107 protein-coding genes (2 of these 107 cut by a window edge) are annotated in these 115,343 nt (G+C 27.8%); 45 read left to right on the top strand and 62 right to left on the bottom strand.

Annotated elements, in window-relative coordinates; genetic code table 11:
• Window positions 1-445 carry the 3' portion of a preprotein translocase subunit SecA gene (secA, locus tag ATR_RS04765; protein WP_115428337.1) on the top strand. It extends 2,174 nt beyond the left edge of the window, so only the last 445 of its 2,619 coding nucleotides appear in the window; its start codon lies off the left edge, out of view; its stop codon occupies window positions 443-445.
• A 1-nt stretch (window position 446) separates the two neighbouring features.
• Entirely contained in the window at window positions 447-1,652 is a 1,206-nt protein-coding gene (locus ATR_RS04760) for an ABC transporter permease (RefSeq protein WP_115428336.1), read from the top strand.
• A 31-nt stretch (window positions 1,653-1,683) separates the two neighbouring features.
• Here the strand turns inward: ATR_RS04760 and ATR_RS04755 are convergent, their stop codons facing one another.
• The 11 genes from ATR_RS04755 to ATR_RS04705 all read right to left on the bottom strand — a co-directional run bounded on the left by ATR_RS04755 (window position 1,684) and on the right by ATR_RS04705 (window position 13,665).
• The gene (locus ATR_RS04755) at window positions 1,684-2,301 is read right to left on the bottom strand and encodes a hypothetical protein (RefSeq protein WP_115428335.1); all 618 of its coding nucleotides are present in this window, start codon (window positions 2,299-2,301) and stop codon (window positions 1,684-1,686) included.
• Window positions 2,302-2,321: 20 nt separating this feature from the next.
• A complete protein-coding gene (locus tag ATR_RS04750; protein WP_115428334.1) occupies window positions 2,322-3,683 on the bottom strand; it encodes a cryptochrome/photolyase family protein in 1,362 nt (453 codons plus the stop codon).
• The gene (locus ATR_RS04745; RefSeq protein ID WP_115428333.1) at window positions 3,680-4,531 is read right to left on the bottom strand and encodes a TIGR01777 family oxidoreductase; all 852 of its coding nucleotides are present in this window, start codon (window positions 4,529-4,531) and stop codon (window positions 3,680-3,682) included. Before ATR_RS04745 ends, ATR_RS04750 begins: the two co-directional genes overlap by 4 nt.
• 97 nt (window positions 4,532-4,628) lie before the next feature.
• Window positions 4,629-5,156, bottom strand: coding sequence for a molybdopterin adenylyltransferase (gene mog, locus ATR_RS04740; protein ID WP_206731655.1), 528 nt, complete (start codon window positions 5,154-5,156; stop codon window positions 4,629-4,631).
• Entirely contained in the window at window positions 5,153-5,671 is a 519-nt protein-coding gene (gene bioV, locus ATR_RS04735) for a pimelyl-ACP methyl ester esterase BioV (RefSeq protein ID WP_115428331.1), read from the bottom strand. Before bioV ends, mog begins: the two co-directional genes overlap by 4 nt.
• Window positions 5,655-7,136 carry an AAA family ATPase gene (locus ATR_RS04730; protein ID WP_115428330.1) on the bottom strand — a complete coding sequence of 494 codons (1,482 nt, stop codon included), beginning with the start codon at window positions 7,134-7,136 and terminating at the stop codon, window positions 5,655-5,657. Before ATR_RS04730 ends, bioV begins: the two co-directional genes overlap by 17 nt.
• Complete coding sequence (mtaB, locus tag ATR_RS04725; RefSeq protein ID WP_115428329.1) at window positions 7,117-8,394, bottom strand: tRNA (N(6)-L-threonylcarbamoyladenosine(37)-C(2))-methylthiotransferase MtaB; 1,278 nt, start codon at window positions 8,392-8,394, stop codon at window positions 7,117-7,119. The genes ATR_RS04730 and mtaB overlap by 20 nt, the downstream gene beginning before the upstream one ends.
• A gap of 25 nt (window positions 8,395-8,419) precedes the next feature.
• A complete protein-coding gene (locus tag ATR_RS04720) occupies window positions 8,420-10,078 on the bottom strand; it encodes a mechanosensitive ion channel domain-containing protein (protein WP_115428328.1) in 1,659 nt (552 codons plus the stop codon).
• Window positions 10,079-11,113 carry a 3-dehydroquinate synthase gene (aroB, locus tag ATR_RS04715; protein ID WP_115428327.1) on the bottom strand — a complete coding sequence of 345 codons (1,035 nt, stop codon included), beginning with the start codon at window positions 11,111-11,113 and terminating at the stop codon, window positions 10,079-10,081.
• An 81-nt stretch (window positions 11,114-11,194) separates the two neighbouring features.
• Window positions 11,195-13,069 (bottom strand): bifunctional diguanylate cyclase/phosphodiesterase, encoded by a 1,875-nt coding sequence (locus ATR_RS04710; protein ID WP_115428326.1) that lies wholly within the window; start codon window positions 13,067-13,069, stop codon window positions 11,195-11,197.
• Window positions 13,066-13,665 (bottom strand): transglutaminase-like cysteine peptidase, encoded by a 600-nt coding sequence (locus tag ATR_RS04705; protein ID WP_115428325.1) that lies wholly within the window; start codon window positions 13,663-13,665, stop codon window positions 13,066-13,068. Before ATR_RS04705 ends, ATR_RS04710 begins: the two co-directional genes overlap by 4 nt.
• A gap of 80 nt (window positions 13,666-13,745) precedes the next feature.
• Between ATR_RS04705 and ATR_RS04700 the strand changes: the two genes are divergently transcribed.
• Entirely contained in the window at window positions 13,746-14,252 is a 507-nt protein-coding gene (locus ATR_RS04700; RefSeq protein ID WP_115428324.1) for a SixA phosphatase family protein, read from the top strand.
• Between the two features lie 18 nt (window positions 14,253-14,270).
• Here ATR_RS04700 and ATR_RS04695 read toward each other — a convergent pair whose 3' ends face one another.
• The 7 genes from ATR_RS04695 to ATR_RS04665 form a co-directional block, all read right to left on the bottom strand.
• On the bottom strand, window positions 14,271-15,218 hold the full coding sequence (locus ATR_RS04695) for a FecCD family ABC transporter permease (protein ID WP_115428323.1): 948 nt from the start codon (window positions 15,216-15,218) through the stop codon (window positions 14,271-14,273).
• Window positions 15,215-15,916: an ATP-binding cassette domain-containing protein gene (locus tag ATR_RS04690; RefSeq protein ID WP_115428322.1), complete on the bottom strand. Its 702-nt coding sequence runs from the start codon at window positions 15,914-15,916 to the stop codon at window positions 15,215-15,217. The genes ATR_RS04695 and ATR_RS04690 overlap by 4 nt, the downstream gene beginning before the upstream one ends.
• The gene (locus tag ATR_RS04685) at window positions 15,891-16,724 is read right to left on the bottom strand and encodes an ABC transporter substrate-binding protein (protein WP_115428321.1); all 834 of its coding nucleotides are present in this window, start codon (window positions 16,722-16,724) and stop codon (window positions 15,891-15,893) included. The genes ATR_RS04690 and ATR_RS04685 overlap by 26 nt, the downstream gene beginning before the upstream one ends.
• A gap of 1 nt (window position 16,725) precedes the next feature.
• Window positions 16,726-18,582 (bottom strand): TonB-dependent receptor plug domain-containing protein, encoded by a 1,857-nt coding sequence (locus ATR_RS04680; RefSeq protein WP_115428320.1) that lies wholly within the window; start codon window positions 18,580-18,582, stop codon window positions 16,726-16,728.
• A 13-nt stretch (window positions 18,583-18,595) separates the two neighbouring features.
• Window positions 18,596-18,775 (bottom strand): hypothetical protein, encoded by a 180-nt coding sequence (locus ATR_RS04675; protein ID WP_115428319.1) that lies wholly within the window; start codon window positions 18,773-18,775, stop codon window positions 18,596-18,598.
• Between the two features lie 137 nt (window positions 18,776-18,912).
• Complete coding sequence (locus ATR_RS04670) at window positions 18,913-19,623, bottom strand: sulfite exporter TauE/SafE family protein (protein WP_115428318.1); 711 nt, start codon at window positions 19,621-19,623, stop codon at window positions 18,913-18,915.
• The gene (locus ATR_RS04665) at window positions 19,624-20,121 is read right to left on the bottom strand and encodes a hypothetical protein (RefSeq protein ID WP_115428317.1); all 498 of its coding nucleotides are present in this window, start codon (window positions 20,119-20,121) and stop codon (window positions 19,624-19,626) included.
• A gap of 352 nt (window positions 20,122-20,473) precedes the next feature.
• On the opposite strand from ATR_RS04665, the gene ATR_RS04660 reads away from it, so the two are divergent.
• A complete protein-coding gene (locus ATR_RS04660) occupies window positions 20,474-21,100 on the top strand; it encodes an HAD family hydrolase (protein WP_115428316.1) in 627 nt (208 codons plus the stop codon).
• On the opposite strand, the gene ATR_RS04655 is transcribed toward ATR_RS04660, so the two are convergent.
• On the bottom strand, window positions 21,090-21,779 hold the full coding sequence (locus ATR_RS04655; RefSeq protein WP_228254254.1) for a pseudouridine synthase: 690 nt from the start codon (window positions 21,777-21,779) through the stop codon (window positions 21,090-21,092). The two genes, ATR_RS04660 and ATR_RS04655, sit on opposite strands and share 11 nt — an antisense overlap.
• A gap of 51 nt (window positions 21,780-21,830) precedes the next feature.
• On the opposite strand from ATR_RS04655, the gene aat reads away from it, so the two are divergent.
• Complete coding sequence (aat, locus tag ATR_RS04650) at window positions 21,831-22,496, top strand: leucyl/phenylalanyl-tRNA--protein transferase (RefSeq protein WP_115428314.1); 666 nt, start codon at window positions 21,831-21,833, stop codon at window positions 22,494-22,496.
• A gap of 10 nt (window positions 22,497-22,506) precedes the next feature.
• On the opposite strand, the gene ATR_RS04645 is transcribed toward aat, so the two are convergent.
• The 15 genes from ATR_RS04645 to ATR_RS04575 form a co-directional block, all read right to left on the bottom strand.
• Window positions 22,507-22,977, bottom strand: coding sequence for a nitrous oxide reductase accessory protein NosL (locus ATR_RS04645; RefSeq protein ID WP_115428313.1), 471 nt, complete (start codon window positions 22,975-22,977; stop codon window positions 22,507-22,509).
• Window positions 22,974-23,801, bottom strand: coding sequence for an ABC transporter permease (locus ATR_RS04640; RefSeq protein ID WP_115429415.1), 828 nt, complete (start codon window positions 23,799-23,801; stop codon window positions 22,974-22,976). The genes ATR_RS04645 and ATR_RS04640 overlap by 4 nt, the downstream gene beginning before the upstream one ends.
• Window positions 23,801-24,268, bottom strand: coding sequence for a hypothetical protein (locus ATR_RS04635; protein ID WP_115428312.1), 468 nt, complete (start codon window positions 24,266-24,268; stop codon window positions 23,801-23,803). The genes ATR_RS04640 and ATR_RS04635 overlap by 1 nt, the downstream gene beginning before the upstream one ends.
• Entirely contained in the window at window positions 24,255-24,893 is a 639-nt protein-coding gene (locus ATR_RS04630; RefSeq protein WP_115428311.1) for an ABC transporter ATP-binding protein, read from the bottom strand. Before ATR_RS04630 ends, ATR_RS04635 begins: the two co-directional genes overlap by 14 nt.
• Window positions 24,890-25,783: a NapH/MauN family ferredoxin-type protein gene (locus tag ATR_RS04625; protein WP_115428310.1), complete on the bottom strand. Its 894-nt coding sequence runs from the start codon at window positions 25,781-25,783 to the stop codon at window positions 24,890-24,892. Before ATR_RS04625 ends, ATR_RS04630 begins: the two co-directional genes overlap by 4 nt.
• 8 nt (window positions 25,784-25,791) lie before the next feature.
• Window positions 25,792-26,232, bottom strand: coding sequence for a c-type cytochrome (locus tag ATR_RS04620; RefSeq protein ID WP_115428309.1), 441 nt, complete (start codon window positions 26,230-26,232; stop codon window positions 25,792-25,794).
• Window positions 26,229-26,798, bottom strand: a complete 570-nt coding sequence (locus tag ATR_RS04615; RefSeq protein ID WP_115428308.1) for a c-type cytochrome — start codon at window positions 26,796-26,798, stop codon at window positions 26,229-26,231. Before ATR_RS04615 ends, ATR_RS04620 begins: the two co-directional genes overlap by 4 nt.
• Window positions 26,795-27,520 (bottom strand): 4Fe-4S dicluster domain-containing protein, encoded by a 726-nt coding sequence (locus ATR_RS04610; RefSeq protein WP_115428307.1) that lies wholly within the window; start codon window positions 27,518-27,520, stop codon window positions 26,795-26,797. Before ATR_RS04610 ends, ATR_RS04615 begins: the two co-directional genes overlap by 4 nt.
• Window positions 27,510-28,730, bottom strand: coding sequence for a nitrous oxide reductase family maturation protein NosD (nosD, locus tag ATR_RS04605; protein ID WP_115428306.1), 1,221 nt, complete (start codon window positions 28,728-28,730; stop codon window positions 27,510-27,512). Before nosD ends, ATR_RS04610 begins: the two co-directional genes overlap by 11 nt.
• On the bottom strand, window positions 28,731-29,492 hold the full coding sequence (locus tag ATR_RS04600; protein ID WP_115428305.1) for a cytochrome C: 762 nt from the start codon (window positions 29,490-29,492) through the stop codon (window positions 28,731-28,733). It lies immediately after the preceding gene.
• Window positions 29,493-29,551: 59 nt separating this feature from the next.
• Window positions 29,552-32,140, bottom strand: a complete 2,589-nt coding sequence (nosZ, locus tag ATR_RS04595; RefSeq protein WP_115428304.1) for a Sec-dependent nitrous-oxide reductase — start codon at window positions 32,138-32,140, stop codon at window positions 29,552-29,554.
• Window positions 32,141-32,271: 131 nt separating this feature from the next.
• Window positions 32,272-32,841 carry a TlpA family protein disulfide reductase gene (locus ATR_RS04590; protein WP_115428303.1) on the bottom strand — a complete coding sequence of 190 codons (570 nt, stop codon included), beginning with the start codon at window positions 32,839-32,841 and terminating at the stop codon, window positions 32,272-32,274.
• Window positions 32,838-33,128, bottom strand: a complete 291-nt coding sequence (locus ATR_RS04585; protein WP_115428302.1) for a hypothetical protein — start codon at window positions 33,126-33,128, stop codon at window positions 32,838-32,840. The genes ATR_RS04590 and ATR_RS04585 overlap by 4 nt, the downstream gene beginning before the upstream one ends.
• Window positions 33,128-33,781 carry a DsbA family protein gene (locus ATR_RS04580; protein ID WP_115428301.1) on the bottom strand — a complete coding sequence of 218 codons (654 nt, stop codon included), beginning with the start codon at window positions 33,779-33,781 and terminating at the stop codon, window positions 33,128-33,130. The genes ATR_RS04585 and ATR_RS04580 overlap by 1 nt, the downstream gene beginning before the upstream one ends.
• 56 nt (window positions 33,782-33,837) lie before the next feature.
• Window positions 33,838-34,239, bottom strand: coding sequence for a disulfide oxidoreductase (locus ATR_RS04575; protein WP_115428300.1), 402 nt, complete (start codon window positions 34,237-34,239; stop codon window positions 33,838-33,840).
• Between the two features lie 85 nt (window positions 34,240-34,324).
• Here ATR_RS04575 and ATR_RS04570 point away from each other — a divergent pair, with 85 nt between their 5' ends.
• Complete coding sequence (locus ATR_RS04570; protein WP_115428299.1) at window positions 34,325-36,850, top strand: glycosyltransferase family 2 protein; 2,526 nt, start codon at window positions 34,325-34,327, stop codon at window positions 36,848-36,850.
• A 58-nt stretch (window positions 36,851-36,908) separates the two neighbouring features.
• On the opposite strand, the gene ATR_RS04565 is transcribed toward ATR_RS04570, so the two are convergent.
• Both ATR_RS04565 and ATR_RS04560 read right to left on the bottom strand, forming a co-directional pair.
• The gene (locus ATR_RS04565) at window positions 36,909-38,534 is read right to left on the bottom strand and encodes a cation:proton antiporter domain-containing protein (RefSeq protein ID WP_115428298.1); all 1,626 of its coding nucleotides are present in this window, start codon (window positions 38,532-38,534) and stop codon (window positions 36,909-36,911) included.
• A 32-nt stretch (window positions 38,535-38,566) separates the two neighbouring features.
• A complete protein-coding gene (locus tag ATR_RS04560) occupies window positions 38,567-39,475 on the bottom strand; it encodes a class I SAM-dependent methyltransferase (RefSeq protein WP_115428297.1) in 909 nt (302 codons plus the stop codon).
• Between the two features lie 157 nt (window positions 39,476-39,632).
• Between ATR_RS04560 and ATR_RS04555 the strand changes: the two genes are divergently transcribed.
• Both ATR_RS04555 and ATR_RS04550 read left to right on the top strand, forming a co-directional pair.
• Window positions 39,633-41,015: an MBOAT family O-acyltransferase gene (locus tag ATR_RS04555; protein WP_115428296.1), complete on the top strand. Its 1,383-nt coding sequence runs from the start codon at window positions 39,633-39,635 to the stop codon at window positions 41,013-41,015.
• Window positions 41,016-41,024: 9 nt separating this feature from the next.
• Entirely contained in the window at window positions 41,025-42,011 is a 987-nt protein-coding gene (locus tag ATR_RS04550) for a hypothetical protein (RefSeq protein WP_115428295.1), read from the top strand.
• A 31-nt stretch (window positions 42,012-42,042) separates the two neighbouring features.
• Here ATR_RS04550 and ATR_RS04545 read toward each other — a convergent pair whose 3' ends face one another.
• Window positions 42,043-43,209, bottom strand: a complete 1,167-nt coding sequence (locus ATR_RS04545; RefSeq protein WP_115428294.1) for an acyltransferase family protein — start codon at window positions 43,207-43,209, stop codon at window positions 42,043-42,045.
• Between the two features lie 204 nt (window positions 43,210-43,413).
• On the opposite strand from ATR_RS04545, the gene ATR_RS04540 reads away from it, so the two are divergent.
• Both ATR_RS04540 and ATR_RS04535 read left to right on the top strand, forming a co-directional pair.
• Window positions 43,414-44,568, top strand: coding sequence for a FecR family protein (locus ATR_RS04540; RefSeq protein WP_115428293.1), 1,155 nt, complete (start codon window positions 43,414-43,416; stop codon window positions 44,566-44,568).
• 4 nt (window positions 44,569-44,572) lie between these two features.
• On the top strand, window positions 44,573-45,889 hold the full coding sequence (locus tag ATR_RS04535; protein WP_115428292.1) for a tetratricopeptide repeat protein: 1,317 nt from the start codon (window positions 44,573-44,575) through the stop codon (window positions 45,887-45,889).
• Here ATR_RS04535 and ATR_RS04530 read toward each other — a convergent pair.
• The 3 genes from ATR_RS04530 to ATR_RS04520 are packed head-to-tail and all read right to left on the bottom strand — an operon-like array spanning window position 45,886 to window position 51,594.
• Window positions 45,886-48,048 carry a CHASE2 domain-containing protein gene (locus ATR_RS04530; protein ID WP_115428291.1) on the bottom strand — a complete coding sequence of 721 codons (2,163 nt, stop codon included), beginning with the start codon at window positions 48,046-48,048 and terminating at the stop codon, window positions 45,886-45,888. The genes ATR_RS04535 and ATR_RS04530 overlap by 4 nt on opposite strands.
• On the bottom strand, window positions 48,041-50,368 hold the full coding sequence (locus tag ATR_RS04525; protein WP_115428290.1) for an HD domain-containing phosphohydrolase: 2,328 nt from the start codon (window positions 50,366-50,368) through the stop codon (window positions 48,041-48,043). Before ATR_RS04525 ends, ATR_RS04530 begins: the two co-directional genes overlap by 8 nt.
• A 59-nt stretch (window positions 50,369-50,427) precedes the next feature.
• Window positions 50,428-51,594, bottom strand: a complete 1,167-nt coding sequence (locus ATR_RS04520) for a pyridoxal phosphate-dependent aminotransferase (protein WP_115428289.1) — start codon at window positions 51,592-51,594, stop codon at window positions 50,428-50,430.
• A gap of 83 nt (window positions 51,595-51,677) precedes the next feature.
• Here ATR_RS04520 and ATR_RS04515 point away from each other — a divergent pair, with 83 nt between their 5' ends.
• A complete protein-coding gene (locus tag ATR_RS04515; RefSeq protein WP_115428288.1) occupies window positions 51,678-52,271 on the top strand; it encodes a M48 family metallopeptidase in 594 nt (197 codons plus the stop codon).
• Here the strand turns inward: ATR_RS04515 and ATR_RS04510 are convergent.
• Window positions 52,255-52,683: a DUF721 domain-containing protein gene (locus tag ATR_RS04510; protein WP_115428287.1), complete on the bottom strand. Its 429-nt coding sequence runs from the start codon at window positions 52,681-52,683 to the stop codon at window positions 52,255-52,257. The two genes, ATR_RS04515 and ATR_RS04510, sit on opposite strands and share 17 nt — an antisense overlap.
• Window positions 52,684-52,784: 101 nt before the next feature.
• Here ATR_RS04510 and nadB point away from each other — a divergent pair, with 101 nt between their 5' ends.
• Together nadB and guaA are read left to right on the top strand one after the other, a co-directional pair.
• Window positions 52,785-54,236: an L-aspartate oxidase gene (gene nadB / locus ATR_RS04505; RefSeq protein WP_115428286.1), complete on the top strand. Its 1,452-nt coding sequence runs from the start codon at window positions 52,785-52,787 to the stop codon at window positions 54,234-54,236.
• 65 nt (window positions 54,237-54,301) lie between these two features.
• A complete protein-coding gene (gene guaA / locus ATR_RS04500; protein ID WP_115428285.1) occupies window positions 54,302-55,837 on the top strand; it encodes a glutamine-hydrolyzing GMP synthase in 1,536 nt (511 codons plus the stop codon).
• A gap of 85 nt (window positions 55,838-55,922) precedes the next feature.
• On the opposite strand, the gene ATR_RS04495 is transcribed toward guaA, so the two are convergent.
• Window positions 55,923-57,623 (bottom strand): protein adenylyltransferase SelO family protein, encoded by a 1,701-nt coding sequence (locus ATR_RS04495; protein WP_228254253.1) that lies wholly within the window; start codon window positions 57,621-57,623, stop codon window positions 55,923-55,925.
• A gap of 165 nt (window positions 57,624-57,788) precedes the next feature.
• On the opposite strand from ATR_RS04495, the gene ATR_RS04490 reads away from it, so the two are divergent.
• Window positions 57,789-59,087 (top strand): M99 family carboxypeptidase catalytic domain-containing protein, encoded by a 1,299-nt coding sequence (locus ATR_RS04490; protein WP_115428283.1) that lies wholly within the window; start codon window positions 57,789-57,791, stop codon window positions 59,085-59,087.
• A gap of 20 nt (window positions 59,088-59,107) precedes the next feature.
• On the opposite strand, the gene ATR_RS04485 is transcribed toward ATR_RS04490, so the two are convergent.
• Window positions 59,108-59,302: a YgaP family membrane protein gene (locus ATR_RS04485; RefSeq protein WP_115428282.1), complete on the bottom strand. Its 195-nt coding sequence runs from the start codon at window positions 59,300-59,302 to the stop codon at window positions 59,108-59,110.
• A gap of 146 nt (window positions 59,303-59,448) precedes the next feature.
• Between ATR_RS04485 and ATR_RS04480 the strand changes: the two genes are divergently transcribed.
• Both ATR_RS04480 and ATR_RS04475 read left to right on the top strand, forming a co-directional pair.
• Window positions 59,449-60,150, top strand: coding sequence for an alpha/beta fold hydrolase (locus ATR_RS04480; RefSeq protein ID WP_115428281.1), 702 nt, complete (start codon window positions 59,449-59,451; stop codon window positions 60,148-60,150).
• Window positions 60,151-60,199: 49 nt separating this feature from the next.
• Window positions 60,200-60,793, top strand: coding sequence for an FAD-dependent oxidoreductase (locus ATR_RS04475; protein WP_115428280.1), 594 nt, complete (start codon window positions 60,200-60,202; stop codon window positions 60,791-60,793).
• Between the two features lie 35 nt (window positions 60,794-60,828).
• Here ATR_RS04475 and ATR_RS04470 read toward each other — a convergent pair whose 3' ends face one another.
• Window positions 60,829-61,458, bottom strand: a complete 630-nt coding sequence (locus ATR_RS04470; RefSeq protein WP_115428279.1) for a hypothetical protein — start codon at window positions 61,456-61,458, stop codon at window positions 60,829-60,831.
• Window positions 61,459-61,579: 121 nt separating this feature from the next.
• Here ATR_RS04470 and ATR_RS04465 point away from each other — a divergent pair, with 121 nt between their 5' ends.
• The 3 genes from ATR_RS04465 (at window position 61,580) to argC (ending at window position 67,103) form a co-directional block, all read left to right on the top strand.
• The gene (locus ATR_RS04465) at window positions 61,580-63,190 is read left to right on the top strand and encodes an EAL domain-containing protein (protein ID WP_115428278.1); all 1,611 of its coding nucleotides are present in this window, start codon (window positions 61,580-61,582) and stop codon (window positions 63,188-63,190) included.
• A 70-nt stretch (window positions 63,191-63,260) separates the two neighbouring features.
• Window positions 63,261-66,074 (top strand): excinuclease ABC subunit UvrA, encoded by a 2,814-nt coding sequence (gene uvrA, locus ATR_RS04460; RefSeq protein ID WP_115428277.1) that lies wholly within the window; start codon window positions 63,261-63,263, stop codon window positions 66,072-66,074.
• Window positions 66,075-66,152: 78 nt separating this feature from the next.
• A complete protein-coding gene (gene argC / locus ATR_RS04455) occupies window positions 66,153-67,103 on the top strand; it encodes an N-acetyl-gamma-glutamyl-phosphate reductase (RefSeq protein ID WP_115428276.1) in 951 nt (316 codons plus the stop codon).
• A gap of 44 nt (window positions 67,104-67,147) precedes the next feature.
• On the opposite strand, the gene ATR_RS04450 is transcribed toward argC, so the two are convergent.
• The 3 genes from ATR_RS04450 to rpe are packed head-to-tail and all read right to left on the bottom strand — an operon-like array spanning window position 67,148 to window position 69,187.
• On the bottom strand, window positions 67,148-67,957 hold the full coding sequence (locus ATR_RS04450) for a 3'-5' exonuclease (RefSeq protein WP_115428275.1): 810 nt from the start codon (window positions 67,955-67,957) through the stop codon (window positions 67,148-67,150).
• Window positions 67,944-68,537: a phosphoribosylanthranilate isomerase gene (locus tag ATR_RS04445; RefSeq protein ID WP_115428274.1), complete on the bottom strand. Its 594-nt coding sequence runs from the start codon at window positions 68,535-68,537 to the stop codon at window positions 67,944-67,946. The genes ATR_RS04450 and ATR_RS04445 overlap by 14 nt, the downstream gene beginning before the upstream one ends.
• Window positions 68,538-68,545: 8 nt before the next feature.
• Window positions 68,546-69,187, bottom strand: coding sequence for a ribulose-phosphate 3-epimerase (rpe, locus tag ATR_RS04440; RefSeq protein ID WP_115428273.1), 642 nt, complete (start codon window positions 69,185-69,187; stop codon window positions 68,546-68,548).
• A 106-nt stretch (window positions 69,188-69,293) separates the two neighbouring features.
• On the opposite strand from rpe, the gene ATR_RS04435 reads away from it, so the two are divergent.
• From ATR_RS04435 to selB, 3 genes are all read left to right on the top strand, one after another.
• Window positions 69,294-70,292, top strand: a complete 999-nt coding sequence (locus ATR_RS04435) for a phospholipase A (RefSeq protein WP_115428272.1) — start codon at window positions 69,294-69,296, stop codon at window positions 70,290-70,292.
• Between the two features lie 180 nt (window positions 70,293-70,472).
• Window positions 70,473-71,822: an L-seryl-tRNA(Sec) selenium transferase gene (selA, locus tag ATR_RS04425; protein WP_115428271.1), complete on the top strand. Its 1,350-nt coding sequence runs from the start codon at window positions 70,473-70,475 to the stop codon at window positions 71,820-71,822.
• A complete protein-coding gene (gene selB, locus ATR_RS04420) occupies window positions 71,815-73,644 on the top strand; it encodes a selenocysteine-specific translation elongation factor (protein WP_115428270.1) in 1,830 nt (609 codons plus the stop codon). The genes selA and selB overlap by 8 nt, the downstream gene beginning before the upstream one ends.
• A gap of 7 nt (window positions 73,645-73,651) precedes the next feature.
• Here selB and ATR_RS04415 read toward each other — a convergent pair whose 3' ends face one another.
• Both ATR_RS04415 and ATR_RS04410 read right to left on the bottom strand, forming a co-directional pair.
• Window positions 73,652-73,840, bottom strand: a complete 189-nt coding sequence (locus tag ATR_RS04415; RefSeq protein ID WP_115428269.1) for a hypothetical protein — start codon at window positions 73,838-73,840, stop codon at window positions 73,652-73,654.
• 70 nt (window positions 73,841-73,910) lie between these two features.
• Entirely contained in the window at window positions 73,911-74,741 is an 831-nt protein-coding gene (locus ATR_RS04410; protein WP_115428268.1) for a prephenate dehydrogenase, read from the bottom strand.
• 103 nt (window positions 74,742-74,844) lie between these two features.
• Between ATR_RS04410 and bamA the strand changes: the two genes are divergently transcribed.
• Genes bamA through ATR_RS04380 form a run of 6 tightly spaced genes read left to right on the top strand, consistent with a single transcriptional unit; the run spans window position 74,845 to window position 82,706 of the window.
• Window positions 74,845-77,103: an outer membrane protein assembly factor BamA gene (gene bamA, locus ATR_RS04405; RefSeq protein ID WP_115428267.1), complete on the top strand. Its 2,259-nt coding sequence runs from the start codon at window positions 74,845-74,847 to the stop codon at window positions 77,101-77,103.
• The gene (locus ATR_RS04400; protein WP_115428266.1) at window positions 77,103-78,179 is read left to right on the top strand and encodes a dehypoxanthine futalosine cyclase; all 1,077 of its coding nucleotides are present in this window, start codon (window positions 77,103-77,105) and stop codon (window positions 78,177-78,179) included. Before bamA ends, ATR_RS04400 begins: the two co-directional genes overlap by 1 nt.
• A 48-nt stretch (window positions 78,180-78,227) precedes the next feature.
• Window positions 78,228-79,466: a M16 family metallopeptidase gene (locus ATR_RS04395; RefSeq protein WP_115428265.1), complete on the top strand. Its 1,239-nt coding sequence runs from the start codon at window positions 78,228-78,230 to the stop codon at window positions 79,464-79,466.
• Window positions 79,467-79,469: 3 nt separating this feature from the next.
• Window positions 79,470-80,771 carry a glutamate--tRNA ligase gene (gene gltX / locus ATR_RS04390; RefSeq protein WP_115428264.1) on the top strand — a complete coding sequence of 434 codons (1,302 nt, stop codon included), beginning with the start codon at window positions 79,470-79,472 and terminating at the stop codon, window positions 80,769-80,771.
• Entirely contained in the window at window positions 80,768-81,040 is a 273-nt protein-coding gene (locus tag ATR_RS04385; protein WP_115428263.1) for a YggT family protein, read from the top strand. Before gltX ends, ATR_RS04385 begins: the two co-directional genes overlap by 4 nt.
• 4 nt (window positions 81,041-81,044) lie before the next feature.
• Window positions 81,045-82,706 (top strand): lytic transglycosylase domain-containing protein, encoded by a 1,662-nt coding sequence (locus tag ATR_RS04380; RefSeq protein WP_115428262.1) that lies wholly within the window; start codon window positions 81,045-81,047, stop codon window positions 82,704-82,706.
• On the opposite strand, the gene ATR_RS04375 is transcribed toward ATR_RS04380, so the two are convergent.
• Window positions 82,675-83,151 carry a hypothetical protein gene (locus ATR_RS04375; protein WP_115428261.1) on the bottom strand — a complete coding sequence of 159 codons (477 nt, stop codon included), beginning with the start codon at window positions 83,149-83,151 and terminating at the stop codon, window positions 82,675-82,677. The two genes, ATR_RS04380 and ATR_RS04375, sit on opposite strands and share 32 nt — an antisense overlap.
• A 102-nt stretch (window positions 83,152-83,253) precedes the next feature.
• On the opposite strand from ATR_RS04375, the gene mobB reads away from it, so the two are divergent.
• Genes mobB through ATR_RS04350 form a run of 5 tightly spaced genes read left to right on the top strand, consistent with a single transcriptional unit; the run spans window position 83,254 to window position 87,768 of the window.
• Window positions 83,254-83,751 carry a molybdopterin-guanine dinucleotide biosynthesis protein B gene (mobB, locus tag ATR_RS04370; protein ID WP_115428260.1) on the top strand — a complete coding sequence of 166 codons (498 nt, stop codon included), beginning with the start codon at window positions 83,254-83,256 and terminating at the stop codon, window positions 83,749-83,751.
• The gene (locus ATR_RS04365) at window positions 83,752-84,594 is read left to right on the top strand and encodes a class 1 fructose-bisphosphatase (protein WP_115428259.1); all 843 of its coding nucleotides are present in this window, start codon (window positions 83,752-83,754) and stop codon (window positions 84,592-84,594) included.
• Window positions 84,587-84,787, top strand: a complete 201-nt coding sequence (locus tag ATR_RS04360) for a hypothetical protein (RefSeq protein WP_115428258.1) — start codon at window positions 84,587-84,589, stop codon at window positions 84,785-84,787. Before ATR_RS04365 ends, ATR_RS04360 begins: the two co-directional genes overlap by 8 nt.
• Window positions 84,788-84,802: 15 nt before the next feature.
• Window positions 84,803-86,770: a methionine--tRNA ligase gene (gene metG / locus ATR_RS04355; RefSeq protein WP_115428257.1), complete on the top strand. Its 1,968-nt coding sequence runs from the start codon at window positions 84,803-84,805 to the stop codon at window positions 86,768-86,770.
• On the top strand, window positions 86,770-87,768 hold the full coding sequence (locus ATR_RS04350; protein WP_115428256.1) for a peptidoglycan synthetase: 999 nt from the start codon (window positions 86,770-86,772) through the stop codon (window positions 87,766-87,768). Before metG ends, ATR_RS04350 begins: the two co-directional genes overlap by 1 nt.
• Here the strand turns inward: ATR_RS04350 and ATR_RS04345 are convergent.
• A complete protein-coding gene (locus ATR_RS04345) occupies window positions 87,765-88,421 on the bottom strand; it encodes a S24 family peptidase (protein WP_115428255.1) in 657 nt (218 codons plus the stop codon). The genes ATR_RS04350 and ATR_RS04345 overlap by 4 nt on opposite strands.
• A gap of 199 nt (window positions 88,422-88,620) precedes the next feature.
• On the opposite strand from ATR_RS04345, the gene pckA reads away from it, so the two are divergent.
• Entirely contained in the window at window positions 88,621-90,198 is a 1,578-nt protein-coding gene (pckA, locus tag ATR_RS04340; RefSeq protein WP_115428254.1) for a phosphoenolpyruvate carboxykinase (ATP), read from the top strand.
• A gap of 66 nt (window positions 90,199-90,264) precedes the next feature.
• Here pckA and ATR_RS04335 read toward each other — a convergent pair whose 3' ends face one another.
• Genes ATR_RS04335 through ATR_RS04320 form a run of 4 tightly spaced genes read right to left on the bottom strand, consistent with a single transcriptional unit; the run spans window position 90,265 to window position 97,069 of the window.
• Window positions 90,265-90,861, bottom strand: coding sequence for a LuxR C-terminal-related transcriptional regulator (locus tag ATR_RS04335; RefSeq protein WP_115428253.1), 597 nt, complete (start codon window positions 90,859-90,861; stop codon window positions 90,265-90,267).
• 22 nt (window positions 90,862-90,883) lie between these two features.
• Window positions 90,884-92,302: an HlyD family type I secretion periplasmic adaptor subunit gene (locus ATR_RS04330; RefSeq protein WP_228254252.1), complete on the bottom strand. Its 1,419-nt coding sequence runs from the start codon at window positions 92,300-92,302 to the stop codon at window positions 90,884-90,886.
• Complete coding sequence (locus tag ATR_RS04325) at window positions 92,295-94,472, bottom strand: type I secretion system permease/ATPase (protein ID WP_115428251.1); 2,178 nt, start codon at window positions 94,470-94,472, stop codon at window positions 92,295-92,297. Before ATR_RS04325 ends, ATR_RS04330 begins: the two co-directional genes overlap by 8 nt.
• 38 nt (window positions 94,473-94,510) lie before the next feature.
• On the bottom strand, window positions 94,511-97,069 hold the full coding sequence (locus ATR_RS04320) for a TolC family outer membrane protein (RefSeq protein ID WP_115428250.1): 2,559 nt from the start codon (window positions 97,067-97,069) through the stop codon (window positions 94,511-94,513).
• A 214-nt stretch (window positions 97,070-97,283) separates the two neighbouring features.
• On the opposite strand from ATR_RS04320, the gene ATR_RS04315 reads away from it, so the two are divergent.
• The 7 genes from ATR_RS04315 (at window position 97,284) to ATR_RS04285 (ending at window position 104,855) form a co-directional block, all read left to right on the top strand.
• Window positions 97,284-98,582, top strand: a complete 1,299-nt coding sequence (locus ATR_RS04315) for a DEAD/DEAH box helicase (protein ID WP_306461032.1) — start codon at window positions 97,284-97,286, stop codon at window positions 98,580-98,582.
• Between the two features lie 4 nt (window positions 98,583-98,586).
• Complete coding sequence (locus ATR_RS04310; protein ID WP_115429414.1) at window positions 98,587-99,219, top strand: UPF0323 family lipoprotein; 633 nt, start codon at window positions 98,587-98,589, stop codon at window positions 99,217-99,219.
• A 2-nt stretch (window positions 99,220-99,221) separates the two neighbouring features.
• A complete protein-coding gene (locus ATR_RS04305) occupies window positions 99,222-100,400 on the top strand; it encodes a glutathionylspermidine synthase family protein (protein ID WP_115428248.1) in 1,179 nt (392 codons plus the stop codon).
• Between the two features lie 191 nt (window positions 100,401-100,591).
• Window positions 100,592-100,975, top strand: a complete 384-nt coding sequence (locus ATR_RS04300) for a hypothetical protein (protein WP_115428247.1) — start codon at window positions 100,592-100,594, stop codon at window positions 100,973-100,975.
• An 82-nt stretch (window positions 100,976-101,057) separates the two neighbouring features.
• Window positions 101,058-102,226 (top strand): IS3 family transposase gene (locus tag ATR_RS04295; protein WP_115427524.1). Its coding sequence is split into 2 segments (ribosomal slippage): window positions 101,058-101,310 and window positions 101,310-102,226, totalling 1,170 coding nucleotides; the frame shifts between segments, so codons are not numbered across the junction.
• Window positions 102,227-102,311: 85 nt separating this feature from the next.
• Window positions 102,312-104,261 carry an NAD-dependent DNA ligase LigA gene (gene ligA, locus ATR_RS04290; protein WP_115428246.1) on the top strand — a complete coding sequence of 650 codons (1,950 nt, stop codon included), beginning with the start codon at window positions 102,312-102,314 and terminating at the stop codon, window positions 104,259-104,261.
• 117 nt (window positions 104,262-104,378) lie between these two features.
• On the top strand, window positions 104,379-104,855 hold the full coding sequence (locus ATR_RS04285; RefSeq protein ID WP_115428245.1) for an acyl-CoA thioesterase: 477 nt from the start codon (window positions 104,379-104,381) through the stop codon (window positions 104,853-104,855).
• Between the two features lie 35 nt (window positions 104,856-104,890).
• Here the strand turns inward: ATR_RS04285 and ATR_RS04280 are convergent, their stop codons facing one another.
• The 4 genes from ATR_RS04280 to ATR_RS04265 all read right to left on the bottom strand — a co-directional run bounded on the left by ATR_RS04280 (window position 104,891) and on the right by ATR_RS04265 (window position 109,387).
• Complete coding sequence (locus tag ATR_RS04280; protein ID WP_115428244.1) at window positions 104,891-106,483, bottom strand: ABC-F family ATP-binding cassette domain-containing protein; 1,593 nt, start codon at window positions 106,481-106,483, stop codon at window positions 104,891-104,893.
• A gap of 105 nt (window positions 106,484-106,588) precedes the next feature.
• Window positions 106,589-108,082: a hypothetical protein gene (locus tag ATR_RS04275; protein ID WP_115428243.1), complete on the bottom strand. Its 1,494-nt coding sequence runs from the start codon at window positions 108,080-108,082 to the stop codon at window positions 106,589-106,591.
• 56 nt (window positions 108,083-108,138) lie between these two features.
• Window positions 108,139-108,768, bottom strand: a complete 630-nt coding sequence (locus ATR_RS04270; protein WP_115428242.1) for an NAD(P)H-dependent oxidoreductase — start codon at window positions 108,766-108,768, stop codon at window positions 108,139-108,141.
• Between the two features lie 37 nt (window positions 108,769-108,805).
• Window positions 108,806-109,387 (bottom strand): NAD(P)H-dependent oxidoreductase, encoded by a 582-nt coding sequence (locus ATR_RS04265; RefSeq protein WP_115428241.1) that lies wholly within the window; start codon window positions 109,385-109,387, stop codon window positions 108,806-108,808.
• A 123-nt stretch (window positions 109,388-109,510) separates the two neighbouring features.
• Between ATR_RS04265 and ATR_RS04260 the strand changes: the two genes are divergently transcribed.
• Window positions 109,511-110,413: an AEC family transporter gene (locus tag ATR_RS04260; RefSeq protein WP_115428240.1), complete on the top strand. Its 903-nt coding sequence runs from the start codon at window positions 109,511-109,513 to the stop codon at window positions 110,411-110,413.
• Between the two features lie 56 nt (window positions 110,414-110,469).
• Complete coding sequence (locus ATR_RS04255) at window positions 110,470-111,210, top strand: thioredoxin fold domain-containing protein (protein WP_115428239.1); 741 nt, start codon at window positions 110,470-110,472, stop codon at window positions 111,208-111,210.
• 35 nt (window positions 111,211-111,245) lie between these two features.
• Here the strand turns inward: ATR_RS04255 and ATR_RS04250 are convergent, their stop codons facing one another.
• Genes ATR_RS04250 through ATR_RS04240 form a run of 3 tightly spaced genes read right to left on the bottom strand, consistent with a single transcriptional unit; the run spans window position 111,246 to window position 113,610 of the window.
• Window positions 111,246-112,109, bottom strand: a complete 864-nt coding sequence (locus ATR_RS04250; protein WP_115428238.1) for a hypothetical protein — start codon at window positions 112,107-112,109, stop codon at window positions 111,246-111,248.
• Window positions 112,110-112,123: 14 nt separating this feature from the next.
• A complete protein-coding gene (ftsY, locus tag ATR_RS04245; protein WP_115428237.1) occupies window positions 112,124-113,056 on the bottom strand; it encodes a signal recognition particle-docking protein FtsY in 933 nt (310 codons plus the stop codon).
• Window positions 113,057-113,064: 8 nt separating this feature from the next.
• The gene (locus ATR_RS04240) at window positions 113,065-113,610 is read right to left on the bottom strand and encodes a TlpA family protein disulfide reductase (protein ID WP_115428236.1); all 546 of its coding nucleotides are present in this window, start codon (window positions 113,608-113,610) and stop codon (window positions 113,065-113,067) included.
• A gap of 59 nt (window positions 113,611-113,669) precedes the next feature.
• Between ATR_RS04240 and ATR_RS04235 the strand changes: the two genes are divergently transcribed.
• Both ATR_RS04235 and rny read left to right on the top strand, forming a co-directional pair.
• Window positions 113,670-114,206 carry a 5-formyltetrahydrofolate cyclo-ligase gene (locus ATR_RS04235; protein WP_115428235.1) on the top strand — a complete coding sequence of 179 codons (537 nt, stop codon included), beginning with the start codon at window positions 113,670-113,672 and terminating at the stop codon, window positions 114,204-114,206.
• 6 nt (window positions 114,207-114,212) lie between these two features.
• Window positions 114,213-115,343 carry the 5' portion of a ribonuclease Y gene (gene rny / locus ATR_RS04230; RefSeq protein ID WP_115428234.1) on the top strand. 414 nt of this gene lie beyond the right edge of the window, so the window shows 1,131 of its 1,545 coding nt (coding positions 1-1,131); it begins with the start codon at window positions 114,213-114,215; its stop codon lies off the right edge, out of view.

The raw sequence follows: 115,343 nt of genomic DNA, 5'->3' as shown, positions 1-115,343 counted from the left end.
AAAAAGCGAGATAGAGAGAGTTTTATATCTTCAAATCCTTGACAATGCCTATAGAGAACATCTATATTCTATGGATACTTTAAAAACTGGAATTGGGCTTAGAGGATATAACCAAAAAGATCCACTAGTTGAGTATAAAAAAGAGTCTTATAATATGTTTATTGAGTTAGTTTCTAATATAAAGCTAGAGATTATTAAAATTTTATTTACAATTCAACTACAAAGCAAAGAAGATAGACAAAAAGAGCAAGAGGCACTTGATAGAATGATAGCTTCTATGGAAAAAGCAAATGAGCATACAACTACAAATCTAGCTCAAGAAAGTGTAAGGAACAGTGATAAGAAGATAGCTAGAAATGAGACTTGTCCTTGTGGAAGTGGTCTAAAATATAAAAACTGTTGTGGGAAAAGTGGACCAAAAAGAGGCTTAGTAGCAGGAAATTAATTTGAATAAAAATTTAATAAACTTTATAGTAAAAAAATATCTAAAGTTTGACAAAAAGAACCCATTTATCTCAATTAGTGCTATTTTAGCATTTATTGGGGTTGCAATTGGCGTTATGGTTCTTATATTGTCAATGGCTATTATGAATGGAACTGCAAAAGAGTTTGAAAAAAAACTTTTTACAATGAACTATCCATTAACTATCTACTCAAAAAGTACAAATAGTGTAACTGAAGATTTACTTTTAGAGTTGGAATCAAATTTTAAAGATCTTAAATTTTCACCATTTATATCAACTCAAGCAATAGTTCAAAATGCAAACAACATGAGTGGTGGTATGATTTTTGGGGTAGTTCCTGAAAAAGAAGCTCAAATAAACCCTATTTTTAAAGAGGCTTATAGTGATTTTGAATTTAATAAATTTGATATTATTACAGGTATTGGAATAAGTGATAAATTACTTCTTACAAAAGATAGTAAACTAACTTTATACTTTACAGAGTTAAATCCAGCTGGATTTTCACTAATGCCTAAAATGAAAAGATTTGACTATCTATCTTCTTTTAGTTCAGGATTGAGTGCATATGATAAAGCCTATATGTATACAACAATAGAAGCGTTACAAACTCTACTTCAAAAAGATGTTGGTGTTTATGATGGAATTCATGTTCATTCTGATGATGCATTTGTTGATATTGAGAAATTAAGAACTTTTTTAGAAGATAAAAGAGTTGGAGTTGTTGGCTGGTGGCAACAAAATGGAAACTTTTTTGCTGCTATGAAGATGGAAAAAACAGCTCTTTTTATAGTTTTAATGCTTATAATTTTAGTAGCTTCATTAAATATAATCTCTTCACTTCTTATGACTGTTATGAGTAGAAGAAAGGAAATTGCCCTACTTTTATCAATGGGAGCTAGTAGTAAAGAGATAAAATCTATATTTTTAAGAGTTGGTATGGCTATTGGCTTTGGTGGAATTATTTTAGGAATAATGCTTGGATTTATTGGTTATTTTCTACTTGATACTTTTGATATTGTAACTCTTCCAGCAGATGTTTATGGAAGTGCAAAACTACCTTTAGATTTAGCGATTAGTGATTTCATATCTATTATTATTGGTTCTATTATTATAGTTCTATTTTCATCTTACTATCCAGCAAGTCGTGCTACAAAGATAGATGTAATAGATGTTTTAAGAAATGAGTAAAAAACTTTTACCACTTCTTAAAATTTACAAACTACTCCATAGTCATTCTTAAAAATCCTGTAAACTTTGCATTATCATCTGCTAGCTCTTTTTTTACAACTTTTTTCATCTTTTCAAGCATCTTTGTATACTCTTTATAAAATTTAATAGTAGGTTTAGAACTATACTTTAAGTTTTCTAATTCAAAGTATTTTATTATATTTTTTGTAGTTGTTGGTTTTAAAAAGTAGTTTTCATTTGGCAAAAAATAGTATGGAATAAGAGTAATTATATGCCATTTTGCTAAATTCTTTGTTGCCATTAGCTCTATAAAATCATCAAAACTATTTTTAAGATTTCCATATAAAATATCTTGTAAATAGATACTTAGCATCTCTTTTTCGAAATTTGTAAAAGATTTTAAAGCCTTTCTTAAAGTATCTCCTTCATAAAAAGAGACTAATGGAGATTTCAGCAAAATAGCAAAAAAACCTTCTGTGACTATTTCAATATTTGAAAAGTTTTCTATAGCAAAGCTTTTTTTTGCCATTTCATTAAACTTTATAGTATTAAAAAGTTTTACAGTTTTTACTAGTTTTTCATCATTAAAACCATCTTTATAGTAATCATAAAATCTATATTCACACTCTTTTAGCTTTTCTATATTCATAAATATTATCCTCCTTTTAACTATTTATAATTTTTTCTATCATTATTTGCTTTTTTAAACTCCAAAATAGCCCTATTTCTTGAGTATGAAATACCAACCATTTGTCTAGGATAATTTAAAAAAATATCTTCTTGTACACCATTTTCTGTATATATTACTTTTGGTGAAATATTTTCTAACTCTTTTAAAATGGATTTTATGAAAATTGCCTCTTTGTCAAATTTCTTTGATTGTAAATATGGATTAAAAACTCTAAAATATGGTACTGCATCAACTCCTGTACTAGCTGCCCATTGCCATGAACCAATATTTGAACTAGCCTCATAATCAAGAAGTTTCAAAGCAAAATATTTTTCTCCTTTTCTCCAATCAATAAGCAAATTTTTTGTAAGATATGAAGATACAACCATTCTTAATCGATTGTGCATAAGTCCTGTTTTATTTAAGTTTTTCATAGCTGCATCTACTATAGGAACTCCTGTGTTTCCGTTGCACCATTTTATAAAGTCATCTTCATTTTCATTCCAATTTACTTTTATTCCATTTAAATTTTCAAATTCAGAGTTTGGGAAATGATATAAAATATAGTTATAAAACTCCCTCCAAAATAGCTCTTTAATATAAAAGTCTATCTCTTTTTTTGAAGCATCTAGACTTTTTATTTTATTAAACAAACTCCTAGGAGAAATAAGCCCAAATCTTAAATGTACACTTAAATTTGAGCCCGCATCTAAATAAAAATAGTCCCTATTCTCTTGATAATTTTGAATCTTATTTGAAAACTTTTCTATTAATTCATCAGGGCTTTGATTTAAAAATTCTGGTAATTTTTGCTTGATAAATCCTAAATTCTCCAAAGTTGGTATAAAACTATAATCAAAATCTACTTTTTTTAATTTCAAATTGCTTTTAAACTCTTCAATCTTAGTAGAGTTATGTATATATTCTAAAGAGTTATAAAAAGCGGTAAAGACTTTATAAGGTGTTTTATCTACTTTTAAAATATCACTTGGAGTTAATATAAAAGAATCAATGTATCTTTTTAAAGGAATAATTTTTGATATTTCATCATCTCTTTTTTTTGAAAAACTATCAAAATCTATTGAAGTTAAAATCTCATCAAAACCATATTTTTTGAGTTTTATAAAAATCTCTTTTGGCTCTCCATAAAATACTAATAAATTAAGTCCAAGGTTTTGTAAATTTTCTTTTAGTTTCAAAACATTTTGATATATAAAAGTTACTCGTTTATCATCTTTTGGAAGTTTATCTAAAATATTTCTGTCAAAAATAAATATAGGAAGAACTTCATCTTTTGCATTTGATAAAATAGCACTATCTTCAACTCTTAAATCTCTTCTAAACCAAAGAATTTGTCTCATTTTACTAAACTTTTTAAACTATCTTCTATATTTTTATATTTAAACTCAAAGCCCAAATCAAGAAGTTTCTTGGGAACTGCACTTTGTCCATCACTTAATACTTTTGCACCTTCACTAAATATTAATTTTAAAATAAATTCAGGAATAGTAAAAATTGTAGCTCTATTTAAAACTTTTCCTAGAGTCTTTGTAAATTCATAGTTTGTTGTAGGAATTGGAGCTGTAAGATTAAAAATACCATCAAATTCATTTTTTATTATATATTTATAAGCTTCTAGCAAATCTTCTATATGAATATATGAGAAATGCTGTTTTCCATTTCCAATAATTCCACCAAGCCCTAGTTTAAAAGGAGTAATCATCTTTTTAAAAGCTCCTCCACTTTTTCCTAAAACTATTCCAAATCTAAAAACTGATACTTTTGTAGTAGTATTTTTTGCTTTTAATGCCTCTTTTTCCCAATCTTGACAAAGTTTTGATAAAAAATCATCTCCTAAAGAGCCATTTTCATCATATTTTGATTTATTATCATAAATTCCAACAGCCGAAGTTGATATAAACATTTTTGGCTTTTTTTCAACTCTTTTTATAGATTCTACTAAAGTCTTTGTTGTATCAATTCTACTTTTATAGAGTAATTTTTTATATTTTTCACTCCATCTATTTATAATATTTGCTCCACTTAAATTTATTAAAATATCACTATTTTGAATAAATTCATCCAGTTTTTTACTATCTTTTAAAATTTCTCTGCTTAAAATATTAACGTCGTAATTTTGATTTTTAAAAAAGTTAAATAAACTTTGTCCTACAAAACCACTTCCACCTGATATTAAAATTGTTTTCATATTTATTTCTTACTTTTTATAAATTAATACCATATATCATTTGGTATTTAAAGTACTTTTATAGATATTTATATATCTTTTATAAATATTCTTATCACTACTTTTTTGGTCTAAAAGCTTTTATAATCTCTTCATTTGTCTCTAAATATGGACCTTCCATAATATCTATACAGTATGGAATTGCTGGAAAAACTGCATCTAAACACTCTTTAATAGATTTTGGTTTTCCTGGAAGATTTACTATCAAAGAGCTTCCTCTAAGACCTGCTGTTTGTCTTGATAAAATAGCAGTTGGAACATATTGTAAACTTACACTTCTCATAAGTTCTCCAAAACCTGGCATCATTCTATCACAAACGGCTTCTGTGGCTTCTGGAGTTACATCTCTTTGTGCTGGTCCTGTTCCACCTGTTGTTACAACTAAACAACACTTTTCATTATCAATTAAATCTATTAGATTATCTTCTATTGTTTTTCTATCATCACTAATACATCTATAAACAGGTTCCCAATGAGATTTTAAATAAAGATTTAAAGTATCTATAATAGCTTTTCCTGATAAATCTTCATAAACTCCAGCACTTGCTCTATCACTTGTTGTAATTATTCCAATTTTTGCAATCATAATAAATGTCCTTTCTCTTTAAAATAGTAAACAGTAGCAAACTCTTTAAAAAACTCTTTTGCTTCTAAACTATCAATTATTTTATCTTTTCCCCCTAAAAAAACCTCTATTTTTATACCTTTTTTTACTAAAGACTTTAAATCTTCTTTATTCCAAACAAAATTTATAAGTTCATCTAACTCTTCTTGTGTTCCTTTTTTATAATATTTTGAAACATCTTTATCAAAAGATGAATTTATATTTCCCAAAAAAGTTTTAATATATGGCTCTTCATCTTTTTTGAAATACATAAGTTGCATTCTTTTAAATTTATCATCTTTATTTTGAAAAAATGCTGGAGAAAAGAGTTGAAGCTTATCAACTCTTTTCTCACTATTTTTTACATATAAAAAAGCTTTTATAGCTCCGTAAGAAAAACCACTTACTATAAAATCGCCTTTTTCTAAATAATCTTCAAAAAGTTCACTCTCATTTGAAAAACAAAAACCACTAAAAAAATTATTGTAAATCTTCAAGAGTAATTACCTCATTTTTTAGCATAAGCTCTTTTAATCTAGCTATATTGTCTATATTTCTCATTAACTCATCTTTTAAACTATCTTGTGCACTTTTTATTATCTCTTCAATATTTTGTGCCATTTTATAATCTTGTATCATAAGAGAAGCTATCTCATAAGCTCTTTTTATAGCATCTTCACCTATTGAATACTTCTCATTTTTTATTAGCTCCAAACCTACAGTTCCTGCCAACTCTCTTTTTATGTTTTCAAGCATTTCGCCATAAGATAAAAATACTTTATTTATTCTAGGAACCCCATCATCTAGCAATTTTACCTTTGATCTTGAGATATAAGCTTTGCAAGTTTGATATATTGCTAAAATCTCTTTTTGCTCTATATCTAAAATTTTCTGCTGTTTTTTTCCAAACTCTAGTTTATTTTTTGCAATTTCAATATCACTCTCTTCTAAAATAGATTTCTTATTTTTTATCATACTAAGTAGAGCTTCATTTACAAGTGTTGATAAAGCTGCTGAGTTAAATCCTGCACTACTTTGAGCTAATTTGTCAATATTTATACTGTATTTTACATCTTTTAAATATAGTTCTAAAATTTTTTTTCTATCTTCAATATTTGGTAATCCAACATATACTCTTCTATCAAATCTTCCTGCTCTTAAAAGTGCATCATCTAGTACTTCTATCTTATTTGTAGCAGCTATTACTATTACTCCACTATCTCCTAAAAAACCATCCATTTGAGTTAAAAGTTCATTTAAAGTAGATTCCCGTTCATCATTTGACTTTCCACCTCTTGCTTTTCCTACTGCATCAATTTCATCTATAAATATTATAGATGGAGCATTTAGTTTTGCACTATCAAATAACTCTCTAACCTTTTTTGCTCCCATTCCTACATAAATTTGAACAAAACTAGCTCCACTTTGATAAAAAAATGGAACTTGAGCTTCACCTGCAACTGCTCTTGCAATCAATGTTTTTCCAACTCCTGGAGGACCTACTAAAAGTACACCTTTTGGTAGTTTCACCTTATGTTTTTGATATTTTGAAGGGTTATTTAAGAAATCAACTATCTCTTCTAATTCCTCTTTAATCTCTTTTATTCCAGCAACATCTTTAAAAGTAATATTTGAAGCAACAGGTTTTATAAAAGATTGTTCACTTACAACTTCATCACCTTTACTACTTGATAACTCTTTTTCAAAACTAACTTCATTTAAACTCTTATTACCACGTTTTTTCAAAAAATAGTCTCTTATTTTATCCTGCTTTGCTCTTAAAATAAAAGATATTATAAGAAGAACAAAGAGGAATCCAATTCCAATATAATAACTAAGTCCTTGAATGTTTGTACTACTCTTATAAATTGTGTAGCTAAATAAGATTACCAAAACCAAAGCTGAAAGTAGCATTAGTTTAAAGTTTTTATCTATATTTTTATCATTCAAATCTTGCTTCATTTTTATTCTCCTTTACTAAATAATCATCCAATATTAGCCAATCACCTACTAAATCTTCTTTTGAAGATATAGAAACTTGATTAAAGAACTGATCAAAACCAGTAAAAATACCGTTTTTCTCCTGTTCTACTAAAACCTCAAGTTTTATAGAACTATTTTTAATTTTTTCTCTAAACTTATAATTTTTATCTTTTATAATCTCTACAAGTTCGATATATCTGTCTTTTGCAATATCACCTTTTATCATATCTTTCATAATTGCACTAGGAGTTCCATCTCTTTTTGAATATGTAAAAGCATGTATATGAGTAAGTGGGAAATTTTCCAGATTTTTCATAGCTTCTCTCCAAAGTTGTTCGGTTTCTCCTGGATGTCCTACAATAAAATCAGTTCCTAAAGCATAGCCATTTGAGCTTAAAAACTCAAAAAGTTCTAAATCACTTAAAACTTTGTTTCTTCTATTCATAATCTTTAACATCTCTTTTGAAGTATGTTGAAGTGCAATATGAAGGTGCTTTGCCATAAAAGGCTCGTTTATTAGTTCTTTAAATTCATCATCTATTTGAATTGGCTCTATACTTCCCATTCGTATTCGCTTAACACCCTTTATCAAAGACATTTTCTTAAGAAGTTTAGCCAAAGATGTATGCATTTTTTTACCATAACTTCCTACATTTGTCCCTGTTAGTATAAACTCACTAAAACCATTTTGTGCCAAAGTCTCTACTTGATTTAAAATTACACTCTCTTCATAACTTCTAGCATCACCTCTTACATAAGGAATAATGCAGTATGAGCATCTAAAATCACAACCCTCTTGTATTTTTATAAATGCCCTACTTTTACCTACAAACTCTTCAACAACAGTTTTATCTAAACTCTTTAAATCTCCTAGTTTAAAAAACTTCTCATCTAGTTTTAAAAACTCATTTATATTCTCTTTTTCACTCGCTCCAAAAAGACCATCTATCTTATTTTCTCCAAAAAGCTTTTCCCCTTTTGTTCTTGTTCCACACCCCGTAAAGATTACTTTTGGATTATTGCTTAATTTTTTTAAACCATTTATATAACTTCTAGCTGTTGTATCTGCACTATTTGTAACTGTACAAGAGTTAATTACTACTATAGAAGCATCACTTTCATCTTGTGTTACTTCAAAATCTTTTAAGTTACTCATCATAACTTGAGTATCAAAAATATTTGTTCTACAACCAAAAGTTTTAAAAAAAACTTTTGGTTTTGTTGTACTAAAATTCATTAAAAATTATCCTATTTTTATAATACTATTCAAATTCAGGCTCTTTATTTGAGTCATTTCTTGAAGGACCATAAGCTTTTGAGGTTCTATTAATATTTATTTGTTGAGTAGGATATGCTATATGGATATCATCCTCTTTCATTAAAGCTTCGATTATTTCAGCACTAATAGTACTTCTTAGAACCAATGCTGCAAATGAATTTGTAAGATACCAACCAGAAACTACAACTCCATAAGGTTCAATTAAAGTAAAAACTCTAGGCTCTACTCCTGTAGCTCTTAGTTGATATTTATTTCTCATCTTTGATAACTGTTTTCTTGTAATATCACTATATCCTTTTGAATAATGTTTTAAAATCTCTCTTACAATTTTCTGAGCTTTTTTAAAATTAGAGTCAAAAGTAAGGGTAATATCTATTCCATCCCAAACTGTTTTTAACTCACTATGGCTATAGTTTGCAATAAGTTCAGAAAAGATATAGTTATTTGGTACAAAGAAAATTCTTCCAGCTCTTCTATTCTTCATGTAAGATACCATTGTAACATCTTCTTTAATTGTTATTTTAAATAGTGAAATATCTAAAACATCACCAACTGTTTCAACATCACCCTTTGTAACTCTAATTCTATCTCCAACTTGAATAAATCCAGAAGTAACTATTACCATCCATCCAAAAAGTGACATAAACCAATCTTTTAAAGCAATTGCAATACCTGCGGATGCAAATCCTAAAATAGTTACAAGGTATGAAACATTGTCTATATATGAAAATAGAAGTAACATTAATACCAAAAATGCCAAGGTAAAATTGATTATTTTATTTACCATATAGTAATTCTCATTTTGTGAGAAATACTTTTTGAGCGTTAATTTTACTAAAAATGAGACTATAAGCATCACAATAATTATTCCAAAAATAAACATCATTTTTTGAATTTGTGAAGATATTTGATTTTTTAACTCTAATACAATTTGCTCTGTTTTTCTTCCATAAACCTCTTGAGTTGTACTTACAATATCTAATACTATCTCAAAATCTCTTTTTTGTTTATCCAAAAAAGAGATTTTGTCTTTATAATCACCTTTTGGTTCTAAAACAAAAAGTTCTCTATAGCTATTTAATTCAACTTCTAAGCTCTTTAATAAAACCTCTATTTGAAGCTCTAAAGAGCCAAATTGTTGCTTATTGCTCTCTATTTTTTTTATATTTGATAAAGCTGTAATTATTCCAAATGGATTTGTAATATTTTCAAATTTATCTATTTCTGGTGGATTAATTAAACTTCCTATTGGTGAACCTTTGTACTCACCAATTAGTTCTAACTCATTCTCTTTTACTCTAATTTTATTTAGAAGCTGATACTCTAACTCATCACTTAATTGATTTTTTCTTTTTAAACTCTCTTTTAAAGTCTCTAATTCATTTGAAATTTTACTATATGATAGATAGTTTGAATATCTTTTTAAAAGAATATTATCTTTAAAGCTAGCCTCTATTTTATTTATTTTATCAATTAAAATATTTGCCTCAACCATATTTTCAATCTCTAAAATATTTTCATCTTTTTTTTGGGTATTTTTTTGTTCTAAGCTCTTTTTCTTACTATCATCAACTTTTTGCTCATTTGCAATAAGATTAAAACTAGCCACCAAACATAGTATTAGAACAATTTTTTTAAACACTTAAAACCCCTTTAAAATCTCAATTACATCATCTCTTTTTATCTCATCTGTAATTTTACAATCACCAATTCCAACAGGTAAAATAAATTTAATTTTACTATTACTTGATTTTTTATCCAAAAAGAAATGCTCATAAAAATCTTCAACATCTTTTATTTTATAAGTTGTTGGAATCTCATACTTTTTAAGAAGCTTTTCTACTCTTTTCTCATCATCTTCACTCATAAAACCAAGTTTTACAGCTAAAGCATTTGCCATACACATTCCAATACCAACTGCTTCACCATGAAGATATGTTTTATAATTTGTAAGATTTTCTATTACATGTCCAAAAGTATGACCATAGTTCAAAGCTGCTCTTAATCCTTGCTCTTTTTCATCAACACTTACAACATAAGCTTTCGTTTGTACCGATTTTTGTATAGCAATATCTATATTTTTTTCATAATTTAAATCATTATTCTCAAGCCACATAAAAAAATCTTTATTAAAACATACTGCCATTTTTATAATCTCAGCAACACCTGCACCAAACTCTCTTTTTGGTAATGTTTTTAAAAAACTACTATCGATATAAACAGCTTTTGGTTGATGAAAAGAGCCAATTAGATTTTTTCCAAATCTATTATTTATTCCTGTTTTTCCACCAACACTTGCATCTACTTGTGATAAAAGTGTTGTAGGAATTTGTATAAAGTCTATTCCTCTTTGATATATTGAAGCAGCAAATCCTGTCATATCACCAATAACACCGCCACCAAAAGCAACCAAAAGAGATTTTCTATCTAGCTTTGCTAAAAAACAACTCTCTAAAATCTGCTCCAATGTTTGCATATTTTTGTACTCTTCTCCATCAGGAATTGTACAAAAGCTAAGCTCTTGTGCACTCAAATTATCTTTTAAATACTCTAAGTGAAAAGAAGCAATAGTTGGGTTCGTAACAACAACAACTTTTCTATCAAAGCTTATTTTTTTTAGCTTCTCTATATAAATTTCATATGAATTTTCATTGTTTAAATCGATTTTTACAGTCATATCTTATCTTTTTTGATTTTTTAAAATATAAGATAGTAGCCAAAAAAAGCTAAAAAAAGCCTTTCTGACCAAGGAGGAGTACTATAATTTTGCCATTACAGAACCAGAAATAGCATTTATTCCTATTTCCTCAAGAGTTTTTATCTCTTCGAGCTCATCTACACTTGTAGCAACAAGCTTTATATCCAAAGATTGTGTAAGAATTTTAAGCATATTTAAACTCTGTCTTGACTCAAGCAGGAAGAATTTTGATGCTTTAATATAAAGAGGTCTAAGCTCTTTTAAATAGTTGTAATCATCACTATTTGCAATAAAATTAAATATAGCAAAGTTAAAATTAAGCTCTTTAAATAGTGTTATATACATTAAAGTACTATTAAAGTTTTTATTAAATGCTTCCTCTTCTATCTCAAAAATAACATTTTTTGATAGATTTTTATATCTAATTAAAATCTCTTTTAGTTTTGCATAACTACTTAGTTTTTCTATAAATATAGTTGGAAGTTGAATAGAGACAAAATCTTGCTCTTTTGTCTCTTTGAAAACTTTTTCTATAATATGTAAATATACTTCATCTAATCTATTTTGCTCTAAAACAGATGCTATAAACTCGCCATATCTAATTGTCTCACCATCAAAATCGAGCTCAAAACTGATTGTTCTTAAATACTCTTGTTTTGAGTTAATATCAACAATATCTCTATGAATTAGTCTAAAGAATTCCTCTTTTAGAGAGATATTTAAAATATTTATCCACTCCTCTTTTGTTTTAATATTATTAATATTAGTTGCATAAAAATACTCTTTTTCTGTATTTATTTTTGATTGAGAGATTGTATAGTCTATTTTAGTAAATAGTGTTCTTAAACTCTCTTCATTTTCATATCTACAAAGCCCTATAAAGATATTTTCATTTAACTCTTCAATATTTTTTAAATCAACAATTAGTTTTTCTAAACTATTTTTTACATCTTCTTCTTTGGCATTTGGAATAAGTGCCAAAAACTCAGAACCATTCATTCTCACAACTACATCATTATCTAAATTAAAACTATCTTTTAAATTTGTAGCAAGTTTTTGTAAAATAGTATTTGTTTTTACAAATCCGTAAGTTTTATTTATAATATCAAGTTTTATTGCAATTGATACGATAAAACCTTTATTATTTGAGCTATCTTTATCTAAATACTCATTTGCTTTTAGTATAAAATATCTTCTATTATTTATCTTTGTTGTTTCATCAAAATATAGTAACTCTTTATTTGTTTTTAAAACCTCATTTGTATTTTGAAACATCTTCTCAAACTTTTCGATCATACTATTTATACCAGTAGTTAAAACTTTGAACTCCACAGTAAATGGTTTTTCATTTGAGATTATAAACTCATTGTTCATTACTGCTTTTGCTTGACTATTTATAACTCTAAGTGGTCTTAAAATAAAATTAAAAAAGATTGCCAAAATGAATATTAAAACTACAAAACTTATGGCTAAAGATTGTAAAAGTTTAATAAACATACTATAAGTTTGATTATAATAAATAGCTCTATCAGCATAAAACTCTAAAACTCCTAGCATATTCCAGCCTTGTGAAATACTTGCAAGTGCAGAAATTTCCCCTATATCAACAATATCTATAAACCAATTTGGTATCTCATTATTTATTTTCAGCTCTTTTTTTAGCTCATAAACTATCTCTTCATTAGTATTTTTAAATACAATCTTCTCATAATTTCCATTATCAAAAGCTGCATTTATAACTGTTTTAATAGTACTTTCATCAATTCCTGCATTTGTAATAGATAAACTAGTACTAGTAACACTATTTTGTACATTTTCATACAGAGATTTTGCAGAAGAGTCTTTTATAATACTAAATGATAAACCAATAATTGATACAAAAAGTACCAAAAAAATAAAACCAAGAACTATAGAAACTTGTTTTAATAAACTCATATTTTTTTTCCTTTATAATCTTTAATTAATGTATCCCATTTCCTGTGAGCAGCAGTTTTTTCACCTTTTAAGATATTTGGATTAAAGTTAAAAACTGGTATCAAATCATCCCTTTTTGAAGCTAGTTGAATAGTTTTTCTTAAATTATCTAAAATCAAAGGTTCAGAGCTTGGCGTCTCAAAATATGTCAAAACCATATGAGCTTCATTTGAAGATTTAACTCTAACATAAGATAAAAACATTTTTGAAGTTGGAACTCCTAAATACTCTAATGCAAAATATTTTGCAATTACATAATCTTCACAATCTGCTTTATCTCTAGCTAACATCTCATAAGGATTAGCCCAATAATCACTAGTACCATAAATACTCTTGTCGCTTGCATACTTTATACCATTGAAAAAATCATTTATATTTTCAAGCTTTGTTTTTATATCATAGCTTTTATTTTTTTCCAATAGAGCATTTAATGCAACAAACCTATTTTTTGCAAATTTTCCATATTTTTCTTCAACTTTTACAAGTAAAGAAGAATCAACAAAATCAGCATTTATAGTAAAAAACAGTAGAAAAAATATACTAACTAAAATTTTCATGCAAATATTATATCTAAAATAAATTATTTTTTCTTTTTTTATAAATCTTTGCTAAAATTAGAAAAACATAAGGAGTTTATATGAAAAAGTTAATTTTGATAAGACATGCAAAATCTAGCTGGTCAAACCCACTTTTAGATGATTTTGATAGACCCTTAAATAAAAGAGGAGAGAAGAATGCTCCTTTTATGGCAAAAGTTTTAAATCAAAAAGAGCTAAAACCAGACTTAATAATATCTTCACCTGCAAAAAGAACAAAAGATACTTTGAACTACTTTTTAGACGAGTTTAAAGATTATAAAAAAAAGGTGAGATTTGATCAAAGTATCTATGAAGCACCATATACTAATTTATTAAATGTTATAAAAAGTGTAGAAAAGGAATATGATACTTTATTTTTTATTGGACATAACCCAGGAATTAATGATTTAAGTGATTTTTTACTAAATGGATTCTATAAAAATATCCCTACAACTGGAATTTTAAAAATAGATCTAGATATAGACTCATGGGATGAAATTGAAAAGGGATATGGTAATTTAGACTTTTTTTTATATCCTAAAATGTTTATTTGTAATTTATGTTAAGAGATAAAAACTAAAAATCTATCTTCTAATTAATAAATAAACAAAGAATATAGCCCCAATAAAAGAGGTAATAACTCCAATAGGAAGAGTAGAGGCTGTTGGAATTAATCTTGCTACTAAATCACAAAAAACCAAAAAAACTCCACCAAAAAATAGAGTTGGAAAAAATAGTTGTGTGGCACTTTTTTTATAAATTAACTTCATAATATGTGGAATTACAAGTCCTACAAAACCAATTGGCCCTACAAAACCAATAGAAATTCCTACACATATTGTAATAAATATTAAAAGAATTAAAGTGCTTCTATTTATATTTAAACCCTTTAAAAATGCCAAATCATTTGAAATGAGAAGTAATTCAATATCTCTTTTTTGTTTATACAAAAAAATTATTAAAAATAGTGCTGTAAAAAAAAGTACAATTGTAGGAAAAAATCCTACAACATCAAGACTTCCTAAAGTAAATCGTACAATACTATAGCTCTCTTGTAAATTACTTGTAAAAAAAAGTAGCATTAAAGCTGAACTATAAAAATATGATAAGGCAATTCCTATTAAAAGCATTGAATTTGTGGAGTTTAAAAGCTTTTTTGAATTCAATTTTTTTGAAATTATAAAGAGTAAAAAAATAGTAATTAAAGAACCAAAAATACTTGAAATATAAAGAGGAATTAAAGGAATAAATACTATTGAAATAGCTGTAAAAAGTGTTGTTCCACTAGCAATTCCCAAAGTATATGGAGTAATTAACTCATTTTTAAAAATAACTTGAAAAACTAACCCACTAAGAGCCAAAATAGTTCCCACAAAAAAAGCCAAAAACACTCTAGGTACTCTTAGCTCCCAAAAGATTATATTGTTTGTGCTACTTAAATCAAAAATATCCTTAAAACTTATGATACTTTCTCCCAAAAAAGGAGAGAGTAAAAGTAAAGAAATAGCCAAAATATAGATAAGTTTTTTCATAAATCTAGTACCAAATGATTTTCTAAAAGCTTTAGGCTATTTTTATAAAATCTATCCAAACTATTTTGAGTAAAAAACTCATCAAAAGCTCCAAAAAACTTAATAGCTCCATTTTCTAAAAACAAAACCTTATATCCTTTTAACTGATATGCAAAGTCAAGATTATGTGTAATAATGATTTTTTGAGTAAAAAAATCTTGGTTTAGAATATTAAATACCTCTTTTACTCTATTTAAATCCAAATTTGCAGTCAGCTCATCAAAGATTGTAATTTTTGCACCATGGAGTATTGCACTTGCTAGTTGCACAAGCTGTTTTTCCCCAGAACTTAGGCTTTTACAGTAACTATTTTGAAGTCTTTCTAACTTTAAAAGTTTTATTATATTTAAAATCTCTAATTCACTTTTATCTTCTATTAAAGAGATTTTTAAAAACTCAAAAAGTGTAATATAATCATCAAAAACTTCAAAATAGCTAGGTATATAGTTTATTGTTTTTACTCTTTTTAAAGAGCTTAGCTTTTCTATATTCTCTCCATCTAAAAAAAGATTTTTATTTGGTAAAAGATTTGATAAAACCTTTGCCAAAGTAGATTTTCCTGCTCCATTTTCCCCTAAAATAAGCAAGTTTTCACCTCTATTTAACTTGAAACTAATATCTTTTAAAATAAAATTATTGTAATTTTTTATCTCTAACATCTTCTAAAATCTCTTTAAAATCATCTATAAAGTTTTTTACTCTATGGCTTGGAATTCCTGAATATAACTTATCTATTATATAGATATTTTGCTGTTTACTTGCATTTATAGGAAGTTTTTCCCACATTTTTTTCATTTTTTCTTGCTCTTTTATTTCATTCTCTAAAAAAGGAGCAAGAAGTATAATAATATCTGGATTTAATCCTATTAACTTTTCAATATTTATTACTGGTTGTGATTTCAAGTTACTAAAATAGGCATTTTTATTTTGGCTTTTTTTTATAATATCTTCAAAATATACAAAATTTCCTGCTACATATATTTGGCTTGAAAGTGTGTTTTGTGGACTAATTACTATTAATATTTTTTTATTCTTTATAATATTTTCTATACTTTTTAAACTATTATCTATATCTTCATTTAGCTTTTTGGCTTCAATTTTTTTGTCAAATTTATCTCCTAAATCTTCTATAGTAAACTTTATATCTTCTATATTATCACTATTATAAACCAAAGTTTTAAAGCCCAAAGCTTTTAAATCAAGGTTTAGTTTTGTATCATAACTTTGATTTATAACTACACTAGGATTTAATTTTAGAACCTTTTCTAAGCTTACACTACCATATCCCCCAACTTTTTCTATATTTTTTGACTCTTGCGGAAAATCACAAAATTCTGTATTTGCAATAACCTTATCACCCAATCCCAAAGCAAAAACCATCTCATTTATTGCTGGGCTTAGAGTAATAATTCTCTCAGTTGCATATAAAAAATTTAAAAGAAGTAGAAGATATAGTAGTTTTTTCATCTTAGAAACTAGCCTTTAATCCAACATATGCAGCTCTTTGGCTTGTTGCATAGCCATCAACTATTTGATAATCTTTGTTAAAAATATTATCAAGCTTCAAGTAAGTAGAGAAGTTTTTATTTATCTCATAATCAACTACTGCATTCCAGATTGTATAATTTCCAGTTTCAACATTTGGTTTGTTATAATCAAAATTAACACTTTGTCTAGTTCCAATATATTCACCATTTATATTAAAATGAAAATCTTTTAAACCATAATAATCAACTCCAAAATTAAACTTATTTGTAGGTCTATTTTGAAGTTTATCTCCATTAGCATTTTTTGCACTAAGATTTGTATAGCTTAAATTTAGAAAAACATCATCTATAATAGAGTTTTTATAAGAAATTTCAGTTCCCTTAAATCTACTATCTCCTTTAATATTTTCATTTTTACCAGCAGACCACTGAATTAAATTATTAACTTTTGTATTAAAGTAAGTTATAGAAAAACCTTTATACTCAACTCCTATGTCGTAAGATCTTGTTTTTTCTGGATTTAAATCTGGATTTCCACCCCAAGCTGTTTTATATAATTGTATAAAAGAAGGAGTATTATATCCTGTACCATAGTTTGAACTAAAATTTAGTTCATCTATAATATATTGTTTAATTCCTATTTTTCCTGTTGTTTTATTATCAAAATCACTATATCTATCATATCTTAAAGCTTGAGTGAATATAGTTTTATCATCAAAAAATTTGTTTGTATTTGTAATATAAATAGCTTTGCTATTATATTTTCTATTTATATCTTCTTTATCTTCAAAACCTTTATACTCTGCTCCAACTGTAACAGATGAAGTTTCATTTAGATACGGAATAGTTGATTTTATGCCATACTCTTTAATATCTGTTTTATTCTTTGAATCATTAAATCCAACTTCCGTTTTAGTTTCATTCTTAAATCTTGAATAATTCGTATAAATATTTGTAGTTGCAAAACTATTTTTATTTTCATAATTTAAACTAGCTATACTATTTCTAGTTTTAGTTTTTGCATACGAGTTTGCAGAAGCAGTTTGATCAATTCCCCAAGGAAAGTCTGAAGAATAAATCATATCATCAAAATTAGTTTTTGCATCTATAGTTTCATAAGCTAAAGATACTCTATTATTATCATCAAAGTTATATCCTAATTTTAAATCAACAGTTGTATTTTTATATCCATCATCTTCATAATCTTTTGCTTCATTGCTTTTAGGTGAAATAGCTGAAAATCCATCTGTATCAACTCTAGTTGCACTTAATTTAGCATCAAAATTTTTATTTTTATGAGATATTGTAGCCTTTGATATTTTTGAATCATATCTTCCATATTCAACACTTGCACTTCCATGAGTTCCATTTTTAGAACTTTTTGTAATAATATTTATAACTCCAGCACTAGCATCTGCCCCCCAAATACTACTTTGAGCGCCTTTTATAACTTCAATTCTTTCAATCTCATTTATAATTAAATGTGCAAAATCTACTGAACCATCATAAGGATTGTTATATCTTATTCCATCTATCAAAACCAATGTATTACCCGTATTCATACCTCTTAGATAAACTTGTGTTAAAGTTCCCATACCACCATTACTTGAAATATTAATTCCTGATAAAGAGTTTAAAGCTTCAACTACTGTTTTAAACTTTCTAGTTTCTATATCTTCAGCTGTGATTAAATCAACATTTGATGTAACATCTCTTAATTTTTGTTCTGATTTTGTAGCACTTGAAATTGTAATTTCATCTAAAGAAGTTTGTTGTGAATAAAGATTTGTTGCTAATAAAAAGCTTGCAACTAAGCTTATTTTTGTTTTATTTATCATTTCTTGACCTTTTTTAATTATTATTTATTAGATTTATTTTTATTGGTTTTAACTCTATATTTAAAAGCTTTCTAAATATATTTGGTAGATTTTTCAAATATTCAAATAGTTTTGAATAAAATATTTGTAGTTTTTCAAAACAAGTTGATATTAAAATACCAAAAAAACTAAAGTAGTTTTTTGCTCTTTTCATCTTTTTCCTCCTTTTTAAATTTTGTTCCCAAATTTAAAAAGGGAACCTCTCTTATTTATCTATTTTTAATAATAATTTTAAAAAACTTATTAAGGTAACAAATCTCTAAAGGGCTTCAGGAATGAAACCTAATAACCTTATATATGACAATTTAATATAGATTTTGTTGGGTCAATAATATATTCATAACCTTTATAAGCTATATATATTCCTAAAATAATTACTAAAATAGAGGCTATTTTTATAAAAATATCTCTTAAATTTGATTGTTTGAAAAGTCCCACAAAAAAGCCTAAGAAAAATAGTGCAGGAATTGTACTAAGCCCAAATATAAACATAACAACTGCACCCCAAAAAGCACTTCCTGTGCTAGCAGCTGTAATTGCAAAAGCATAAACAAATCCACAAGGCAAAAGCCCATTTAACATACCTAAAAGATAAAAACTAAACAAAGAATTTGATGTTAGAAGGTTTTTGAATGTTTTTTGATAAAGTGGTGATTTTGAACAGCTATGCTCTAAAATAGTTAAAAATTTTATTTTTCCTAAAAGTGAAAACCCTACCATTATCATTAAAAAACCAGTTATTAATAAAAAAACTCCACTCGTAGTATTTGAAAAGGTTACAACTCCACCAACAAAACCAAAAATAGCTCCTAAGATTGTATAAGTTGTAACTCTACCAAATGAGTATAAAAGATGTGCAACACTTTGGATAGTTTTTGAGTATTCACTCTTGATTTTTGTACTAGAGTATGCCACAACTATGCCACCACACATTCCAATACAGTGTCCAAAAGAGCCTAAAAGAGCTATAGAAATAATCGAAATAAGGCTAAAAGTCTCCATTTAATGATTATGCTCTTTATATTGTGGATTAGCTAAAGTCTCTTTTCTTAAAACTCTTAAATTCATCTCTTCAAAACTTATAAAACCATCTTGATTGTTCTCATAAGCCCCAAAACCATATCTCATAGGGGTTATCTCATTTGTGCTAAAAAAGGCAGTTTTTGCATCTATATATCTTTTTGTATCTTTACTCATTACAAAAACTTTAGCACTATTTTTAAAATCTTTACTATTTAACCAATTTGCCATTCCACCATGGTCATGAAAAAACCAAGTTTTTCCATCATTTGATATGACTTGTGAAGCAAAAGTTAAATCATTAATAATCATCCCACAATCACTATCTTGATACTTTCCTAAAACTATTTCAAGTGGAGTTAAAGAAGTATTACCCTCTTTTATTACAACCATCTTTTGCTCTTTTGCCATAGATATAAATATTATTAAAATTATTGTAATTATTAAAATAGCTGTTAATATTTGTAAAATTCTCTTCATATGTCTCCAAAATATTATAAATAAAGTTAAAGTATATCTTTTTTGGCATAAGAAAAGCTTTATGCTTATATTTCAATCATTTTATAAGGTTTAAAAAAAATATAGAATAAAAAAAGGTCTTACAGAGGGAAAAACTGTAAGACCTATATAAAAAATTCATTTCAAAAAAAGTATAGGATACTTAAGAAAATTGTATTTAATTGTAGGAGGATTCAATACAAATATCCTATGAAAGAATTATAATAGAACTAACATTAAAATAAGATAAAATTTGTCCTATTTATAAAAAATATTTTTAATTTACTCCTAATTTAAAAATAATATAATACTAAAGCGATTTTAAGGGGTTTTTATGAAGATGATTATTTTTGATATGGATGGAACACTTTTAGATAGTGGCCTAGCAATAGCAAATACTGTAAATTATGTAAGAGAAAATTTAGGTTTAGAGAGCTTGGAAAAAGCTTATATTTTGGAAAATATAAATGATATAAATATAAACAGTGCAGAGTTTTTCTATAACTCTTCAACATTTACTCCAAAAATCACTTCACTTTTTGAAGATTTTTATAGTAAAAACTGCTTAGTGGATCTATCTTTATATGATGGAGTAAAAGAACTTTTAGATGATTTAAAAGGTGATTTTAAATTTAGTATTGCAACTAATGCAAATTCAAACTATGCAAAAAAAATGCTAAACCACCTTGAGATAAGCAAATATTTCTCTTCTATTTTAGGATATAACGATGTAGAAAAACCAAAACCAAATCCTGATATGGTAAATAGGATTTTAGATATTCACAATATTAAAAAAGAGAATGCAAAAGTTGTAGGTGACTCTATAAAAGATACAAAAGCAGCTTTTAATGCTGGAGTTGATGGTGTTTTGGTAAATTGGGGGTTTTCAAACTACAAGAATAATGCACTAAACAGTTTTGATGAGCTAAGAGAATCTATTAATTTGAAATTTAATCTATAAAAAGATTAATATCTAGCTCTTTAAAACTACCCTCTTTTAAATCTTCCAAAAAAGTATCTGCAAAAGATACTCTGTGAAGCTTTATAACTTTATTTTTTGTATATGCAAACATTCTTTTTACTTGATGATATTTCCCCTCTACAATTTCCAAATGAACTAAAGTATCATTTATAATAGTTAGCTTTGCTGGTTTTAGTGGTTTATCTTCACCATTTAATAAAATAGTTCCACTTGAAAAAAGCTCTTTTTCATCACCGTTTAATGGGTTTAACAAAGTTACTTCGTATATCTTTTTAATATCTTTTTTTGGACTTGTAAGTCTATGATTTAGCTCTCCATCATCTGTAAGTAGTATAAGCCCTGTTGTATCAATATCAAGCCTTCCAATAGTTGAGATTTTTGGATTTCTATTCTGCCATCTTTTTGGAAGAAGTGAGTATATAAGCTTCCCAGCATCATTATGAGAACAGATATAATCTTTTGGTTTATTTAATAAAATTAAAAGTTTTTCACTATCAAGTGCTTCTTGATTTACTTTTATATCTTTATGACTTGCTTTTGTACTAGGATTAAAAACTCTTTTATCTAAAACTGTAATCTCATTTTGTTTCATAAATTTTCTAGCTTCACTTCTACTACAATATCCTAAACTCGATAAATAAGCATCTACTCTTTTCATATTAAACCTCTTAAAATTGGATATTAACATATTTTTAAATAAAATACCAAAATGGAACTACTTGATATTAAAGAAAAAATATGGTTGCTTGATGACAAAAATTTTGATTTTCCCAAATTAGAAGATATGGAAAATGATTTAGTTGCAATTGGTGGCAATTTTCATCCACAAAGATTAATAAATGCATATTCAAATGGGATTTTTCCATGGTTTATAGATGATTATAACTATATTAATTGGTATAGTCCAAAAAAAAGAATGATTTTATATCCAGATGACTTTAAAGTATCAAAAAGCCTTAAAAAGTCTATATTTAATAGGGGGTTTGAAGTAAAATCAAATACAAATTTTATTGAAGTTATAAAAAATTGTAAAAATATAAAAAGAAAACATGAAGATGATACTTGGATAGATGAAAACTTTATAAATGCTTATAGTTTAATGCACAATTTGGAGTTTGCAAATAGTATTGAAGTCTATCTAAATGATGAACTTGTTGGTGGACTTTATGGTTTGATTATAAACAATATATTTTGTGGAGAAAGTATGTTTTCTCTTGTAAACGATGCTTCAAAAGTAGCCTTTTATCACTTATGTAAATGGGCAAAGAATAGCGGAATAAAACTAATAGATTGTCAAGTTTACAATAAACATTTAGAAAGCCTTGGAGCTTATGAGATAAGCAGAGATGAATATTTTAGGATTTTACAATCCTAAAATATTGAAACTATCTCATATCAAGATAGTTTATAAAATTCTCAGTCATTCTATCAAATCTATAAATTTGTCTTCCATGTTTTTCTTTATAGAACTCTTTTGCATCACTTTCAAGAGCAAAAGGAATCACATCATCTCCTCCAACACTCATAATATTACTTCCAAAAACGTAGTAAGCAGTTTTTGCATCTATTATTTTTTTAGTTTTAAAATCTGTTACATAGATATTTAAAACACTTTTCTCATCTTTTTTTTGCTCTATTAACATATAAGCAAAAGTATATTTTGGTGAGCTAAGAGCTACAATTTTTCCATCTTTTAACTCAATATAACCTAACCAATCTTTATGTTTTTCAATAGCTACTGTTTTAATAGGGCAACTCTCTTGTTTTAAATCCAAATCTTTATACTCTTTTCCAATAAAATCAGCTCCAAATAGAGTTGCTGATATAAAAACTAGTAGAAAAAAAAGTTTTTTCATACTAAATCCTTTCTTTTAAAAATTAAATAACCAAAAATACTAAATAACATTCCAATAACTGCTGGATAAACTAAACAATAAATTGATATAAGCTCTTTTCCAAACTCATCCAAAATAAAGTAACTAGCTGGTCCTATTACAGATAGTTCTGGATCAAATAGTGCAATTGCTCCTATTCTAAAAACTTGTAAAGGATTTGCTAAAGCTATTGAATATACCAACTCTGGACTTGCTGTTGTTTTTATTAGAAAACCAATTAACAGTAAATCTATTAGAGCCAATAAAAATAACCAAACAAAAAAAGCAATCCCTAAAGCTACCTCTTGAGTCTTTACTATTGAAGAGATAAAAAAACTAAGCCCTAAAAAACAGATATTAATGCTTACAATTAAAGCCATATAATAAAAAAATATACCCCATGGTATTGTTGCACCTTTAAATAAACTCCAAAACAAAGCTAATATTAAAGCACCAATTATAGGTAGAGTAACACTAAAAAGTTTTCCTAAAAGTTTTCCAAAAAAGTACTCTTTTAAAGAAATTGGAAAAGAGAGCATATATTCTAAAATATTACTATCTCTCTCCCCTGCAATTGTTCTTACTGTATTTATAAGTATAAAAATAGGTACTATTACAATACAAATCTCTATAAAAATTAGTAATAATCGACTAAGTCCACTAAATCCTTGAATTCTAGACTCAGTTATTCCCGTAATAAAAAATAGTGCAATAATACCACCAAATACTAAACTATAAACCAAAAACCATTTTGACCTTAAAGCTTCACTCATATCGGTCTTAAAAACTAAAAAGAGATTTCTCATCATTTATGACCCATCATATGACCGTGATTATTTGAAGGTTTTCTCTCTTTAATTTTCTCTATAACATAAGAGAAAGAAAGATTTTCTACACCTTCTTGCTGTTGTTCATAAGCACTAAATCCAAAATCCATAGGTGTTGTTGCTCCATAAGTCCAAAAAGCATTTTTAGAATCTATCCATTTTCCTGTTTTTGCATCTGTAATATATATAACTGCTTCATCTTTCCAGCTAATATTACTCTCTTCAAACCATAAAATAGCACAACCAATATCATCGTGATAGTAACTTTTCCCATCTTTTGGATTTACCACTTGAGCAACATAGTTTCTATCGCTAATAATCATTTTACATCTTTCACAAATTTCTCTATCAAACTTCACCTCTTTTGGCTTAGTATCAATCTGCGAATTACAAGCTACAAAAAACAATCCTAAAACCATCACAAACAAAAAACTAAATTTTTTCATCTAAAACAACCTTTCCTAAATCAAGTTCAATCTTTCTATTTACCATATTTGAAACCTCCTCTATTCTATGACTTATAAAAATAGTAAGTCTATTTTTACTATACTCTTTTATAATTTCATAAAAACTCTCTCTGCCTTTTGGATCAAGATTTGCTGTTGGTTCATCAAATATAAATATTTCTGGTCTTTTTGCTATTGCAATAGCAATTAAAAGTTTCTGTTTCATTCCACCAGATAACTTAAAAAAGATTTTTCTAAAATGTGATTTTATATCTAAATCCATTTTAGAACAAAGCTCAACTATCTCATCTTTATCTATATTGCTAGATTTAACTGCAAAATTTATAAGCTCTTCAACTGTTAATTTAATCGGCGGTGGAAGTTGTGGGACAAATCCTATTTTTGAAATAGTATCAACTCTATTTTTAAATGGATTAAATCCAGAAACCTCAATATCTCCACTTGTTGGAATATATTGACCTAAGATACTTCTAATAAGAGTAGTTTTCCCAGCTCCATTTTGCCCCATAATTATTACTCTATCCTCTTTATTTAACTCTAATGAGATATTATCTAATGAGTTTTGAGTTCCAAAAGTTTTTGTAAGGTTTTTTATTTTTATCATATTATCTTCTTTAATTTTGTTTCAAATTTTAACGAATCATTGTGGCAAACTTCAACACATCTACCACAAAGTGTACAATCACCACTAATAACTGTTTGTTCTTTTTTATTCTCTTTATTTGCGTTTACTTTTGTAATATCTAATACATGAGGAACTAAACATACATTTGCACAAACTCTACAATGGTCACAACTATCATCCCAAACTATTTTAGTAGTACTTGCCCAGCCAATAAAACCATATGTTGTACCAACAGGGCAAACATATCTACACCAAAATCTTTGTGAAAAAAAAGTATCCACTAAAAATACAGCAATTACAAATACAAAAGCTATACTCCATCCATATATTAAAGCTCTTGAAAAAATACCAACAACATTTATAATCTCAAAAACTAAATAACCACTAAAAAAAGATAAAAAAAGAAAAATTCCCCAAAATATATATTTGATTTTTGGGTTAAATTTATAAGACTTTATAATCTTTTTTTTCTTTAAGTATCTATGGAGTTTTTCAGAAATTTCTCCTAAAATTGTATATGGACAAACCCAAGAGCAATAAGCTCTTCCCCCTATTAGCAGATAAACAATAACTATAGTTAAAGTACCTATTAGCAAATTTACTGGAATATGATATGTACTCACAAAGACTTGAAGTGCCATAAAAGGGTCAGTTAAATGAAATCCCAAAAATCTAGAACCACTTAAATCACCCTCTAGCATTTGCAAGTCAATAGAGTATGAAAGAATAAATAACAAATGTACAAAAATAACCACAAGCCATCTATAAAATCTAATACCTAACTTTTTTTTACCATCTTTTGTTGTTGTAATAAAGGTATCAAAAAAGCCTGTATCTTCTATTGTAGCCCTTGTATTATACTTATTCATAATATCCTCTATTTAAAGTTAGCAATCTCTTTTGCTAATTTTTTCAAATCCTCTTCATTTATATTAATAAATAATCCACTTTGCATTAAGCTGTTTTCAACTTTTCCATTTTTATAATCATCTAGTTTAGATAATAGATACTCATAAGATTGTCCTGCAATAGCTGGTGCTATTTTAGTACCATTTCCAGTTTTTCCATGGCATGATGAACATGCAACTTTATAGTAAGCACTAACTTCATACTCTACTTTTTGCCCAGCTTGTTTTTTTAAATCTTCAAGATATATCTCTTCATCACTTTTTTGTACTACACTTTCAACTTTTGTAACCTTTTCTTCAACTTTATCTTGCTCTACAACTTTTTTTGAGCTCTCTTGAGAAAGAGTAAAAGCAAAAAGTGCAAAAATCGCTATAAGTAAAAGCAAACCAATAATATTTTTTGTTTTCATTTTCTATTTTCCCTTACCTCTTTATTTAGTTGAGCAATCTCTTTAGCTAAACTTCTAATCTCTTCATCTGGCATTTTAGAGATTAAATCTTTCATAAGAACATTTTTTTTCTCTCCTGTTTGATAAACTTTAATGGCTTGAAAAATCTCATTATCATTTTTATCTAATAAAGAGGGTCCAATAACACCATTTGCATAATTATCGTGACAAGCAGAACACTTTTGCATATAGTTTTTACTAAGTCTTTGAGCTAAAATTTTTGCATTTAACTTTTCATAGTTGTTTTTTATTGAGATTAATGCTCCTAACTCCTTTGTAAGTGGTGTTTCACTACCATCAGGAGAGACTCTTACTACTCTATTTCCATCTAAATCATAAGAGATAAATGGATTATCTTTTTCTATATTTGTACTATTTTCTGTAACTGTAATTTTAGGAGTAGCAACATTTATCTCCTCTTTTTTCCCTTCACTCTTTAGCTCATTAACTACTTTTTTATCATCTTTGCTATCACCACAAGCAATAAATAAAAATGCAATAGCTAAACTTATAAATACTTTTTTCATGAATATATCTCCTCATATTTTACTCTAGGTATTATAACTATGGCTGCTTCATCTTTTACAGGACAAAGCTCTTCACAAACTCCACATCCAACACACTCACTTCTTACTTCTGGATAAAAATTTCCCTTATTATCACTAACCATTGCTATTGCTTTATCTTTTGCTGGATATGGACATAAATCTGCACAAATTGTACATGGCTTTCCTGCATACTCTTTTAAATCATCAAGAACTTTTTGCTCTCGTTCATTTTTATTTGAGTGAGTTAAGAGCTCACCTATATCTTCAAGGCTTACATTTTTTCCTAAAAGGGCTAAACATTTACTAGGATTTTTAAGCATTGCAACTCCCATTTGTACCTGCTCTGCCGTTGTAATATCATGATTTAAAGAACCACTAGGACATGCTAATACACAAGGAAGCAAATCACACAAATAACACCCTCTTGCTCTAGAATCTACATAGGGAGTTCCTATACTATTTCCACTTGTAATATCAAGTAAAGATAAAGTATGATACGGGCAAACTTGTACACACTGACCGCATTTTATACAAGTAGATAGAAACTCTTTCTCATCTAAAGCTCCAGGTGGTCGTAATAATGTCTGTTTTGCATTTAGTTTTGGAGTAAAATATACTCCTGCACCTATTAACGAACCAAAGAATAGAGTTCCAGCACCAATTTTTACAAAATCTCTTCTTTTATTATCGCTATTTTGCAATTTTTGCCTCCATTTTTGGATTATTATCTACTGCTAAAAGTTCAGGTTCTGAAAAAGGTATAAATTTCGCTAAAAAATTCAACAAATCCATAACAACTGAGCCATAAAAAAACTTTACATTTGGATTATAAAGCCACAGTTTATCAGCATATACATAGTGTTTATATGGAATATCTCCGTATCCATCTTTATTTCTATCAAAGCCTTCATACATATCCCAATAATTACCATTCCAATCATTAATAGATAGATTATTTCTAGGAGTATCACTAACAACTGGTTCAATATTTCCTTTAATAATATTATCTGTAAAGATACTTCTTTCTCTACTTACTTGAAACTGTATTCCACTAGAATTATATAAAATATTATTTCTTTCAAAGATATTTACCGTTCTTGGATGATATGGAGATTGGTCAAGGTATAAGCCTCTTGGATTATAAATTAAATTATTCTCCAATAGTGTAAAGTTTGATGAATCTTTCATGCCAATTCCTACTCCAAAAGCCCCCAAAGAGTTTTTTACAGTATTTCCAATGGCAATAGTTCCACTACTATACATAAAAAATATTCCTACAGAGTTATACTCAAAAAAATTATTTCTAACCATATTTCTTCCAGCATGCATAAAATGCAAAGAGTATCTATTGTAACTTCCATAATTATTCTCTATATTATTTCCACTAGAATACCAAAGTACAAAATCTCTTGATTTATATATTTTATTTGATAAAAGTTGGTTATCATGAGAACTCCAAAGTCTAATAGCATCCCCTCTTACTCCTAGTTCTAAATCTTTTGAAGTAATAAAATTATCAATAATTTTAGACCTATTTACTTGCTCTAAATTTATTCCAAAAAGAGTATCTTCTATATGGTTATTTTCTATAACTATACTATTTACCTCTTTAGCATGAATTGCACTATCTACTTTTTCAACACTAAATCCACTATTTTCTATAGTTAAATTTTTTATAACTACATTTGAGCTTTTAATCGTAATAACACTACTATCTCCATCTCCTACAATCTTTGCTTTTTTATTAACTCCATCGATAGTTAAAGGTTTATTTATAACTATATTACCTTTATAAATACCCTCAGCAAGAGTTATCTTAGAGCCACTAGGAGCATTATTTATAGCTTCTTGTAGCTCATTTGAATGTAAAAACATAGAAAAAAGAGTTAAAACTGATATTAGTTTCTTCATTTATTTTTTTTGCTCTTTTCTTTTTGAAAATATTGCTAATAAACTTAAAATACTAATAGCAATCAATATGTAAAATCCTGTATGCGGATATGAGTGTGTTGTAAATTGAGCAACTTTCCCATCTCCAAATACTGTTGGCATAAATGGTTTTATCTTGAAAGCACCCCACTCTTGCATATTATGACCATACCAATATAGCCAACCCGAGTAATCAACTAAAAATGCAATAGGTAAAACAACAGGAACAACCATAAGTAACCAAGAAGCTTTTCCATCATAATATAAAAATCCAATCATCATAAGAGTTAAAGCTAAAAAGAAGTATGGAACTACACTTCTTTCAAATTGCCCACCATGTTCCATTGGATACATTCCAATATAGTGGTTTATTGTATTCATCTCCTGTACATCTCCACTATATCCATCAAAATGAAAATATACAGGAATTCCATCTGGAAACGCCTCTTTCGGATAGTTTGGAGCTTCTAGAGAAACCCTCCAAACTGGCATACTAGCAACTCCAATTTCAGCTTTCAAATCTAACATCTTTTCAAATGAGCCAATAGCACTCTTTGGTGTATTTGGGCTTACATATTGAAAAGAGTGATAAAAATCCCAAATTTTTGCTACATAAGTTGGAATATCTTTTGTATCATGATTTTTTATTCTCTCCATTATTCCATTAAATCCAATAACTGGAAGTGTATAGCTAAAAGTCAATAGTAACAGTGCAACAATAGTAAAAATTTGATATTTTTTCATAAATAAATCCTAAATAATAATATATAGCAAGGAGATTTTTCTCCTTGCTAAACGGCTAATTATTGTAAATCAGCATTCTCATCAATCCATTTCATATATTCAATAATATTTTTAACCTCTTCTGGTTTCATATTTTGATTTGGCATTCTAAGATTAAATGTTTTAATCATAGCATCTATATATGGATCACTATAATATTTTGCAGGATCAAGGATAAAATTATAAAGAAATTTTTCTCCATTTTCATGTCTTAATAAAGCTCCTGTAATGTCTGGACCAGAGCTTACTTGTCCAACAACGTGACAACCATTACATCCACCTCTTAAGTATGCCTCTTCTCCTAGTCTTGCTTTTTCACTCATTTTTGTTGAAAGCTCTTTTGCTAAAAGATTTTTAGCTCTTAAACCAGCATCCGCTGTTTTAACCATATATTGCCAAACTTGGTTTTCCCAAAGAATTGCAGTATTCATATCACCAGCTTTAAATGCCTCATCTGCTTTTGCTTTTTCATGAGGAATTTTATTATATTGATCTAATGCATCTGTAACTAAAGATTTAACTTCTGGATATTTTTCAAAACCTTTCTCTTTTAAGAATTTAACAACACTTTGAATTACATCATCTGTTGCCTTATTTGTAGCAACAATTTTATTATACTCTTTTTGTAACTCTTCAGGAGTCATTTTAGAAACTTTTGCAGCTTTATAGTCTGGATACTGTTTTTTAGGATCTTTAACTTTTAAATATCCCATCATTTCCAAGTGTAAAGCAGAACAAAACTCTGTACAATAGTAAGGGAAAACACCCTCTAAATCAGCTGTAAATGTAACAGAAGAAGTTTTTCCAGGCTCTACAGAAGCATGTACATTAAGTCCTGATAAACCAAATGCATGTGTCTCATCTTGAGCTCTTTCAAGATTAGTTATATAAATAGTAACTTCATCACCTTTATTCACCTCAATATGTTCAGGATTCAAGTGACTTCTTACAGCAGTCATATAAACTTTAACTTTATTTCCATCTCTTTCAACTCTCTCTTGTCCAGCTAAAGTTGCACCTTCGTGAGCTTCACCAGTTCTTGAGTTAGTTCCCATTTTGTCATAAGTTTTTTTAGGTTTGATTTTACTTGCATGAATAGATACAACATCATGAGGTTCACCTAAACCAATTGGCATATCATATAAAAGTTCCATTTTATCCCCAGCTAAATCAATCAGCTGATGATTTTGTGGATGAAGTGGACCTACTGGTAAAAATCTATCTATTGATAGTTTATTTAAAGCAATTCCATACTTACCTTTTGGTTTAGTAGATTTTCCTTCCATTGAGTCAAGATGTCCAATATTATAGTGAACATTTACCCTATCAAGAAGTTTTAAATCTCTAAAATTCCATTTTACAACTTGTGAATCAACATATAGTGAAGTATAAACTATCCCATCTTTTTCATCAAAAGTATTATGTAGAGGCCCTAGTCCCAACTCTAGTTGTCCATGTAAAGATTTTTTAAAATCTAAGATAGGAATACCATAAGAATCTTTTCCAGCAAACTCTTTTTTATCAATTTGCTCTTTAATTTTTGCAAAATCAAAAATAGTTACGTGAGTATCAAGTTTTCCACCAATAATGATATATTTCCCATCAGGAGTAACATCAACACCGTGTGGAGATTTTGCTTCAGGAAGTAAGAATAAAGCTCCACCTTTTACAGCAGCTTCAATTGTTACAACTCTATGTCCATTTATAACTTTTGTATTTTTTGGGTCTTTTGCAAGTTTTTCCAAAATTTGCCAGTTGTATAGATGTAAAAAATCTGTATCATTTCTACTCATACCAGCTTCAAAGGGAGGAAGACCTTTTTCAATTCCTCCTGTATACATCTCAGAGTTAAAGCTATTTGTAAATGCCCATCCCATAGAAGGACCTTTTCCAGCATCACTTAAATCTTGCATATATGGTGGTAATTCTAGAGTAAATGACTCTTTCTCATCAATTTGACCTTTTGTATAGTCAAATTTCCAAAGAGTTACACCACCTCTATATTTCTCTTCATAAGCTTCAATAGGAACCCAATCATTCTCAAGTGGTGCAGCATATTGACAAGCATCTATAACATACTCTGTATTTGGAGTAATAAAGCTTCCTCCATGAGTACTTTTTAAAACAGGATTTACAACAATTTGTGTAGTCTCAAAGTCGTGAAGATTGATAACAGCAATTCTAGGATTTGCTTTATCATTTATAAATAGATAATCTCCTACAAATTCACCATTTTTTTCACTAAAGTTTGGATGGTGAGTATCTCCCCATTTAATCTCTTGTCCTCTTATTTTTCCACTATCAAGAATTTTTTTAGATTCATTATCAAATCCATATCCTTGCCAAGGTTCTGGAGTAAATACACCTATGTATTTTAATATTCTCATAGATGGAACACCATAAACAATCACTTGTCCTGATTGCCCACCCGAGCTAAATACATAGTATTCATCTTTCATTCCTGTTGGAACATATGTTTTAGCAGCTGCTAAAACATCTCTTTCCGTAAGACCTCTGTCTTTCATTACTTTTTGCAAATCAGTACTACTTAATGCTGATGTTGCAGAAAATAAAAGCATCGAAGTTAGAATTGATACTTTTTTTAACATATTAACCTCCTACAAAATTAAATACATTGGAGTTTAACAGATAATTAACACTATTTTATTGACTAATATCAATATTCTTTAGAAATTTATAAATTTATTATAATAATAACTTATAAATATTATTTGTTTTTCTAATCTTCTATGGCTATTTTAAGATATTTTTCCAACTCATCTTTTGGAACATTTCCTACAAACCTATGAACAAATTTTCCATTTTTATCAAATAAGAACATCTCAGGAACTTTTGTAACATTTAGTTCATCTGCTAGTTTTTGGTTCTCTTCTCCCATAGTAATTGGATAGTTGATTTGATACTCTTTTATAAATTCTTTCATCTCTTCAACTGTTTTATCATCTTGGAAAAGAACTGAAACAATCTCTAAGCTATCTTTATATCTATCTTTTAGCTCTCTTAATTTTGGGATTGTCTCTATACAAGGTGGGCACCAAGTTGCAAAGATATCAACTATAACCGCTTTTTTCCCTTTAAACTCATCAAAATCTAATCCATTTTCTGCTGTTTTAAATCCTATAAACTTTTCATCTGTTGTTAATAAGACAAAAGAAGTTGATACAAAACCTCTCTTTTCTGCCTCTATTTTTGTTTTTGATAATGATTTTGCATCAATTGTTGAACCACTATCACAAGCTGTAAATAAAACTGCCAAACCAGCTAAAACTATTTTTAATAATATTCTCATTCAGTCTCCATTTTCGATAACTCTTCTATAATAACTCTTATTTCATGCTTTTCAAAAAATATATTTCTTGATAATTCGCTATTTATCTCTTTTAAAAACTCTATTTTACTACTCTTTTGTAACTCTTTATCCTCTTTTGTCTCTTCCAAAACCTTAAGAAGAGCCACTTTATAACGATTTACAATATCCAACTTTGTTTGTGTTTTTTTTAAAATATTTTTATTTGTAAAATATATAAATAAAACAATCAATATAATAGTTAGAGTTATTGTTCCTAAATACTCCATTATTTATAAATCTCTTTTTCTACCAAATCAAAAAGAGCTTGTTTTGATAGCTCATTTAACATCACTCCATTTACAAAAAGTGTTGGTGTTCCTGTCACTCCCAAAGCTGTAGCATCAGCTCTATCTTGAGCTATTATCTCATCTATTTTTGGATTATTCATATCTATTTTTAATTTTTCAATATCTAATCCTGAAATATCTTCTAAAAATCCCCATAAAAGCTCTGGTTTATCAATAGAAGAGTAGTGAGAGGCCCATAAAGAGTGTTTTGTAAACATCATATTTAAAACCTCTTCATATTTTCCTTGAACTCTTGCAGCTTCTAACATTTGAATTGTTAGTTTTGAATTTTTATGATTATCTAAATATCTTACAACTATTTGAATATCTTTGTAATACTCTTTATATAATTTTTTTACAACTTCAGAATATATAGCACATGATTCACACTCTGGGTCTAAAAATTCCACTACAGTAATATTTTTTTGATTGTCGCCCATCTTATAAGAGTAATCTCTTACAAACAACTCACTTTTATTTAAACTTATAACAGCTTGTTCACTTTTTTGCTCACTTTTATAAAAAAATGTAGCTACTATATAAAGTATAAATATTAAACCTAAAGAGCCTAAAACCAACAACTTATTTTGCATCCAATTTTCCTTCTAATTTTTTTACAAAACTCTAACTTAGAAAAGATAACAAAAGATTAAGAAACTCTTCTTTTATAAGATATTAGTAGTATAAGAATAGTCAAAAAAGAGATAAAAGAGAGTAAAGGAATTGTTATAAATCCAAAATAGTTTAAATAATCTACACTACAAGGCACTCCACTAACACAAGGAGATAAAGTTTCAGGTATTATTTTTAAAATTAATAAATTATGATAAATCGATATAAATAGACCTATAACAACTAAAGGAAAACTATATTTAAAAACTTTCTCATCTGGAAATAATAAATTAAATAAAAAAATAAGAACCAATGGATACATAAAAATTCTTTGATACCAACACAAACTACAAGGAACAAATTGCATAACCTCAGAAAAAAACAAGCTACCTAATGTAGCCAACAAAGAGACAATAAATGCAGAAAATATATAAATCAAGTTGAAAGTCCTTTTAAAATTCAAATAAGTTTTATTGTAACAAAATAATGTTAACATTCCCATATTTTTTGTAGAAGGATTTTTTTTGAGATATATTATCTTAGGGCTTATTATGGCTGGACTTTTTCAAGTCTTTTTTTGGATTTCAAGAGACAATTTAGTAACACTAAATGAAAACTCTTTTGAAAAAATTGAATCTTTATCTTATTCCCCTTTTGAAGGATATGATAAAAACTTACTTTCAAGTGAACAAATTGCTTATGATGTAAATTTATTAGAAAATTTTACAAATAAACTAAGGACTTATGGGACTTTAGAAGCTTATAAAATATTAAATTCAAGCAAAGAGTCTACACTTCCTATTGATTTAGGACTTTGGATTGGTGGAGATTTAGAAGCAAACAATCTTGAAATACAAAGAGCTTTAGAAATTTTAAAAGAGTATCCAAATAGAATTCAATCTGTAATAGTAGGAAATGAGGTTCTTTTAAGAAAAGAGCTAGAACCTATTGAATTATATGCTTATATTGATTTTATGAAAAGTAATACAAAAAAACCAGTTACAACAGCTGAGACTTGGGATATATGGGAAAAAAATCCTGCTTTAGCTAGCCATGTTGATTTTTTAACTATTCACATTTTACCGTATTGGGAAAAAGTTCCAATAGATAGATATAATGAGTTTATTATTGAAAAATATAGTGTAGTTGAAAATCTTTTTCCAAATAGAAAAATAGTAATAGGTGAAACTGGATGGCCTAGCCACGGATACAATAATAATAGTGCCGTTCCTAGTATAAAAAATCAAGCACAAGCTATAAGAGGTTTTGTAAATCTAGCTCATGAAAAAGGGTGGCACTACAATATAATTGAAGCATTAGACCAACCATGGAAAGGTTATGATGAGGGAAATGTTGGGCAATACTGGGGAGTTTTTGATACAAATAGAGCTTTAAAATTTCAATTAGCTGGTGAAGTTGAACTAAATCAATATTGGCTTTATCAGATGATTGCTGCAATTATTATTGGAGCAATTCTTACACTTTTTGGATTAAAAAATCAAAGAGTAAATATAAGCCACGCCTTTGCTTATGCAATAGCTGCTCAAGGTATGGCATTTGGTATAGTTATGGCTGCAATATATCCATTTGTAAACTATATGAACTTTGGAATGTGGATTATGTGGGGAATGGGAAGTTTTCTTATGATACCTCTTGTAATTATAACTTTAGCAAAGGCAAATGAACTATTTAGAAGCTCTATTGGAGTACAACCTTCAAGATTAGTACCTCTTGATTTAAAATCACAAAATGCACCACTTGTATCTATTCATGTTCCTGCATACAAAGAGCAACCTCATGTTTTAGCTGAAACTTTGGAAAGTTTATCAAAACTAACATATCCAAATTATGAAGTTTTAGTAATCATAAACAATACACCTGAAGATTTTTACAAAACACCTATAAAAGAGCTTTGTGAAAAACTAGGAGATAAGTTTAAATATCTTGATATTACATGTACAGGATTTAAAGCAGGAGCTTTAAATACGGCACTTGAATATACTTCAAAAGATGCACAAATTGTTGCAGTTATTGATGCTGATTATAAAGTTGAATCTCCTTGGCTTGTAGATTTAGTTCCACTATTTGATGACCCAAAAGTTGCAATTGTTCAAGCTCCACAAGATCATAGAGATGGAGATGAAAGCATAATAAAAAAAGCTATGAATGCAGAATATGCTGGCTTCTTTGATATTGGAATGGTTGATAGAAATGAAGAGAATGCTATTGTTGTTCACGGAACAATGGTAATGGTAAGACTTAGTGCTATGATGGAAGTTGGTGGTTGGGGAACTGATACCATTGTGGAGGATAGTGAGTTAGGACTTAGACTATTTGAAGCTGGATATATTGCACACTATACAAATAGAAGATATGGTTTTGGACTACTTCCAGATACTGTTGAAGCCTTTAAAACTCAAAGACATAGATGGGCTTATGGTGCAATTCAGATTCTTAAAAAGCACTGGAGAGAGTTTAAGCCTAGTTCAAAAAGATTAAGTCCTTCACAAAAAAACAAATTTGTTACAGGTTGGTTTTTCTGGTTAAGTGATGCTATGGGTCCAATTATGGCTGTTATGAATATTATTTGGGTTCCTGTAATAATCTTTGTTGGAGTTACAATTCCTACAATTCCACTTACAATTCCAATTATTACGGCATTTATAGTAAATATTTTACATACATTTATACTTTATAGAACAAAAGTAAAAGCTAGTTTCAAAGAGATATTATTAAGCTCAATTGCATCTATGAGTTTACAATTAATCATCTTCAAAGCAGTATTTGATGGATTTATTAAAGATGGATTACCATTTAAAAGAACAGAAAAAGGTGGAAAAGTTAAAAAAAGTGCAAACCCAATAAAATATGAGACTATTTTGGGAGTTTTACTTTTAACTGCATTTGTATCTTTAATCTACACAAATAAATCTGGAATAACTGAGATTTATGTATTTGCTGCAACAATTTTTATCCAAACAATTCCATATTTAAGTGCAATTATTATGAGAATACTGGAACTTTACTCTTTAAAAAATCAAAAAGCTTAAAGCTTTTTGGTTTATATATATACTTTTCATACTCTCTTTATTCTAATTAAAAAATATTTTAATCATATCTATAATAATTTAAATCACAACTATGTGTTGCCTCTTCTACTAAAAGTCTTCCAACTTCAGCATGAGCATGGATAAATTTTTTGATATTTAAATCTATAAAATGGTGTTTCTCTTCTAGTGACTCATATTTCAAAATAATATTAGCTTCTGGATGATATTTTAAAATAGCATCACAAATAAGTAGTTTATCATATGTTTCTGTGATTGTTATAAGAATACTTGAACTCTTTTCAACTTTTAAAGCCTCCAAAACAGATCTCTTTTCCAAATGCCCAAAATATGCCTTATATCCAAACTTTGTAGCTATTTGAACTTGTCTTAAATCGTTTGAAACAATAACAAATGGCATTTTTCTGTCTGCCAAATCTTTTGCTACAACTCTTCCTAAAATTGAAAAACCACAAACTATTATATGGTTTTGTTCATCTAGTGGCTCTATCTTATCTGATTCATAAAGGTCAGTTGATAGTAAACTTGATATTTTATAGATATTATTTAGTAAAAATGGTGTTAGAATCATAGATATAACTGAGATTAATACCAAAAAATTTGCAGTTTCAACTTGGATTAAACCTTGATTTGATGAGAGAGTAAATATAGCAAAAGAGAACTCTCCAACTTGACAAAGAGCTATTGCACTTTTTATAGATGTATTTTTATCTGATTTTCTTTTAATTATTACAAAAATAACTATAGCTTTTATAATCATTATTAGTAAAAATAGACCAATAATTATATGAATATTTTTTAAAAAATATAGAATATCTATCTTTGTTCCAACTGTAAAAAAGAATGTTCCTAAAAGTAAATCTTTGAAGTTTGAAATATCTGATTCTACTTTTATTCTAAACTTTGTATCTGCAATAATCATTCCAGCTAAAAAAGCTCCCAAAGAGTAAGTAAAACCTAAATATTCTGCCATCAAAGATGCACCAATAACTATTGAAAAAACTGCACCAATAAATAGCTCTTCTAGCCTTGTTTTAGAAGAGAATTGTAAAAGCCAATCAATAATCTTTTTACCAAAAATAAACATAAATAGTGTAATTATCACAGCAGATACAATAGTATTTAAGATAACTTGACTAATACTAAGCTCTTCATTTGTCAAAAAAGAGACTAAAAGTAGTATTGGAATAACTGCTAAATCTTGATAGATTAATATGGCAGTTGTTTTTTCTCCATAAGGTGTATAAATATCTTTTGAAGATTTTAAATATGGCAAAACAATTGCAGTTGAAGATAGAGAAAAAGCAAAAGCAACTATCAAAGCAATTTCAATATTTAAATGAAATACGAAATATGAAACTACAAAAATTAAAGCAGCACTTATATGAACTTGTAAAAATCCATTTAAAAGCAGTATCTCTTTCATCTTTTTTATCTTGTCAAAACTTATTTCAAGACCTATAGTAAACATTAAAAAAACAATTCCAAACTCTGCAATGGCATCTAAGGAGCTATTGTTAGCACCTTTAAAATGAAAGCCGTAAGAGATTATAATACCAGTTAAAATATAGCCTATAATTTGTGAAATACCCAGCTTTTTTAAAAAAATATTTAAAACAGTAGCTAGAAAAATTGCCATAAATAGAGTAAATAAAAAGTGTTCCATTCTTTATCTTTTTTTTAAAATGTCGGATTATATCAATATTTTTTCAAAAATAGTAGGTTTTTAAGAGATTTTTCTTCATCATTAGTTACAAACTCTTCTATGTTTTCCAACTTTCTTAAAAACTCAAAGTTTTGAGCCTCTTTTTTAAATATCTCAATTAAAAAATTGCTACTTAAAAATGGATCATTTAAACAAGCTAAAACTAAACCACCAACTGGCAATATAAAATCTAGCTTTTTTATAATTTTAATATAATCATCAGTTGCAACAAAAGAGCCTTTTTGAAAAGATGGTGGATCGATTATTACAATATCATAAGGTGACATTTTTTTAATTTTTCCAAATGATTTTAAAATATTATATGGTAAAAACTTTACACTCTTTGTATCAAGATTATTTAGATGATGATTTATCCTTCCTAATGATAAACTAGCTTTTGACATATCAATATTTACTACACTTAAAGCACCACCACTAATACAAACAACACTAAAAGCACAACTGTATGAAAAAAGATTCAATACCTTTTTATCTTTGCAAATAGATTTTATGTACTCTCTTCCTCTTTTCATATCAAAAAATAGACCAATATTCCGATTTTTAAAATCTATTTTATATTTCAACCCATTTTCAACTACAAAGAAATCTTCAGTACTCTCTCCATAAATAACTTCATAAAAATCTCTCTCTTTATATTTTCTTTGAATTATAAAAGTCTCAAAACAAAACTTCTTTGCAATACTCTTTAAAGATTCTAAAATCTCATCTTCTTCTAAACTTTTTTCAAAAAATGTTGCAAATAGTATATTATTTAAACTATCAACTGTTAAATAAGAAAAATTAGAATAATAGTTCCCTCTACCATGAAAAACTCTTTTTATTTCATTACTTTTATTCTTTAAGTTCTCTACTACGATTTTTTTTAAATCTTCTATAATCATTTTACCTCTAATATTAAAATTATATTTTATTTTGGATTATACTTTATATTTCAATAACTTTCCCTATATATCAAGCCTTTTTAATCAATAATGTGCAATCATTCCAAAATTTTTTAGTAAATTCTAATAATTTTCTTAATTTAAAAAAAGGTTTATATTGCTTTTTAATTCTTATGAGTTTTTATTACTATTTTTACCAATTACTTTAATAATATATTTCTATTTAAATTCACTAAAACTTATATATCTTAGTAAAATATTTTTAGTAGTTGCTAGTCTATTTTTCTACTCTTGGTGGAATCCCATCTATCTGCCTTTAATTTTAGGAAGTATGATTTTTAACTTTTATGTGGGGAAACTTTTGGGTAAAAAATCATCTAAAAATATGCTCATATTTGGGATTGTAGGAAATATTGCACTTTTAGGATATTTTAAATATGCTGATTTTTTTATAGAAAATTTCAACTGGGTTTTAAACACTCAAACTCCCCTACTTCACTTAGCTCTACCTTTAGCAATCAGTTATTTTACCTTTCAACAAATTGCATTTTTAGTAGATAATTATAGAGGTGAAGTAAAAGAGTTTAATTTTTTAAACTACTCACTTTTTATCACTTTTTTTCCACAACTTTTAATGGGTCCAATTGTTCATCACAAAGAGATGATGCCACAGTTTGCTCTAAAATGGAGAAGTTATATAAAATGGGAAAATATCTCTTTGGGACTATTTATTTTTGCAATTGGCTTAGCAAAAAAGAGTTTAATAGGGGACCCACTTACAAATTATGCACAATATGCCTTTGATAATGCACAAAACCTAACAACAATTGAAGCTTGGTATGCTTCAACCTCTTATGTACTATCATACTATTTTGATTTATCAGGTTATGCAGATATGGCAATAGGTATTGCAAAAATGTTTAATATAGATATTCCAAGAAACTTCAATAGTCCATATAAAGCTAGAAACTTTGCTGATTATTGGAGAAGATGGCATATAACTTTAAGTCGCTTCTTGAGTGACTATATATATAAAAGTTTAGGTGGGAATAAAAATATAGTTTGGATAGTTTACTTAAATATTATGATTACATTTTTTGTTTCTGGATTTTGGCATGGAGCTGGTTGGACTTTTATTGTCTGGGGGCTTTTAAATGGACTTTTTGTTATTTTTGCACACATTATGAAAAAAGCAAATCTTGAAATGAATCTCTATCTAGCTTGGTTTTTAATGTTTATTGGACTTATAATTACAAGGACACTATTTGTAGCAAAAGATTTTAGTGATGCTTGGTATGTAATAAAAACTATGTTTAATCCGTATAATCTAAAATTTGAACAACTTTATTATATAGACCCAATTTTTCAAAGCTTTTATATTGTATTTGGATTAGCTTTAGCTTTAGGATTTAAAAATAGTGGCGAAATTGCCAAAAATTTCAAACCAAATATTAAATATACTCTCTATACTGCTATTTTAATATCTGCATCACTATTTACTTTTTCAAGTGCGAAAGAGTTTTTATATTTTCAATTTTAGGAAAAATAGATGAATAAACATAAAAGATTTATAATTTTAACTATACTATTTACTTTTTTTATTTTTAGTATTGGGGTTTTTATAAGATATATTATTGACCCCGTTGGATTAAATAATATGTTTGATATAGGGTTAAGAAAAGATGAGGCTTTGGCATATAGAACTAAAAAATATGTAGAGTTAAATAAAATTCAACCAAATACAATAATTTTAGGAGGAAGTAGAGTTCACTACTTAAACCCAAAGGATTTAGAGAAATATACTCAAGATAAAGTTTATAATTTAGGTCTTCAATTTGGGACATTAGAAGAACAATACTATTTTTTAAAACACTCTTTAGAAAATTTTCCTATAAATAATGTTTTAATAGGGTTAAATTTTTATACTTTTGATGAGAATTTTAAAGATAATAGTAGCGATTTCAACAGAGCTATTTTTGAAAAAGGCTTCAACTCCTTTTATAAGTTAAAACACTATCTAGAAATACCTCTGTTTAAATATCTAAACTATGTAATACCAAATAATGATAAAAATCCATATTATGAAAATGGAGCAATAAGCTTTTATCATCAAGAAAAAGTTATAAACAATAACAATAAAGAAGAGATGTGGGAAGGAACCCTAAATTATTATAAAAAAACTTATGAAAACTATAATATTTTAGGAAATTCAAATCTTGATTACTACAAAAAAATGGTTGAATTATGTAAAAAGTACAATATAAAGCTAAATGTATTTACAACTGCTGTTCACAAATCTCAGCTACAACTTATTGAAGAGACAAATACTCTTGAGCTATTTGATAGCTGGAAAAATGAGTTAGCATCTATATTTCCTTTTTGGGATTTTATGACAGAAAACAGTGTAACTTCAAATGAAGAGCTTTATATTGACTCTTCTCATATCAAACAAGAGTTTGGTTATCTATATTTTGCAAAAATTTTTGAAGATTTTGATATTGAAATTCCAGAAGATTTTGGAATTTTCATAGAGTAAAAAGTAAGCTATTAACTTACTTTTTACATATTTATTTTGCTATTTTATCTACAAAATTACTAACAGGAGTTACTAATCTTTGAAGTAGCATACTTACAAGTATAAACACAACCAACCAAACAATAACCGCTAGCCATGCTGGAAGATATACAAAGAAGATATCATATTTTGCCATAAGTGGCCAATGAATTAAGTAAACTTCATAAGAGTAAACTCCATACATAGCTAAAAATTTACTATCTACTTTTTTTAGTACAAAAATAACAATTAAAGCCAACATAATAACTATAGACATAATTTGCTCTACAAAGAAACCTTGAGTAAAAAATGAAGTAAGTTTTGGCCATGAACCAGCACCAGTATTTAAAGATACATAAGCAAAAATTGCAAACATAATAGCCATCACGATATATTTCATATCTTTTGAGTTATCTCTAAAGTTTTTTACATAGCTCACAAATTTATTATCAGTTCCCTCTTTTACTTGTAAAAGCCAAGCTGCAATAATTCCTAAAGAGAATGCTGTAGTATGAAGTCTATGTAACCAGTTACTTCCTAAATCAAAAAGATTAAATGTTCCTATAACTGTAGCAATAACTGCTAAAATAAGTGCAGTTAGCCAAGGTCTATCTTTAAAAAATACTAAAGGAAATAGAATATAAAACATAATCATCCATGTAATATACCAAAATGGAGAGTTTACATCACCAAATCCATCCGCTGTTGGGAAAAACCCTAACATAGATTTTATAATATATCCTATAGAGTAAGTTTTGTCCATAAATAGAGCATCTGCAATAAACATAATAATCAAAGCGATCCAAAATGGAATAAAAATTTTTATAACTCTTTTTTTATAAAAATCAACTACTTTCATAGGTTTTTTAAGCATACCAACTGTAAGCCCAAAACCTGACATAAATAAAAATAGATCAACTCCAACTCCTGCAATTATTGAAAGTGGAAATAAGAATTCACTATTTGTAACTTTCATATATGCAAAGTGTGCAAAAACAACTGTTAAAATTCCTAAGCCTTTTAGCTCATTTGTAACAGAAATTGGAAAAACATCACTATGAGTTGATTGTTTAAGAGATGTAAATAAAACCAAAATTGCAAAAGCAATAACAAGAAATGTAGATATTTGAATACTAGAAAAAGTCAAAATATCATTTGGTAATGTAATTGGTCCTAACATTTATAGCCCCTGTAATAAATTTTGAACTCGATAAAAAGGAGAATACCTTTTGAAAAGTTTGCGGATTTTATCCAATATTAAATTAATAAAAAGTTAATAAAATCTTGTTTTTTTATAATTTTTCTGTTATTATTTCGTCCTAAAAAATATTTTGTTACTTACAAACTATGAAAAATATTGATTTCATTAATTAGGAGAGAGATTATGAAAAAAATTATTTTTCTATTTTTGCTATTTGTTTCAACACTTTTTGCAAATATAGGGACAATAACACTTCTTGAGGGTGAAGCTTTTACTAAAAGAGGAGAAGAGAGTATTAGATTAAAACTAACTGATACTATTTTTGAGAAGGACTTTATTGAGACAAAATCAAACTCAAAAGTAAAGATAACTTTTAAAGATAATACTATTATAACTATTGGGGAAGACTCGACACTTGATATAGAAGAGTACTTATATTCAAATAGTTCAAATGATAAATCAAACTTTAATGTTACAAAAGGTGCTTTTCATGTAATAACAGGACAAATTGGTAAAACAAATCCTGATAAGTTTAAGCTAAAAACAAAGAATGCTTCAATTGGAATAAGAGGAACTGAAATTTATGGTGATGAAAATGTAGTATTTTGTACTCAAGGTGCAATTTTTGTAAATTCATTTGGAGTTATAAGAGAAGTTCCTCAAGGATTTTTTTTAAATACTTTCAATAATCAAATTCCAAGCCTAGTAATACCTATTAATCAAGAACAGTTTAGAGATTTAATTTCAAGATTAAATACTAACTCTATAAGCAATAACCAAAATCCAAATAACTTTGATAATTCTAGTACTCCATTAGCTTTTCAAAACAATCAAGGCTCTGAAATGATGCAAAATCAAGACAATCAAAACTCTTGGGGATATTGGGCAAGTAGTATTCAAGATGAAAACAATAATACAAGAATAGATAAATCTATAAATGATTATATGCAAAACTCAAATAATATGGATTCAAATAATATGGATTCAAGTAATGTGGAATATGTTCAAAATTTGATGAATAATACAACAATAACTGAATTAAATTTTAGTGGAGATATAAATGTACCAAATATACCTTCTATAGGAACTAATTATATAGATTTTAATTTTTATTTTGGTGGTTCTGATAATACTTTTAATGCTAGTTATGGCTTTGAAGGAGAAAGAGGCAATAACTATGGTGGTGATTTAAATGGAAATATAACTTCAACTGGTTTTAGTGGAACTAATATTTCAGGTATATTTAATGGTGCTAATATAGATAGTATTTCAGGAAATATTACAATGGATAATGGTCTAGATACTTTAGATGGCACATTTAGTGCAAATAAGCAGTAAAAATATGAAAATTAAATCAAATAAAAAAATAGTTTTTAAAGCACTATTTTTACCTGCTCTAATTTTTGCAAATCAAAACTACTCAAATGAGCATTTTTCCAAAGCTATTGATAGTTACAATAATAGAGCCTTTCAAGATAGTTATTTGGCATTCAAAGAGTATTTAAAAAATAATAAATTAGATTCTAATTTTACATTTATTCTAGCAAGAAGTGCTTATGAAATAGGTAAATTTGAAGAAGCAGAAACTCTTTATAAAGAGCTTTTAAAACAAACACCAGATAATAGTAGAGTAAAACTAGAGTTAGCACAGACATATTTCCAACAAAAAAGATATAAAGAAGCTGAAGCTTTATATCAAGATGTATTAAAAGATAGTACTCTACCTTTAAATGTAAGAAAAAATATAGAATTAACTCTAGACTCTTTAGATAAAAAATCTCAAAGAAATCTTTTAAAAACAACTTTAAGTATTGGCTATGGATATGATTCAAATACAGATAATAATTCAAATGATGATGTTGTAAATTGGGGAAATATTCCTCTATCTATTCCAGATAAAAAAAGCGATCATGTTGCAGAATATATTCTAGCTTTAAACCATACATTTAAGATTAAAGAGAATTTAACTATGGATAATAAATTTGTAGGATATATGCAAAAGTTTAATAATGACCATAATAATGATTTAAGCCTTGCAGTTTTTGGAACTGGACTCTCTTACTATACTACAAAATCAAAATCATCTCTAGCTTTTGATTATAACTATGTTTGGCTAGATAATAGTACATATCTATTTAACTATATTTTAACTCCATCTTTTGATTATCAAATAGATAAAAATTTAATCTATAAAACAAAAATAAAACTGATTAAAAAAGATTTTAAACAAACTGATTATGAATTTAGAGATTCAATGTATTATGAACTTTCAAATAGTTTTGTTTTATTAACTGAAAAATTTGGTATGAATAGTTTATCTTTCGTTTTTGGAACAGATAATAAAGATAAAGGTAAAGCTTGGAATGTGGACTACAACTTTGCTAGTTTAAGATATGAAAACATGTATCCTATTACACAATCAACTATTCTTACAAGCGGAATTGAGCTATATAAAGATAGATACAAAGTAAATGAAGAGGTTTTATACAACAATAAAAAAAGAGATGATAAACTTATTTTTGATTTAGGTGTTTTACAATCTCTAAACAAAAATCTATCTTTAGGTGCAACTATTAGATATATAAATAATGACTCAAATCAAAATATTTATGAATATGATAAATATGTTGTAAGAACAAATCTTTACTACTCTTTTTAAGCTTTATCTTTATGTTCGTAAACACCATCAAAATCTTTTGGTGGTGTTTGTATAAACTCTTCACATCTTTTTATATAAATTTTATAAATATTTTCATTTGTTTTATTTTCTAAATTATCTAGTTTTATAAAGATATTTAATGCATCTATAAAATCTGTTTGTTTATAAAACTCTATTGCCTTGTGATAATTATCTAGCTCCTCTTTTAATTTATCTTGAGCCACGCCTCTTCCTATTACTTGCCAAATTTCAACTGGTTTAGTTTTACCTTTTACTCTTACAAAATCTAGAAATCTAAATATATATTTCTCTTTTAATTTATCTTTTGTAAAGTTGGTTATATTTAGCTTTGAACCATAATATTTACATAAAGATTCAACTCTAGAACCTAAATTTATAGCATCACCAATAACCGTATAATCACTTCTTAAACTACTTCCCATCTCACCAACTATAACTTCACCTGTGTTTAGCCCTATTCCAATATCAATATTTGGTAGCTTATCTTGTGTAAATTTTATATTTAGCTCATCTAAAGCCATTAATTGTTCTAATGATGCTTTAACTGCCATATCTGCATGATTTTCAACATCAATTGGTGCATTCCAATACGCCATAATAGCATCACCAATAAACTTATCAATAGTCCCTTGGTTTTTTATAATAATACTACTCATAGGCTCCATATAAGTATTTAAATACTCTATTAATTCTTTCGCTTTTAGTTGTTCTGAAATTTTAGTAAAACCTCTAATATCACTAAAAAATATTGTTATCTCTTTATTTTTTGCACTAAATTCATTATTATCCATATTCTTTAAAATATCATCCATAACACTTTTTGAAACTTTTGAAGCAAATTTTGCTTTTATTACCTTTTGATGTTTTATATTATAAAAATAATCAAAAATCAATGAAAGGATAGAACCTAAAGCTATTGCTAAAATTGGAAAAACAATATTTAAAGCAATTCCCTTACTAAATAATAACCAGTAATTAAATATTATATAAGAAAACATAAAAGTTGTAAAAACAATAATTTTCAAATAAAAAGATACAAAAGTTATAAACATTACAACAAAAAAAGAGAGTAGTACAATTATAACTATATTTACACCATCTAAATATGAAGCTTTATGTATAAAATCTCCTTGCAAAATATTATCTATAATATTTGCATGAACCTCAACTCCTGGGAAAACTGACTCAAAAGGTGTTGCTCTTAAATCAAAAAGTCCTGTTGCACTTGTACCAAATAGAACTATTTTACCCTCTATATCTTTACTAGAGAAGCTATTTTCATATATATCTTTTGCACTTATATATTTAAAACTCTTTTCATAACCTCTATAATTTATTAGCATTCTTCCATATCTATCTGTTGGAATAGTAATATCATCAAGTACAATATTTGATACTCCGCTATTATCATAATTTACAAAAACTCTTTTTGTATCATTTAAAACTCTTATAATCTCTAAAGATAAAGATGGATATAAAATATCATCAAATTTTATCAAAAGTGGTACACTTCGTATAACTCCACTTTCATCTGGAAGAATATTAAAAAACCCACTTGAATATGCACTATCTTGTAAAATTGGAATATTTAAAGTAGTTCCTAAAGCCTCTATTATAAAATTTGACTCTTTGGGTATATCCTTCTCAATAAAAATAGCAGGAATTCTTGGTGCGACCTTACTACTATCTTGATTTACTAAATCAAAACCATAGCCCAAAATAACAGGTGAGTTTGCAATAGTTTGTGCAAACTCTAAATCATAATTTCTTAATTCTTCTTTGACCTTTAATTTTTTTGCTATTAAACTAGGAGAGGTTCTATCCTCTTCTGCAAAAACCATATCCATTCCAATTACTGCAACATTTGCCAAAGTTAAATTTTCTAATATTTTTGATACTTTATCTCTACTCCAAGGCCACTGTCCAAACTCTTTTATAGAACTCTCATCTATATCAATTATTATTATATTATCACTTGTAGGAATTTCTCCTCTATAAATAAAAAAAGAGTCTCTAATTCTATTATCAAAAGAGTCTATTAAACTAGAAAAGAATATATAAAATATTATTAAAGAACTAGATATTAAAAATGATAAAAAAGAGTAAATTAAAAACTTTTTAATATCTATTTTAAACATCTAACTGCTCTTGTAAAAGTTCAGTTTTACAATACTCTTTAAAAGCATCACTTTTTTTAAAAAATTCTAGTAAATCTCTATCTATTTCACCATCATTTACCATAAAATCAAGAATTTTAAATATCTCGCTTAGTTTTTTTACACCTTTATATGGTCTGTCATTAGAACTAAGTGCCTCAAAAATATCTGCTAAAATTAAAATCCTATCTTCTAATACTAAATCTTTTCCACTTAAACCTCTTGGATAACCTTTTCCATTTAACTTTTCATGGTGATTTACAGATATATGCATAATATTTGAGTATTTTTTAGGGAAAGGTAAGGCACTTAACATATCAAAAGATAATTTTGCATGAGAGTTCATAATATCTCTCTCTTCATTTGTCAAAGTCCCTTTTCTAATTGATAAATTATATATCTCATCTTCATTTAAAAGTTTTTCTTCTTTATTACTTAAAATATAGCTATATGAAGATAAGTTTTTAATTCTTTTTAAGCACTCATCACTCATAAACTCTCCACCCTTATTTGATTTATCTATAAATTCCAAATCCTCTTCAATAATCTTAAGAGTAGTTTCATACTCTTCTTTACTTATTTTATTTTCTAAAAAATCTATTTTTAAATCTCTTTTTATTACTTCAAATCTTAATTTTATCAGTTCAAAACCATCTAAGAGTTTTTGAAGCTTTGTTGATTTATCAATTACCCACTCTGGAATGGATATTTTCCCAATATCATGAAGCTTTGCAGCTAATTCTATCTCCTTTAAATCATTCTTTGAATACTCTATATCTTTATATATTGTATCATCATCACTTATTGATTTTGCAATTAATGGAGCTAATTTTGACATCTTTGTAATATGAGTAGAAGTGTGTCTTGATTTTGCATCTATTGCATTTGCTATTGAGTTTACAAAGCTATCTAAGAAATTTTCTAAACTATCTATTAAAATAGTATTTGTCAAAGCCATAGCAGCTTGAAGAGATAAAGCTTTTATAACTTTTTCATCATAAGAGTTATAAAAACTATTTTTATTTGTAATATCTTTATTGATTAATTGAATTACTCCTATAATATCATCTTCATGGTTTACAAGAGGAACTACTAACATAGATTTTGATTTATAGTTTTTTGATATATCAAAAAATTTTGTACCTTCAAAGTTGTATAAATCACAATTATATAAATCTTTTATATTTATTATTTTCTTATCTAAAGCACAAACAACAGCTATCATTGCTCTGTTTTCTTCTTTGTTGGGAAGATATAAAGGTAAGGCATCCCATGAAATTTTCTCCTCTTTTGTTCCTAAAAAGATATTTAAACTATCATTTTGAATAACCTTAAACTCTAAATATTTTTTATCTTCACTAAGTAGATATAAAGTTCCCGCATCACTTAAAGTAAGTTCCCTTAAAAGAGTTAAAATCATCTCATATAAATGTTCTTTATCTTGTTCACTTGAGAGTCTTAAGTTTATATCCATAACTCTATCAAAGATATCAATATCTTGCATAGCAGAGCTTACTTGGAAATCTTTTAAATATATAGTATCTCCATCATTTAAAATTCTTCCACCATTTTTTAAGATATTTAACTTCTTTATCTCATCTTTTATCTTATCTTGATATGGAGTTTTTAAATGATATAAAAATATAGTTAAATCATTTTTTGTAAGATTATTCAGAAACTCTTTTAAGCTATTTGCAGTTAAGTGTTTACTGCTTTTTGCTACTTCTTCTAAAACATTTGGGAAAGAGCACTCAATAAACAGAGCACTCAAATCATCTATACTATTTATGCAAGATATAAAATCTTGATCAAAATCAGTATCTCCACTAATTAAATATTTAATTTCATTTTTAGATATTAAATATGCAAAAGAGCCATCAGTATGCTTTGTATTTATTGCTTTTATAGATAAATTTCCAAAAACTGTCTCTACTTTATCATCAATTTCAATAAATACTAAACTATATATATCCTTATTTGGAAGTTTTATTTTTGTAAAATCTGGCCAAATAATATTGTTGAAAACATGCTCTTTTAAAAAAGATATAGTCTGTATAGAGCCATATACTTTTAAAGAGTCCTCTCTTGTTGAAAAACAGTTATCAATTATAAAAGGTATATCTATTATATGGTCTAAGTGAGTATGAGTTAAAAATATATGATTTATTTTATTCGATTCTTCTTCAAGTGTGTTTAAGATATTTCCAGCATCTATTACGATATCATTGGATATTAAAAAAGAGCTAGTCCCCAAATTTTTTGATTTACTACCACTACTTCCTAATACTTTAATGTAGTCCATATATTTTCCTTATTTTGTTATAAATGATTATAACAAAATAAGTGTGTGTTTTTATAAAATTATTTTTCAATAAACTCTTTTATTCTATTTATTCCATCTTCTATTGCCTTCATACTTGTAGCAAACGAAAGTCTTACATATCCTTCCATTCCAAAAGCAAGTCCAGGAACTAATGCAACTCCCTTACTTTCAAGTAAATCAGCACAAAATTTCATAGAATCATTTGTAACTTTTTTAATATTTATAAATAGATAAAAAGCTCCATCAGGATCATAACAAGATAATTTATCTATATTATTTATAGCTTTAACTGCATAATCTTTTCTTTTCTCAAATTCAACTCTCATCATCTCAATATCTCTATCTGCTTCACCTTCAAGTGCTACAATTGCTGCATATTGTGTCATAGTATTTACATTTGAAGTCACTTGACCTTGAAGTTTTGACATAGCACTAGCTAACTCTTTATTTGGACAAGCTACATATCCAAATCTCCATCCTGTCATAGCTACAGATTTACTCAAACCATTTATAGTAACTGTTCTATTATACATATCAGAGCTAACTTCTGCACTTGCAGTAAATTTTTTGCCTTTATAACTTAGTTTTTCATACATCTCATCTGATAAAACTATAATATCTGTACCTTTTAAAACTTCACCAATAGCTATTAACTCATCTTTTGTATATATTGCACCTGTTGGGTTTGAAGGTGAGTTTAACATCAAAATCTTTGTCTTTGGTGTAATTGCAGCTTTTAACTGAGATGCTGTTATTTTAAATTCTGTTGTCTCATCTGCTTCAATAAATACAGGTTTCCCACCTGCAAAAACTACAAGTTCTGGATATGTAACCCAATATGGGCTTGGAATTATAACTTCATCACCCTCATTTATTAAAGCTTGAGTTAGATTAAATAGTGAGTGTTTTGCACCATTGCTTATTACAATTTTATCAAGTGTATAATCTAAATTGTGATCTTTCTTTAACTTATTAATAATTGCTTGTTTAGTCTCTTTAATACCCTCAACCGCTGTATATTTTGTCTTTCCACCATTTATCGCTTTTATTGCTGCATCTTTTACAACTTGTGGTGTATCAAAATCAGGTTCTCCTGCACTAAAACTTAATATATCTTTACCTTGTGCTTTTAGCTCATTTGCCAAAGCTGTTATAGATAAAGTAAGTGATGGAGCTAATTTCTCCATTCTATTTGCAATTTTCATAATAGTTTTCCTAAAATTTTATTGTCATTACACTTGTGGTATAATCCGCGGATTTTATCCAAAAATTACTTAAAGGTTTTTCTTTGAAATTTGAGATTAATATAAATAATAGTTTAGTAGAAGTTGAACTACAAAATAAGAAACATATCAAACATTGCTATTTACGAGTTCTAAAAAAAGATTTAATTCAAATAAAAGCAAACCGATATTTCACTTTAAATGATGCAAAAATTTTAATAGAAAGAAAAAAGGAGTGGATTTTAGAAAATATAAAAAGAGTTGAAGAAAAAACACTAGAAGATGGATATTTTTTATATTTAGGAGAACAAAAATCTATTTTGGAGTTTAATATAAAAAATCTTGATACTTTTTATAAAAAAGAGATAGAAAACTATATTCCTTTTTTAGTTGAAAAATATTCAAATCTAATGCAACTCTTTCCAACAAAAATTTCATATAGAAAAAATAGGCGTACTTGGGGCTCTTGTAACTACAAAAATGAACTGAATTTCAATATATTACTTATGAAATATCCACTTTTTATTATGGAATATATAGTTATTCATGAACTAGCACATATTAAACACAAAAATCATTCAAAAGATTTTTACTCTTTAGTTGAAAAATATAGCCCAAAATATAAAGAGATAGAAAAAGTTTTTAAAACTCTTTTGTAGATTTTATTATCTCTCTAATATCTTCAAATTTTTTAAATATTTTTTCATCCTTTGCCCTATTCTCAAAAATTCCAACACTCTTTTCTATATATTTTTCACTAGCATCTCTATTTTTTTTTATTGGTTTATCTATACTATTTGATACAAAAAATACAAAGTTTGAAACATTTTTTATTTCTGCCATTTTTAAAAGGGCTTTTAATGTATCTTTATTGTGTTCAAATTCTACTTTAAATAGTTGATGTGTTAGCACAAAATGCATAGTTTGATTTTTTATATATACAAACTTTATTCCACTTTTTAATTTTAAAGGTAGTATATTTACAAATCTTTTTATCTCTAAAAAGATATTTAATTTATCAAAAGAGGGGTTACTTGTAATATGGTTAAGAATTTCATTAATATTTTTCATGTTTTAATTATAGCAGGAGTTTTATTTAGTTTTAGTGGCTGTGGATATAAAGCTGATCCAGTTTATGCACCAAGCGATAATCAACAAAAAACACAACAACAATGATTTATGATTATATAATTATTGGAGCTGGAATAGCAGGACTTAATGCTGCTAGGCTTATTCCCAAAAGTAAAAGAGTTTTAATTTTATGTAAAATGTCAACTTGGAACTCAAACACATTTTGGGCCCAAGGTGGAATTGCAAGTGCAGTTGATAAAAGTGATATTCCAACTCATATAAAAGATACTTTAGAAGCTGGTGCTAATTACAATGACCTTGATGCAGTTAAGCTTTTAAGTAATGAATCCATTTCTGCAATAAAAGAGATTATTGAAGCTGGTATGATTTTTGACAAAAATATTGATGGAGATTTAGCTTATACAAAAGAAGCTGCACATAGTAGAAACAGAATATTACATGCTCAAGGTGATGCAACAGGAAGAGAAATTCATATATTTTTACTTGAACACTGTCCTCATGAAGTAGTAACACAAGCTGTTGTTTGTGATTTATTGATACAAGATAATATTTGTTATGGAGTTCAATACTTTACCAATGAATTTGAACAAAAAGTAGCCTTTGCTCACAATACAATAATAGCAAGTGGTGGTGTTGGTTCTTTATACAAATATCACACAAATTCGACTGCAAATGCTGGTGAAATTCATGGAATTATTGCTCAAAAAGGTATAGCTTTAAAAGATATGGAGATGACACAGTTCCATCCAACAGTTTTAAAGGGAACAACATTTGCAAGAAAGCCTCTTTTAAGCGAAGCTTTAAGAGGAGAAGGAGCTTTTGTTGTAGATGAAAATGGAAATAGATTTTTATTTGATTATCATCCTAGTGGTGAGTTAGCTCCTAGAGATATTGTAAGTCGTGCAATTTTTGACTACAACAAAAAAACAGGTTTGGGTATATTTTTATCTTTTAAAAATTTTGAGAAAAAAGCATTTAAAAAAAGATTTCCGAATATTTATGAAAATATCAAAGACTTAGGCTATGAACTTCCTTTTGAAAATGTTCCAATAAGCCCTGCTTTTCACTACTGTATGGGAGGAATAGATGTTTCTTTAGATGGATTAGTAAAAGGTTTTAAAAATCTTTATGCTATAGGAGAAGTAGCTTGTAATGGAGTTCATGGAGCAAATAGACTTGCTTCAAATTCACTTTTAGAAGGTCTTGTTTTTTCAAAAATTGCAGTTAATAAATCTTTAGAAAAGAATTTTAAAATAGATAATAAGAGCTATAAACAAGAGATAAAAGAGTATATAAGAAATAAAGATATAGATAAAGATATAAAAGATGATTTAAGAAAAACTATGTGGGAATGTGCTGGAATTGTAAGAACAAAAGAGGATTTACAAAATGCTTTATTAAAAATAGAACATTATTTATCACTCGATATTGGAAGATTATTAAACTTACGACTTTTAACAGCAAAAACTATATTAAAAGCTAGTATTAAAAGAGAGAAATCTTTGGGAGCACATTTTATAAAAGAAGAATAAAAGAGTTTTTAGATAAAATGTTAGATTAATTTACTATAAAAAGTGTAGAAGAAAGGTTAAATATTATGAAGCATGTACCAATAGTTGTATTAGATTTTGGAAGTCAATATACACAAATAATTGCAAGAAAACTAAGAGAAAGTGGAGTTTATTCTGAAATTGTTCCATACAGTGAGTCAATTGAAGATATTATGGCAAGAACTCCAAAAGGACTAATTTTATCTGGAGGTCCAGCTTCTGTTTATGCTACTGATTCTTATCATCCAGATAGTACAATTTTTGATTTAGGACTTCCAATTTTAGGAATTTGTTATGGAATGCAACTAATTGCTCAACACTTTGGAGGAAGTGTAGTTCCAGCTTCAAGCCATGAATATGGAAAAGCAAAACTAGAATTCATAGATGAAAATGAGATTTTTAAAGATACTCCTAATGGACAAACTGTTTGGATGAGTCATGGAGATAGAGTTGAATCAATTCCCTCTGGATTTGAAAAAATTGCAATAAGTGAAAACTCTCCATTTGCAGCAATTGCTGACACTTCAAAAAATATATATGCTTTTCAATTTCATCCTGAGGTTTATCATAGTGAATATGGAACAAAACTTCTTAAAAATTTTGCAAAGTATATTTGTGGTTGCGAAAGTACTTGGAATATGGGAAGTTTTGCAAAAGAGCAAATAGATAGAGTAAAAAAACAAGTTGGAAATAAAAAAGTTTTATGTGCAGTTAGTGGTGGGGTTGATAGCTCTGTTGTGGCAACTCTTCTTTTTGAAGCAATAGGAAATCAAGTAATTCCTGTATTTGTTGATAATGGACTTTTAAGAGCAAATGAGAGAGATCAAGTTGAGACTATTTTTAGAAGTAGAGGTATTGATTTAATAACTGTTGATGCAAGTGAAAAATTTTTAAGTAAACTTGCTGGTATTACTGATCCTGAAACGAAAAGAAAAATTATTGGTGAAACATTTATTGAAGTATTTGATACAGAGGCAAAAAAACATAGTGGAGTTGAATTTTTAGCACAAGGAACTCTATATACAGATGTTATTGAATCAGTTTCTGTAAAAGGTCCTTCAAAAACTATAAAATCTCATCACAATGTAGGTGGACTTCCAGATTGGATGAAATTTGAACTTGTTGAGCCTTTAAGAGAGATTTTTAAAGATGAAGTAAGAGAGCTTGGACTTGAACTTGGACTTCCAAGAAATATGATAAATAGACATCCATTCCCTGGTCCAGGTCTTGCAATAAGAGTTATGGGAGATGTTAATAAACCTGATTTAGATTTATTAAGAAAAGCTGACATTATCTTACTAGATGTTCTACACTCAACTGGATACTATGAGAAAACATGGCAAGCATTTACAGTATTATTAAATGTAAAATCTGTTGGAGTTATGGGTGATAATAGAACTTATGACAACACTGTTTGTGTAAGAATAGTTGATGCGACAGATGGTATGACAGCAACTTTTGCACACATTCCTCATGAAATTCTTGAAACAATCTCAAGAAGAATTATAAATGAAGTTGATGGAATCAATAGAGTAGTTTATGATATTTCTTCAAAACCACCAGCAACTATTGAGTGGGAATAATTTAATCTAATTTAATTAGTTTACTTAGTCTTTAAATGACTAAGTAAACTTCTTTTTAAATACTAAAGCTTATAAAACTATATATCTACGACGAACAGCTAACATGAGATATACCAGCTATTCCAAATAAATCTTTTGGTTTTTTAATATAATATTTCTCTTCTATCTCTTTTGTTTGTTCATCATACGGTTTAGTCATTATTTCTTGTAATTCATTTACTAAAGTATAGTTCCCATTTTGTGCTTCTTGATATGCTTTTACTAGATGCCACTCTCTTAATATATATTTAGGATTTATAAGTTTCATTTGAATTGAAAGTTTTTGCTTAGATTCTTCATCCTTTATATTTATTAATGATCTCCAAATTTTTAGCCAACTATTCCATCTTAACTTTATATTTTCATCTTTCAAATTTTCATAAAAACTTTTTTCAAGACTACTCATATCATTAGGAATATTTGATAACTCTCTAAAGAATATTGTGTAATCAACTTTTGTATCTATCATAAGGTTTATTAAATCTTCAAACAACTCAACATTAAAATTATCAAGTCCAAGTTTTTTAGCCCACATATTTTGCATCTTTTCTTGCATAACTTTACTAAAGTTATTTTCGATTTTTTCAAATTCCTCTAAAGCATTTTTATTTGAACTAAGCAATGGTTTTAAAGAATTACAAAATGATTTGAAGTTTTTTAAAGCAGCAATTGGTTGATTAAAAAATGAAAAATGCACTCCTCCACCAGTCCAAGATTGATATTTTGGATCAAACATCTCTATAAACCCAAATGGTCCGTAATCAAGAGTAAATCCTCCAGCTGCACAGTTATCACTATTGAAATTACCTTGACAATAACCAACTCTTATCCAGTTTGCCACTAAAGAAGTAAGACGGCTTTGAAACTCATTTGCTAAAGATATTATCTTTTCCTCTAATCTCAAATCTTGACTAATATCTTCACTATACTCCCTATCAATCAAATGTAAAACTATCATCTCTAGCTCTTTTAAAGCATTTTTATATTCATTTTTTCTAGCACGTCTTCCAAAAAGTTCAAGTTGTCCAACTCTTATAAATGAAGATGCAACTCTTGTAGTAATTGCAACATCTTCTTCTATCATAACTTCAGGATCCATTGAATAAGAGTTATCTCTAAACCAAGGTCTTGTTACTTGCTCTTTTTTAGAAGTAAACAGAGTTAAAGACCTTGAAGTTGGAATATTAAGTGAATTCATATGTTCTTGTGCTAAAAACTCTCTAATACTTGATCTTAAAACAGCTCTTCCATCCGCACCTCTACAATATGGAGTTTTCCCTGCACCTTTTAGTTGAAATTCCCATCTTTTATCATTTATTACTGCTTCTAAAACAGAGATTGCTCTACCATCACCATATCCATTCCCTGTTTGAAAAGGACATTGAGCATAATACTCACGACCATATATAGAAAGTGCATATCCAGTTGCCCAAGCTATTTTTTGTATTGGTTTAGAAATATTTGACATATCACCTGAAAATAGTTTTATAAAATCATCTGATTTTAATAACTGTTCACTAAAGCCTAGTTCTTTAAAAAAGTTTTCACTATGAGAAATATATATAGGCTCTTTAATAGCAGTTGGTTCAACTTCTACATAATGCCCACTAAAAACCTCTCTGGCAGATTTGTTATCACCATTTTGTTTTGCATCTGGATCTCCATTTAATTTATTTACAAAAGAGTAGTCACTTAAACTAATAAGCTCATCAAATATTTCTATCATTTTTTTATTATTTTTATTCATTATTATATCTATCCATTATCTATTAATTTATCAAGATTCTAACATAAAATAAAGAATAATTGTTTTAATAATATTTAAAATAAGAAAACTAATTTTAATCCTCCTCTAAATAAGCTTTAGATAACATACTAGCCATTTTTAATAATTTTATAAGCTTGGAGACATATGAGATTTCTTTTTTTTATTATATTTTTACTCACAAACATTTATGCAAATACAAATATAGATTTCACTCTTTATAAAAAAGAGGGTAAAGAACTAGGACATACTTTACTTATTATAGGCGGAATACATGGTGATGAACCAGGAGGATATTTTGCACCAGCATTTTTTGAAAAACATTACACTATAAAAAAAGGAAGTGTTTGGATAGCTCCTTCTGTAAATATTGATAGTATGATAGCAAATCAAAGAGGTATCTATGGAGATATGAATAGAAAATTCAGCACAATTTCTAAAGATGACAAAGATATAAGAAATATAGAAAAAATAAAATCTCTTATTTTGGATAAAGAAGTAGAATTAGTTTTAAATCTACATGATGGACATGGTTTTTATAGACAAAACTATGAAAATGCAATTTTTAATCCAAGAGCTTGGGGTCAAGCTACAATTATTGATCAAGAAAAAATTCACTCTTTAGAGAAATTTGGAAATTTAGATGAGATTGCAACAACTGTAAGAGATAGTCTAAACAGAGATAAACTTTTCCAAGATCATCACTATTTTGGAGTAAAAAATACAGAAACAAAAGCAAAAGATGAGCAACAACAACTATCTTTAACTTTTTTTGCTGTTACAAATAATAAACCGGCATTTGCAATAGAAACAAGCAAAAATATTACAGATTTGACAGAAAAAGTGATTTATCAACTAAAATCTATCGAAGAGTTTATGAGAGTTATGGATATTGAATTTAGTAGAAATTTTGATTTAAATAGCTATAAAGAGGTACAAAATTTACTTTTTGATTTTGGAAAGATTCAAATAAACAACAATATATCTTTTGATTTAAATGATATTAGAAAAAATTTAAGATTTATTCCGCTTAAAAAAAGTGATAATAACTTTGTTTTTGAACACTCTTTAGGAAATAGTAAATTTATAAATGGTAATTATGAAATATATATAGGTAATAACTTAGTTACAACACTATCTCCTCAAATATTTGATAAAAATGGCTCTTTTCTTGATGTAGATTTGGAAATAGATGGAAATATAATTAAAAGTAAATTTGGTCAAATTTTAGAAGTTAAAAAAAGCTTCAAAGTTTTAAAATCACCTCTTAGAGTAAATGTTATTGGTTTTAGCAAAGCTGGAGTTGATAGTGAAGATAGTTTAGTTCTTACAAAAAGTGATATGGTTAGCAACTTTTCAATAGATAACTCTACAAAAGATTATAGAGTTGAATTTTACCAAGATAGTAAATTTTATGGAATGATTACAATTAGATTTATAGATTAATCCTAAGTAGAGCTAAAACTCTACTTAAGATTTTTTGGCGTACATTTCCCACTAAACTTACAAAGTGGGCAAAAATTAAATATTCCAGCTAATAAAGGAATAACTCCTAAATAAAACCAAGCAATCCCACTAAAAAACCCAATAGCTATTAAAACTACACCTAAAACAATCCTAAATGGTTTACAAAATGTTCTTATCTTATCAAATATATTCATATTCTTCTCCAAGTTTTTCTATATTATTATATAAGATTACTTAATCTAATATAAATAAGAAAAACTTATTAATATAATTGTAATTTTCATAATTTAAGCCAATGTTATATAAAATCCTCCAAAATAGATAAAAGAGAGTTTATTTTATGCAAAAAGAGAAAATATACTTTATTCCAGGACTTATGACTGATAATAGACTTTGGAGTAGAGCTTTACAATATTTACAAAATGAGTTTGAAATAGTTCACCTTCCTATTCCTTTGTTTACAGATTTTGATAAAATTGTTGAAGTTTTATATAATAGCATTCAAGAGGAAAAAATAAATATTTTAGGCTTCTCCTTAGGAGGTTATATAGCTTCATACTATACTTGTAAATATCCCCAAAGAGTAAAAAGACTATTTACAGTTGCAGCAACTCCAGGGACTACTTCAAGTATTGAAAAAGCAAGAAGAGAGAAAAAACTTGAAGAGTTTATAAACTCAAATGAGTTTGGCTTGGAGTTTGAAAAAGCCATTATGCTTTTAGAAGAAAAAAACCAAAATGATTTTGAGCTTGTAAATATTATGGTTGATATGTTTAATGATTTAGGAAAAGAGGTATTTATTACTCAACTAAAAAGTACTTTTAATAGAATAGATTTATTTGATTGTTTAAAAAATCAAGATATTCCAATACATATGCTATATAGCACAAATGATAGACTTTTGGACTTAGAAGCTTTAGAAAAACTTCATACAAAAGAGCATAATTTCAAACTAATAAAAAGAGAAGGAACTAGCCACAACATACCTTTAGAATTTCCAGAACTTTTTAGTAATAGTATAAAAGAGTGGATAAAAGAGTAACTTTATAACTATTTTGTTAAAATCCAAAAAAGTTTAAAGGAATAATATTATGAAATATGATGTAGTAATTATTGGAGCTGGAGCTGCTGGTTTTGGCTGTGCTTTACATTTAGGAAGTGCAAATGCTAAGTTTGACTTTGCAAAAGATAAAAAATATCTTATGCTAGATGATAATAAAAGCGATTTAAATGTAGGTAGATATTTTAATGTTGCTGGAATTGAGAGTGGAATAAATGGAGTTGATTTACTTGTAAAACTAAAAAATCAACTAAAAAATTTCCCTAGTGTTGAGCTAAAAGTTGAAAAAGCTATAAAAATTGAAAAAGTTGGTGATGAATTTATTATAAATAGTGAAAATGGCTCTTACAGTGCAAATATAGTTGTTTTAGCTACTGGACTTCATAAATTTGATATAGAGTGTAATGGTGTAAAAGTTCTTGATAATAGTTTTGTTCCAAAACCAAATTTAATATATCTAGAAAATAAAAACAACTTAATCCTTCCAAATCTATATGTAGCAGGACTTGCAAGTGGAGTTCCTACAATGTTTGCATGTGCTAGTGGAGATGGTACAAAAGTTGCTTGTGATATTCTTTCAAATTGGGCTGGAAAAATTGTTGTAGTTCATGATGTAAAAGCTTAAATCAAAGAGTAGAACTCTACTCTTTGATAATTAACTTAAGACTCGTTACTATCTTTTGATTGTGAATTTTTAATAGCTTCTATTTTTGCATCTATTAAGGCTAAAGTTCTCTCTTGAGTTTTATATGAAATCTCTGGTAAATTTCCACCAAACATTTTATTTGCCTCTTCAAACCCTTGAACTATACCATCTCTTCCTTTTTGAAGCTTTTCTAAATCATCTCCAGCAAAACTAAATACAAAGTTAGAAACTCTATCTGAAGTCTGATTTATTCCAAAAAAACCTTTTTCTCCAACAAGTTCAGTTGCTTCATCTTGTGTTAACTCTAAAATTGGTTTTCCAACATAACCTGTATCATACAAGTTCATATCATCAATTTTTCCTTTTCCGCTTAGAAAATCTAAAACTGATTGTTGGTCTTTTGAAATATTAAATCCAGATTGTCCTAAAACATTCCCTTTTGCCATAGATTTTGCATTCATCTCAAATAAGATATATTGAGCATTCATAGATATTGCAACTTTTGATGCTGAATTATTTATTATCTCATCAACCGATTTCTCTGTTTTTGGCGCAACTTCTTCTTGCAACCCCTTCTCTACTTTTGAAGCAGCATTTTGTTTAAAGGCATTTAAGGCGTGATTTGTACTATTTTGTATCTGCATATAAAACTCCTTTTATTTTCTGGTATTGTACATTTCTTAAAATTAAATTAACATTAAAGAGCAATTTTTATCTTATTTTTATTTACTAAACTATACAATAATCTTTTAAATAGGATATTTTATGGATAAAAAATATAATTATAATTTTTTACTTGAGTATAAAAAAGCTATAGATAAAAGCTCAATTGTATCAATAGCAGATATAAAAGGTACTATCACCTATGTAAATGATAAGTTTTGTGAAATTTCAGGATATACACAAGAGGAGTTATTAGGAAAAAATCACAATATTGTAAGACACCCTAGTATGCAAAAAGAGTTTTTCAAAGATCTTTGGAAAACTCTTTTAAATAAAGAAATTTTTCAAGGTATTATTAGAAACAAGAAAAAAAATGGTGAGGCTTATTATGTAGATACAACTATCGTACCTATTTTAGATGAAAATGAAAATATAGTTGAATTTATAGCTTTAAGACACGATATCACAAAATTATATGAGCAAGAAAAGATAATTGAAGAACAATTTTTAGATGAGCTTACAAAACTCTCAAATAGACAAAGATTAATTCAGGATCTAAAAAATGGTAAAATCTTAAAAATAGCTCTAATAAATATTGATAGATTTAGAGATATAAACAACTTTTATGGATTTGAAGTTGGTGATTTAGTCTTAAAGAAATTTTCAGAGATTTTAGTAAATAAATCTTCAAAATATGGTATGTCATTATATAGAATATCTAGTGATATTTTTGCTATTACTTCAAGCGACAAAAATAACCTAAATAATATAAAAGAGATTTGTAAAAATATAATAGATAACATAATGTTTGTACCTATTTTAGTAAACAATAATAGCTTTTATCTAAGTCTTACAATAGGAGTTGCTAGAGTTTGTGAAGATAGTATAAAAAACAATCTTCTTTCAAAAGCAGAATATGCTCTTAGAATGGCTAGAAAACAAAATATTTCTATACTATTTTTAGATGAAAATATAGAACTATACAATAAATTAAAAGAGAATAAACAATTAACAGAGAATTTAAAAGATGCTTTAATAAACAATAATCTTTTAGTATTTGGGCAAAAAATTGTAGATAACAAAACAAATCAGATTAAATATGAAACTCTAATGAGGATAAAACTATCAGATGGTACTATTTTATCTCCATTTAAATTTTTAAAAGAGGCAAAAAAAGCAAAACTATATCTAGGAATGACTAGAATGCTTATAAAAAAATCTTGTGAGTTTTTTAAAGATAAAGATATAGAGTTTAGTATAAATCTTACTTTAGAAGACTTAAAAGATTACTATACTATGGAGTTTATATTAAATATAATAAGAAAAACAAATACAGCAAAACAGATAACTTTTGAGATAGTTGAAAGTGAAGGTATTGAAGATTTTGAAGAGATGATAAACTTTATAGAGAAGGTGAAAAATTTAGGTTGTAAAATAGCAATAGATGATTTTGGAACAGGTTATTCAAATTTTGATTATATTATTAAATTAAATGTCGATTTCATAAAGATAGATGGCTCTTTAATAAAAAATATGCACTTAGATAATAATATATATCTTACTGTAAAAACCATAGTTGGTTTTGCAAAAGCTCTTAATATAAAAACCGTAGCTGAATTTGTACATAATGAAGATGTATTAAAATGTGTAAAAGAGCTAGAAATAGACTATTCTCAAGGATTTTTCATAGATGAACCAAAGGAGTTGGTTTAATTATATAGATAATACAAACTATTAACAAATTTTATATATAATATATGCTTTAAATTTTTAAAGGCAAATTATGAATGATACAATTAAAATATATAATGCAAAAGAGAATAATCTAAAAAATATAAACTTAGAAATCCCAAAAAATAAGCTAATAGTTTTTACAGGTCTTAGTGGAAGTGGTAAATCTACACTAGCTTTTGATACACTTTATGCAGAAGGGCAAAGAAGATATATTGAATCTTTATCTTCTTATGCTAGACAATTTTTAGACAAAGTTGGAAAGCCTGATGTTGAAAGAATTGAAGGATTAACCCCAGCAATTGCAATAGATCAAAAAACAACTTCAAAAAACCCACGATCAACTGTAGGAACTATCACTGAAGTATATGACTACTTTAGGCTTTTATATGCAAGAGTTGGTGAGCAACATTGTCATCAATGTAATAAACCAATTTCACAAATGAGTGCTAGTGATATTATAGAGCAAGTTTTATCTCTACCAGATGATGCAAAGTTAATAATTTTAGCACCTTTAATAAATAGAAAAAAAGGTAGCTTTGCCGATTTACTTGAAGCACTAAGAGGTAAAGGTTATGTAAGAGCTATGATAGATGGTGTTATGGTAAGGCTTGATGAAGATATAGAACTTGAAAAGACAAAGATGCATACAATTAAAGTTGTAATAGATAGAGTTACAGCGAATGAAACAAACAAAGAGAGAATTGCACAAGATGTAGAAAAAGGTCTTAAAGAGAGTTTTGGAGAGCTTGAAATTGAAATAATAAACTATGAAGAGCTAGGAGTTGAAAAAAATATTCATTACTCAGAGCATATGGCTTGTTTTGATTGTAAAATCTCATTTGAACCACTTGAACCAATATCTTTCTCTTTTAATTCACCAAAAGGTGCTTGTAGCTCTTGTGATGGACTAGGAATTAGATATGCTCTTGATATGAAAAAAGTTATTGATGAAGATTTAGCCATTGAAGATGGAGCAATAAAGATAATATATGGTTTTAATAAAGGCTTCTATTTTAAAATGTTAATTGCTTTTTGCGAACAAAGTGGAATAAATATAAAAACTCCTTTTAGAGAGTTAGAAGAGCACCAACAAAAGGCTATCTTACATGGAACTGTTGATGAGGTAAAATTCTTTTGGAAAAAACATAAATTAACAAGAAAATGGGATGGTATAGTAAAATTAGCCTATGATATGATAAAAGATGAAAAAGAGATGGCTGAATTTATGACAGAAAAGAAGTGTGATGCCTGTGCTGGAAATAGACTAAAACCATCTAGCCAAACTGTATATGTAGCTAAAAAGACTATTCCTGAAATTTTAAATATTCCAATAGAAGAAGCTCATAGTTTTTTCCAAAATGAAGATAATTTCTCATATTTAAGTGAGCAAAATAAGATGATTGCAGCTCCTATTCTAAAGGAGATAAAAGAGAGAATTTTCTTTTTATATGATGTTGGTTTAGGATATATTACCTTAGGAAGAGATGCACGAACAATAAGTGGTGGAGAAGCTCAAAGAATAAGAGTTGCTTCACAAATTGGAAGTGGTTTAACTGGGGTTATGTATGTACTAGATGAACCATCTATTGGACTTCATGAAAGAGACACTAGTAAACTAATAAAGACATTAAGAGCTTTACAAGAAAAAGGAAACACTGTTATAGTTGTTGAGCATGATAAAGAGACTATACAAGCTGCTGATTTTATTGTTGATATTGGACCAAATGCTGGAAAATTTGGAGGAGAAGTAGTATTTGCTGGAACTTTAGAAAAAATGAAAAAAGCAAAAACTCTAACTGCTTTATATGTAACTGAAGCAAAAAAGGTTGAATATCCTCACAATAGAGAACAAGAAGATTATATTGAAATAAAAAATGTAAATATAAACAATATTAAAAACCTAGATGTAAAACTTCCTCTTAGAAATCTAGTAAGCATTACAGGAGTAAGCGGTAGTGGTAAATCTTCTCTTATTCTTCAAACACTACTTCCTGTTGCTCAAGAGCTTTTAAATCGTGCTAGAAAGGTAAAAAAAGTTGATGGAGTAGAAATAGATGGATTAGAAAAACTAGATAAAGTTATCTATCTTGACCAAAGCCCAATAGGTCGGACTCCTAGAAGTAATCCAGCAACTTATACAGGACTTATGGACGAAATAAGGGACCTTTTTAGTAAAACAAAAGAAGCTACTCTTAGGGGGTATAAGATTGGACGGTTTTCATTTAATGTAAAAGGTGGAAGATGTGAAAAATGTCAAGGAGAAGGTGAAATAAAAATAGAGATGCACTTCTTACCAGATATTATGGTTAAGTGTGATAGCTGTAATGGAGATAGATACAATACTCAAACTTTGGAAATCTTGTATAGAGGGAAAAATATCTCTGATGTTTTAAATATGAGTGTAGATGAAGCTTTAGAGTTTTTTATAAAAGTACCAAAACTTAAAGCAAAGCTACAAACTCTAAGTGATGTTGGTTTAGGTTATATCACTTTAGGACAAAATGCCGTAACTTTAAGTGGTGGAGAGGCTCAAAGAATAAAGCTAAGTAAAGAGCTAAGTAAAAAGGATACAGGAAACACTTTATATATCTTAGATGAACCAACAACAGGACTTCACTTTGCAGATGTTGATAGGCTTACAAAAGTTCTTCACCATTTAGTTGAACTTGGAAACTCAGTTCTTGTGATAGAACATAATCTTGATGTTATAAAAAACTCTGATTTTGTAATAGATATAGGTCCTGAAGGTGGAGATAAAGGTGGAAAAGTTGTTGATATGGGAACACCTGAATTTTTGGCACAAAACCATAAAAATAGTGGCTCATATACAGGTTACTATTTGGATAAAGAGATAAATAAATAATCTTTTTTTTAATACTAAAAGCACATAAAAAGAGATATTTTGATAGGATAATAAAATATAAATTTTTTAAGGAATATAATGAAATTTAAAGTATTTGTAGATGGACAACACGGAACAACTGGATTAAAGATTCACGAATTATTAGAAAAAAGAGATGAGATAGAACTTCTAGAAATAGATGAAAAAGATAAAAAAAACATAGAAAAAAGAAAAGAGCTTTTAAATAGTGCTGATTTAGTATTTTTATGCCTTCCTGATGATGCTTCTATTGAGTCTGTAAGTTTAATAAAAAATGAAAATGTAAAAGTAATAGATGCAAGTACAGCTCATAGAACAAATCCTTCTTGGGTTTATGGAGTGCCAGAACTTACAAGTAAACAAAGAGATAAGATTAAAAACTCAAAAAGAGTTTGTGTTCCTGGATGCCATGCTAGTGGACTAATTATATCTATGAAACCTCTTTTTAGAAATAAAATTTTAGGAAAAAATCATAAACTTATTTGCCATTCAATAACTGGATATAGTGGTGGTGGAAGCTCAATGATAAATGATTATGAAAATGGAGATTTTGAAATTTTTGGTGGTCAACGACCTTATGCATTAAGCTTAAATCACAAACATTTGCCAGAGATGAAATATATCCTAAGATTGAACAAAGCCCCTATTTTCACACCAAGTGTTGGAAATTTCAAACAAGGGATGCTAGTAATCTCATATATTGAAAAACAAAAAATGAAAAAACGACTAAATCGTGAAGAACTTATAAAAGTTTATAAAGATTATTATCATGATGAACTTTTCATTAAAATAGTAGAAAAGAATGACAACTATTTAGAAAATGGATTTTTAAACCCAATGAGATGTAACAACACAAATAGTATTGAAGTGTCAATTTATGAAAATAAAACAGATTTAGTAATCATATCTAGACTTGATAATCTAGGAAAAGGTGCAAGTGGAGCAGCTATTCAATGTATGAATATAATGTTAGGGCTCGAAGAGAGAAAAGGTTTAGAGATAAAACTCTAAACCAAAATCCTATTTTATTTTTCAAATGATATTTTTTGTAAAGCTCAAGGTTTTAAAATATTATTTGATTTACTAAAAGCTATTAGGTCTTCAGTCGATTTTACCTTATTAAAATCTATATTTTCTAAGCATCTTTCAAAAATAATCTCTGTAGTTAGAGCATCAAAATATGCTCTATGGTGATTTTGCACATCTATATTTAAAAGCTCTTTTAATCTACTAAGTCCATATTTATCAGATTTTATACACCTTTTTGATAAATCTATTGTACATATTTTTCTATTTAAAAGCTTTCCTAAATTATATTTCTCAAAACTATCAGAGATAAAGTTATAATCAAATTTTATATCATGAGCCACAAAAACATCATCACCCAAAAACTCTTTAAACTCTTTTAAAACCTTCTCTAATCTAGGTGCATTTTCCAACATATTTGGAGTAATATTTGTAACCTCTTGTACAAATATTGGTATCTCTTTTGCAAAAACTAAAGATGAAAATTCATCTACTATTTCTCCATTTTTATACTTTACTGCTCCTAATTCAATAATTTGATGACCATTTTTTGGACTTCCACCATTTGTCTCTATATCAACAAAACAAAAACTTTGCTCACAAATAGGAGTTTTGGTTGTTTTTAAGAATACAAAATTATCTTTTATATCAAGTGGAAACCCATTTATTAAAAGAAGTTCAAACTCTAACTCACTACTTTCATAAAACTTATCACTATAGTTTTCAAGTAAGGATAAAAACTCACCAAACTCTATTGGCTCTTTTTTCAATCTTCTAATAATCTCTACAAAACTAGGTTTTGATGGCTTTAAAATATATTTTTGCTTAATAGATTTCATTTGCTCTTTTTATAAACTCTACCATTTTATCTCTATCTTTCTTACCTTTTTCTACCTCAACTGCACTACTAACATCAACAGCATAAAAACCATAACCATTTAGCTCTTTTAAGTTTTCACAGTTCAAACCACCGGCAAGAATAAGTTTTGAGCAATTAATATCTTTAAACCACTCCAAAACAACTCTTTTTCCAGCACCACCAAACTCTTCTACAAAAGCATCAACTAAATAGTACTCATCTTTTAAATCTTTTAAACTCTCTTTATTTTTTACTCTTAAAACCCTCATATATTTTGGTTCCAAAGCAGCATAATCCACAATATTTTCATCATCAATTATTTGGGCTAATTGCATTTTTGAAGCTTTACAAGTTTGATTTATATACTCTGTTGTCTCATTTACAAAAAGTGCTACACTTTGCACAAAAGGTGGAAGTTTTTCAACTATTTTTAAAGCCTTGCTTGGTTCTATATATCGCAAAGATTTTTTATAAAATACAAAACCCAAAGCTGAAGAACCTGCATTTACAGCATTTAAAGCATCATTTAGATTTGTAATTCCACAAATTTTTACTCTCAAAGCTTTTCCTAAACTCTTAAACTATCTATTGCTTTTTTATAATCTTCATTACCAAAAACATAACTTCCAGCAACAACGATATCAACACCAGCATCTTTTAAATACTTTATATTTTTATCACTAACTCCACCATCTACCTCTATTAAACAGCTTGGATTTCTCTCACTTATTAACTCTTTTAATTTTTTTGCTTTTTCTAAAATTGTTGGAATAAATCTTTGGCCACCAAACCCTGGATTTACAGACATAAGTAAAACCATATCTAAATCTTGTAGTAAATACTCAATATCTTCAACTTTTGTATGTGGATTTAATGTAATAGCTGGGCTAATACCTAAGCTTCTTATCTTTTGAATAAGCCTATGTGGATGTTTCTCACTTTCCAAATGAAAAGAGAGATATTTTGGTTTTAGGGGAGCAAATAAATCTACAAAAAAGTTATTATTCTCAACCATAAGATGAATATCAAGTGGTTTAGAGCTAACCCTTGATACAGATTCAACAACTACTGGTCCAATAGTAAGATTTGGTACAAAATGTCCATCCATAACATCTATATGAACTAAATCACAACCTGCTTCACAAATACTCTCTATCTCTTTTTGTAAATTCCCAAAATCAGCCGATAATATCGAAGGAGCTATAAGCATTTTTAACCCTTTTTATAAAAATTAGGCAAAATTATACTCTAAAGTGACTTTTATAAACTATAAACCAAAATTTAAGTAAAATTAATGCAAATTATAAAGGAGAGTTGTGAAAAAAAGCTTAATTCTATTCTCAATATTATGTTTATCTCTATACTCAAATGATGACTTAAACTATCTTTACAAAGAGGCAAAAGTACTCGAAGAGAGTGGTGATTATAAAGCTGCTATGCTTTTATATAAGAAGATAGCAAGTAATACCCTAAATAACCAAAGCATAAAAAAAGATGATTTAATACTTGAAAATATTGTTACTAATCCAAAACAAGAGTTTTTTGATAAAAATATTAAGAAAAATGATATTGAAGAGACAAATAATAATTTAGAACAGCTTGTTACTAAAAATTTTGGAATATATCCATATAAAAAGAACTATATTTTACCAGCAACTTATAGCTTAAATAGTGTAAAAGATAGAGATAATTTTGAAACTTCTTTTCAATTAAGCCTAGAAAAACCCATATCGCACAATTTTTTTGGACTAAATGAGACAATAAGCTTTGCATATACTCAAAAATCTTTTTGGCAAACAGCATCTAGTTCAGCTCCCTTTCGTGAAACAAACTATGAACCAGAAGTTTTTGTACAAATTCCATATGATTCAGAGTATTTAAAACTTTATAAAGCATCATTTTTACACTCTTCAAATGGGAAAGCAGGAGAGAACTCAAGATCTGTAAATAGACTCTATCTACAAAGCTATTTTCAGTTTGATAATTTTTTTATATCTCCAAAAGTTTGGTATAAAATTCCAGAAAATAAAAATGATGATATGAAAGATTTTTATAAATATTATGGTTATGGAGATATTAGCCTTTTATATGCTTATAAACAGCAAACCTTTGAATTAATTTTAAGAGATAATTTACGATTAAATAGCTCAAATAAAGGAGCAGTTGAGTTTAACTACACTTTTCCTCTGCCTGAGTTTATATCTTCAAAAAATAGTTATGGGATATTTCAAGTTTTCCATGGATATGGTCAAAGTATGATTGATTATGATAGAGAGATTACAAATTTTGGAATTGGTATAGCATTTTCTAGATAAATTATATCTATATCTTAATAAAATTTATGGCGAGAGAGTAGAGGAATCGAACCTCTCACGGCGTTTACACAAAAACCGTCAATCAGGGTTGAAGCCTGTGGTGCTCACCAGATACACAAACTCTCCATAAGCTTGAAATAGTATAATACTTATCTTTAAAAATCTATAAAGGTAAAAAGAATGTTACTAAAATCTATTCCAAAGGTTGATAAGTTTATCACAAACAAAGCTTTTGAAGGATTATCAAAAACTTTAATTACAAAAATAACAAAAGAAGTTTTAGAAAATCTAAGAGTTAATATATTAAAAAAAGATGTAAAAAATTTTGATGAAGAGGGTTTAATCTCTGCAGTTTTAGATGAATATCAAAATATTACAAGCTCATCTTTAAAACCACTAATAAATGCAACTGGTATCATAGTTCATACAAATTTAGGAAGAAGTTTACTAAATGAAGATATATTTAAAAATGCTATAAAAATAGCAACTTCATACAACAATTTAGAGTATGATTTAGAAAAAGGAAAAAGGGGAGAGAGATATGAACATATTACAAAATCCCTCAAAAAACTACTAGATTGTGAAGATGTTTTAGTTGTAAATAACAATGCAAGTGCTGTTTTTTTAATCCTAAATACTTTTTGTAAAAATAAAGAGGTAGTTGTTAGCCGTGGTGAATTAGTAGAAATTGGAGGAAGCTTTAGAATTCCTGAAGTTATGAGTCAAAGTGGAGCTATTTTAAAAGAGATAGGAACTACAAATAAAACTCATCTAAGAGATTATAAAAATGCTATAAGCGAAAATACATCTATGCTTATGAAAGTTCATAAATCAAACTATAGTATTGAAGGGTTTTCAAGTGAAGTAAGCTTTGAAGAGATTTCAAAATTATCTAAATATGAAAATCTAATAGATTACTATGATATGGGGAGTGGACATATTTTTGATTTACCTTACAACTTAAGTAAAAATGAGCCTAGTATTATTGAACTTATGAAATCTAATCCTAGTCTGCTTAGCTTTTCAGGAGATAAACTTTTAGGAAGTGTACAAGCTGGAATTATTATAGGAAAAAAAGAGTTAATAGAAAAGCTCAAAAAAAATCAACTCTTAAGAATGTTAAGGGTTGATAAAATCACTTTTGCACTACTTGAAGAGAGTATTAATTTATATTTAAAAAATGAACTTGACTCTATCCCCACTCTGCAAATGTTAAATACTAAAATAGAAGTTTTAGAAACTAGAGCAAAAGATTTAAAAAAGAGAATAGAGAGTTTTCTAAAGTGTGAAGTTATAAAAACTTCGACAATGGTAGGTGGTGGTACAACTCCAAATAAAAAAATTCCTAGCTTTGCTTTAACTTTAGAGTTTAAAAATTTTAAAGCAAATAAAATTGAAGAAATTCTAAGAAAAAATCTAATAATTGCAAGAATAGAAAATGACAAAGTACTTTTAGATTTTAGAACTATAAAAGAGGAAGATATAGAGAAAATAGCAAATATTTTAGAAAAAGAGTTTAAGAATGTCTAATATTATAATAGGAACAGCAGGTCATATAGACCATGGGAAAACTGCACTTGTAAGAGCTTTAAATGGTTTTGAAGGAGATAGCACAAATGAAGAGAAACAAAGAGGAATAACTATTGACTTAAGTTTCTCAAATCTATCTTTTGGACAAAGAAATATAGCTTTTATTGATGTTCCAGGTCATGAGAGACTTATTAAAAATATGATTGCAGGGGCTTTTGGTTTTGATTATGTTATGCTTATTGTTAGTGCAAAAGAGGGAATTATGCCACAAACTCTTGAGCATATTGAGATTTTAGAACTTTTAGGAATAAAAAATCTAATTTTAGTAATTACAAAAAAAGATTTAGTAAGTCTAGAGGAATTAAAATTACAAACAGATAAAATATTAGAGTTTTTAAATAACTACTCATTTTCTATAAAATTTATAAAAACTGTATCAATTTTTGATAACTCATCAATAGAAGATTTAAAAACCACACTATTTTCAATAAATAGCAGTGCAAAAGAAGAAGAGAATTTCTTTAGGTTTTATGTAGATAGAGTTTTTACTCTAAAAGGAATTGGAACTGTAGCTACAGGAACAGTTTTAGGTAAAAAAATTGAGCTTGAAGAAAAGGTATTTATTCCACACTTACAAAAAGAGACAAAAATAAAAAATATTCAAGTACATAATCAAAACTCACTTTTTGCAAATATCTCAAATAGAGCAGCTCTAAATCTTTCAAATATTGAGATAAACTCTATAAAAAGAGGCGATATTATTACTAAAAAAGGGTTTTTAAGAGGTTTTGATTCTGTTGATATTAGTTTTAAATGTTTAAAAGATAAAAAATTAAACCACAATCAAAATTATACTTTATATATTGGTTCAAAAAAGCTTGAAGTCAAAATTTTATTATTTAACTCAATTTCAAGCCTAGAGCAAGGTTTTGCAACAGTAAAAGCAGATGAAAAAATCTACTCTATATTTGGAGAAAAGTTAATTTTAAGAAGTTCAAATGATACTATTGCTGGAGGAGTTGTTTTAAATCCAATAATAGACCCTATGAATAAAAATCAAAAAATAAAACTACTATCATATCTTTTACAAAAAGATTTTAAGAACTCTTTTAAAACCCTACTTGAAGCCCATAAAAAAGGTTTAGGAATTATATCTTCAACACAAAGATTTGCACTTTCACATGAAAATTCTCTAGAACTTTCAAAAAATTTAAGTGATGTTTTTATAGATGAAAAAGAGTTAGTTATCTATCCAATTTCTACAAAATATGAAATTAAAAAGTTTATAGAAAACATCTATAATAAAAATCAATATGCCCTACTTTCAAGCTCTTCAATTAATTTGCGACTTCCATGGGCTAGTTCTGAATTTATTTCAAATGTTTTAGACAATTTAGTAGAACAAAATTTTTTAATAAAAGAGGCACAATTATATAAAAGTGCAAATATAAAAGAAGATATTACAAAGGAGCTTGAAAATATCTTTTTACAAAGGCTAGAGAAGGAGGATTTAACTCCAACTGCTCCATATAATATCTATGATGATTTGGATATTGATAGAAAGCTAGGAGATAATATTCTAAAATCACTTACAGCAAAAAAAGATGTAATAAGACTTCAACACAACATTTTTATTCATAATAAAAGCTTAAATAAAGCAGTGAAAGCTATGAGAGAGATCATAAAAGAGGATGGATTTATAGAGATTTTCAATTTCAAACAAAGATTTGATTTAAGTAGAAAATATCTAGTTTGTTATTTGGACTATTTAGACAACTTTAGCGATATTAAAAAGATTGAGAATAAAAGAGTGTTTTCTTAAACTTATATCAACCACTCTTTAGCTCTTTTTCCATAAGATTTGTTTTCCCACATCGTGGGCAAGGGTTTCCAGGATTTGAGTAACAAGCATAACAAAACATTGTAGTACAAGTTTCACATGTGAGTTTACAATGTTTGCAAACATAAGTTTTTTCTCTTTTTCTTCTCTCTTTTTTTTTAAATAACCAAGCAAACATACTAATCCTTTTTTTAATAAAAGCTAGTATATTTAATCTTTCTAGCTCTTTTGATGATTTATATCAAAGCTTATAAAATTTCATGTAAACTATTTGCTCTTTTCATCCAATCTTCAAGCTCTTCATATCTCTCATCTTCAATCATTTTTTTAGCTTCATTCATTTGGTCTTCAAAATATTTAATACTAAGAAGCATATTTTCTCTATTTTGCTTAAAAATATCTCCCCACATTCTAGGGCTTGACTTTGCAATCCTACTCATGTCTTTAAATCCACCAGCAGCAAGTGCAATTATCTCTTTTGGATTTTGATGACTCATAACAGTATTTGCTAATGAAAAAGAGATTAAATGGGGTAAGTGTGATATATAACAAGCATTTACATCGTGCTCGTGGCTATTCATAACAACAATTCTCATACCCATTTCTTGAAAAATTTTAAATGCTTTATTTACATGAAAATTTGCATTATCTTCCAAATCACACAAAACTACAGTTTTACCCTCATAAAGATTGTCCATAGCTGCTTTTGGTCCATTTCGCTCTGTTCCTGTCATTGGATGAGCTGCTACAAAGTTTTTTCTAATCTTTGTTGGTATATTTTTTACTATATACTCTTTTGTTGAACCCATATCTATAATAGTTGTTTTCTCATCTATATCTAAAAAATTTGGAAACATAGAGATAATTGCATCAACAGGAATAGATAAAATAATTACATCTGAAACTTTTTTTAAAGTCTCTAAATCAACAAGCTCATCTACAAGACCTAACTCTTCTATCTCTTTTTTATTTTTCTCACTATTTGTAAATCCATAAACCTTTTTTGAAATACCATATCTTTTAACAGCCTTTGCCAAAGAACCACCCATAAGTCCTAAACCAATAATCCCAATATTCAAAGTTAACCTTTTTGTAAAAATTTTGCGAAATTATAACTTACTTTAGATTTATATAAACAATTTTTGGATATATTATTGCTTTATTTTGAAAACAAGGACATTTGTGAAAAATCGAATAACTCTTTTATCTTTAGCTTGTGCTACTGTTTTAAGTGCAAATAGCATTAAGTCTATTGAATATGTAAATGTTAGTAAAGTATCACCACAAGTTTTAGAAGAAACTCTAGGAATGAGAGCTGGCGAGACTTTGGATGAGAATAAATTAAATGAAGCATTAATAAAATTTTATAGTTATGGTTACTTTGATGATATTGTTGTAGATAATGATAATGGAAATTTAAAAATTCTTTTTAAAGAGAAACCATCTATTGCAAATGTTGATATAAAAGGTTATAAAACTAGAAGTGAAGATAATGATGCTATTAAAAAAGTTTTAAAACTAAACAAAGGTTCTATGTATAGTGAGAAAAGAGTAAAAGAGGCAAAAGAGCAACTCTTGGGAATGTTATCTAGTGATGGATTTATAAACTCAGTTGTTGAAGTTGAAACAGAAAAATTAAGTGATTCCTCTGTAAAACTTACATTTAATGTAAATAAAGGTGATGAGATAATAATAAGAGAGGCAAGATATCACGGTGCCAATGAATTAGATGGAAGTGATTTTAAAAAAGTAACTGCAAATAAAGAGAAAGAGTTTGCTTCTTGGTGGTTTGGTCAAAGTGATGGTGAAATGAAAATTGACCAATTAAAATATGATGCAAGAAGAATAAATGACCTATATTTTGAAAAAGGTTATTTAGATGCAGATATAAAAGAACCTTTTTTAGATATAGATTTCGCTTCAAATCAAGCAAAAATAGACTTTTTTGTTAAAGAGGGAGAAAAATATACTACAAATGATATAAAAATATATTTAGACTCTTCTATTGTAGATCCTGAAGAGATTTATTCAGAATTAAAACTAAAAGTTGATAGAACTTTTAATATCAAAAAATTAAGAGATGATCAAGAGTATATTAGAACATTAGTTGCAGATAAGGGTTATGCTTATGCAGAGGTTAAATTTGATTTAAAGAAAAATGAAGCTGAACATAGGGTTGATGTTGTATTTAGTGTAGTTCCAGGTGAACAAGTGTATATAAATGATGTAAAAATATCTGGAAATGCAAGAACTCTTGATAGAGTTGTGAGAAGAGATGTATATTTAGCTCCTGGAGACATGTATAATCTTACAGATATAAAAGATGCAAAAAATAAACTAAAAAGATCTAGTTTCTTTGAAGATGTTCAAATAGAAGAGAAAAGAATTAGTGAAGATAAAATGGATATTTCTGTAAAAGTAACAGAAGCACCAACTGGAAGTATTATGCTAGGTGGGGGATATGGTTCTTATGATAAACTAATGATAAATGGTTCAGTTAGTGATACAAATATATTTGGAAGTGGTCTTACTCTTTCACTAAGTGGAGATTTATCAAAAAGATCAAACAGATATGAAGTTGCACTTAAAAACCCTTCTATAAATGATAGTGATTATAATGGAGATATTGAAGCTCACTCAACAAAAATTGAATATAGAAGATCACAATATGATTCAGATGTAAAGACAAAAGGTTTCTCTATTGGAGCTGGAAAAGAGATAATAAGAAATACTTATGTTGGAGCTAGATATGGGCTTGATTTTGTAAAAGAGACATACGAATATGACTCTGATTTTTTAAGAAAACCTATTCCAGCTGGTAAAAAACTATTTGAAGATACAGACTATACAAATAGTTCTATTACACCATATATAAACTATGATAGTACAAATGATTTCTATTTCCCAACAGATGGAATTAAAGCTGGAGCTTCTGTTGAATATGCTGGAGTTGGTGGAGATTCAAAATATATTAAACCTGGTGTAAATTTTAGATACTTCTACTCTTTAGAAGATTTAACAGAACTTGATTGGGTTTTAAGATTTAAAACTCAAGCAAAGATGTTAATAGATAATGGTCAAATAAATCAAGGTGACTCTTTATATTTAGGAGGACCAAAAACTCTAAGAGGATATAAATCGTATGCTTTTCCAAACAACGATAGTGGATATTATCAAGATCCATATGAAAAAATGTGGTCAAATCAATTTGAAGTTAGCTTCCCATTAGTTCCATCAGCAAAAATGAGATGGGGACTATTTTATGACTATGGTATGATTGGTAAAAGTAGCTTCAGTGAGGTAAAAAGATCAGGAACTGGAGCTTTATTAGAGTGGATTTCTCCAATGGGTCCACTACAACTAATCTTTGCTAAGCCAATTGGCGATAAACCTGGAGATGATACATCAAGCTTTGAGTTCTCATTTGGAACAAGCTTCTAATGACAAAAAGAGTTGAGATTGATTTGAAAAAGAGATTAAGCAATGAAGAAGCACTTTTTTTAATAAAAAATGCCTCTTTATTAGATTTAGCAAAACTAGCAAGCGCAAAAAAACTAGAACTTCATCCTGAAAAACTAACAACTTTTATTGTTGATAGAAATATTAACTATACAAACGTTTGTTGGGTTGATTGTAAGTTTTGTGCTTTTTATAGGCATAAAAAAGATGATGATTCTTATGTTTTAAAATTTGATGAAATAGATAAAAAAATTGATGAACTTCTTGCAATTGGTGGAACACAAATACTTTTTCAAGGAGGAGTTCATCCTAATCTAAAAATAGATTATTATGAAGATTTAGTTGAGCATATAAATACAAAATATCCACAAATAACAATTCATGGGTTTTCATCTATTGAGATAGCATTTATAGCAAAAGTATCAAAAATCACTAAAGAAGAAGTTTTAAAAAGACTACAAAAAAAAGGTTTAAGTTCAATTCCAGGAGCTGGTGCTGAGATTTTAAGTGATAGAGTAAGAGATATTATTGCTCCAAAAAAAATGGATACAAAAGAGTGGTTGGAAGTTCACAAAGTTGCACACTCTATTGGAATGAAAACAACTGCTACAATGATGTTTGGAACTGTTGAAACAGATGAAGAAATTATTGAACATTTTGAACATATTAGAAAACTTCAAGATGAAACAGGTGGTTTTAGAGCTTTTATTATGTGGAGTTTCCAAGGAGAAAATACAAAACTTCTTGAAGAACATCCAGAGATTAAACCACAATCTTCAAATAGATATTTAAGACTTTTAGCAGTTGCAAGATTATACTTAGACAATTTTATAAATCTACAAAGCTCTTGGGTTACGCAAGGCTCATATATTGGTCAAATGGCTTTAAAATTTGGAGCAAATGATTTAGGAAGTACAATGATGGAAGAGAATGTTGTAAAAGCAGCAGGTGCAGTTAATAGAATGAATCAAGAAGAGATGATAAGATTAATCAAAGATATAGGCGAAATTCCTGCAAAAAGAGATACTGCTTATAATATTTTAGAAAGATTTGAATAAAAAATGAAAAATATTTTATATATTTTTTTAATACTACAAGGAAGTTTAATGAGTGCAAACATAAAGCATATAAATATAAACAATATTAATATTCCAGTGATTTTTGAAGAGCAAAAATCTTTACCAATTTTAAATTTACAACTAATTTTTAAAAATTCTGGATATATAAAAGATAAAAACTCTTTAGGATTAGCTAGTTTATCAAGCAGAGTTCTAAATGAAGGAACGAAAGAGCTAGGGAGTGTAAAATTTTCAGAAATTTTAGATAACAATGCTATTACAATCCACAGTTCTATTGGATTTGAAACTCTAACGATAGAACTTTCAAGCTTAAAAGAGAAGTCAACTCTTGCTATTAGCTCTTTAAATCAACTTTTAAAATCTCCAAACTTATCAAAAGATACACTAGAAAAAGTAAAAACTTTAGCTATTGGAAATTTAAAAAGAAAAGAGAATGATTTTGATGATGTAGCAAGTAAGGGTTTAAATACTCTTCTTTATAGTGGAACTGCTTTAGCAAATCCTTCTAGTGGAACAATAGAGAGTATTAAGAAAATAGAGTTAAAAAATATAGATGATTTTTTAAAAAGCTCTTTAGTTTTAAACAATTTGACTATTGTTGCAGGTGGAGACATTAGCTTTAATGAGTTAGAAAATGCATTAAAACCCATTTTAAAAGAGTTAAAAAATGGAGTAATAGAGGAGAGTAAAAGAATAGAGTTTGTGTCTAAAAAAGAAGAAAAAGAACTTTTAAAAGAGACAGAGCAAGCATATATCTATTTTGGTTCAAATTTTAATGTAAAAATAGATGATGAAAATAACTATAAAGCAAAAGTTGCTTCATTTATCTTAGGTGGAAGTGGTTTTGGAAGCCGTTTAATGGAAGAGATAAGAGTAAAAAGAGGTTTAGCATATAGTGCTTATGCCTCTATTGGAATAAATAGACTATACTCAAACTTTAGTGGATATTTACAAACAAAAAATGAGAGTGCTTCACAAGCTAAAGAGCTTGTTAGTTCTATTGTAGAAGAGTTTGTAAAAAATGGAGCTACTCAAGATGAACTAAATGCTGCTAAAAGCTTCTTAGTAGGAAGTGAACCACTTAGAACAGAAACTTTAGCTCAAAGATTAAATAGAGCATTTATGCTCTATTTTAAGGGTTTAAGTCAAGACTTTCCACAAAAAGAGCTAGAATTAATCCAAAGTTTAAGTTTAGAAGATTTAAACAACTATATAAAAACTCATACTGAGTTAAATAATTTAACATTTTTTATTGTAAGGAAATAGTTTATGCTAAGATTTGCACCAAGCCCAACAGGAGATATGCATATAGGAAATTTGCGAGTTGCAATTTTCAACTATATTGTATCAAAACAGTTAAATGAAGGGCTTATTATTAGAATTGAAGATACAGATAAAGAGAGAAATATTGAAGGAAAAGATAAAGAGATTTTAGAGATTTTAAATCTTTTCTCTATAGAGTATGAAACTGTTTTTTATCAAAGTGAAAATCTAAAATATCACCAAAAAATGGCACTTCAACTAATGAGTTCAAAAAAAGCCTTTGCTTGTTTTTGTAGTGATGACAAACTTCTTGAGTTAAAAGAGGAGAGTATTAAAAAAGGTATTGCATTTAGATATGATGGATTTTGCGAAACTCTAAGTGATGATACTGTTTTAAATACAAATGCCCCTTTTACGGTAAGACTTAAAAAACCTGATCACAACATAAAATTTACAGATTTACTAAAAGGCGATTTTGATTATGCACCTTTTGATATTGATAGTTTTATTATTTTAAGACAAGATAAAACACCTACATATAACTATGCTTGTAGTGTTGATGATATGCTAATGGATATATCTATTGTTATTCGTGGAGAAGATCATGTTTCAAACACTCCAAAACAGATTCATATAAGAGAGAGTTTAGGTTATACAAAAGAGATAAAATATGTTCATTTACCAATAATTTTAAATGCTCAAACTGGTAAAAAAATGAGTAAAAGAGATGATGCAAGTAGTGTGAAATGGTTGATTGATGAAGGTTTTTTACCTAGTTCTATTGCAAACTATCTTGTACTTATGGGTAACAAAACTCCAACAGAGATTTTTACTCTTGAAGAGGCAATTTCTTGGTTTAAAATTGAAAATGTATCAAAAAGTGGAGCTAAATTTGATATTGATAAATTAAGATTTATCAATAGAAAACATATTGAGTTACTAGATGAAATGAGACTATCAAAAATTTTAGGATTTGCTGATAGTGATATTGGTAAATTAGCAAAACTATATTTAGAAGAAGCTAGTACAATAAAAGAGATAAAAGCCAAACTAAATAATATTTTTAGTTCAAAATCTACACTTGAAGGTTTTGAAGAAGAGAGTAAAAGTATCAAAGAGGTTCTAAAAACTGCACCATATTTTGAAAACTATGATGATTTAAAAGATTATGTTGTAGAAAAAACATCACTAAAGGGCAAAAATCTATTTAAACCATTAAGATATATCTTAACAGGTGTTGAAAATGGACCAAATCTAACAGATATTTATCCATTTATTAAAAACTATATTGGGGAGATTATAAAATGATAGATGCACTAATTAGCTCATTTTTAACTATTTTTTTTAGCATTATTTTTCTTTACAAGTGGATTGTAATTATTTCAGCACTTTTAACTTGGGTTAGACCTGACCCATATAATCCTATAGTTCAAATGCTTTATAGATTAACAGAGCCTGTTTATGCAAAAATAAGACAATATATTCCAACAACTTTTGGTGGAATGGATTTAGCTCCACTTATTTTAATTTTTGCTCTTATCTTCATAGAGACATTTTTACAAAAAGTCCTTTTATAGAAGCATGTTAAAAATATTTAGATTTTCTCTTTTATTTTCTCTTAGTTTAAACCTTTTTGCAGATAGTATAAATACAGATTTTATGCAAAAAGATTTCAAAATAACTTTTGAATGGCTAGAAGAAAAACCAAAATCAAGTGCAAAAGATTTTTTTATACTACAATATCTTCAAGATGAAGAGCTAAGCTATGAAAATGCAAAAAAAGCTTACGATATGAGAAATGGAAGAAATGCTTTACTTGATAAAAGTTTCAAGCAAAAATTTAATGAAAAAATATCTCCAGAAGATAGATTTTGTTACAATGCTTCTATCTTAGAACTTAAAAATAGTGATTCTAGATGTATAGCTTTAGGACTTGCTTCTCTTAAAAAAGCTTCTAATTTATCAAAAAGTGACCTTGCCTTTTTTATATCAAAATTGGACACCTACCCTACTTTAAAAAATAATCTTATTCTTATATCTTCAAATGATGTTTTTAAAAAGCTTATAAATAGCTCTAGTGATAAGTTTTTGGAGATTTTTTTTGAAGTTAGTGATGAATATAGATATAAATACTTAAATCAAAATATAAACTCTAATTTCTTGCATAAAATTGCTATTAATAAGGATTTTGAGAAATTTTTAAGAACAGTTATTTATGATAAAAAGTTAAATAATATACAAAAATCTCTTGACAATCTAAAAACAGATAAAACATTAACAGCAAATCTGCAATTTTTACTAGGTATAAATGCAGTAAATAATCGTAAACTAGAAAGTGCAAAAGAGTTTTTTCAAAACTCTTTTGATATAGCATATTTAAGAGGAGAGAAAGATAAAGCACTTTTTTGGCTATATTTACTATCAAAAAACACTCTATATCTTGAAGAATTGACAAAAAGTTTTGAAGCAAACATCTACTCTTTATATGCTAAAGAGATTTTAAATATAGTTCCAGACAATCTTGTTTTTAAAATAGATATGCAGATTAAACCTAGCTCTTATGATATTTATGATGTGTTTAGTTGGTTAGAGGTAACAGAAGATAGTAAAAAAAGTTTAGATGATGAAAAGATGCAAAAATATCTAAATCTTTTTACTCAAAAAAATATGGAGCCTCATTTAGCTTTTCTACTTGAAAGATATAATAGATTTAAAAACCAATATTTTATAACACCTTATGAAGATTTATTAAGTGATTATGGAATATATAAAAAGATTTTAATCTACTCTATTGCAAAACAGGAGAGCAGATTTATTCCATCCTCAATCTCGTTTTCAAGTGCTATGGGAATAATGCAAATAATGCCATTTTTATCAAAAGATATAGCAAATAAATTAGGTGATAACTACAACATATATGAACAGTTTATCCCTGAAAAAAATATACAATATGCAAGTTTTCATCTTGACTCATTAATGAAGCAATTTGATAGTAATCCTCTTTTTATAGCCTATGCATATAATGGTGGAGCTGGATATACTAGAAGTCAATTGAAAAAAGGATTATTTAAAGAGAAATCAGAGTTTGAACCTTTTTTAAGTATGGAGATGATTTCATATAATGAAACAAGAGAGTATGGAAAAAAAGTTTTAGCCAACTTTTATATCTATAATAACTATTTAAATAGTGAGAACAAAATCTCACTATCATCTATTTTTCAAAATTTAGTGTGGCATCACTAGATTTTGGTCTTAGAGTAATTTGTAATTTATCTACAAGTTCCTTATTTGTAAACTTAACCAAATAGTAAGTTCCCCAAAAATTTCTAAGCATCATATCTTGAAATTTTTTATTATCTTTCTCTATTTTTTCCATAGAAAATGGTATCTTTCCATTTAAGCTAAGCTCGTATCCACTTGTTTTAAACTCTTGTTCCTCTTTATTTGGGAAAAATATATATACTAAAAAGTTCTCCTCTTTATCGCTTATTTTTGGGTCAAACTTATTTAAATATGTTGCCATAAATATCGCATCTATCTCATTGTCTTTTACTATATCAGCTTTTTTTGTATTTCTTATAGCAGTTGTCTCAATATCACCTTTATCAAAATATCTAAATGCACTATTTTTTGGTGTACAAGATACAAACATAAGTGAAATAGCAACTAAAAATAAACTTTTTTTCATAAGTTCTCCTAATATTTAAGGTAAAGATTATACAAAAACTACACTTTGAAATATATTTTTGTATAAATAGAGTTTAACAATTCTTTGGATAAAATCCAGCTTATGAATAAAAAAAGATTAGTAGTGGCCTTTTCAGGTCCATCAAATAGTGGAAAAACAACTGCTATTGTTAAAGTTGCAAGTATTTTGCAAGATAGTGGTTTTATGGTGTGTATAATAAAACACGACCCAAAAGATAAAGCGATGTTTGATAGAGAGGGTAAAGACTCTTTTAAATTCTCTCAAACAGGGGCAAATGTTGCTGTTGTAAGCCCAAATAAAACAACAATTTTTAAAAAAGATAGTTCAACAATAGATGAGCTAATAGAGATTTTCAAAGATTTTGATTACCTTTTAGTTGAGGGTTTAAAAACTTTAGAACTTCCTAGAATTTCTATTTTTAGAAATAAGCTTGATGAGAGCTACTTTGATGTTTCAAATGCTTTAGCAATTGATGATAGTATAGATAAAAAGCTTATCCCAAAGAGTTTAGATATTTTGGATTTAAATAATCCTGAAATGATTATACATTGGATTGATAAAAATGCAAAAAGGGTATAAATGCAAGAGATAATAAAAGCTATAGAAGAAGCGAGTATAAAGATAAAACACCTAATAGAAACAGGTGATACTGGAAAATCTCAGAGTGAAAATAGTACAGGAGATACTCAGTTAAAGCTAGATATAGAGAGTGATGAAATAATTGAAAATATTTTTTCAAAAATTCCTAGCATAAAAGCAATTGTAAGTGAAGAGCAAGATAGTATAAAAAACATAAATGAAAATGGTGAATATTTAATAGCTTATGACCCGCTAGATGGTTCATCTTTGGTTGATGTAAACTTAAGTGTTGGTTCAATTTATGGAATCTATAAAAATGATTTCAACGCAAAAAATATTGTAGCCTCAATTTATGTAGTTTTTGGTCCTAGAGTTGAAATGGTTGTAACTATAGATGATGTAAAAATGTATAGACTTTTAGGTGGAGAATTTAAATTTATTCAAAATATTAAACTTAATGAAAAAGGGAAGCTAAATGCTCCAGGTTCTACTCAAAACTGTTGGACACCTTTTCATAAACAGCTAATTGATGATATTTTTAATGATGGTTATAGGCTAAGATATAGTGGTGGAATGGTTCCTGACCTTCACCAAATACTTCTAAAAGGTGGTGGACTTTTTTCATATCCAAGCACAAGTGATAGACCAAAAGGAAAATTACGACAACTATTTGAAGTTTTCCCATTTGCTTTAACTTTTGAAAAAGCTGGTGGAATGGCTGTTGATGGAGAAAAAAGGGTTCTAGAAGTTCCTACAACTCATATTCACGATACAACAGCTTGTTTCTTTGGCTCACAAGTAGAGATTAATAGAGTTTTGGAAGTTTACAGAAAAAATGTCTGAAGAAAAAAAATTGGATATTTGGGAAGAGAAACTAGAGGTTATTTTAAAAGAGTTAAACTCTTGTCAAAATTCAAAAAATTTAAACTCATGTAAACCTTGTAATGAGTTTTTTGAGTGTAATTTGCGAAAAAAATATGTCTTAGCTGTCTATGAGTCTATGAACAAAGGCTCTGGCGGTGGATTTGAATTTTAAGAAAAAAGGGAAAAAATGCAAGAAAATTGTAAAAATGTATATATCACAACTCCAATTTACTATGTAAATGATGTAGCTCATATTGGTCATGCTTATACAACAATTATAGCTGATATGTTAGCTAGATACTCAAGATTAGTTGGTCACAACACTTTTCTTCTAACAGGTACAGATGAACATGGGCAAAAAATTGCTCAAAGTGCAGAAGCTAGGGGAAAAACTCCAAAAGAGTATGCAGATGAAATAAGTGGGAAATTTAAAGCTCTTTGGGATGATTTTGATATAACTTACAATAAATTTATAAGAACAACTGATGAAGATCATAAAATAGGAGTTCAAAAAGCATTTTTACAAATGCATAAAAATAGTGATATCTATAAAGGGGAATATGAAGGATTTTATTGTGTTCCTTGTGAGACATTTTTTCCTGAAACTCAACTAGTAGATGAACAGTTTTGTCCAGAGTGTGGAAGAGCTACAATAGTTGTAAAAGAAGAGAGCTATTTTTTTAAATTATCAAAATATGAAGATAGACTATTAAAATGGTATGAAGAGAACCCTGATTGTATTCTACCAAGAGCCAAAAAAAATGAAATTGTAAATTTTGTAAAAAATGGTTTAAAAGATTTATCAATTTCGAGAACTTCTTTTGATTGGGGTGTAAAACTTCCACTTGAGTTAAATGAACCAAAGCATGTTATGTATGTTTGGCTTGATGCACTTTTAAACTATACAACAGCTTTAGGATATGGTACAGATGATAAAAATATGAACTTTTGGCCAGCGAATATTCACTTAGTTGGAAAAGATATTTTAAGATTTCATGCAATTTATTGGCCAGCATTTCTAATGAGTTTAAATCTACCTCTACCAAAACATATAGCAGCTCATGGTTGGTGGACAAGAGATGGTGAAAAAATGAGTAAATCAAAAGGAAATGTAGTAAATCCAAAAGAGGTTGCAGATGCTTATGGTCTTGATGCTTTTAGATATTTCCTTTTAAGAGAGGTTCCTTTTGGACAAGATGGAGATTTTTCACAAAAAGCACTTTTAGATAGAATAAATTCTGATTTAGGAAATGATTTAGGAAATCTACTAAATAGAATTATGGGAATGAGTGGAAAATATTTTGATTTCAATGTATCTAGTAAAGATGTAGAAAAATTTCACAAAAAAGAGCTAGAAGAAGTAAATAGTATTGTTGATACTCTTGAAAATTACATTTATAATATGCAAATAAACAAATACCTTGAAGAGATTTGGAAGATATTAACAATCGGAAATAAAGCTATAAACGACTATGAACCTTGGAATTTAATAAAAGATGGAAAGAGTGAAGAAGCTATGGCATTAGTAGCTCTAATTACAAATATTATGGCTAAAGTTGCATTGCTTCTAGATAGTGTAATGCCACACAAAATAAAAGATATTTCAAACTGCTTATCTCTTGAAATATCAACAGAAAATTATAACAAATTAATAGTAAATAAAAAACTTTTAGATGATGTAAAAATAACTAAAATAGATGCATTATTTCCAAGAGTTGAGGATATTTTATTAGCTCAACCTGAAGTTTCAGATATTACAATTTTACAAAAAGATGATAGTAAATATGAAGGAAAAGAAGAGTTAGAACCTCTAGATCTTGATGGAATTAATCTTATTACAATTGATAATTTCTTTGGAACAACTATAAAGGTTGGAACTATTATAGACGCTGTTGAAGTACCAAAATCAAGCAAACTCTTAAAGCTTCAAGTTGATTTAGGAGAAAATCGTCCAAGACAAATTGTTGCTGGAATAAAAGAGTTTTATAGTCCAAATGATTTAGTTGGAACTCAAGCTTGTGTAGTTGCAAACTTAAAACCAGCAAAACTAATGGGACTTTTAAGTGAAGGAATGATTCTTGCAGCAAAAGATGAGAGTGGTTTAAGCCTAATAAGACCAGAAAAGCCTAAAAAAATTGGAACAAAAATAAGCTAGTGAAAATCTCATCTTTGATAGATATTGTAGATGGAGAACTTCTTAATTCTCCATCTATCTCTTTTATAAATAGTATAAAAACTGATGCAAAAAAAGTAAAAACCTCTGATTTATTTATAGCAAAAAAGATTGAAGATTTAGAAATAGCTATAGAAAATGGAGCTTATGCAGTTATTTATGAAGACAATTTCCCTATTATTGACAAAGAAGTAGCTTTTATAAAGGTAAAAAATCTAGAGTTAGCCTTAATAAAAATAGCTAGATTTAAATTATCTATTTTAAAAATAGATTCATATTATTGTGAAGATCAAACCTTTGATATGATAAAGCTATATCAAAATAGCTATAAAAAACCTATTTTTTTAATCTCAAAAAATATAGAAAAAGTTTTTAAGTTTATTGATGATATTAAAAATGGTGATATTTTAATCTCAAAAAATCAAAAGCTTTTAGATACCATATACCCAAATAGCAAAAAGTTTGAGAAAAATATAGATAAAAATGATATAAAAAATCTAATAAAACACTCTTTATTTGAACTAAGTTTTTCATATAAAGATATATTCTTTTCAAAATTAAGATTATCTAAACTTTATATAAATAGTTTTATAAATATCTACAATTTTTTTGAAAAAGATTTAGATGTTTCAAAACTAAAGCTATACCAAAATTTTAAAGCAATATTTATTGATAAAAATTTTGAGCCAATAGAGAGTGGGAAGAGTAATAGTTTTATAATTTGTCAAGTAAACGAAAATTTAATTCAAAATGAAATTCATTACCTAAAAGATGAGTTTAAATATGCAAAAACTATATTTATTTCAAAATCTAAAATCTCTTATTTAAAAGAGAGTGAGCAAAAAATTATAAAAAATATTAAAGAGCTAAAACCTATTCTAAAAAACTACAATTTTAACTGTATCTATTTGGTAGGTTTTACATATAAAGAGAGCTTTGAAGCCCTTCAAAACTCCCAAAATTTCAAAACTCTATTTTAATATATTTTTCCAAAAGAACTAACAACTTTTCCTAAAATATTTAGTTCATTTTTATTTAAAACTTGTACTGGATAGTCTTTATTATCTGAAATAATATCCAAAAGCCCATCAACTCTTTTTTGAACTCGCTTTACAAAAAGTCCATAATTCGTTGTAAAAGCATATATTCCATCTCTATTTATATCATTTTTGGTTTTATCGATAAAAATTATATTATTTGAGTTTAATGTTGGTTCCATAGAGTCTCCAATAACATTGATAGCATCTATATTTTTAAGATTCTCTTTTCCTCCTAACATTGATAAAAAACAATCAGGAAGTTCTAAACTTTCACTATTTTCATCACCATCATAAGCTCCTCCTCCAGCACTTACATTCACAGTTGGATAATATTTAACCCAATACCTATCTGTACTATCTATTAATGAATTTGGATTTTGATTATATAAAAGCCAATTTATAGAGATTTTCTTTTTTGCACAAAAATTCAAGATATTCGTATATGGAATTTTTCCTCTATTTTTCATAGTTGCAAAATTTGCTTGAGTTAAATCCAAAGCCTCTGCAACCTCCTTATCAAATACTTTTTTTGTTTTACCATCTGTTTTTAAGATATCTTTTAATTTTATTAAGATTTCATCAACTGCAAACATTTTAATACCTTTTCTGAATTGTTTTTGTAATTATATTACATTATGAAATATTTTTCAACTATTTTTTTATATTTATGATATTTTTTTTCATAAAAAAAAGAAATATATATTTTGTTGTGGAAATCACTCATCTTTCAGAAAGTTTTATATTTTTTTGGATAAAATTTCGCAATTAAAAATTAGAATAGGAATTTGAATTATGTCTAATATTAAAGATACATTAGGTTTAGAAAACGTTGGTACTATATTTAGAAATTCGGATATTGATTTTTTAATCGATTTCGCAGTAAAGAATGAGAAAGCAAAAATCTCTTCAACTGGTGCTTTAATGATTGATACTGGTATATTTACTGGAAGAAGTCCAAAAGATAAATTCTTTGTAAATCAAGACCCATCAAACAAATATATCGCTTGGGGAGAAATCAATAAAAAAGTTTCAAAAGATGTTTATGTCGATTTACTAGCTAACTCAAAAAAACAACTAAGTAACAAAGATATATTTATTACAGATGTATATTGTGGTTCTTCTCTTGATTCAAGACGTGCAGTAAGATTTATTACAGAGGTTGCTTGGCAGGCTCATTTTATACAAAATATGTTTATTCTTCCAACTAAAGAAGAGTTAGAGAACTTCAAACCAGAGTTTACTATATATAATGCCTGTAAAACTGTGGATATGGCATATGCAAGCCATGGCTTACACTCTGAAGTTTATGTTATATTTAATGTTGAAGAAAATGAGGCAATCATTGGTGGAACTTGGTATGCTGGTGAGATGAAAAAAGGTGTTTTCTCTATGATGAACTACTGGCTTCCTCTTGAAGGAAAACTTCCTATGCACTGTTCGGCAAATATTGGAAAAGATGGTGATACTGCACTATTCTTTGGTTTAAGTGGAACAGGAAAAACAACTCTTTCAACAGACCCAAATAGACAACTTATTGGTGATGATGAGCATGGATGGGATGATGAAGGAGTATTTAATTTTGAGGGTGGTTGCTATGCAAAAGTAATTAACCTTGATAAAGATAGTGAACCTGAAATTTATAATGCTATTAAAAAAGGTGCTATTTTAGAAAATGTTGTAGCAGATGAAAATGGTGTTGTTGATTTTGCAAATAAATCAAAAACAGAAAATACTAGAGTATCTTATCCTATAGACCACATAGAAAACCATGCTCCAACTATGAGAGGTGGTCATCCAAAAAATATTATATTCCTTTGTGCTGATGCTTTTGGTGTACTTCCTCCTGTTGCAAAACTTGATAAACAACAAGCCATGTACTACTTTTTAAGTGGATACACTGCAAAAGTGGCTGGAACTGAAAGAGGAATAAATGAGCCAATGGCAACTTTCTCTTCATGTTTTGGAGAAGCATTCTTACCACTAAATCCTACAGTTTATGCAGAACTTTTAGGTAAAAAAATAGACAAACATAATGTAAATGTATTTTTGGTAAATACAGGATGGACAGGTGGTCCTTATGATGTAGGAAAAAGAATGAGTATTAAAAATACAAGAGCTTGTATAAATGCTATTTTAGATGGTTCTATAAATGACTCTGAATTCCAAAATATGACTATTTTTAATCTTCAAATTCCAAAAACTTTAAAAGGTGTAGATACTCATGTATTAACTCCTAGATATACATGGAGTGACCCTTTAGAGTATGATAAAGCTAAAAGAAAACTAGCAGAGATGTATATTGAAAACTTTAAAAAATACTTAACTTTAGAGAGTGAGTATGATTTTACAGCAGCTGGTCCTCAACTATAATCTTCTATAATTTAAGGTAAAAAGGCTAAGGATATTTATCCTTAGCCTTTTTTATTATAAATCTATTTAACTCTTATTTAAAAGATTAATGAAAGAGAATCTATCTTGTACATCTAGTTTTAAATAGATATTTTTAATATGTGTTTTAACTGTATTTATAGATAGCTTTAACTCTTCACTAATTTTTGTATTTGAGTATCCATCTTTTAATAATAATGCAACTTGTTGCTCAGCTTTTGATAGATGATTTAAAATATCTTTTTGTTTTAAACTAGCACTATTTAATTTATTTAGAATCTCCATAGTTATATCTGGTATCAACCAAATTAAGCCATTATTTATTGTCTCAATAGCAGATTTCAGATAAATATCATTCATCATACTATTTCCATAACCATGAACACCTAGTAACAACCAATTTTGTGCATTAATAAGTTTTGGACTACTCTCTAATACTAAAATTTTATTTCTATTTTTCAGTAATGTTTCAATAGTCTCTTCTTCTTTATCAAGATTTACAGATGTATTTATAATCACAAGATGCTCTTGTAATTTAAGTAATTCTTCACTATTTTTTATAAACGTCAAATTATAATCAATAAGACTATTTTTTATCCTATCACAATCTATATTTAGATTTGTATATAAAGCAACTTTTTTCATAATGTTTCCCCCTTTTTTTATACTATCTCTCTGTGAATGTATATGTCTTTGTTTTTAATATAGGTTTTAAAATATAATCAAGAACACTCTTTTTACCAGTTAAAATATCAACATCTGCTATCATCCCTGGGATTATATGTTTTTGATTTTTCTCTTCACCAATATAGTTTTTCTCTGTTTCAATTCTTACAATATAAAATGTTTTTTCATCTTTTTCAACTATTGTATCAGGACTTATATTTATTACTTTTCCATCAAGCCCACCAAAAATAGAGAAATCAAATGCAGAAAACTTCACAATCGCTTTTTGTCCTTGGTATATAAAGGCTATATCTTTTGGTAGTATTTTTACTTCAACAATTAATTTATGATCAGTTGGAACTATTTCCAACAAATCTTGAGCAGGCTTAATACTTCCTCCAAGAGTATTTATGTGAAGTTTTTGAACAATTCCATTCGATGGTGATTTTACAATAGTTCTAGCAACTTGATCTGTAGAAGCAAGCTTATTTGCTTCTACCTCTTTTAGTTGATTAAATACTTCATTTAGTTTTTCCCTAATTTGAGTATCATTTATCTCATTTGTCTCATCAATCTTTTTGTTTAACTCTTTTATCTCTGAGTTTATTTTATCCACTGAAAACATAGCACTTGAGAGCTTATTTTTAGCATCACTCTCTTCTCTTTGAAGTTTAAGGAAATCTACTTGTGATCTAATACCTCTTTCAACCATAGGCTTAGTCATAGTTACCTCTTTTGAAATAGCACCAACACTAAACTTTAAATGTTCAATAGTTTGCTTTGTATCTTTTAAATCATTCTCTTTTTGTTTTATCTGCTCTTTTAATATAGATATTTTAGACTCTAGCTGTTTTTGGTTTGTGATAAAAAGCTCATTTTCATTATCTAAAAACTCATTTAACGCTTCATTTTCACCTTTTATATACTCAAAAGGAATATCTTTTAAGTCAGCTTCCAATCTTCTTATTTGTGCTTCAAGATAGTATGATTTTAGCTCATTTGACATAGCTGTACTTGTACCTTTTTCATTTGAAATACGAACTAAAATTTGGTCCTTTTCTACTATATCACCCTCTCTTACCAAAATCTCTTGTACAATTCCACCTTCAAGATTTTGTACAATCTGATTTTGTCCACTAGGAACTACTTTTCCATTTCCTCTTGCAATCTCATCAATCTCAGCAAAAGCAGCCCAAACTATAAAAATAAAAATAGTTATACAAAAAGAGATTAAAACCCAATGAAGCTTTTTAGATGAACTAAAAACAACTGCTGCACTCAAACTTTTCATATATTCATAATCATTCTTATTTAGTGGTGTCTTTGGAAGTTTCAAATTATCTTTATCATTAAATAACCTAAAAATCTCTTTCAATCTAATTATTTCAGGGCTATTAAAAAAATCTTTTATTTTATTCATTATTTTCACCACCATTTGAGAGTATCTTAATAATTTCATCTTTTGGACCATCTAAAACTTTTTGCCCAAAATTCATAACAATAATTCTATCAGTTAAATCAACCATACTCATTTTTTGTGTAACTAGCAACAAAGTTTTCCCATCTATTTTTGACATTAAATTACGTAAAACTATACTTTCTGTTGTTTGATCCATAGCATTTGTAGGTTCATCAAACATCCAAATATCAGAGTTATTTATCAAAGCTCTTCCTATTCCTACACTTTGTCTTTGACCTCCACTAAGCCCAGCACCTCTTTCACCTAAAGGCATATCATAACCAGCAGGATGCATTCTTACAAACTCATCTGTTCCACTTATTCTTGAGCATTCAAGCATCCATTCATCATCTATGAATTTGTGAATTCCTAAAATGTTTTGCTTTATTGTTCCTCCAAAAAGGTGTATATCTTGTGGTACATAGCTAATACCTTTTCTCAAATCAGCTGGATCGATTTGAGATATATCTATTCCATCAATTAAAATGTGCCCCTCTTCTGGTTCATATAGTTTTAAAATTAGTTTTGCAATAGTTGATTTTCCACTTCCAATTCTTCCTATAAATGCAACTTTTTCGCCCTCTTTTATGGTAAAACTTACATTTCTTAGAGCATAAGCTTCACTGTTTGGATACTTAAAACTCACATTTCTAAACTCAATATTTCCATTTAAGCTTGTTTTTTTAACAAACTCTTTTGATAGTGGTCTATCTTGTGGTTTATTTACAATATCATCCAACATTTTAAAAGATTGTTTAGTATCTTCATAGTTTGTAATTAAAGAAACTATTTGCCCCATTGGTGCAATTGCCCTACCTGATAAAATCATAGTTGCAATTAAACCTCCCATTGTAAGTTGAAAATCTTGAATTAAATAAACTCCAAAAACAACAATTAAAACCGTGTTTAATCCAGTTAAAAGCCCTGTTACTGTTGGAATAGAAGCTGATATTAATTTTGATTTCAGACCTTTATTTGCTATCTCTCCTGTGCTCTCTTCCCAAGAGAATTGAATATTTCCAGCCATTCCTTGTGCTTTTATTGTCTCTATATTATTTAAACTTTCTATCAAAATACCATTTTTCTTTGCACTTGCTTCATAAGTTGCTTCAATACTTTTTTTAAGTGGGTCTTTTATTATTTTTGCATAAATTACTATTAGTATAATAATAAAAATTGGAACAATCACCAACCAACCACCTAAATATGCAATAACACATAAAAATAGTATTGCAAAAGGAAAATCAATTAATACATTTAAAGTTGAACTAGTTAAAAATCCTCTTACGCTATCAAAACTTTTAAGATTATTTGCAAAACTTCCAACAGATTTTGGATGCTCACTTAATTTCATATCTAAAACTTTTTCAAAAATAATTGAAGACATTATAATATCACTTTTTTTCCCAGCCATTTCTAAGAAATAAGTTCTAGTAAACTTTAATACTGCATCAAGAATAAATACAACAACAATACCAATAGTAAAAACAAGAAGTGTCTCTTGTGCATTATTTGGAATAACCCTATCATAAACATTCATAGTAAAAAGTGGAGTTGCTAATACAAAAAGGTTTATTAAAATTGAAGCTATTATACAATCAATATAGATCTTCCTTGAAAAGCCCAAAGTACTCCAAAACCAGTGTTTTTGATTATCAATTGCTAGGGTTTTTTTACCATTATAATTATTATTGTTATCATATTCATACACTTTTTTAAGCATAAAAGCATAGCCTAAATACTCATCTTCAAGTTTTTCTACATCTACCCACTCTTCAAGAGGGTCATCAAGTCCAGCAAAAATTATCTTTGCTTTTGTTCTATCTTCATTAAAAGAGTCTAAAATACAGCTATTCTCATTTGATAAAAGTAGTATTACTGGAAGTTGTATATTTAAAATATCTTTGATAGGTTTTTCAACAATAGTTGTTTTAAGACCAGCTCTAGCAGCTGCTCTACTAAACATAGATTTAGAACTATTTTTTGAAAATAGGAGCTGATCTGCTTCATTATTACCAAGAGGTAATCCCTGAAGCAAAGATTCGGCTGAAAATGGCTTGTGAAAAAGCCTAGTATAAAGGACTAAACTGTCCAGTAAAGTATCGTTTTTTCTTAAGCTTTTATTTACCATTATCTATCAATTCTCCCTTATTTTACATTTTATTTATTCTATCTATTTTTTATTAAAATTGCTTCTATTCTTCTATTTGTAGCTCTTCCATCTTCTGTATCATTGCTTACAATTGGTTCTTCAAAACCTTTTCCAATAGCTATAATTCTAGTAGATGCAACTCCATTTTCAACCAAAATATCTTTTACGGCATTTGCTCTTTTTGTAGATAAATCAAGATTGTACTCTGCACTATTTTTTTGTCCACTATTTATACCTTTACTTGCATGTCCACTGATTTGAGTATTAAACTCTTCATTATCTACTAAATATTTAGCAAAGGCTTTAACTTTATCTATGCTATCTCCTATAACCTTATCACTATCATTTTCAAATAGTACTTCAAGATTTATAGTATTTTGGCAACCTTTCTCATTTACCATTTGACCTTTTGGAGTATTTAAACACTCATCAAACTCATTTATAACTCCATCAGCATCGTTGTCATTTCCAAATGAATTACTTTTTGGAACATATAAAGCAATAGCAACAATGTCATTTAGTTTTTTATCACCTCTTACAGTCTGCAAATAAACTCTATCAAAATCTGCTCTTGATTGAGTAACTAAAATCTTCTCATCTACACCTTTTCCTATAAGCTCAGTTTTAAGACTATTTGCATACTCTAAACCTTTATCAAAACTCTCATTTTTATCTTTTGTTGCTCTTGTATTTCCTATTAGAGTTACAACTGCATTTGTACCGTTGTACTCTTTGAGTTTTTTTGATATTTCATCTATTTTTGCTTCATCTTTACTATTCATATTTATAAAGTCAAATCTTTTTATCATATCAAAATCACCATACATCAAATGTTTATCTAAAGAAGTTGATTCAATATTTTTATTTGCTACAACATTAAACTCATAATCATAAAGCCCTTTTTTGTTCTCTTTTTTTGGACTATTTTCACTATAAGCTAATACACTATTTATATATTCTCCACTTGTCATATTAAATTTTTTTTCATTTTCAATAGGACATCCATCTATTCCAACAACTGCACCAAATGGAGTATCAGGACACTTATCTTTATCATCACTTATTCCATCAAAATCACTATCTTTTTTCTCTTTATTACAACCATCTGGCATAATATTGTTGTTTCCTCTAACTGAGTTATCACAAATATCAAGATGATCTACAACTCCATCTTTATCAACATCTAAAAGTACAGGAATTTCATCTTTTGCTAAATCAAGTGGATTTGTAGTTGTTTTTATAATTTTTGCATAATCCTTCTCATCTAAAACTGAACCAACAAGCATTCCCATTGCATCCAAAATTCTATATTGTGCAAAAAGCCTATCCATTTGTGCATTTATTATTTGTGCTTTAGAGCTTATTAAATCATTTTGAGCCGATAAAAGGTCAAGTAAAGTTCTTCTACCCATCTCATACTCACTTTGATAACTAGTAAGTGTCTCTTCTGAATACTCATAATACTTATATAGCTCAGTTAGTTGTTTTCCTAACATTTCATAAGCACTCCATGATAACTCTAAACCTTCAATAGTCTGTCTTTTCAAATCTCTTTGAAGCTCTATCTCTTTATTTATTGTACTTCTGCTCTTTTGTAAATCAGCACTATGAGCTCCACCTTTAAATAAATTCCAATTTAAAACAGCATAAATTCTTTGTCTATCATCAGCACTATCATATCCATTTTCTTTAGTGTAGTCATTAAAAACCTGTTCAGCTTCTATATCAACTGTTGGCATAAATTTACTTTTTTTCTCTCTATAAAGTGCTTGAGCTCCTTTTATATTATAACTACTCACTATCATAGAAGGGTTATTTTGTATTGCTACCATAGTAGCTCTCTCTTTACTCTCAGGCATTGCTAAATCTAACTTTGGAACTTCAAGAGTTCCTACATTTACACCTCTTCCAAAAAGCCTCTTAAATTTAAACTCTTTATCCATAGTATTATTTTGTTGAACAACCATATTTGAGTTTGCTAAAGATAAAGAGGCATATATTTTTGTCATCTCAGATTTTGTTGTAAGTCCTTGGTCATACAAAGATTGTACATCTTCATAAATTTTTTTATTTATAGCAACATTATCCTTTGCATTTTGCAATAATTGATAACTTCTTAGTAAATCAATATATGCTCCTGTCATCTGAAAGGAGATATCATTTGCATTTTCTAAATAGTGATAAGCTGCACCAAAAACTCTTGTTTCTTGATAATTGATTTTTTCAGTAGTACTAAATCCATTAAAAATATTTTGTGTAAGTTTTAATGAGTTTGTATAATGACTATATGAAACATCTCTAGCTGTATGATTAAAACTAGAGTTTCCACTATCTTTTAGATCTCCACCATTGTTTCTTCCTATAGTTCCTCTATAGTCTAAAGAAGGCATCCATTCAGATTTTGCAATATTTAAATCTTCTCTTGTTTCATTTAAATTTTTGAGTCTTTCTTGAACCACTGGATTTGTATCTAACACTTCATTTAATGTCTCTTTTAAAGTTAATGCATTTGCATTAATACCTAGTAAGCAAATAGCACTTGCAGCTATACTTTTGATATTTTTTTCATAAAACAATTTTTATCCCCTTTCTAATATACTAAGAATTTAAGCGAAATTGTATCAAATTTAATTTAAGATATTATTTTTATATTATATAATTTTATAAATATCTGATTTATAAACATCTATTAATATTAATAACTTTTATTAACCCATATATATTTTTAAATCTTCAAAAAAAACCAATAATAAATTTAAATCTAATTTCAACTTTGATACAATGTAAGACATTTTTACCAAAGGATTTTTTATAAAAACTTTTCAAAATTTACAATTAAATGAGAATATTTTAAAAGCAATTGATGATTTAGGGTATATTCATCCAACTGCTATTCAAGAAAAAGCTATACCTATTGCTCTATTAAAAAGGGATATTATTGGTATTGCAAAGAGTGGAACTGGTAAAAGTTGTGCATTTTTACTTCCTATTTTAGAAGATTTATTAAAGAGAGAAAATAAAAATAATAGTATTCTAAGAGCATTAATTTTAGTTCCAACAAGAGAGTTAGCAAAGCAAATAACACAAGCAATAGATGATTATTCAAAATATTTAGATATTAAAAGAGTTGCCGTATTTGGTGGAATTTCAAACAAAGAACAAGTAAGAAAATTATCAAATGGTGTTGATATTGTAGTTGCAACAACTGGAAGATTACTTGAACATATAAAAAATAATACTATAAATCTCTCAAGTGTAGAAAAAGTTGTAATAGATGAGCTTGATACAATGCTTGATATGGGATTTTTAGAAGAGATTGAGCAGATTTTACCATATATTGGGAAAAATCGACAAATCTCAATGTTTAGTGCAACAATAAACTCAAATATAAAAAAACTTGCAAAAGAGTTTCTAAAAGATCCAGTTGTAATTGAAGTTACAAACCAAAGAGATCATGTTGAAAAAATTGAACATCAAATAGTCCTTGTAGATGAAGATAACAAAAGCGAACTTCTATCATATTTAATAGGTTCAAAAAATATATCTCAAGTATTAGTTTTTGTAAATAGAAAACTAGAAGCTGATGATTTAGTAAAAAACCTAAATCTTGATGGATTAAAATCATCTTGTATTCATGGGGATATAAGACAAAGTTCAAGAGCCTTAGCTCTTAGAAAGTTTAAAGAAAAAGAGCTTAGAGTTTTAGTTTGTACTGATATTGCAGCAAGAGGAATTGATATAGAAAACCTTCCTTGTGTAGTAAATTTTTCTCTACCTGAGACTATAAATGACTTCACTCATAGAGTTGGAAGAACAGCACGTGCTGGAAATGATGGAGTTGCTATAACACTTTTAAGTGTAAAAGATTATAAACTTATGAATGAGATTGAAAAAGAGTTAATGCTTCAAATTCCAAGAGTTGAACTAGTTGATTTTCCTACTAAAGAGAAAAAACCAAGAACAAAAACAAGAGAAAAGAAATCTATAAAAGATAAAAAAATTGAAGCAAAGCAAAGAGATAGTAAAGATAAAACAAAAACTAAAAAACCAAATAAAACTAAATTTAGAAAAACTACAAAAAGAGGTTAAAACTATGAAAAACAAAAATTTTAAAACTTTTAAAGAGTTAGCAAAAACTGGAGGTTTAGCTACCTTCCTAATTTTAGGCTTAAATGCTTGTAATGACAACTCAAACCAAAATCAAGCAAATAACAATACAATCTCAGAGGCTTCAAAACAAGAAGGTGCTTTTGTAATAATTGAGCAAAGTAGCGATGGAAAATATAAAATTGCTGAAGAGTTTCCAGCAGCAAAAACTACAATAGTTCTTAGAAATCCAGATGGAACAGAGAGAATTTTATCTCAAGATGAGATTAATAAACTAGTAAAAGAAGAAGAGGCAAAAATAGATGCAGGAACATCACCTCTTACAAATCCTGAAATGAGTAGTGGAGGAATGGGATTAGGTGGAGTTTTATTATCTTCAATAGCAGGGGCAATGATTGGTTCATGGCTTGGAAATAAACTATTTAATAATCAAAATTTCCAAAACCAAAAAGCAGCTCAATACAAATCTCCACAAACTTATAGCAAATCTCAAAGTTCATTTAATAAACCAGCTAGTAGCTCAACAGGGGCAGGAAAACAAAGTGGTTTCTTTGGAAATAATAATAAATCTACTCAAAACAATAGTAGTAGAACTACAAGTCAAAGTACAGGAGGTTAATTATGAAATTAGAAAAGATTAAACCTCTAGATAAAGAGTACTTAGAGAGTATTGGTTTTACATGGCATACAGATAGTGATGATAGCTCTTATATTGCAAATGAGTTGGTAGAAATTAGTGAAAAAGAAGCAAATTCTTACTACGAAGCAACAAATGAGCTTTATGAGATGTTTATAGAAGCAGGTCAATTTGTGATAGATAATGAGCTTTTTCATGAATTAAATATTCCGTTTAACTTAGTTGAGATTATAAAAGAGTCATGGGAAAATGATGTTCATTGGCATTTGTACTCAAGATTTGATTTAGCTGGTGGTATAGATAATAAACCTATAAAACTAATCGAATTTAATGCAGATACTCCTACTTCAGTTTTTGAAACAGCTATAGTACAATGGGCAATGTTAAAACAAAATAACTTAAAAGAAGAGGCTCAATTCAATAATCTATATGATGCTTTAAAAGATAATTTTAAACGAATTATAACTTTAAATAGTGATATTGATAAATTTGAAGAGTATTACTCAAATTTAGGTTGGAAAATCCTGTTTTCTAGTATTTCAAGTTCTAGTGAAGATATAAATACTACAAAACTTCTACAACATATTGCAAATGAAGCTGGGTTTAATACTGATTTTGAATTTATTGAAAATGTACAATTTAGTGATGATGGAATATTTAAAGATGATGAGCTTTTTGAGTTTTGGTTCAAACTTATTCCTTGGGAAGATATAGCTATACAAGAGAGCTCTTTAGCACTTTTATTAACAGAAATTGTAAAAGAGAAAAAAGCAATTATATTTAATCCCGCATATACTTTAATATTCCAATCAAAGGCATTTATGAAAATTTTATGGGACTTATTCCCAAATCACCCTCTTTTACTTGAAACATCATTTGAACCTCTAAAAGGTAAAAAATATGTAGAGAAAAAGGCGTTTGGTAGAGAAGGTTCAAATGTCAAAATTGTAAATAGTGATGGCTCTATTGATCTTGAAACTTTTGGTGATTATGAGGGTCATAAATCTATTTATCAAGAGTATATAGAGTTTCCACAAGATGAAAATGGTGAATTTTATCAAGCTGGAGTTTTCTACTCTTATGAAGCTTGTGCTCTAGGTTTTAGAAGAGGTGGTAAGATTTTAAATAATATGTCAAAATTTGTAGGACATATTATAAAATAGATAAGTAAAAACTTATCTATTTCTAAACCTCTACTTTTAATAATTTATTTTTCCAAAAATTTTCATAATTCTCACTTTTATTTCACTTCATCTTATTTTAACTATAATATTTCTTTATAAATAAGATTATTCTATATTTAATTGACAATAAAGAAAAAGTGTTCTAAAATTTTCAGAACAAAGGAGTTCTAATGAATAAGTATTGCAAATGGATGAAGGTAAAACTAATAGCCTTAGGAATGATTTCTATATTTTCTATAGGAGCTAGTGCAGATGGTACATATGAGACAGTTGTTTTTATAGATGGTAATTTGGAGAATGCTTCACTGTATCAAAATGTGAATTATAAAAGAACTAGTCAAAAGAGTATAGTTTTAGGTAAAGATTATAGTAAAGAGAATATAAACTATATAAGACCAGATAGCTATAAATGGGAGAAGGAGGAGTATAACTCTGAAGTACAAGATAAACTAATATTGCCAAAGACAAATAGATACTCATATCTTACAAATGTAAAAGTAAAAGATAAGTTTAAACTAGAAAGAGATGAGAAAAGTAAAAGTTGGTTGGAATGACCCCAAAAAAGTAGACAGAAATTTATTCAGTTAATTAAAATAACAATTTAGAGAAAATTGTAAACAATTGAAGGAATTAAAAATGGCAAGAAGAGAATATAGTGAAGAGTTTAGAAGAGATGCTGTAAAACAAGTTATAGAAAATGGATATGGGGTTGTTGAAACAGCTGAGAGGTTAGGTGTCCATTATGATTCTTTGAGAAACTGGATAAAAAAATACAAATCACCAGAAGCTGAAGTAGAAATAAAAAAAACTCAAGATACAACAGCTGAAATAAAAAGATTGCAAAAAGAATTAAAGAGAGTTACAGAAGAGAGGGATATTTTAAAAAAGGCCGCAGCGTACTTTGCAAACAACCCAAATTAAAGTACGCATTTATAAAGGAGTATCAAATACAGTACACAATCAGAAGAATGTGTACTGTATTGAAAGTTCATCCTAGTGGGTATTATAAATGGTTAAAACAACCTATTTCAAATTTAGAGATTGAAAATCAACAAATTTTACAAGAGATAAAAAAAGCATATAGAGAGTCAAATGGGATATATGGATATAGAAATATTCATAAAGATTTAAAGGCTTCAAATATACATGTAAATAAGAAAAGAGTTGCAAGATTAATGAAAGAAGCAAAACTTTGTGGAATAGGAAATTATAAAAGAAAACCAAAGCATAAGGCTGGTTCAATTCATAAAGCACATCCAAATCATTTAAAACAATGTTTTTTAACATATAAACCAAATGAATCTTGGGTTAGTGATATCACATATATCAGAACTTATGAAGGATGGTTATATTTAGCTACAGTTATAGATCTTTATTCAAGAAAAATAATTGGTTGGGCAACAGGACATAGACAATCAACATCTTTAATTATTAAAGCTTTGAAAAAAACAACTCACAGAATTAAAAATCATAAAGTAATTCTTCATTCAGATCAAGGTAGCCAATATAGTTCTTATGAATACCAAACATTTTTAAAGCATCATAATATTATCCCAAGTATGAGCCGTAGAGGTAATTGTTATGATAATGCAGTAGCAGAGAGTTTTTTTAAGACATTAAAAAAAGAATTAGTTAGAAAAACTATATTTCATACAAGAGCAGAAGCTAGAGATAAAATATTTGAATATATAGAAATGTTTTATAACTCAAAAAGACGACATAGTTTTTTAGATTTTATAAGTCCAAATGAATTTGAGAAAAGATACAATGATAGTGTTACTCAACCCAAGGTGTTAACTGATTAAAAAAGTGTCTACTAACTTGGGGTCATTCCAATTGCTTAGTAAAAGATGATACAATATTGCTCAAAATTTATGAAGAAGATAACAAATGAATCAATTAGAGTATGAAAAAAATATAGAAAAATTAATTTTATGGGCAAAAGCATATTATGTTTTTGATGAGCCACTTGCAAGTGATGAAGAGTATGACAAACTAGCTAGGCTCTGTTTGGAATTTGAAGAAAACAATCCAAATTTAGGAAATCCAAACTCTCCAAATAAAAGAGTTGGCGGGTATGTACTAGATAGTTTTAAAAAAGCAAATCACTTAAGTCGTATGTGGTCGCAAGAGGATATTTTTAACAAAAAAGAGTTAGAAGATTGGATAAAAAGAGCAAATAAAAATGGAGAAGTTTTTGAGTTTTTTATACAACCAAAATTTGATGGAGCTAGTTTAAATCTTATTTATGAAAATGGAAAACTAAAACAAGCAATAACAAGAGGCGATGGAACAACAGGGGAAGATGTAACACATAATGCTTTAACAATTTACTCAATTCCATTAGAAATTAGTGAAAAATCTCTTTTAGAAATAAGAGGAGAGGTAGTTATAAAAAAAGATGATTTTGAAGCTATAAATATTGATAGATTAAAAAATGGTGAAACTCCTTTTGCAAATCCAAGAAATGCAAGTGCTGGAAGTTTAAGACAACTTGACTCAAAAATTACAGCAAAAAGAAAGTTACAATTTATAGTTTGGGGAATAGGTGAAAACTCTTTAAACTTTTCAAAAACAAGTGAACTTATGGATTATATTTTTTCTCTAGGCTTTTACAAAGCTCCAATGCAAGAGCTTTGTAATACTATAGAAGATATTGAAAAAATATATACCAAAATGGTAGAAAAAAGAGATGAATTTACTATGCTTTTAGATGGAATGGTGATAAAAGTAAACAATATAGTAACTCAAAATCTTCTGGGTTTTACACAAAAATTTCCTAGATGGTCTTGTGCGTATAAGTTTCCAGCTATTGAAAAAACTACAAAACTAAAAGATATTATTTTACAAGTAGGACGTACAGGAGTTGTAACTCCTGTTGCTATTGTAGAAGCAGTTGAAATAGATGGAGCAGTTGTAGAAAGAGCAACCTTACATAATTTCGATGAAATAGCAAGGTTAGATTTAAAAATAGATGATGAGATAATAATAATAAGAAGTGGCGATGTAATTCCAAAAATAACAAAGGTTTTAAAAGATAGAAGAGTTGGAAATGAAAAAAATATAGAGAAACCAACACTTTGCCCTGATTGTAAAAGTGAGCTTTTAATCGAAGAGATTATGATTAAATGTCAAAACCTTGATTGCCCTTCAAGAGTTGTAAACTCCATAATATACTTTGCAAGTAAATCTTGCTTAAATATAGATGGTTTGGGTGAAAAAATAGTTGAACTCTTGGTAAATGAAAAGAAGATTTATGATATTTTAGATTTATACTCTTTAAAATACGAAGATTTAGAAACTCTTGAAGGATTTAAAGAGAAAAAAATAAACAACCTTTTAAATGCAATAGAAAACTCTAAACAAAGTGAACTTTATAGAGTGCTTACAGCTTTGGGAATTGAACATATTGGAGAAGTTGCATCAAAGATGATTTGTGAGAAATTTGGATTAGAATTAGTAAATATTTACTATGAAGATTTAATAAGTATAGATGGGATTGGCGAACAAATGGCAAACTCTTTTTTAGAATTTATGAGAGTAAATAAAGAGTTTGTTCTAAAACTATTTTCTATTTTAAATCCATTAGTAAAAATAAAAGAAGAGGCAAAAGATAACCCATTTAAAAATAAAACAGTAGTTATAACTGGAACTATGAGCCAAAGTAGAGATAAAATAAAAGAGTATTTAGAAAACTTAGGTGCAAAAGTTAGCTCTAGTGTATCAAAAAAAACTGATTTTTTAATCTATGGAGAAGATGCAGGAAGCAAATATGATAAGGCTTTGGAGTTAAAAGTAGAAGTTTTAAGTGAAAAAGAGATGTTAGAAAAAGTTATATAATCAATCTAATATCAATAAATAATAGTTTTGTATAATTTTAAACTATACCCTTAAAATATAGGGTTATTGAATAAGTTTAATTAGATACAATATCCAAAATATTTTGAGGTAGAAAAGATGAATGATGAGATAAAAAGAGAAAAAACTGTAACAATGACTATGTTAATGACTCCAGAAAAAGCAAATTTCTCTGGAAAAAATGTACATGGAGGAGAAATTTTAAAAATACTAGACCAAGTGGCATATGCTTGTGCCGCAAGATATAGTGGTCACTATGCTGTTACACTATCAGTAGATATGGTACTATTTAAAAATCCTGTAAAAATTGGTTCATTAGTAACATTTCATGCTTCTGTAAACTATACAGGAAGAACATCTATGGAAATAGGCATAAAAGTCATTTCAGAAGATATAAAAGACCATACTATGAAAAATACAAATGTTTGCTATTTTACTATGATTGCAGTTGATGAAGATGGAAGACCAGTACCTGTACCAAAATTAGAACTTGTAACTGAAGATGATAAAAGAAGATATAACGATGCTTTAAAAAGAAGAGAAATTAGAATGTCATCAAGACATGCTAAGGTTTAAATAAAATCATAAGAGGAAGAATCCTCTTATGATACTCAAACTGCTTTAGACTCCATAAACTCTTCATAAGTTCCTTTAAAATCTATAATAGTACCATCATCTTGAATTTCAATAATTCTATTTGCATAAGCATCTAACAACTCTCTATCATGAGATACACAAATAACAGAACCTGCATATTGGTGAAGTCCCTCTCCTAAAGCAATAATAGCTTCAAGGTCGAGATGATTTGTAGGCTCATCTAAAATCAAGAAATTTCCCTGCTCTAGCATAATTTTTGATAACATCATTCTATGTTTTTCTCCACCTGAACATGAATCAACTTTTTTCTCTTGCTCTTGACCATTAAAAAGCATTCTTCCTAAACAGTTTCTAATCTCACCAATATCAGCCTCTCTATCAAAACCTCTTAGCCAATCATATAGAGTCATATCACCATTTATAAAATCTGTTGTATTTTGTGGAAAATATGAATTTTGAATAGTTGCACCCCACAAAACTTCTCCACTATCTGCTTGTAAATTACCCATTAAAATCTCACAAAGTGTAGTCTTTCCAACTCCATTTGGTCCAATAAGTGCTATTTTATCACCTTTTTCAAGAGTAAAAGAGATATCATTTAAAATCACATTCTCAGAGTATGATTTTGAGATATTTTTTACACTTAATAGCTCTTTTCCTACCTCTCTTTTTTGTCTAAAGATAATAGATGGATCTCTTCTACTTGATACTTCAATTGCTTGAATATCTAGTTTATCAAGCTGTTTTTGTCTTGAAGTTGCTTGTTTTGCTTTTGATGCATTTGCACTAAATCTTGCAATAAACTTCTCAAGCTCCTCTTTCTCTTTTTGTTTTTTACTTACATCAGCTTGTTGTTGTTTTGCTATAAGTGTTGATGCTATATACCAATCATCATAAGTACCACTAAACTCTCTAATCTTTTTAAAATCAACATCTAAAATATTTGTACAAACTGCATTTAAAAAGTGTCTATCGTGAGAAATTACAACCATTGTTCCATCATGATGTTGTAATTGATTTTCAAGCCATCCAATAGTATCAATATCAAGGTTATTTGTAGGCTCATCTAAAAATAAAATATCTGGTTTTGGATATAAAACTTGTGCCAAAAGTATTTTAACCTTATCTCCTCCAGTTAATGTACTCATTAAATCTTGGTGAGTTGAAGCAGGAAAACCTAAATCTTCAAGAATTTTTGTAACTTTAATATCATACTCATAAGTTGGGTCTTCTTCACAACAAATAATTTCCAACTCAGCTAAACGGTTATTAACTTCATCAGTAAATTCAGGACTTAAATAAAGCTCTTCTTTCTCTTTAATTGCATCAAAAAGCTTTTTATTTCCCATTAAAACTGTATCAAAAAGTGTAAAATTCTCAAATGCGAATTGATTTTGAGATAAAACCCCAACTTTTTTCCCATTTTGTATCTGTACTTCACCTTCAGTTGCCTCTTCTTGTCCTGATAAAATCTTTAAAAATGTTGTTTTTCCAGCACCATTTGCACCTATTAATCCATATCTTTTACCACTATCAAGCTTTAAATTTATTTCAGAAAAAAGAACTCTTGCACCAAAAGCTTTTTTTAAATTAACTGTTTGAACCATATTCTAAATCTCCATTTTTATCTAATTATTTTTATTTTTTATGATTTTTTTATTTTAATTTGGCGATTATATCCAAAAAATAAGTTTTGTGGCTTAAAAGAGTTTTTATAACTCTTTTTCAAAAGCCAGTTTCATAATATCATCTTCACTTATAATATCACTATTATCTTCATTTGGTGGATTTTTTATCCATAAAACTTTTGTTTTTAATTGGTCAAGCTGATATTTTGTAAGGTTTTTAATCAGATTATCTGTTATCATCTCTTTTGTTAATGTATTTGCATTTAACATTTTTTTAATAACTTTTTCTAAATTCTTCTTTGTACTTTCAAATGCTTTCTCTTCATCTGTTAATGATATATACTCCTCATCAAGATATTTCATAACAGCATCACCTGGATATTTATATGTTGTAATCCCTTTATAATTATATTTCTGACATTTAAGCCTTGGAATATACACTCCTGTAAAAACATAACCTTGTACAGAATTTATACCTTCAAGAGTTCGTAAAGGGTTATGAGAACAGATATAGTCATCTTTTACTATTGTTGGAGAGTTTTGAAGAGATGTTATATTATTGTGAAGGATTACAAAGCTTCCTTTAACCTCTTTTGGTCCACCTCTAAGTGAAATTAGCTCATTTTTATGTGCAAAAAAGCTTCCTCCAACTCTAGTTGGGCTACCTTCTAGAGAAGTTAACTCATTTTCACTTATATCAAAATCTCCATCAACATTATTGAAATTTATTGGCAACTTTGATAAGTTTGGAAGTCTATTAGATAGTTTCACATCACCATGAACATCTACAGAGTTATCAGGTAAAATAGTTGCACCTTTAATATCAAACTTTTCAAGCCAAGATTGTATATCTTCAATATTTGTAAGAGCAACTAAAGGTCTATAAATATGAGAAATAGCCTCACTTCCTTTATATCTATAATATTGTCCCTCTTCATCAAATTTAGAAGTAATATTTAGTTTAATATCTGTTACTAAATCTCCACCTATCTCATCAGCAACTCCATCTAAATCACTTAATCTATTTGTATAGCAAAGATAATCCTCTTTTACAGATATTGGTCCACCTATTAATCTTTCAATAATATTTCCTGAACAATCAAAATATGTATCAATACTTTTTGGTCCTCCCTCTAGTGTTGAGAGACGATTATTATTACATCTAAAATGACCTTTTACTGTTCTTGGACTTGCTTTTATAGAAGTTAGCTCATTATATGAACAATCATAAAAACCCTTTACCTCTTTTGGTCCATAAGATAGATTTTTTAAATTATTATGAGAACAATCAAAATCTCCTACTTCAACTGGGCAATCAAATAGTGAAGTTAGTTTATTGTATGAACAATTAAAATCTTTCATAACAATCTTTGGACAGCCTTCAAGACTAGGTAATTCATTATTACTTATATCAAAATAACCATCTATCCTATCAAACTTTATAGGAAGTTTTTGTCCTTTTAATTTCTCGCTTAAGTTTACATTTCCTTGAACTGAAATATAAAAATCCTCTGATATGTGGTAATTACTTATACCATAATCTCTAAGCCAGTTTTCAATATCACTAACACTCAGCATCTTTTTAAGCCCTTAAATAATTTTTTTAATTTTGAAATATATTAACATTTTGTTGCTTAGTTTATAAATTCTATAATATCTTCTAGCTTCTCTCTTTGTTTAATACTTTGCTCTTTTACTCTATATCCCAAAGGTAATATTACACTAACTTGATACTTTTTCGTATCAAGATTTAAAACTTTTTCAACATCTTCTTTATCAAATCCCTCTATTGGACAACTATCAACTCCTTTAACTGCAGCTGCTGTCATCATATTTCCTAAGGCTATATAAGTTTGTCTAGAAGTCCAACTAAAAGTATTAAAATCATTTGAGAAATACTCTTTTTGATGATTCGCATATTTTATTATATAAGCATCTACCATATCTTTTGGTAAATCTCTTCTATTAAACTTTCTTCTAACTTCCCCTTCATAATCTCTAACTTCTTCTATTTTTGCTAAAACAACTACTAAATGTGAACAAGAAGTAATCTGTACTTGATCCCAACAATGAACTCTTAATTTTGCTTTTAATTCATCATTTGTAATAACCAAAAACTTCCACGGCTCTTGTCCAAAAGAAGATGGAGATTTTCGCCCTGCTTCTAAAATATAATTTAAATCTTCATTGCTTATTTTTTTTGTTTCATCAAAAATTTTACAAGCATGTCTAAAATTCATTGCTTCTTCAAATGTTTTTTCCATAATATTCTCCTTTTTTTTACTAGCTATATTTTTCAACTTATAAAAAGTTTTCTCTTAAAGTATCTTCAAATTTCACTAACTCTTTATTTAAGTCTAAATCACCTTTAAAAATATCGTGTACAGAGTAAGTTTTAAGTGGTTCAAGCCCAACAAATTGGAAAGTTTTATGAGTAGCAATATTTGCCTCATCTAAAGATAAACCATCAAAAAAGCCATCTTTATTATTAAACTCAGATTTTGGGCAGTTATATGTAATACTTAACATATATTTTTTACCTTTAAGTAATCCTCCACTTCCATATCTTTTACTTTTATCATCTCTACTTCTTCCATCATTTAAATAGTGTCTTCCTTGTGTAAAGGTCTCATCAAAATATTTCTTAACTATCCACGGAACTCCCATCCAATAAACAGGATACTGAAACAAAATAACATCTGCCCACTCGAATTTATCACACTCATCTTCTACTTCATATCCATTTTCAATATCTGTATGTTTTATTTCAAAGCCATTTTCTAAAAAAAACTTTGTTGCTCTATTTATATAACTTTGTGTCAATTCACCCTTTGCTACAGCATCGTAATATTGGTGAGCATTTACTATTAAAATTTTTTTCATTTTGTACTCCCTTTAAAATTATCTCTTTATACTAATGTATCAAAAAAAAACTTAATCTCTCTTTTTAATAATTAAAATAGATTATGATAAAGTTGCACTTTACTTATATATAATGAGGATTTTATGGAAAATATTTTATTGGTTTTGGTAGCTTTGGCTATTGGTTATATGCTAAGAGTTAGTAATATTTTAACAAAAGAGGCAAGTATTCCTTTAAACAAATTTGTTCTTTATGTATCATATCCAGCAATTGTGCTACTTCAAACTCCAAAGATACATTTTAGTTTAGATATAATAATCCCAGCTATCGTTGCATGGATTGTTATGAGTTTAAGTGCAGTTGCTATATTAATCTTATCAAAAATTTTCAACTTCTCAAGAGAGGTAACTGGAAGTTTATTGCTTGTTGCTATTTTAACAAATAGTTCATTTTTGGGAATTCCTTTACTTCAAACATATTTACCTAATAATGATTTTATGCCATATTTATTAATATATGACCAACTAGGAACCTTTTTAGCATTTGCAATATATGGAACTTTTATAGTATCTCTATATACAAGTAAAACAAAGGTTACTTTTAAGCTAATTACTTTTAAAGTTATAACTTTCCCACCATTTTTATGTTTAATTATATCACTCTTTTTTGTTGGAGTTGAGTTTCATCCAACAGTTACAAAGATTCTTGAAGCCTTTGCCCAAACAACTGTTCCTATTGCTTTAGTTGCTGCTGGATTAGGACTACAGCTAAAACTTCCAAAAGAGGAGTTAAAACCTTTTAGTGTTGCACTTTTTGTAAAACTAATTTTTGCTCCAATTATTGCAATTATTGTATGTAAAATATTTGCATTTGAGGGCTTAGCAGCAACTGTTTCAATACTTGAGGCTTCTATGGCACCTATGATAACAGCTGGTGCAATAGCTTCTATGGCTGGACTTGCTCCACGGCTTAGCTCTGCAATTGTTGGATATGGAATTTTATTCTCCTTTGTAACAAGTTATATTTTTCAAATGTTTATTTTGTAATTCATCTTAAATTAACCAAATTTTAGTAAGAATTGCAAAAAAATTTAAGGAAAAATATGTCTAGAATATTAAAAAATATAATATTTGTAACTTTATTTTTAGCTATAACTTTAAATGCTAAAGATAAAGAGGTATCAGCTAAGCAAATAGCAGAGTTTGAAAATTTAGCTCTATTTAAAAATGCTGAAATCAAAGTTGAAAAAGCTTATGATGTTGGAAGTTTATATCTTCTTTCAATAATAGTTAAAGGAAATAAAGATGAGATTTTTCTAACAAAAGACAAGAACTATCTTATCTCTGGTGCTGTTATAAATACATCAAATGGTATGCAAGTTAAAGCTCCTGTAGATTTAACTATCTTAAAAGATAAAGAAGCATTTACTTATGGAGAAGGAAAAGAAGAATTAGTTTTTTTTACAGATCCAGAATGTACATACTGTAAAAAATTCGAATCATATTTACCTCAAATAAAAGATAAAGTAAAAATTAAAGTATTTTTCTTTCCTCTAGATTTTCACCAAAATGCAAGAGATTTAAGTATTTATATAATGAGTAAGAAGACAAAAGATGAAAAAATAAATGCGATGTTTGAGTTTAATATTGGAGATGATTTAAGCAAAGTTAAAAATGCAAAATACTCAAAAAATGAGTTAGAAAGACTTGAAAAGAAATTAAATGAGCATATAGAGCTAGGTCTTAACTTAGGAGTTCAAGGAACACCAGCCCTTTTTGATAAAGATGGACACTCAGTAATTTGGGTTCAACTTTTAGAGAAATATAAAATATCTGTTAAATAGTAAAAATATATCTATTTGTATGAATGAAGTTAGCTTTAAAAATCTATCTTCATTCTATAATATCTAGGAAAATGACCTTTTAAATTCTCTTCGATATTTAAGGGAAACATCTGTTCAATTTGTGGTTTTATCTTATTGAAATATTCACTATTCCCATTTAAAAAAGTTAATTGTTCATAACTTCCATCTTTTAAAATAGTTACTCTAATATTTACAAACTCCCCTCTTTTAAAACTTGTTTTATCAAAACTTCTATCTATATTACTATAAACTTTTTTATCAAACCTATAAAAAAACTCATCAATATTCCCTATATCATTATGTGCTTCATCACTATTTTCATCTGTTTTGATCTCTTCATATACTTTTGTTTCTAAAGGTGCTTGTTCAGTCTGCTCCTCTTTTTTTTCTTCAATAGTTGTTTTTTCTTCAATAGTTGCCTTCTCTTCTAACTTCTCTTCTACTTTTTCAGAACTACTATCTTTTATCTCTTCTTGCTTTACAACTTCAATATTTGGTTCATCACTTATTTGCTCTTTAACACTTAATTCTCTTACTCTTTCATCTTGTTTTGACAATATTTCAGCCCTTTGAGAAAGATGAATATTTTTTATACTCTCCTCTTTCTTCTCCACTTGTTTTATACTACTTGTCTCATCTTCATTTGTATCTTGAAAAATTTTCTCTTTTATCTCTTCATATACTTTTTTTAAAAAACTACTTTCTGAAACAATCTCTTTTTCTTGCGTTACTATCTCAACTTTTGTCTCATTTTTTATACTTTCAAGTGATAACTCATCATCTTGTTTAAAAGCAAAAAAATAGATTAAATATAAAATAAAAAATATACTAAGTATAATCAATATATCTTCAACAAAATTTTTAGTTCTTCTTTTCATATTTCCCTCTTCAATTAATCTTTAACATAAATCTCATCAAGCAGACTATCTACGAAATAATCAGGACTAAACTCTATTAAATCATCTTGTTTTTCTCCAACACCTATATAAAAAATAGGAAGTTCTAGCTGATTTGATATAGAAAACAGTGCTCCACCTTTTGCAGTTCCATCTAGTTTTGTTACAATAATACCATCTATTCCAACGATTTCATTAAAAGCTTTTGCCTGAGCAATTGCACTATTTCCCTGTGTTCCATCCAAAATCATTAGTTTTTGATATGGTTTGTTTTCTAAAGCTTTTTCACAAACTTTTACTATTTTTTTTAACTCATTATTTAAATTTGCTTGAGTTTGAAGTCTTCCTGCTGTATCAATAATAACATTATCTATATTTCTAGCAATTGCAGAACTAATTGTATCAAAAGCTACTGCACTTGAATCATGTCCATGTTTTGTTTTTATTATTGGAACATCAAGCTTTGTTGCCCAAGAACTAAGCTGTTCTATTGCCGCAGCTCTAAAAGTATCTCCTGCTCCTAAAATTACACTTTGTCCCTCTTTTTTTAGCTTAGCAGCCAATTTAGCTATAGTTGTAGTTTTTCCAGCACCATTTACACCAATTATCAATCTTACATAAGGTTTTGGAAGGTTTGATAAATCAACCTCTGGAGCATGTTCAAAAAGCATCACTAGTCTATGTCTTAACTCTTTTCTTGAAATCATAGAAGGCAAACCATTCATAGCCTTTTCTATAATCTCATACTCAACATCAGCCTCAATTAAAATCTCTTCAATCTCATCAAAAGATATTTTCTCTTTTTTTTGAGGAACTATATTTTTTATTGAAGAGAATGTTTTGTTAAAAGCCTTTGAAAAAAAGCTCTCACTCTCTTCTATATTATCAACAACTTGTTTCTCTTTATCTTTTTTAAGAAAACTAAACATTTTTTATCCTATTTTTCTAAAAGCTTTTTAATATCTGTCTCTAACATCTCATTTGGTACTAAACCAGTATATTTTTGAATAAATGTCCCATTTTTATCAATCAAAAATATTGTGGGAATTGCTTTTATCCCACCTAATGATTTTGCAAAATCAAAAGCTTCGCTAGAGTTTGTTATATTATAGTTTACATTATATGATTTGAAGAACTCATTTAACTCTTCATTTGTTTTAAACTCTTCAAGTAAAATTCCAACTACAACAACATCATTTTTGTAGTTTTCTTGAATTTGAACTAAATTTGGAATTTCAACCTTACAAGCAGGACACCAAGTTGTAAAGAAGTTTAATAATACTATCTTATCATCTGTATCTTTCAAATTTATCTTATCTTCACTTAAAGATATATTTATTTGTGAATTATTAATTGTATTTAGAATAAATTGGTTTTCAGTACTATTTATTGTAGCTTTTTGATTTTTATCACTTTTTGAATCACAAGCAGAAAAAAATAAAATTGGTAAAATAGTTAAAATCGCTAAAGTTTTAAACTTCATTTTAATTCCTTTAGATAAAATTGTTTATTAGGTAGAGATTTTACCTAAGTGAGGCTTAAATGAATGCAAATCATAAAAGTGATTTTAGAAAAATATCTATTAAAAGATTAAATTTTGTTGCACTTTTCTCAAAATACTCAAAAAATAAAAGAGTTATTCAAAAATTAAAGAGTATTATACATACTAATGATGCAAAAAATATTTTGTTGTATATCCCTCTTGATATAGAAGTAGATATAAAACCTTTAATTAATGAGTTAAGAAGAGAAAAAAAGATAGTTTATGTACCATTTATGGAAGATGATAGTTTTAAAATAGTAAAGTACAGACTACCTCTTCATAAAAAAAAGTTTAATATAAAAGAGCCAACAAACTCTTTTTTAAAACCAAAAAAGATTGACTTAGCAGTAGTTCCTATTGTTGGAATTGATGTTTTAAACAAAAGAATCGGGTTTGGTAAAGGGATGTATGATAGATTCTTTCATAGATTGAAATACAGACCAAAAATAGTTTTTATACAACTTGAACTTTGTAAAAGTAAAGAAATTTTAAGTGATAATTACGATATTGAAGCAGATTATATAATTACGGGATAGGTTAAAATGGAGATTTTATTAATATCTGTTGCATTTGGAGCTTTTAGTTCCCTTGTTACAGTTTTTATTTCAAAGAAGATAAATAAAGCTAAGTTTGAAGTTTTCATAGAACAAGCAAAAGCAAAAGCAAGAGTTATAGAACACGAAGCAGAAGTTGCACTAAAAGATGCTCAACTAAAAGCAAAATTTGAGTGTGACAGAGAGTTCAAAAGTGCTAGAAAAGAGTATGAAAATATGCTTTTTAAGATTGAAAAGAAAGAAAAAGAGCTAAATGAGCATCTTGAAAGTGAATTAAAACTTATAAAAACTCAAAAAGAGGAGATTAGTGAAAACAATAGAAAAATTGCAATCTTAAAAGATGGTATTGAAGAGCAAAAAAGAACTTATGAACAAAAAACTCTTGAAGCAATCAAAATATTGGAAAATGCTAGTGGACTTACGAAAAGTGAAGCAAAAGAGCTTATGCTTGAAAAGGTAAAAGAGGATTCAAGAGCAGAAATTGCTTCAATCTTTAGAAAAAAATATAAATTAGCAGAGCAAAACTCAAAACAAGAGGTAAATAATATCTTATCTCAAGCAGTTACAAGGTATGCAGGAGAGTTTGCAGCAGAAAGACTTATAAATAATATTCCTTTAAATGATGAAGAGACTAAAGGGAAAATTATTGGAAAAGAGGGAAGAAATATAAAGGCTCTTGAGATGCTTCTAGGAGTTGATATAATAATAGATGACACTCCAAATACTATAACTGTTTCATCTTTTAATCTATATAGAAGAGCAGTTGCTACAAGAACTATCCAAGAACTACTAGAAGATGGCAGAATTCAACCAGCTAGAATTGAAGAGATTTACAACAAAGTAAAAGCTGAATTTGATAAAAATATACAAAAAGAAGGTGAAGATGTTATTATGGAGCTTGGAATCAAGTCAATGCATATTGAACTTATCAAGCTAGTTGGAAGATTAAGATATAGAGCCTCTTATGGTCAAAATGCATTAGCCCACACTTTAGAAGTTTCTCATTTATCTGGACTTATTGCTGCTCAAATGGGGGGAGATGCTATATTAGCTAGAAGAGCTGGTTTACTACATGATATTGGAAAAGCTTTAACACATGAAGCTCCTGGAAGCCATGTT

The organism is Aliarcobacter trophiarum LMG 25534 (assembly GCF_003355515.1).
Lineage (GTDB): Bacteria > Campylobacterota > Campylobacteria > Campylobacterales > Arcobacteraceae > Aliarcobacter > Aliarcobacter trophiarum.
This window is presented reverse-complemented; position numbering and strand designations above follow the sequence as displayed.

Coding starts and splice junctions, on each gene's coding strand:
- ATR_RS04755 (WP_115428335.1), bottom strand. CDS start 2,301: ATGAATATAGAAAAGCTAAAAGAGTGTGAATATAGATTTTATGATTAC.
- ATR_RS04750 (WP_115428334.1), bottom strand. CDS start 3,683: ATGAGACAAATTCTTTGGTTTAGAAGAGATTTAAGAGTTGAAGATAGT.
- ATR_RS04745 (WP_115428333.1), bottom strand. CDS start 4,531: ATGAAAACAATTTTAATATCAGGTGGAAGTGGTTTTGTAGGACAAAGT.
- mog (WP_206731655.1), bottom strand. CDS start 5,156: ATGATTGCAAAAATTGGAATAATTACAACAAGTGATAGAGCAAGTGCT.
- ATR_RS04730 (WP_115428330.1), bottom strand. CDS start 7,136: ATGAAGCAAGATTTGAATGATAAAAATATAGATAAAAACTTTAAACTA.
- mtaB (WP_115428329.1), bottom strand. CDS start 8,394: ATGAATTTTAGTACAACAAAACCAAAAGTTTTTTTTAAAACTTTTGGT.
- aroB (WP_115428327.1), bottom strand. CDS start 11,113: ATGACTGTAAAAATCGATTTAAACAATGAAAATTCATATGAAATTTAT.
- ATR_RS04710 (WP_115428326.1), bottom strand. CDS start 13,069: ATGAGTTTATTAAAACAAGTTTCTATAGTTCTTGGTTTTATTTTTTTG.
- ATR_RS04705 (WP_115428325.1), bottom strand. CDS start 13,665: ATGAAAATTTTAGTTAGTATATTTTTTCTACTGTTTTTTACTATAAAT.
- ATR_RS04700 (WP_115428324.1), top strand. CDS start 13,746: ATGAAAAAGTTAATTTTGATAAGACATGCAAAATCTAGCTGGTCAAAC.
- ATR_RS04695 (WP_115428323.1), bottom strand. CDS start 15,218: ATGAAAAAACTTATCTATATTTTGGCTATTTCTTTACTTTTACTCTCT.
- ATR_RS04690 (WP_115428322.1), bottom strand. CDS start 15,916: ATGTTAGAGATAAAAAATTACAATAATTTTATTTTAAAAGATATTAGT.
- ATR_RS04685 (WP_115428321.1), bottom strand. CDS start 16,724: ATGAAAAAACTACTATATCTTCTACTTCTTTTAAATTTTTTATATGCA.
- ATR_RS04680 (WP_115428320.1), bottom strand. CDS start 18,582: ATGATAAATAAAACAAAAATAAGCTTAGTTGCAAGCTTTTTATTAGCA.
- ATR_RS04675 (WP_115428319.1), bottom strand. CDS start 18,775: ATGAAAAGAGCAAAAAACTACTTTAGTTTTTTTGGTATTTTAATATCA.
- ATR_RS04670 (WP_115428318.1), bottom strand. CDS start 19,623: ATGGAGACTTTTAGCCTTATTTCGATTATTTCTATAGCTCTTTTAGGC.
- ATR_RS04665 (WP_115428317.1), bottom strand. CDS start 20,121: ATGAAGAGAATTTTACAAATATTAACAGCTATTTTAATAATTACAATA.
- ATR_RS04660 (WP_115428316.1), top strand. CDS start 20,474: ATGAAGATGATTATTTTTGATATGGATGGAACACTTTTAGATAGTGGC.
- ATR_RS04655 (WP_228254254.1), bottom strand. CDS start 21,779: ATGAAAAGAGTAGATGCTTATTTATCGAGTTTAGGATATTGTAGTAGA.
- aat (WP_115428314.1), top strand. CDS start 21,831: ATGGAACTACTTGATATTAAAGAAAAAATATGGTTGCTTGATGACAAA.
- ATR_RS04645 (WP_115428313.1), bottom strand. CDS start 22,977: ATGAAAAAACTTTTTTTTCTACTAGTTTTTATATCAGCAACTCTATTT.
- ATR_RS04640 (WP_115429415.1), bottom strand. CDS start 23,801: ATGAGAAATCTCTTTTTAGTTTTTAAGACCGATATGAGTGAAGCTTTA.
- ATR_RS04635 (WP_115428312.1), bottom strand. CDS start 24,268: ATGAAAAAATTTAGTTTTTTGTTTGTGATGGTTTTAGGATTGTTTTTT.
- ATR_RS04630 (WP_115428311.1), bottom strand. CDS start 24,893: ATGATAAAAATAAAAAACCTTACAAAAACTTTTGGAACTCAAAACTCA.
- ATR_RS04625 (WP_115428310.1), bottom strand. CDS start 25,783: ATGAATAAGTATAATACAAGGGCTACAATAGAAGATACAGGCTTTTTT.
- ATR_RS04620 (WP_115428309.1), bottom strand. CDS start 26,232: ATGAAAACAAAAAATATTATTGGTTTGCTTTTACTTATAGCGATTTTT.
- ATR_RS04615 (WP_115428308.1), bottom strand. CDS start 26,798: ATGAAAAAAGTATTTATAAGTTTAGCTATTGCATTTTTATTTATTGCT.
- nosD (WP_115428306.1), bottom strand. CDS start 28,730: ATGAAGAAACTAATATCAGTTTTAACTCTTTTTTCTATGTTTTTACAT.
- ATR_RS04600 (WP_115428305.1), bottom strand. CDS start 29,492: ATGAAAAAATATCAAATTTTTACTATTGTTGCACTGTTACTATTGACT.
- nosZ (WP_115428304.1), bottom strand. CDS start 32,140: ATGTTAAAAAAAGTATCAATTCTAACTTCGATGCTTTTATTTTCTGCA.
- ATR_RS04590 (WP_115428303.1), bottom strand. CDS start 32,841: ATGAGAATATTATTAAAAATAGTTTTAGCTGGTTTGGCAGTTTTATTT.
- ATR_RS04585 (WP_115428302.1), bottom strand. CDS start 33,128: ATGGAGTATTTAGGAACAATAACTCTAACTATTATATTGATTGTTTTA.
- ATR_RS04580 (WP_115428301.1), bottom strand. CDS start 33,781: ATGCAAAATAAGTTGTTGGTTTTAGGCTCTTTAGGTTTAATATTTATA.
- ATR_RS04565 (WP_115428298.1), bottom strand. CDS start 38,534: ATGGAACACTTTTTATTTACTCTATTTATGGCAATTTTTCTAGCTACT.
- ATR_RS04560 (WP_115428297.1), bottom strand. CDS start 39,475: ATGATTATAGAAGATTTAAAAAAAATCGTAGTAGAGAACTTAAAGAAT.
- ATR_RS04550 (WP_115428295.1), top strand. CDS start 41,025: ATGAATAAACATAAAAGATTTATAATTTTAACTATACTATTTACTTTT.
- ATR_RS04545 (WP_115428294.1), bottom strand. CDS start 43,209: ATGTTAGGACCAATTACATTACCAAATGATATTTTGACTTTTTCTAGT.
- ATR_RS04540 (WP_115428293.1), top strand. CDS start 43,414: ATGAAAAAAATTATTTTTCTATTTTTGCTATTTGTTTCAACACTTTTT.
- ATR_RS04535 (WP_115428292.1), top strand. CDS start 44,573: ATGAAAATTAAATCAAATAAAAAAATAGTTTTTAAAGCACTATTTTTA.
- ATR_RS04530 (WP_115428291.1), bottom strand. CDS start 48,048: ATGTTTAAAATAGATATTAAAAAGTTTTTAATTTACTCTTTTTTATCA.
- ATR_RS04525 (WP_115428290.1), bottom strand. CDS start 50,368: ATGGACTACATTAAAGTATTAGGAAGTAGTGGTAGTAAATCAAAAAAT.
- ATR_RS04520 (WP_115428289.1), bottom strand. CDS start 51,594: ATGAAAATTGCAAATAGAATGGAGAAATTAGCTCCATCACTTACTTTA.
- ATR_RS04510 (WP_115428287.1), bottom strand. CDS start 52,683: ATGAAAAATATTAATGAAATTCTTAACCATATTACAAGTAACCCCTCT.
- nadB (WP_115428286.1), top strand. CDS start 52,785: ATGATTTATGATTATATAATTATTGGAGCTGGAATAGCAGGACTTAAT.
- guaA (WP_115428285.1), top strand. CDS start 54,302: ATGAAGCATGTACCAATAGTTGTATTAGATTTTGGAAGTCAATATACA.
- ATR_RS04495 (WP_228254253.1), bottom strand. CDS start 57,623: ATGAATAAAAATAATAAAAAAATGATAGAAATATTTGATGAGCTTATT.
- ATR_RS04490 (WP_115428283.1), top strand. CDS start 57,789: ATGAGATTTCTTTTTTTTATTATATTTTTACTCACAAACATTTATGCA.
- ATR_RS04485 (WP_115428282.1), bottom strand. CDS start 59,302: ATGAATATATTTGATAAGATAAGAACATTTTGTAAACCATTTAGGATT.
- ATR_RS04480 (WP_115428281.1), top strand. CDS start 59,449: ATGCAAAAAGAGAAAATATACTTTATTCCAGGACTTATGACTGATAAT.
- ATR_RS04475 (WP_115428280.1), top strand. CDS start 60,200: ATGAAATATGATGTAGTAATTATTGGAGCTGGAGCTGCTGGTTTTGGC.
- ATR_RS04470 (WP_115428279.1), bottom strand. CDS start 61,458: ATGCAGATACAAAATAGTACAAATCACGCCTTAAATGCCTTTAAACAA.
- ATR_RS04465 (WP_115428278.1), top strand. CDS start 61,580: ATGGATAAAAAATATAATTATAATTTTTTACTTGAGTATAAAAAAGCT.
- uvrA (WP_115428277.1), top strand. CDS start 63,261: ATGAATGATACAATTAAAATATATAATGCAAAAGAGAATAATCTAAAA.
- argC (WP_115428276.1), top strand. CDS start 66,153: ATGAAATTTAAAGTATTTGTAGATGGACAACACGGAACAACTGGATTA.
- ATR_RS04450 (WP_115428275.1), bottom strand. CDS start 67,957: ATGAAATCTATTAAGCAAAAATATATTTTAAAGCCATCAAAACCTAGT.
- rpe (WP_115428273.1), bottom strand. CDS start 69,187: ATGCTTATAGCTCCTTCGATATTATCGGCTGATTTTGGGAATTTACAA.
- selA (WP_115428271.1), top strand. CDS start 70,473: ATGTTACTAAAATCTATTCCAAAGGTTGATAAGTTTATCACAAACAAA.
- selB (WP_115428270.1), top strand. CDS start 71,815: ATGTCTAATATTATAATAGGAACAGCAGGTCATATAGACCATGGGAAA.
- ATR_RS04415 (WP_115428269.1), bottom strand. CDS start 73,840: ATGTTTGCTTGGTTATTTAAAAAAAAAGAGAGAAGAAAAAGAGAAAAA.
- ATR_RS04400 (WP_115428266.1), top strand. CDS start 77,103: ATGACAAAAAGAGTTGAGATTGATTTGAAAAAGAGATTAAGCAATGAA.
- ATR_RS04395 (WP_115428265.1), top strand. CDS start 78,228: ATGAGTGCAAACATAAAGCATATAAATATAAACAATATTAATATTCCA.
- gltX (WP_115428264.1), top strand. CDS start 79,470: ATGCTAAGATTTGCACCAAGCCCAACAGGAGATATGCATATAGGAAAT.
- ATR_RS04385 (WP_115428263.1), top strand. CDS start 80,768: ATGATAGATGCACTAATTAGCTCATTTTTAACTATTTTTTTTAGCATT.
- ATR_RS04380 (WP_115428262.1), top strand. CDS start 81,045: ATGTTAAAAATATTTAGATTTTCTCTTTTATTTTCTCTTAGTTTAAAC.
- ATR_RS04375 (WP_115428261.1), bottom strand. CDS start 83,151: ATGAAAAAAAGTTTATTTTTAGTTGCTATTTCACTTATGTTTGTATCT.
- mobB (WP_115428260.1), top strand. CDS start 83,254: ATGAATAAAAAAAGATTAGTAGTGGCCTTTTCAGGTCCATCAAATAGT.
- ATR_RS04365 (WP_115428259.1), top strand. CDS start 83,752: ATGCAAGAGATAATAAAAGCTATAGAAGAAGCGAGTATAAAGATAAAA.
- ATR_RS04360 (WP_115428258.1), top strand. CDS start 84,587: ATGTCTGAAGAAAAAAAATTGGATATTTGGGAAGAGAAACTAGAGGTT.
- metG (WP_115428257.1), top strand. CDS start 84,803: ATGCAAGAAAATTGTAAAAATGTATATATCACAACTCCAATTTACTAT.
- ATR_RS04345 (WP_115428255.1), bottom strand. CDS start 88,421: ATGTTTGCAGTTGATGAAATCTTAATAAAATTAAAAGATATCTTAAAA.
- pckA (WP_115428254.1), top strand. CDS start 88,621: ATGTCTAATATTAAAGATACATTAGGTTTAGAAAACGTTGGTACTATA.
- ATR_RS04335 (WP_115428253.1), bottom strand. CDS start 90,861: ATGAAAAAAGTTGCTTTATATACAAATCTAAATATAGATTGTGATAGG.
- ATR_RS04330 (WP_228254252.1), bottom strand. CDS start 92,302: ATGAATAAAATAAAAGATTTTTTTAATAGCCCTGAAATAATTAGATTG.
- ATR_RS04325 (WP_115428251.1), bottom strand. CDS start 94,472: ATGGTAAATAAAAGCTTAAGAAAAAACGATACTTTACTGGACAGTTTA.
- ATR_RS04310 (WP_115429414.1), top strand. CDS start 98,587: ATGAAAAACAAAAATTTTAAAACTTTTAAAGAGTTAGCAAAAACTGGA.
- ATR_RS04305 (WP_115428248.1), top strand. CDS start 99,222: ATGAAATTAGAAAAGATTAAACCTCTAGATAAAGAGTACTTAGAGAGT.
- ATR_RS04300 (WP_115428247.1), top strand. CDS start 100,592: ATGAATAAGTATTGCAAATGGATGAAGGTAAAACTAATAGCCTTAGGA.
- ligA (WP_115428246.1), top strand. CDS start 102,312: ATGAATCAATTAGAGTATGAAAAAAATATAGAAAAATTAATTTTATGG.
- ATR_RS04285 (WP_115428245.1), top strand. CDS start 104,379: ATGAATGATGAGATAAAAAGAGAAAAAACTGTAACAATGACTATGTTA.
- ATR_RS04280 (WP_115428244.1), bottom strand. CDS start 106,483: ATGGTTCAAACAGTTAATTTAAAAAAAGCTTTTGGTGCAAGAGTTCTT.
- ATR_RS04275 (WP_115428243.1), bottom strand. CDS start 108,082: ATGCTGAGTGTTAGTGATATTGAAAACTGGCTTAGAGATTATGGTATA.
- ATR_RS04270 (WP_115428242.1), bottom strand. CDS start 108,768: ATGGAAAAAACATTTGAAGAAGCAATGAATTTTAGACATGCTTGTAAA.
- ATR_RS04265 (WP_115428241.1), bottom strand. CDS start 109,387: ATGAAAAAAATTTTAATAGTAAATGCTCACCAATATTACGATGCTGTA.
- ATR_RS04260 (WP_115428240.1), top strand. CDS start 109,511: ATGGAAAATATTTTATTGGTTTTGGTAGCTTTGGCTATTGGTTATATG.
- ATR_RS04255 (WP_115428239.1), top strand. CDS start 110,470: ATGTCTAGAATATTAAAAAATATAATATTTGTAACTTTATTTTTAGCT.
- ATR_RS04250 (WP_115428238.1), bottom strand. CDS start 112,109: ATGAAAAGAAGAACTAAAAATTTTGTTGAAGATATATTGATTATACTT.
- ftsY (WP_115428237.1), bottom strand. CDS start 113,056: ATGTTTAGTTTTCTTAAAAAAGATAAAGAGAAACAAGTTGTTGATAAT.
- ATR_RS04240 (WP_115428236.1), bottom strand. CDS start 113,610: ATGAAGTTTAAAACTTTAGCGATTTTAACTATTTTACCAATTTTATTT.
- ATR_RS04235 (WP_115428235.1), top strand. CDS start 113,670: ATGAATGCAAATCATAAAAGTGATTTTAGAAAAATATCTATTAAAAGA.